104 protein-coding genes, 1 tRNA gene and 1 pseudogene (2 of these 106 cut by a window edge) are annotated in these 113456 nt (G+C 71.7%); 83 read left to right on the top strand and 23 right to left on the bottom strand.

Going from position 1 to position 113456, the window contains the following annotated elements:
- Together glgX and treY are read left to right on the top strand one after the other, a co-directional pair.
- Nucleotides 1–1274: the 3' portion of a glycogen debranching protein GlgX gene (gene glgX / locus ACZ5UI_RS12310; RefSeq protein ID WP_464197478.1), read on the top strand. The gene continues 856 nt to the left of window position 1, outside the view; 1274 of the gene's 2130 nt are visible here — the last part of the coding sequence; the start codon falls outside the window, past its left edge; its stop codon occupies nt 1272–1274.
- On the top strand, nt 1271–3241 hold the full coding sequence (gene treY, locus ACZ5UI_RS12305; RefSeq protein WP_464197477.1) for a malto-oligosyltrehalose synthase: 1971 nt from the start codon (nt 1271–1273) through the stop codon (nt 3239–3241). Before glgX ends, treY begins: the two co-directional genes overlap by 4 nt.
- A 118-nt stretch (nt 3242–3359) precedes the next feature.
- On the opposite strand, the gene ACZ5UI_RS12300 is transcribed toward treY, so the two are convergent.
- Complete coding sequence (locus ACZ5UI_RS12300; protein WP_464197476.1) at nt 3360–3608, bottom strand: hypothetical protein; 249 nt, start codon at nt 3606–3608, stop codon at nt 3360–3362.
- A 46-nt stretch (nt 3609–3654) separates the two neighbouring features.
- Between ACZ5UI_RS12300 and ACZ5UI_RS12295 the strand changes: the two genes are divergently transcribed.
- Nucleotides 3655–6327 carry an MGH1-like glycoside hydrolase domain-containing protein gene (locus tag ACZ5UI_RS12295; RefSeq protein WP_464197475.1) on the top strand — a complete coding sequence of 891 codons (2673 nt, stop codon included), beginning with the start codon at nt 3655–3657 and terminating at the stop codon, nt 6325–6327.
- Nucleotides 6309–7763: an alpha-amylase gene (locus ACZ5UI_RS12290; RefSeq protein WP_464197474.1), complete on the top strand. Its 1455-nt coding sequence runs from the start codon at nt 6309–6311 to the stop codon at nt 7761–7763. Before ACZ5UI_RS12295 ends, ACZ5UI_RS12290 begins: the two co-directional genes overlap by 19 nt.
- On the opposite strand, the gene ACZ5UI_RS12285 is transcribed toward ACZ5UI_RS12290, so the two are convergent.
- On the bottom strand, nt 7756–8550 hold the full coding sequence (locus ACZ5UI_RS12285) for a serine protease (RefSeq protein WP_464197473.1): 795 nt from the start codon (nt 8548–8550) through the stop codon (nt 7756–7758). The two genes, ACZ5UI_RS12290 and ACZ5UI_RS12285, sit on opposite strands and share 8 nt — an antisense overlap.
- Nucleotides 8551–8613: 63 nt before the next feature.
- Here ACZ5UI_RS12285 and ACZ5UI_RS12280 point away from each other — a divergent pair, with 63 nt between their 5' ends.
- Nucleotides 8614–9810 carry a glycosyltransferase family 4 protein gene (locus ACZ5UI_RS12280; protein ID WP_464197472.1) on the top strand — a complete coding sequence of 399 codons (1197 nt, stop codon included), beginning with the start codon at nt 8614–8616 and terminating at the stop codon, nt 9808–9810.
- On the opposite strand, the gene ACZ5UI_RS12275 is transcribed toward ACZ5UI_RS12280, so the two are convergent.
- Complete coding sequence (locus ACZ5UI_RS12275) at nt 9759–10610, bottom strand: alpha/beta fold hydrolase (RefSeq protein WP_464197471.1); 852 nt, start codon at nt 10608–10610, stop codon at nt 9759–9761. The genes ACZ5UI_RS12280 and ACZ5UI_RS12275 overlap by 52 nt on opposite strands.
- A gap of 27 nt (nt 10611–10637) precedes the next feature.
- On the opposite strand from ACZ5UI_RS12275, the gene tig reads away from it, so the two are divergent.
- The 8 genes from tig to ndk all read left to right on the top strand — a co-directional run bounded on the left by tig (nt 10638) and on the right by ndk (nt 19314).
- Nucleotides 10638–11999 (top strand): trigger factor, encoded by a 1362-nt coding sequence (gene tig, locus ACZ5UI_RS12270; protein WP_464197470.1) that lies wholly within the window; start codon nt 10638–10640, stop codon nt 11997–11999.
- Between the two features lie 105 nt (nt 12000–12104).
- Nucleotides 12105–12689, top strand: a complete 585-nt coding sequence (gene clpP, locus ACZ5UI_RS12265; protein ID WP_464197469.1) for an ATP-dependent Clp endopeptidase proteolytic subunit ClpP — start codon at nt 12105–12107, stop codon at nt 12687–12689.
- 39 nt (nt 12690–12728) lie between these two features.
- Nucleotides 12729–14003, top strand: a complete 1275-nt coding sequence (gene clpX, locus ACZ5UI_RS12260) for an ATP-dependent Clp protease ATP-binding subunit ClpX (protein ID WP_464197468.1) — start codon at nt 12729–12731, stop codon at nt 14001–14003.
- Nucleotides 14004–14012: 9 nt separating this feature from the next.
- On the top strand, nt 14013–14282 hold the full coding sequence (locus ACZ5UI_RS12255) for a hypothetical protein (protein WP_464197467.1): 270 nt from the start codon (nt 14013–14015) through the stop codon (nt 14280–14282).
- Between the two features lie 34 nt (nt 14283–14316).
- Complete coding sequence (locus ACZ5UI_RS12250; RefSeq protein WP_464197466.1) at nt 14317–16863, top strand: valine--tRNA ligase; 2547 nt, start codon at nt 14317–14319, stop codon at nt 16861–16863.
- Nucleotides 16860–18134: a bifunctional folylpolyglutamate synthase/dihydrofolate synthase gene (locus tag ACZ5UI_RS12245; RefSeq protein ID WP_464197465.1), complete on the top strand. Its 1275-nt coding sequence runs from the start codon at nt 16860–16862 to the stop codon at nt 18132–18134. The genes ACZ5UI_RS12250 and ACZ5UI_RS12245 overlap by 4 nt, the downstream gene beginning before the upstream one ends.
- A 163-nt stretch (nt 18135–18297) precedes the next feature.
- Entirely contained in the window at nt 18298–18846 is a 549-nt protein-coding gene (locus ACZ5UI_RS12240) for a zinc ribbon domain-containing protein (protein WP_464197464.1), read from the top strand.
- Nucleotides 18847–18906: 60 nt separating this feature from the next.
- Complete coding sequence (gene ndk, locus ACZ5UI_RS12235) at nt 18907–19314, top strand: nucleoside-diphosphate kinase (protein ID WP_464197463.1); 408 nt, start codon at nt 18907–18909, stop codon at nt 19312–19314.
- 51 nt (nt 19315–19365) lie between these two features.
- Here ndk and ACZ5UI_RS12230 read toward each other — a convergent pair whose 3' ends face one another.
- Entirely contained in the window at nt 19366–22047 is a 2682-nt protein-coding gene (locus ACZ5UI_RS12230; protein WP_464197462.1) for an HtaA domain-containing protein, read from the bottom strand.
- A gap of 81 nt (nt 22048–22128) precedes the next feature.
- Between ACZ5UI_RS12230 and ACZ5UI_RS12225 the strand changes: the two genes are divergently transcribed.
- The 11 genes from ACZ5UI_RS12225 to ACZ5UI_RS12175 all read left to right on the top strand — a co-directional run bounded on the left by ACZ5UI_RS12225 (nt 22129) and on the right by ACZ5UI_RS12175 (nt 31486).
- Nucleotides 22129–22695, top strand: coding sequence for a Maf family protein (locus ACZ5UI_RS12225; protein WP_464197818.1), 567 nt, complete (start codon nt 22129–22131; stop codon nt 22693–22695).
- A gap of 84 nt (nt 22696–22779) precedes the next feature.
- The gene (locus tag ACZ5UI_RS12220; RefSeq protein ID WP_464197461.1) at nt 22780–23829 is read left to right on the top strand and encodes a rod shape-determining protein; all 1050 of its coding nucleotides are present in this window, start codon (nt 22780–22782) and stop codon (nt 23827–23829) included.
- 166 nt (nt 23830–23995) lie between these two features.
- Nucleotides 23996–24754, top strand: coding sequence for a rod shape-determining protein MreC (gene mreC / locus ACZ5UI_RS12215; RefSeq protein WP_464197460.1), 759 nt, complete (start codon nt 23996–23998; stop codon nt 24752–24754).
- Nucleotides 24751–25323, top strand: a complete 573-nt coding sequence (gene mreD, locus ACZ5UI_RS12210) for a rod shape-determining protein MreD (RefSeq protein WP_464197459.1) — start codon at nt 24751–24753, stop codon at nt 25321–25323. Before mreC ends, mreD begins: the two co-directional genes overlap by 4 nt.
- Nucleotides 25320–27260, top strand: coding sequence for a penicillin-binding protein 2 (gene mrdA / locus ACZ5UI_RS12205; RefSeq protein ID WP_464197458.1), 1941 nt, complete (start codon nt 25320–25322; stop codon nt 27258–27260). The genes mreD and mrdA overlap by 4 nt, the downstream gene beginning before the upstream one ends.
- Before the next feature lie 52 nt (nt 27261–27312).
- Nucleotides 27313–28524, top strand: coding sequence for a rod shape-determining protein RodA (gene rodA / locus ACZ5UI_RS12200; RefSeq protein WP_464197457.1), 1212 nt, complete (start codon nt 27313–27315; stop codon nt 28522–28524).
- A complete protein-coding gene (locus tag ACZ5UI_RS12195) occupies nt 28521–30338 on the top strand; it encodes an Rne/Rng family ribonuclease (RefSeq protein WP_464197456.1) in 1818 nt (605 codons plus the stop codon). Before rodA ends, ACZ5UI_RS12195 begins: the two co-directional genes overlap by 4 nt.
- A 9-nt stretch (nt 30339–30347) precedes the next feature.
- A complete protein-coding gene (gene rplU / locus ACZ5UI_RS12190) occupies nt 30348–30659 on the top strand; it encodes a 50S ribosomal protein L21 (RefSeq protein ID WP_464197455.1) in 312 nt (103 codons plus the stop codon).
- Nucleotides 30649–30915 carry a 50S ribosomal protein L27 gene (rpmA, locus tag ACZ5UI_RS12185; protein WP_464197454.1) on the top strand — a complete coding sequence of 89 codons (267 nt, stop codon included), beginning with the start codon at nt 30649–30651 and terminating at the stop codon, nt 30913–30915. The genes rplU and rpmA overlap by 11 nt, the downstream gene beginning before the upstream one ends.
- An 8-nt stretch (nt 30916–30923) precedes the next feature.
- Nucleotides 30924–31115: a hypothetical protein gene (locus ACZ5UI_RS12180; protein ID WP_464197453.1), complete on the top strand. Its 192-nt coding sequence runs from the start codon at nt 30924–30926 to the stop codon at nt 31113–31115.
- Nucleotides 31112–31486: a hypothetical protein gene (locus ACZ5UI_RS12175; RefSeq protein WP_464197452.1), complete on the top strand. Its 375-nt coding sequence runs from the start codon at nt 31112–31114 to the stop codon at nt 31484–31486. The genes ACZ5UI_RS12180 and ACZ5UI_RS12175 overlap by 4 nt, the downstream gene beginning before the upstream one ends.
- Here ACZ5UI_RS12175 and ACZ5UI_RS12170 read toward each other — a convergent pair.
- Both ACZ5UI_RS12170 and ypfJ read right to left on the bottom strand, forming a co-directional pair.
- A complete protein-coding gene (locus tag ACZ5UI_RS12170; protein ID WP_464197451.1) occupies nt 31483–34473 on the bottom strand; it encodes a choice-of-anchor D domain-containing protein in 2991 nt (996 codons plus the stop codon). The two genes, ACZ5UI_RS12175 and ACZ5UI_RS12170, sit on opposite strands and share 4 nt — an antisense overlap.
- A gap of 86 nt (nt 34474–34559) precedes the next feature.
- The gene (gene ypfJ / locus ACZ5UI_RS12165; RefSeq protein ID WP_464197450.1) at nt 34560–35423 is read right to left on the bottom strand and encodes a KPN_02809 family neutral zinc metallopeptidase; all 864 of its coding nucleotides are present in this window, start codon (nt 35421–35423) and stop codon (nt 34560–34562) included.
- Nucleotides 35424–35479: 56 nt separating this feature from the next.
- On the opposite strand from ypfJ, the gene ACZ5UI_RS12160 reads away from it, so the two are divergent.
- The gene (locus ACZ5UI_RS12160) at nt 35480–35977 is read left to right on the top strand and encodes a hypothetical protein (RefSeq protein WP_464197449.1); all 498 of its coding nucleotides are present in this window, start codon (nt 35480–35482) and stop codon (nt 35975–35977) included.
- On the opposite strand, the gene ACZ5UI_RS12155 is transcribed toward ACZ5UI_RS12160, so the two are convergent.
- Nucleotides 35974–36663: an SDR family oxidoreductase gene (locus tag ACZ5UI_RS12155; protein WP_464197448.1), complete on the bottom strand. Its 690-nt coding sequence runs from the start codon at nt 36661–36663 to the stop codon at nt 35974–35976. The two genes, ACZ5UI_RS12160 and ACZ5UI_RS12155, sit on opposite strands and share 4 nt — an antisense overlap.
- A 62-nt stretch (nt 36664–36725) precedes the next feature.
- Here ACZ5UI_RS12155 and obgE point away from each other — a divergent pair, with 62 nt between their 5' ends.
- From obgE to rsfS, 6 genes are read left to right on the top strand one after another with little or no spacing between them, the layout of a single operon-like run.
- On the top strand, nt 36726–38027 hold the full coding sequence (obgE, locus tag ACZ5UI_RS12150; protein ID WP_464197447.1) for a GTPase ObgE: 1302 nt from the start codon (nt 36726–36728) through the stop codon (nt 38025–38027).
- 14 nt (nt 38028–38041) lie between these two features.
- Entirely contained in the window at nt 38042–39235 is a 1194-nt protein-coding gene (locus ACZ5UI_RS12145; RefSeq protein WP_464197446.1) for a cation:proton antiporter, read from the top strand.
- Nucleotides 39236–39250: 15 nt separating this feature from the next.
- Nucleotides 39251–40324 carry a glutamate 5-kinase gene (gene proB, locus ACZ5UI_RS12140; protein WP_464197445.1) on the top strand — a complete coding sequence of 358 codons (1074 nt, stop codon included), beginning with the start codon at nt 39251–39253 and terminating at the stop codon, nt 40322–40324.
- A 40-nt stretch (nt 40325–40364) separates the two neighbouring features.
- Nucleotides 40365–41606 (top strand): glutamate-5-semialdehyde dehydrogenase, encoded by a 1242-nt coding sequence (locus tag ACZ5UI_RS12135; protein WP_464197444.1) that lies wholly within the window; start codon nt 40365–40367, stop codon nt 41604–41606.
- A gap of 7 nt (nt 41607–41613) precedes the next feature.
- The gene (gene nadD / locus ACZ5UI_RS12130) at nt 41614–42213 is read left to right on the top strand and encodes a nicotinate-nucleotide adenylyltransferase (RefSeq protein WP_464197816.1); all 600 of its coding nucleotides are present in this window, start codon (nt 41614–41616) and stop codon (nt 42211–42213) included.
- Nucleotides 42210–42581: a ribosome silencing factor gene (gene rsfS / locus ACZ5UI_RS12125; protein ID WP_464197443.1), complete on the top strand. Its 372-nt coding sequence runs from the start codon at nt 42210–42212 to the stop codon at nt 42579–42581. Before nadD ends, rsfS begins: the two co-directional genes overlap by 4 nt.
- Before the next feature lie 18 nt (nt 42582–42599).
- Here the strand turns inward: rsfS and ACZ5UI_RS12120 are convergent, their stop codons facing one another.
- Together ACZ5UI_RS12120 and ACZ5UI_RS12115 are read right to left on the bottom strand one after the other, a co-directional pair.
- A complete protein-coding gene (locus tag ACZ5UI_RS12120; protein ID WP_464197442.1) occupies nt 42600–43196 on the bottom strand; it encodes a TetR/AcrR family transcriptional regulator in 597 nt (198 codons plus the stop codon).
- Nucleotides 43197–43232: 36 nt separating this feature from the next.
- On the bottom strand, nt 43233–44546 hold the full coding sequence (locus ACZ5UI_RS12115; protein ID WP_464197441.1) for an NAD(P)/FAD-dependent oxidoreductase: 1314 nt from the start codon (nt 44544–44546) through the stop codon (nt 43233–43235).
- 100 nt (nt 44547–44646) lie between these two features.
- Here ACZ5UI_RS12115 and ACZ5UI_RS12110 point away from each other — a divergent pair, with 100 nt between their 5' ends.
- A complete protein-coding gene (locus ACZ5UI_RS12110; protein WP_464197440.1) occupies nt 44647–44889 on the top strand; it encodes a hypothetical protein in 243 nt (80 codons plus the stop codon).
- Between the two features lie 92 nt (nt 44890–44981).
- Nucleotides 44982–46337 (top strand): transaminase, encoded by a 1356-nt coding sequence (locus ACZ5UI_RS12105; RefSeq protein ID WP_464197439.1) that lies wholly within the window; start codon nt 44982–44984, stop codon nt 46335–46337.
- Between the two features lie 81 nt (nt 46338–46418).
- Here the strand turns inward: ACZ5UI_RS12105 and ACZ5UI_RS12100 are convergent.
- From ACZ5UI_RS12100 to ACZ5UI_RS12090, 3 genes and pseudogenes are all read right to left on the bottom strand, one after another.
- A tRNA-Ala gene (locus ACZ5UI_RS12100) sits at nt 46419–46491 on the bottom strand.
- 81 nt (nt 46492–46572) lie between these two features.
- Nucleotides 46573–46914 (bottom strand): annotated as a pseudogene (locus ACZ5UI_RS12095) (group I intron-associated PD-(D/E)XK endonuclease); the annotation flags it as partial.
- A gap of 43 nt (nt 46915–46957) precedes the next feature.
- Nucleotides 46958–47818, bottom strand: coding sequence for a hypothetical protein (locus tag ACZ5UI_RS12090; protein ID WP_464197438.1), 861 nt, complete (start codon nt 47816–47818; stop codon nt 46958–46960).
- A gap of 124 nt (nt 47819–47942) precedes the next feature.
- On the opposite strand from ACZ5UI_RS12090, the gene leuS reads away from it, so the two are divergent.
- The 6 genes from leuS (at nt 47943) to holA (ending at nt 56149) form a co-directional block, all read left to right on the top strand.
- Nucleotides 47943–50417, top strand: coding sequence for a leucine--tRNA ligase (gene leuS / locus ACZ5UI_RS12085; protein ID WP_464197437.1), 2475 nt, complete (start codon nt 47943–47945; stop codon nt 50415–50417).
- A 66-nt stretch (nt 50418–50483) separates the two neighbouring features.
- On the top strand, nt 50484–51560 hold the full coding sequence (locus ACZ5UI_RS12080) for a YihY/virulence factor BrkB family protein (protein ID WP_464197436.1): 1077 nt from the start codon (nt 50484–50486) through the stop codon (nt 51558–51560).
- Between the two features lie 47 nt (nt 51561–51607).
- On the top strand, nt 51608–52129 hold the full coding sequence (locus tag ACZ5UI_RS12075; RefSeq protein WP_464197435.1) for a cupin domain-containing protein: 522 nt from the start codon (nt 51608–51610) through the stop codon (nt 52127–52129).
- A gap of 97 nt (nt 52130–52226) precedes the next feature.
- Nucleotides 52227–52832 (top strand): ComEA family DNA-binding protein, encoded by a 606-nt coding sequence (locus ACZ5UI_RS12070; RefSeq protein WP_464197434.1) that lies wholly within the window; start codon nt 52227–52229, stop codon nt 52830–52832.
- Nucleotides 52829–55147, top strand: a complete 2319-nt coding sequence (locus ACZ5UI_RS12065; RefSeq protein ID WP_464197433.1) for a ComEC/Rec2 family competence protein — start codon at nt 52829–52831, stop codon at nt 55145–55147. Before ACZ5UI_RS12070 ends, ACZ5UI_RS12065 begins: the two co-directional genes overlap by 4 nt.
- A gap of 30 nt (nt 55148–55177) precedes the next feature.
- The gene (gene holA, locus ACZ5UI_RS12060; protein WP_464197432.1) at nt 55178–56149 is read left to right on the top strand and encodes a DNA polymerase III subunit delta; all 972 of its coding nucleotides are present in this window, start codon (nt 55178–55180) and stop codon (nt 56147–56149) included.
- Between the two features lie 92 nt (nt 56150–56241).
- Here holA and rpsT read toward each other — a convergent pair whose 3' ends face one another.
- Nucleotides 56242–56508 (bottom strand): 30S ribosomal protein S20, encoded by a 267-nt coding sequence (rpsT, locus tag ACZ5UI_RS12055; protein ID WP_464197431.1) that lies wholly within the window; start codon nt 56506–56508, stop codon nt 56242–56244.
- Between the two features lie 178 nt (nt 56509–56686).
- Between rpsT and murJ the strand changes: the two genes are divergently transcribed.
- From murJ to ACZ5UI_RS11995, 12 genes are all read left to right on the top strand, one after another.
- Nucleotides 56687–58180 carry a murein biosynthesis integral membrane protein MurJ gene (gene murJ, locus ACZ5UI_RS12050; protein WP_464197430.1) on the top strand — a complete coding sequence of 498 codons (1494 nt, stop codon included), beginning with the start codon at nt 56687–56689 and terminating at the stop codon, nt 58178–58180.
- Nucleotides 58181–58213: 33 nt separating this feature from the next.
- A complete protein-coding gene (locus ACZ5UI_RS12045) occupies nt 58214–59614 on the top strand; it encodes a diguanylate cyclase (RefSeq protein ID WP_464197429.1) in 1401 nt (466 codons plus the stop codon).
- Nucleotides 59615–59635: 21 nt separating this feature from the next.
- Nucleotides 59636–61441, top strand: a complete 1806-nt coding sequence (gene lepA / locus ACZ5UI_RS12040) for a translation elongation factor 4 (RefSeq protein ID WP_464197428.1) — start codon at nt 59636–59638, stop codon at nt 61439–61441.
- A 46-nt stretch (nt 61442–61487) separates the two neighbouring features.
- Nucleotides 61488–62822: an HD-GYP domain-containing protein gene (locus ACZ5UI_RS12035; protein ID WP_464197427.1), complete on the top strand. Its 1335-nt coding sequence runs from the start codon at nt 61488–61490 to the stop codon at nt 62820–62822.
- A 38-nt stretch (nt 62823–62860) separates the two neighbouring features.
- A complete protein-coding gene (locus tag ACZ5UI_RS12030) occupies nt 62861–65896 on the top strand; it encodes an EAL domain-containing protein (RefSeq protein ID WP_464197426.1) in 3036 nt (1011 codons plus the stop codon).
- Nucleotides 65897–66063: 167 nt separating this feature from the next.
- A complete protein-coding gene (locus ACZ5UI_RS12025) occupies nt 66064–66486 on the top strand; it encodes an arsenate reductase/protein-tyrosine-phosphatase family protein (RefSeq protein ID WP_464197814.1) in 423 nt (140 codons plus the stop codon).
- Nucleotides 66483–67328, top strand: a complete 846-nt coding sequence (locus ACZ5UI_RS12020) for a fructosamine kinase family protein (RefSeq protein WP_464197425.1) — start codon at nt 66483–66485, stop codon at nt 67326–67328. The genes ACZ5UI_RS12025 and ACZ5UI_RS12020 overlap by 4 nt, the downstream gene beginning before the upstream one ends.
- A 14-nt stretch (nt 67329–67342) precedes the next feature.
- Nucleotides 67343–68128: an SDR family NAD(P)-dependent oxidoreductase gene (locus ACZ5UI_RS12015; RefSeq protein ID WP_464197424.1), complete on the top strand. Its 786-nt coding sequence runs from the start codon at nt 67343–67345 to the stop codon at nt 68126–68128.
- Entirely contained in the window at nt 68125–69012 is an 888-nt protein-coding gene (locus ACZ5UI_RS12010) for a DMT family transporter (protein WP_464197423.1), read from the top strand. The genes ACZ5UI_RS12015 and ACZ5UI_RS12010 overlap by 4 nt, the downstream gene beginning before the upstream one ends.
- Before the next feature lie 13 nt (nt 69013–69025).
- A complete protein-coding gene (locus ACZ5UI_RS12005) occupies nt 69026–69466 on the top strand; it encodes an FAS1-like dehydratase domain-containing protein (RefSeq protein ID WP_464197422.1) in 441 nt (146 codons plus the stop codon).
- Nucleotides 69467–69838, top strand: a complete 372-nt coding sequence (locus ACZ5UI_RS12000; protein ID WP_464197421.1) for a MaoC/PaaZ C-terminal domain-containing protein — start codon at nt 69467–69469, stop codon at nt 69836–69838.
- Nucleotides 69835–70590 (top strand): SDR family NAD(P)-dependent oxidoreductase, encoded by a 756-nt coding sequence (locus ACZ5UI_RS11995; RefSeq protein ID WP_464197420.1) that lies wholly within the window; start codon nt 69835–69837, stop codon nt 70588–70590. Before ACZ5UI_RS12000 ends, ACZ5UI_RS11995 begins: the two co-directional genes overlap by 4 nt.
- 6 nt (nt 70591–70596) lie before the next feature.
- Here ACZ5UI_RS11995 and ACZ5UI_RS11990 read toward each other — a convergent pair whose 3' ends face one another.
- Both ACZ5UI_RS11990 and ACZ5UI_RS11985 read right to left on the bottom strand, forming a co-directional pair.
- The gene (locus ACZ5UI_RS11990; protein WP_464197419.1) at nt 70597–72435 is read right to left on the bottom strand and encodes a lipoxygenase family protein; all 1839 of its coding nucleotides are present in this window, start codon (nt 72433–72435) and stop codon (nt 70597–70599) included.
- Between the two features lie 11 nt (nt 72436–72446).
- Nucleotides 72447–74339 (bottom strand): cellulase family glycosylhydrolase, encoded by a 1893-nt coding sequence (locus ACZ5UI_RS11985; RefSeq protein ID WP_464197418.1) that lies wholly within the window; start codon nt 74337–74339, stop codon nt 72447–72449.
- A gap of 167 nt (nt 74340–74506) precedes the next feature.
- Between ACZ5UI_RS11985 and ACZ5UI_RS11980 the strand changes: the two genes are divergently transcribed.
- A complete protein-coding gene (locus ACZ5UI_RS11980) occupies nt 74507–74854 on the top strand; it encodes a hypothetical protein (RefSeq protein WP_464197417.1) in 348 nt (115 codons plus the stop codon).
- A gap of 225 nt (nt 74855–75079) precedes the next feature.
- On the opposite strand, the gene acs is transcribed toward ACZ5UI_RS11980, so the two are convergent.
- Genes acs through ACZ5UI_RS11965 form a run of 3 tightly spaced genes read right to left on the bottom strand, consistent with a single transcriptional unit; the run spans nt 75080 to nt 79098 of the window.
- The gene (acs, locus tag ACZ5UI_RS11975; RefSeq protein WP_464197416.1) at nt 75080–77041 is read right to left on the bottom strand and encodes an acetate--CoA ligase; all 1962 of its coding nucleotides are present in this window, start codon (nt 77039–77041) and stop codon (nt 75080–75082) included.
- A 36-nt stretch (nt 77042–77077) separates the two neighbouring features.
- Entirely contained in the window at nt 77078–78718 is a 1641-nt protein-coding gene (locus ACZ5UI_RS11970) for a solute symporter family protein (RefSeq protein ID WP_464197415.1), read from the bottom strand.
- A complete protein-coding gene (locus ACZ5UI_RS11965; RefSeq protein ID WP_464197414.1) occupies nt 78715–79098 on the bottom strand; it encodes a DUF485 domain-containing protein in 384 nt (127 codons plus the stop codon). Before ACZ5UI_RS11965 ends, ACZ5UI_RS11970 begins: the two co-directional genes overlap by 4 nt.
- Nucleotides 79099–79172: 74 nt before the next feature.
- Here ACZ5UI_RS11965 and ACZ5UI_RS11960 point away from each other — a divergent pair, with 74 nt between their 5' ends.
- The 19 genes from ACZ5UI_RS11960 (at nt 79173) to ACZ5UI_RS11870 (ending at nt 97974) form a co-directional block, all read left to right on the top strand.
- Nucleotides 79173–79694: an inorganic diphosphatase gene (locus tag ACZ5UI_RS11960; RefSeq protein ID WP_464197413.1), complete on the top strand. Its 522-nt coding sequence runs from the start codon at nt 79173–79175 to the stop codon at nt 79692–79694.
- 149 nt (nt 79695–79843) lie between these two features.
- Complete coding sequence (gene hrcA, locus ACZ5UI_RS11955; RefSeq protein ID WP_464197412.1) at nt 79844–80854, top strand: heat-inducible transcriptional repressor HrcA; 1011 nt, start codon at nt 79844–79846, stop codon at nt 80852–80854.
- 12 nt (nt 80855–80866) lie between these two features.
- Nucleotides 80867–81979, top strand: a complete 1113-nt coding sequence (gene dnaJ / locus ACZ5UI_RS11950) for a molecular chaperone DnaJ (RefSeq protein WP_464197411.1) — start codon at nt 80867–80869, stop codon at nt 81977–81979.
- Nucleotides 81980–81989: 10 nt separating this feature from the next.
- Nucleotides 81990–82811: a 50S ribosomal protein L11 methyltransferase gene (locus ACZ5UI_RS11945; protein WP_464197410.1), complete on the top strand. Its 822-nt coding sequence runs from the start codon at nt 81990–81992 to the stop codon at nt 82809–82811.
- A 14-nt stretch (nt 82812–82825) separates the two neighbouring features.
- A complete protein-coding gene (locus ACZ5UI_RS11940; RefSeq protein WP_464197409.1) occupies nt 82826–83515 on the top strand; it encodes a hypothetical protein in 690 nt (229 codons plus the stop codon).
- A gap of 10 nt (nt 83516–83525) precedes the next feature.
- The gene (locus ACZ5UI_RS11935; RefSeq protein WP_464197408.1) at nt 83526–84935 is read left to right on the top strand and encodes an NAD(P)/FAD-dependent oxidoreductase; all 1410 of its coding nucleotides are present in this window, start codon (nt 83526–83528) and stop codon (nt 84933–84935) included.
- Nucleotides 84936–85068: 133 nt separating this feature from the next.
- Entirely contained in the window at nt 85069–86007 is a 939-nt protein-coding gene (locus ACZ5UI_RS11930) for a hypothetical protein (protein ID WP_464197407.1), read from the top strand.
- Entirely contained in the window at nt 86004–86942 is a 939-nt protein-coding gene (locus tag ACZ5UI_RS11925; RefSeq protein WP_464197406.1) for a hypothetical protein, read from the top strand. Before ACZ5UI_RS11930 ends, ACZ5UI_RS11925 begins: the two co-directional genes overlap by 4 nt.
- An 85-nt stretch (nt 86943–87027) precedes the next feature.
- Nucleotides 87028–87465, top strand: coding sequence for a GatB/YqeY domain-containing protein (locus ACZ5UI_RS11920; protein WP_464197405.1), 438 nt, complete (start codon nt 87028–87030; stop codon nt 87463–87465).
- Nucleotides 87462–88439 carry a PhoH family protein gene (locus ACZ5UI_RS11915; RefSeq protein ID WP_464197404.1) on the top strand — a complete coding sequence of 326 codons (978 nt, stop codon included), beginning with the start codon at nt 87462–87464 and terminating at the stop codon, nt 88437–88439. The genes ACZ5UI_RS11920 and ACZ5UI_RS11915 overlap by 4 nt, the downstream gene beginning before the upstream one ends.
- Nucleotides 88440–88449: 10 nt before the next feature.
- Nucleotides 88450–88809, top strand: a complete 360-nt coding sequence (gene ybeY, locus ACZ5UI_RS11910; RefSeq protein WP_464197403.1) for an rRNA maturation RNase YbeY — start codon at nt 88450–88452, stop codon at nt 88807–88809.
- Nucleotides 88803–89708 carry a GTPase Era gene (gene era, locus ACZ5UI_RS11905; RefSeq protein ID WP_464197402.1) on the top strand — a complete coding sequence of 302 codons (906 nt, stop codon included), beginning with the start codon at nt 88803–88805 and terminating at the stop codon, nt 89706–89708. The genes ybeY and era overlap by 7 nt, the downstream gene beginning before the upstream one ends.
- 165 nt (nt 89709–89873) lie before the next feature.
- Nucleotides 89874–92342 (top strand): sensor domain-containing protein, encoded by a 2469-nt coding sequence (locus ACZ5UI_RS11900; protein WP_464197401.1) that lies wholly within the window; start codon nt 89874–89876, stop codon nt 92340–92342.
- Between the two features lie 20 nt (nt 92343–92362).
- A complete protein-coding gene (gene hisIE / locus ACZ5UI_RS11895; RefSeq protein ID WP_464197400.1) occupies nt 92363–92968 on the top strand; it encodes a bifunctional phosphoribosyl-AMP cyclohydrolase/phosphoribosyl-ATP diphosphatase HisIE in 606 nt (201 codons plus the stop codon).
- Nucleotides 92952–94328: an anthranilate synthase component I family protein gene (locus ACZ5UI_RS11890; RefSeq protein ID WP_464197399.1), complete on the top strand. Its 1377-nt coding sequence runs from the start codon at nt 92952–92954 to the stop codon at nt 94326–94328. The genes hisIE and ACZ5UI_RS11890 overlap by 17 nt, the downstream gene beginning before the upstream one ends.
- The gene (locus tag ACZ5UI_RS11885) at nt 94325–94900 is read left to right on the top strand and encodes an anthranilate synthase component II (RefSeq protein WP_464197398.1); all 576 of its coding nucleotides are present in this window, start codon (nt 94325–94327) and stop codon (nt 94898–94900) included. The genes ACZ5UI_RS11890 and ACZ5UI_RS11885 overlap by 4 nt, the downstream gene beginning before the upstream one ends.
- Nucleotides 94882–95922: an anthranilate phosphoribosyltransferase gene (trpD, locus tag ACZ5UI_RS11880; protein WP_464197397.1), complete on the top strand. Its 1041-nt coding sequence runs from the start codon at nt 94882–94884 to the stop codon at nt 95920–95922. Before ACZ5UI_RS11885 ends, trpD begins: the two co-directional genes overlap by 19 nt.
- 5 nt (nt 95923–95927) lie before the next feature.
- Complete coding sequence (gene trpC, locus ACZ5UI_RS11875; protein ID WP_464197396.1) at nt 95928–96734, top strand: indole-3-glycerol phosphate synthase TrpC; 807 nt, start codon at nt 95928–95930, stop codon at nt 96732–96734.
- Nucleotides 96735–96777: 43 nt separating this feature from the next.
- A complete protein-coding gene (locus tag ACZ5UI_RS11870) occupies nt 96778–97974 on the top strand; it encodes a S1C family serine protease (protein WP_464197395.1) in 1197 nt (398 codons plus the stop codon).
- A gap of 30 nt (nt 97975–98004) precedes the next feature.
- On the opposite strand, the gene ACZ5UI_RS11865 is transcribed toward ACZ5UI_RS11870, so the two are convergent.
- Nucleotides 98005–98886, bottom strand: a complete 882-nt coding sequence (locus ACZ5UI_RS11865; protein ID WP_464197394.1) for a DUF559 domain-containing protein — start codon at nt 98884–98886, stop codon at nt 98005–98007.
- Nucleotides 98887–99035: 149 nt separating this feature from the next.
- On the opposite strand from ACZ5UI_RS11865, the gene ACZ5UI_RS11860 reads away from it, so the two are divergent.
- From ACZ5UI_RS11860 to ACZ5UI_RS11810, 11 genes are all read left to right on the top strand, one after another.
- Nucleotides 99036–99662, top strand: a complete 627-nt coding sequence (locus ACZ5UI_RS11860) for a phosphoribosylanthranilate isomerase (RefSeq protein ID WP_464197393.1) — start codon at nt 99036–99038, stop codon at nt 99660–99662.
- Entirely contained in the window at nt 99662–100828 is a 1167-nt protein-coding gene (gene trpB / locus ACZ5UI_RS11855) for a tryptophan synthase subunit beta (RefSeq protein ID WP_464197392.1), read from the top strand. The genes ACZ5UI_RS11860 and trpB overlap by 1 nt, the downstream gene beginning before the upstream one ends.
- Nucleotides 100825–101607, top strand: a complete 783-nt coding sequence (gene trpA, locus ACZ5UI_RS11850) for a tryptophan synthase subunit alpha (RefSeq protein ID WP_464197391.1) — start codon at nt 100825–100827, stop codon at nt 101605–101607. The genes trpB and trpA overlap by 4 nt, the downstream gene beginning before the upstream one ends.
- Before the next feature lie 12 nt (nt 101608–101619).
- A complete protein-coding gene (locus ACZ5UI_RS11845) occupies nt 101620–101793 on the top strand; it encodes a hypothetical protein (protein WP_464197390.1) in 174 nt (57 codons plus the stop codon).
- Between the two features lie 10 nt (nt 101794–101803).
- Nucleotides 101804–102976, top strand: a complete 1173-nt coding sequence (locus tag ACZ5UI_RS11840) for an ABC transporter substrate-binding protein (RefSeq protein ID WP_464197389.1) — start codon at nt 101804–101806, stop codon at nt 102974–102976.
- A gap of 311 nt (nt 102977–103287) precedes the next feature.
- Nucleotides 103288–104379, top strand: a complete 1092-nt coding sequence (locus ACZ5UI_RS11835) for a branched-chain amino acid ABC transporter substrate-binding protein (protein ID WP_464197388.1) — start codon at nt 103288–103290, stop codon at nt 104377–104379.
- 80 nt (nt 104380–104459) lie between these two features.
- Nucleotides 104460–105533 (top strand): branched-chain amino acid ABC transporter permease, encoded by a 1074-nt coding sequence (locus ACZ5UI_RS11830; RefSeq protein ID WP_464197387.1) that lies wholly within the window; start codon nt 104460–104462, stop codon nt 105531–105533.
- Nucleotides 105530–106681 carry a branched-chain amino acid ABC transporter permease gene (locus ACZ5UI_RS11825; RefSeq protein ID WP_464197386.1) on the top strand — a complete coding sequence of 384 codons (1152 nt, stop codon included), beginning with the start codon at nt 105530–105532 and terminating at the stop codon, nt 106679–106681. The genes ACZ5UI_RS11830 and ACZ5UI_RS11825 overlap by 4 nt, the downstream gene beginning before the upstream one ends.
- Nucleotides 106678–107463, top strand: a complete 786-nt coding sequence (locus ACZ5UI_RS11820; RefSeq protein ID WP_464197385.1) for an ABC transporter ATP-binding protein — start codon at nt 106678–106680, stop codon at nt 107461–107463. Before ACZ5UI_RS11825 ends, ACZ5UI_RS11820 begins: the two co-directional genes overlap by 4 nt.
- Nucleotides 107463–108170 carry an ABC transporter ATP-binding protein gene (locus tag ACZ5UI_RS11815; protein WP_464197384.1) on the top strand — a complete coding sequence of 236 codons (708 nt, stop codon included), beginning with the start codon at nt 107463–107465 and terminating at the stop codon, nt 108168–108170. Before ACZ5UI_RS11820 ends, ACZ5UI_RS11815 begins: the two co-directional genes overlap by 1 nt.
- The gene (locus ACZ5UI_RS11810; protein ID WP_464197383.1) at nt 108167–108448 is read left to right on the top strand and encodes a hypothetical protein; all 282 of its coding nucleotides are present in this window, start codon (nt 108167–108169) and stop codon (nt 108446–108448) included. Before ACZ5UI_RS11815 ends, ACZ5UI_RS11810 begins: the two co-directional genes overlap by 4 nt.
- Here ACZ5UI_RS11810 and ACZ5UI_RS11805 read toward each other — a convergent pair.
- The 4 genes from ACZ5UI_RS11805 to efeU are packed head-to-tail and all read right to left on the bottom strand — an operon-like array spanning nt 108445 to nt 112685.
- Entirely contained in the window at nt 108445–109347 is a 903-nt protein-coding gene (locus tag ACZ5UI_RS11805; protein ID WP_464197382.1) for a TIGR01777 family oxidoreductase, read from the bottom strand. The two genes, ACZ5UI_RS11810 and ACZ5UI_RS11805, sit on opposite strands and share 4 nt — an antisense overlap.
- Nucleotides 109348–109378: 31 nt before the next feature.
- Nucleotides 109379–110620 (bottom strand): iron uptake transporter deferrochelatase/peroxidase subunit, encoded by a 1242-nt coding sequence (gene efeB / locus ACZ5UI_RS11800; RefSeq protein ID WP_464197381.1) that lies wholly within the window; start codon nt 110618–110620, stop codon nt 109379–109381.
- Nucleotides 110617–111807 (bottom strand): iron uptake system protein EfeO, encoded by a 1191-nt coding sequence (gene efeO, locus ACZ5UI_RS11795; protein WP_464197380.1) that lies wholly within the window; start codon nt 111805–111807, stop codon nt 110617–110619. The genes efeB and efeO overlap by 4 nt, the downstream gene beginning before the upstream one ends.
- The gene (gene efeU / locus ACZ5UI_RS11790) at nt 111804–112685 is read right to left on the bottom strand and encodes an iron uptake transporter permease EfeU (RefSeq protein WP_464197379.1); all 882 of its coding nucleotides are present in this window, start codon (nt 112683–112685) and stop codon (nt 111804–111806) included. Before efeU ends, efeO begins: the two co-directional genes overlap by 4 nt.
- Nucleotides 112686–112771: 86 nt before the next feature.
- Here efeU and polA point away from each other — a divergent pair, with 86 nt between their 5' ends.
- A protein-coding gene (polA, locus tag ACZ5UI_RS11785) for a DNA polymerase I (RefSeq protein WP_464197378.1) crosses the window boundary here: on the top strand, nt 112772–113456 show its start. 1907 nt of this gene lie beyond the right edge of the window; only the first 685 of its 2592 coding nucleotides appear in the window; it begins with the start codon at nt 112772–112774; the stop codon falls past the right edge of the window.

Genomic DNA, 113456 nt, shown 5'->3' with positions numbered 1-113456 from the left:
TCGGGCCGATGCTGTCCTTCAAGGGCGTCGACAACAGCGCCTACTACCGGCTGATGCCCGACGAGCCGCGCCACTACATGGACTTCACGGGCACGGGCAACTCGCTCAACGTCGTCCATCCCAGCGTGCTGCGCCTGATCATGGACTCGCTGCGCTACTGGGTGACCGAGTGCCACGTCGACGGCTTCCGCTTCGACCTGGCCAGCGCCCTGGCCCGCGAGCTGTACGACGTCGATCGGCTGTCGGCCTTCTTCGACACGATCCACCAGGACCCGATCCTCTCCCAGGTCAAGCTGATCGCCGAGCCGTGGGACGTCGGTCCCGGCGGCTACCAGGTGGGCAACTTCCCGGTCCTGTGGTCGGAGTGGAACGGCATCTACCGCGACACCGTGCGCGACTTCTGGCGCGGGCAGGCCAACGTCGGCGAGTTCGCCGCGCGCCTGACCGGGTCCAGCGACCTGTACGAGGAGGATGGCCGCCTGCCGTTCGCCTCGATCAACTTCATCACCGCGCACGACGGCTTCACGCTGCGCGACATGGTCTCGTTCAACGAGAAGCACAACGAGGCCAACCTCGAGGACAACCGCGACGGCACCGACGACAACCGCTCGTGGAACTGCGGCGTCGAGGGCGACACCGACGATCCGGAGATCAACGCGCTGCGCCTGCGCCAGCAGCGCAACTTCCTGGCCACGCTGATGCTGTCGATCGGCACGCCGATGCTGCTGGGCGGCGACGAGTTCGGGCGCAGCCAGGGCGGCAACAACAACGCCTGGTGCCAGGACTCCGACATCTCCTGGTTCCACTGGGACCTGTCCGACGAGCAGCGCCACCTGCTGCACTTCACGCGCCGGCTGATCGGCCTGCGCCACGACCACGCGGCCTTCCGGCGGACGAACTTCCTGGCCGGCCAGGACCTCGAGGGCTCCGGCATCCCCGACGCCTGGTGGTTCCGCCCCGACGGGCGGCGCATGACCCAGCGCGACTGGAACCGCGAGGACGGCCACATCGTCGGCGTCTTCCTCAACGGCCAGGAGCTGCGCGAGGTCGACGAGCACGGCGAGGACATCGACGACGACTCGTTCCTGCTGCTGTTCAACGCGCACTACGAGGACGTCGACTTCGTCCTGCCCCACGAGCGCTTCGGCGCCGTCTGGTGCACGGAGATCTCCACGGCCGAGCCGGAGGAGGAGCCGGGCGCGCGGCGCTTCGACGCGCGCGCCTCGGTCACCGTGCCGTCCCGCTCGCTGCTGGTCCTGCGCCGCGACCAGTGACGCGGCTGCGCGCGACATACCGCCTGCAGCTGTCGCCGGCGCAGACGTTCGCCGACGTGGCCGAGCTGGTGCCCTACCTGCGCGATCTGGGCGTGTCGCACCTGTATCTGTCGCCCTCGCTGCAGGCCCGCGAGGGCTCGACGCACGGCTACGACGTCGTCGATCCCACGCGGGTGTCCGAGGCGCTGGGCGGGGAGGCCGGCCTGCGCGACCTCGCCGCCCTGGGGCTGGGGATCGTGCTGGACATCGTCCCCAACCACATGGGCGCCGGCGACGAGAACCGCTGGTGGAGCGACCCGGCGACCAAGCAGCAGTTCTTCGACGTCGATCCGCAGACCGGCTTCTACCGGCGCTTCTTCGACATCGACGACCTGGCGGCGATCCGCGTCGAGGACCCCGAGGTCTTCGACGTCGTCCACGGCAAGGTGCTCGAGCTGCTGGCCGACGGCGTGCTCGACGGGCTGCGGGTCGACCATCCCGACGGCCTGGCCGATCCGGCCGGCTACCTGGAGCGCCTCCGGGGCGCCGGGGCCGAGCACGTGTGGGTCGAGAAGATCCTGCATCCGGGCGAGCACCTGCGTTCGTGGCCGGTGGACGGCACCGTGGGCTACGAGTTCCTCAACGAGGTCCAGGGCGTGTTCGTCGACACCGGCGCCGAGGCGGCCTTCACGGCGCTGTACGCCGAGCTGACCGGCGAGACGCGCTCGTTCGAGGCGATCGCGCTGGAGTGCCAGCTGGGGCAGGCCACCGGCACGTTCGCCCACGAGCTGGACCGGCTCGTGCGCGAGGGCGACGGCGCGTTCGCCGCCGCGACGCTGGCCCAGGCGCTGGCCGCGCTGCCGATCTACCGCACCTACGTCGAGTCCTGGTCGGGCCGCGTCGACGCCGCGGACGTCGAGGCGATCGCCGCCGCCGGGATGGACCCCGAGCTGGCCGCCGCGCTGCGCCTGGAGCGCGACGGGACGCCCGCGGCCTTCGTCACGCGCTTCCAGCAGACCTCGCCGGCGGTCACCGCCAAGGGCATCGAGGACACCGCCTTCTACCGCTACAACCGGCTGGTCGCGCTCAACGAGGTGGGCGGCGACCCGTCGCGCTTCGGGGTCAGCGTGGCGGACTTCCACGCCGCCAACGCCGAGCGCGCGGCGCGCTGGCCCCGCAACCTGCTCGTCACCCAGACGCACGACACCAAGCGCGGCGGCGACGTGCGCGCGCGGATCGGCGCGCTGAGCTGGATCCCCGAGGAGTGGGCGGAGCGGGTGCGGGCCTGGCACGGCCTGACCGCTGGCCTGCGTCAGGACGGCCTGGGACCGGACGCCAACGAGGCCTACCTGATCTACCAGACGCTGGTGGGCGCCTGGCCGCTGGAGCCGATCGAGCGCCTCGACGGCTACCTCGAGAAGGCGATGCGCGAGGCCAAGGTCAACACCAACTGGGTCGACCAGAACCACGCCTGGGAGGACGCGGTCAAGGGCTTCGCCCGCGCGATCGTCGGCCACCAGCCGTTCCTGGCCGACTTCCTGCCCTTCCAGGCGCGCGTGGCCGAGCTGGGCGAGCGCAGCGCGCTGGGCCAGCTGCTGCTCAAGTACACCGCGCCGGGCCTGCCCGACACCTACCAGGGCGACGAGCTGCTCGCGCTGAACCTCGTCGATCCCGACAACCGCCGGCCGGTCGACTGGACCGCGCGGCGCGCGGCGCTGGACGCGCTGCGCGACGGGGCGCCGCCGGCCCCGCAGCACCGCAAGCTCTACCTGATCCACCGCGCGCTGTCGGTCCGCGACCGCTTCGAGGACGAGGGTTACACGCCACTGGACGCGCCCGACGGCGTGGTCGCGTTCGCGCGCGGCGACGCGGCGGTCGTCGTGGTTCCCGTGCGCCCGGGCGCGGCCTGCGAGGCGGCGCTGCCGGCGGGCGACTGGGTCGAGGTGCTCGAGCACCTCGACGGCCTGTCGCTGCTCGTGCGCCCGTAACGGCCGCTCAGAGAACCAGGACGTCCGATCCCGCCTGTGTGCCCGTCATGCGCCGAGTGGCATTTTCCCTCCGCTGAGCGGAGGGAAAATGCCACTCGGCGGACGTGGGGCGGTCGGTCTACCGCGTCAGCGACCAGTGCCCGTCGACCTTCTCGAAGGTCAGCGTCTTGCCGGCCTTGGTCTCGGCCGTGGCGGAGTCGTCGCTGATCTGCAGGTTCTTGACCTGGTAGGTGTGGCCGTCGGCGGTGATCGTGGTGTCGGCCGAGGCGATGTCGTCGCCGCCGACCTGGATGTCGGTGCCGCAGGCCGACAGGGCGAGCGCGGCGGCCGGGACGGCCAGGAGGGCGAGGGGCTTGAAGGAGCGCATGGGCCTCGTGATCGGCCAGGGCGCCGCGGTCCTTAGACTCGCCAGGATGAGCGACCCCGAGCGGCTGCGCCGCGACGGCGACCAACGCGCCGCCTGGCGGCGCTTCGGCCCGTATCTGAGCGAGCGCCAGTGGGGCACGGTGCGCGAGGACACCAGCGCCGAGGGCGACGCGTGGAACTCGTTCCCGCACGATCACGCGCGGTCGCGGGCCTACCGCTGGGGTGAGGACGGCATCGCCGGGCTGAGCGACGACCACAGCCGCATGTGCCTGTCGCTGGCGCTGTGGAACGGCGCCGACCCGATCCTCAAGGAGCGGATGTTCGGGCTGACCAACCCCGAGGGCAACCACGGGGAGGACGTCAAGGAGTACTGGTTCTACCTGGACGCGACGCCCACCGCGTCCTACCTGAAGCTGCTCTACAAGTACCCGCAGGCCGCGTTCCCCTACGCGGAGCTGATCGCCGAGAACGCCGCCCGCGGACGCGAGGACTACGAGTACGAGCTGCTCGACACCGGCGTGTTCGACGAGGACCGCTACTTCGACGTCGTCGTCGAGTACGCCAAGGAGAGCCCCGACGACATCCTGATGGCGATCACCGCGACCAACCACGGTCCGGACGACGCGCCGCTGACCCTGCTGCCGCAGCTCTGGTTTCGCAACACGTGGAGCTGGGGCACCGAGCCGGGCCAGCGCCCGACGGTGTCGGCGGACCCCGCGCAGCCCGGCGTCGTCCAGGCCAGCGAGGCGCACCTGGGCGAGTGGGTGCTGCGCGCCGACCCCGACCACGCCCAGGCGCTGTTCACCGAGAACGACACCAACCGCGAGCGCCTGTACGGCGAGCCGAACCCGTCGCCCTACGTCAAGGACGCCTTCGACGCCTACGTGGTCCACGGCGACCACGCGGCGGTCAACCCCGCGCGGACCGGCACCAAGGCGGGGCTGCTGCATCAGATCGTGGTCGGCGCCGGTGCGAGCACGACGATCCGCCTGCGCCTGAGCGCCGCCGAGCTGGGGCCGCGCTCGCTGGGGGAGGACTTCGACACGACGCTGGCCGCCCGCCGCGCCGAGGCCGACGTCTTCTACGACGACATCGTCGCGCCCGACTCCGACCCCGAGCACGAGCGCCTGCTGCGCCAGTCGCTGTCGGGGATGCTCTGGAGCCAGCAGTACTTCGGCTACGACGTGATCTCCTGGCTGCGCTCGCGCGGCGAGTCGCCCTGGACCGGCGACGCCGACCGCAACGGGCACTGGTTCCACATGCGCGCCGACGACGTGATCTCGATGCCCGACACGTGGGAGTACCCGTGGTTCGCCGCCTGGGACCTGGCCTTCCACGCGGTCGCGCTGGCCGTCGTGGACGTGGCGCTGGCCAAGGACCAGATCGAGCTGCTGCTGCGTGACGACTACCAGCACGGCAACGGCCAGATCCCCGCCTACGAGTGGAACTTCTCCGACGTCAACCCGCCGGTGCAGGCCTGGGCGGCGTACTTCGTCTACCAGACCGAGGAGATGCTCACCGGGCGGCGCGACGTCGACTTCCTCAAGCGCGTCTTCCACCGGCTGATGGGCAACTTCACCTGGTGGGTCAACCGCAAGGATCCCGAGGACCGCAACGTCTTCCAGGGCGGGTTCCTGGGCCTGGACAACATCGGCGTCTTCGACCGCTCGGCGCCGCTGCCCACCGGCGGCACGCTCGAGCAGGCCGACGGCACCGCCTGGATGGCCGTCTACGCCCAGCTGATGGCGCAGATCTCCGTGGAGCTCGCGCGCGACGACACCGCCTACGAGGGCATGGCCTGGAAGTACCTCGAGCACTTCCTGTGGATCGCCGCCGCGATGGACGGCACGGGCGCCGGCCACGGGCGCCTGTGGGACGAGCGGGACGGCTTCTTCTACGACGTGATCCGGCGGCCCGACGGCTCCGAGCAGCCGCTGCGCGTGCGCTCGCTCGTCGGCCTGCTCCCGCTGTGCGCGTCGGTGGTCTTCGAGGCCGAGACCTACGACGGCCTGGAGGGCGTCTCGCAGCGCGTGGCCGACTTCGTCGAGCGGTTCGGCGACGACGTGCCGTTCCTGCGCCAGCCGCACGAGCCGGGCGTCAACGGGCGCCGGCTGCTGTCGCTGCTGGACGAGGACAAGCTGCGCCGCGTGCTGTCGGTGATGCTCGACGAGGACGAGTTCTTCAGCGACTACGGCATCCGCTCGCTGTCGCGGATCCACCTCGAGCACCCCTACGAGTTCGGCCTGGACGGCCAGACCTACCGCGTCGGCTACCTGCCGGCCGAGTCGGACACCGGCATGTTCGGCGGCAACTCCAACTGGCGCGGCCCGATCTGGTTCCCGATGAACGTGATGCTGCTGCGCGGCCTGGTCGTGCTGCATCGCTACTACGGCGACAGCTTCCGGATCGAGTGCCCGACCGGCTCGGGCGTGGAGATGACGCTGGCCGAGGTGTCGGCCGAGATCTCGCGGCGCCTGATGTCGATCTGGATGCCCGACGCCGACGGGCGCCGCCCGGTCTACGGCGGCACGCAGCGCTTCCAGACCGATCCGGCCTGGAAGGACGCGCTGCTGTTCTTCGAGTACTTCCACGGCGACAACGGCGCCGGCCTGGGCGCCAGCCACCAGACCGGCTGGACCGGCCTGGTCTCGCTGATCACCTGGCTCTACGGGCGCCGCAACGAGCAGTCCGAGCTGCCGTCGTGGGGGTCGCGACGGTGATCGCGCTCCCGCCTCGCCCGTCGATCTACGAGATCGACACCTGGGTGTGGCTGGCCGAGCAGGGCGGGCGGACGCTGGGCGACGTCGACGACGCGCGCTGGGCGCAGATCGCGGCGCTGGGGTTCGACGCGGTGTGGCTGATGGGCGTGTGGGAGCGCAGCCCGGCGGGGCTGGCCATCGCGCGGGGCGACGACGGCCTGATGGCGGCCTGCGCCAACGCCCTGGGTGACGGGTTCGCCGCCGACCGCGACGTGGTCGGCTCGCCCTACTGCGTGCGCGATTACGTGGTGGAGGGGCGGCTGGGCGGGCCCGAGGGACTGGCCGCGGCGCGGGCCGCGCTGGCCGCGCACGGGCTCGGGCTGATCCTCGACTTCGTGCCCAACCACGTCGCCGCCGACCACCCGTGGACGCGCACGCACCCCGAGCGCTTCGTGCACGGCGACGCGGCCGACGCCGAACGCGACCCGGCCGCGTTCCTGGTCGTCGGCGAGCACGTGCTGGCCCGCGGGCGCGATCCCTACTTCGCGCCCTGGCCCGACGTCGTCCAGCTCAACGCCTTCTCGCCCGACCTGCGCGCGGCGGTGGTCGAGACCCTGATCGACGTGGGGGAGCGCTGCGACGGCGTGCGCTGCGACATGGCCATGCTGCTGCTCGACGACGTCTTCGCCCAGACCTGGGGCGCGCGGGCCGGCGACCCGCTCGAGCGCGCCTACTGGCCGCAGATGCTGGAGGCCGTCCGCGCCGTGCATCCGGACATGCGCTTCATCGCCGAGGCCTACTGGGACATGGAGGCGCGCCTGCTCGACGAGGGCTTCGACCACTGCTACGACAAGCGCCTGTACGACCGCCTGGTGGCCACCGACCCCGCGGCGGTGCGCGCCCATCTCGGGGCCGACCCCGGCTACCAGGACGGGCTGGTGCGCTTCATCGAGAACCACGACGAACCGCGCGCCGCGACCGCCTTCGCGCCCGGCCCGGCCCACGCGGCCGCCGTGGTCTCGTCGCTGCTGCCGGGCGCGTTGCTCGTGCACGACGGCCAGCTCGACGGCCGGCGCGTGCAGCTCCCGGTGTTCGTGGCCCGGCGCCCGCCGGAGCCGCTCGACGAGGGGCTGCCCGCGTTCTACGAGCGCGTGCTCGGCGTACGCGCCCAGCCCTGGCTGCGCGCGGCGACGTGGGCGCTGGCGGACACCGAAGGCTGGCCCGACAACGCCAGCCACGAGCAGCTCGTGGCGTGGACCTGGACCGGCGGCGACGCCGAGCGCCTGCTGGTCGTGGTCAACCTGGCCGACCGCGCGGCCCAGGGGCGGGTGCGTCTGCCCTGGGCCGGCGAGTGGACGGCCACCGACGCCCTCAGCGGCGACACGTTCGCGCGCGAGGGCACCGAGCTCTACGTCGAGCTCGGCCCCTGGGGCGCGCACGTCCTCCTGATTACCTAGCGACGCCGCCCGGCGCGACCGAGGCGATCCAGGTGCGCAGCGGCGTGTCGGCCACGCGCGCGTACACGCCCGGCTTGCCCGGCCGCGCGCAGCCCTCACCGAAGCTCGTCGCGCCGACGACGCGCAGCGCGCCCGCGGCGTTGCGCCCGAACATCGGGCCGCCCGAGTCGCCCTGGCAGGTGTCGACGCCGCCCTGCGGGTAGCCGGCGCAGAGCATCGTGCCGGCGTCGAAGTTGTCGTAGGCCGCCGCGCAGGCGGCGTCGGTGACGATCGGGACCTGCGCCTCCTGGAGCGTGTCGGGGGCGTCGCCGTCCTCCTCGGTCACGCCGAAGCCGACGATCGTCTCCAGCGTGCCCGGCGTCCAGGCACTGCCCTCACCGGCACCGGCCACGGGGGTCGGCGTCGCGGTGGCCGCGCGCGAGAGCTCGAGGATCGTGATGTCGTTGCCGTTGGTCAGCAGGTAGCTGGGGGAGACCGTGGCCTTCTTGACCGGGACCTGCTCGCCCGCGCCCGGCGTGACCGACCCGATCCGGACGGTGATCAGCGGCGTGGGCCAGGCCACGGGCGTGGCCACCGCGGCGCCGGTGAGCGAGCCGCAGTGCCCGGCGGTGAGCACGTAGGTCGGGGCGATCAACGTCCCGGTGCAGCTGAAGGCGCCGAAGCTGATCTCGGCGACAGCGGGGTACTCGCCCGGTGACGCATCCTGGCCGCCGACGATGGCCTGGGACGGAGCGGCGAGCACGGCGGTGGCGGTGACGGCCAACAGGCCGGCGAGGAGCGAGCGCATGTCCACCACAACGCGCCCAGGCGGCAAAGCTTGCGGCGCCGATCATCTAGGGTTCGACCCCGCTTGAACGGTCGTGTTCTGATCCTCTCCTGGGAATACCCCCCGGTCGTCGAGGGGGGCCTGGCCCGCCACGTGCGCAAGCTCAGCGAGGCGCTCGTGGCCCAGGGTGTCGAGGTCCACGTGCTGACCCGCGGCGACGCCGCCCGCGAGGTGCGCAACGGCGTCCACGTCCACCGCGTGCCCGAGCCGCCGTTCCCGCGTGACCTGACCCGCTTCCTGGCCTGGGTCAAGGCGATGAACGCCGACATGCGCCGGGCCGGCCTGACGCTGGCCCAGGACCTCGAGTTCGATCTCGTCCACGGCCACGACTGGCTGGTCGCGCGCGCCGCCGCCGCGCTGGCCGACCAGCTCGACGTGCCCTACCTGACCACGATCCACGCCACCGAGCACGGCCGCCACCAGGGCTGGGTCGACAAGCCGCCGCAGTCGACGATCCACGCCACCGAGCGCTGGATGGCCCGCCGCGCGGACGCGATCGTCACCTGCTCGCACTACATGCGCGGCCACGTGGCCGACGTGTTCGGCGTCGACGAGGCGGCGATCACCGTGATCCCCAACGGGATCGACCCCGTCGACCTGCAGCCCGTGGGCGACCTGGCCGCGCTGCGCGCGCAGTACGCCCAGCCCGACGAGCGCCTGTTGCTGCTGGTCGGCCGCCTGGTCTACGAGAAGGGCTTCCAGTTCGCGCTGGAGGCGTTGCCCGCGGTGATCAAGAAGGTGCCCAACCTGCGCTTCGTCGTGGCCGGCTCGGGCACGCACGAGGACGAGCTCAAGCAGCAGGCGACCAAGCTCGGCCTGGACCGCCACGGCACGTTCGCCGGCTGGATCGGCGACGACGTGCTGCACTCGCTCTACCGGATCGCCGACCTGACGGTGGTGCCCTCGCTGTACGAGCCGTTCGGGCTGGTCGCGCTGGAGGCGATGGCCAGCGGCTGCCCGTGCATCGTGGCCAACACCGGCGGCCTGGCCGAGGTGGCGCCGTCCGACGACGTCGCGCTGCGCTTCCGCTCGCGCGATCCCAAGTCGCTGGGCCGCATGATGATCAAGGTGCTGACCGACGACGACCTGCGCGACCGCCTGGTGGCCCAGGCCTCCGAGCACGTCCTGCGCTTCGACTGGAACGACGTCGCCCGCCAGACGCGCACGCTCTACGACGAGCTGCGCGCCACCGCCGACAGCGAGGCGAAGATCTCCTCGTAGCGCGCGGGGGCCAGCACGTGGCCCTCGCCCTCCAGCGCGCCGACCTGCGCGTGGGGCAGCGCCTCGGCCAGCCGCACCACCCAGGGCGCGGGCACCAGCGTGTCGGCGCTGCCCTGCCACAGCCGCACCGGCGCGCCGATGCCCTCCAGGTCGATGCCCCAGGGCGTGTCCATCACCCGGTAGTCGTCGAGCACCCCGCCCAGCTGCGCGAGCCCCTCGGCCTGCCCGGCCGACCAGGCCACGGGGTCGGCGAGCACGGCGGCGGCGGAGCGCTCGTCCAGCGAGCGGGCCGCGGCCTGGGCGTTGCGCGCGGGCAGCCGGCGGGCGCTCAGCGCCATCCCGCGCAGCACGGCCCGCGCGCCCAGCGTGCGGCGCATCAGGCGGCGGTCCAAGCGGTTGATCTGGTCGCGCATGCCGGGCCAGTCGGCGGGGATCGGGCATCCGAGCGTGGCCACGCCGCCCACGCGGTCGCCCAGCCGCGCGGCGCAGGCCAGCGTGTGCGGCCCGCCCAGCGACCAGCCGAAGACGGCGAAGCGGGCCAGGCCCAGCGCGTCGGCCAGCGCGGCCACGTCGGCCGGCCAGTCGGCCAGCGCGCGGTCGGCGGCGCGGTCCGAGCCACCGATGCCCGGACGGTCGGGCGCGATCAGCCGCACGCCGGTCGCGCGGGCCGCGCCGGCCAGGCCGAGCGCGTCCAGCCGGCAGCGCAGGCCGCCGTGGACGTAGACGATGGGGAGGCCACCAGGGTCTCCGACGTCCTCGTAGGCCAGACGCCGGCCGTCGGGAAGGACGATGCTCGCCACGACGCGCGACGCTATCGTCAAAGTGCCATGAAGACGACCGTCACCGAGCTGCCCGAGTCCCGCGTCCGCCTCGAAGCGGAGGTCCCGCCCGAGGCCGTGGAACGCGAGATCGCCAAGGCCGCCCGTCAGTTCGGCCGCGAGATGCGCATCCCCGGCTTCCGCAAGGGCAAGGTCCCGCCCCCGGTCGTCATCCGCCGCGTGGGCCGCGAGGCCGTGCTCGACGAGGCCGTGCGCGACTCGATCGGCCGCTGGTACGCCGACGCGATCGGCGAGGCGAAGATCACCACGGTCGGCGACCCCGAGCTCAAGCTCCCCGACGAGCTGCCGGGCGAGGGCGAGCCCTACACGTTCACCGTCGAGATCGGCGTGCGCCCCGAGGCGACGCTCGGCACCTACAAGGGCGTCGAGGTCGGCCGCCGCGAGCCGCAGGCCACCGACGAGCAGATCGACGCCGAGCTGACCCAGATCCAGGAGCGCGCCGCGCGCCTGGAGACGGCCGAGCGCGCCGCCGCCGAGGGCGACTTCGTGGTCATGGACTACGTCGGCTCGGTCGACGGCGAGGAGTTCGAGGGCGGGGCCGGTCGCGATCAGATGATCGAGCTCGGCTCGGGCCGCCTGATCCCCGGCTTCGAGGACCAGCTGGCCGGCGCCAAGGCCGGCGACGACGTGACGGTCAGCCTGACCTTCCCCGAGGAGTACGGCGCCGCCCACCTGGCCGGCAAGGACGCGCAGTTCGCGGTCACCGTCAAGGAGATCAAGGAGAAGCAGCTGCCAGAGCTCGACGACGACTTCGCCGTCGACCAGGCCGGCTTCGACTCCATGGACGAGCTGCGCGAGGACATCGCCAACCGGCTCAAGGAGGCCGACGAGCGCGCGGTCGAGCAGGCCTACCGCGAGGCGGTCGTCGACGCGGTCGTCGCCCAGGCGACCATCGACGTGCCCGACTCGCTCGTCGAGGCGCGCTCGCGCGAGCTGTGGGACCGCATGCTGCACTCGCTCTCCCACCAGGGCATCAACAAGGACGCCTACCTGCAGATCGCGGGCAAGGACGAGGACGAGCTGCTGGCCGAGGCCAAGCCCGAGGCGGAGATGGCGCTCAAGCGCGAGGCCGTGCTGGCCGCGGTGATCGCCGCCGAGGACATCGACCCGTCCGACGGCGACGTCCTCGACGCGCTGCAGGCGTCGGCGGCCCGCGAGAACGTCAAGCCCGAGAAGCTGCGCGACCAGCTGGCCTCCAGCGGCCGCCTGGACGAGCTGAAGGCCGACCTGGCCGCCCGGCGCGCCGCCGACCTCCTCGTCGAGGAGGCCAAGGCGATCACCGTGGCCGACGCGCAGAAGCGCGACCTGCCGTTCACGCCGGAGCCGACGGTCGAAACGCCCGCGTCCTGACGCTGCCACTCAAGGCAGTCGGGCCGCGGACGACCACTCGGTAGACTCATAAACCAGGCACCGGGGAGGAATCGCCCCGGTTCGGAGCGAATCGAAGCGAGGATCATGAGTCCACTTGTCCCCATGGTGGTCGAGCAGACGTCGCGAGGCGAGCGTGCCTTCGACATCTACTCGCGCCTCCTCAACGAGCGCATCATCTTCCTGGGGACCCCGGTGGACGATCAGATCGCCAACCTGATCGTGGCCCAGCTCCTGCATCTGGAGTCCGAGGACCCCGACAAGGACATCTCGATCTACATCAACTCGCCGGGTGGCTCGGTCTACGCGGGCCTGGCCATCTACGACACGATGAACTTCATCAAGCCGGACGTGTCGACGATCTGCGTCGGCATCGCGATGTCGATGGGCGCCCTGCTGCTGGCCGGCGGCGCGAAGGGCAAGCGCATGGCGCTGCCCAACGCGAAGATCCTCATCCACCAGGTCAGCTCCGGCTTCCAGGGCCAGGCCACGGACATCGAGATCCACGCCAAGGAGATCCTCGACATCCGCCAGCGTCTGGACCACATCATCTCGGACCACACCGGGCAGCCGTACGAGAAGGTCTCCAAGGACACGGAGCGCGATTACTTCATGTCTTCCGAAGAGGCCAAGGAATACGGCATCATCGATCGCGTCATCTCGGAGCATTAGCTTCGGGCTGAAGCGGGAACGCTGGCGGACGACGGACTGATGGCACGACCCACAGACTCCAACGAACAGCTTCTGTGCAGCTTCTGCGGCAAGTCGCAGCGGCAGGTGAAGAAGCTCATCGCCGGCCCCGGCGTCTACATCTGCGATGAGTGCATCGATCTCTGCAACGAGATCATCGACGAGGAGCTGACCGCTCCACCGTCGTTCGACATCGAGAACCTCCCCAAGCCGCGCGAGATCTGGGAGGTCCTCAACGAGTACGTGGTGGGACAGGAGCCGGCCAAGCGCACGCTCAGCGTGGCCGTCTACAACCACTACAAGCGCGTGCAGATGATGCAGGTCGAGGACTCCGACATCGAGCTGCAGAAGTCCAACATCCTGCTGCTCGGGCCGACGGGCTGCGGCAAGACGCTGCTGGCCCAGACGCTGGCCCGGATCCTCAACGTCCCGTTCGCGATCGCCGACGCGACCGCGCTGACCGAAGCCGGCTACGTCGGCGAGGACGTCGAGAACATCCTCCTGAAGCTGATCCAGGCCGCGGACTACGACGTCAAGAAGGCCGAGACCGGGATCATCTACATCGACGAGGTCGACAAGATCGCCCGCAAGGCCGACAACCCGTCGATCACGCGCGACGTGTCGGGCGAGGGCGTCCAGCAGGCGCTGCTGAAGATCCTCGAGGGCACCACCGCGTCGGTGCCGCCCCAGGGCGGGCGCAAGCACCCCCACCAGGAGTTCCTGTCGATCGACACGACGAACATCCTGTTCATCTGCGGCGGCGCGTTCGCCAACCTCGACAAGGTGATCGAGCGCCGGGTGGGCAACAAGGGCATCGGCTTCAGCGCGGCGATCGAGTCGGGCGAGCACAAGGACACCGGCGAGGTGTTCGAGCAGACGCTGCCCGAGGACCTGGTCAACTACGGCCTGATCCCCGAGTTCATCGGCCGCCTGCCCGTCGTCTCGGCCGTGCACCAGCTCTCGCGCGACGACCTGATCACGATCCTCACCGAGCCGCGCAACGCGCTGGCCAAGCAGTTCCAGCGCTTCTTCTCCTTCGACAACATCGAGCTCGTCTTCAGCGACGACGCGCTGACCGCGATCGCCGACAAGGCGCTCGAGCGCGAGACCGGCGCCCGCGGGCTGCGCTCGATCCTCGAGGAGATCCTGCTCGACGTGCAGTTCGAGCTGCCCTCCCGCCGCGACGTCAAGAAGTGCGTCGTGACCAAGGAGACCGTGTCGCGCGGCAACCCGCCGACGCTGGTCACCGAGGCCGCCGCCGACGATGACGGCGAGCGCGACGCCGCGTCCGCCTAGCCTGACCGCATGGCCGCTCCCAAGCTGTCCTCGCTCAAGCGGGTTCCCTGGCTGCTCGTCTTCGAGCTGGCCCGTCTGACCCACGGCCACCTGATGGATCGCACGTCGCCGGCCGACCGCCGCAAGGTGATGGAGATCGTCGCCCGCTCCAAGGGCGACCCGCGCAAGGTCTCCAAGCGCGATCGCGACGAGCTGCGCAAGGTCGCCGACAAGGTCGACGTCAAGCAGCTGGTCGCCGCGATGAGCCCGGCGATGATGCGCAACCGCCTGCACAAGTAGCAGGCGGTCTCGCGACCTACACTCCGTCGCGCACATGAGCGACCTGGAGTCCCGCACCCGCTTCGAACCCGACGAGGTCGAGCCGCGCATCACCACGCGCTGGCTGGAGAGCGGGCTGTTCCATCCCGAGCCCGAGGGCACGCCCGACGAGAACTACTCGATCGCGATCCCGCCGCCCAACGTCACCGGCGCGCTGCACATGGGGCACGCGCTCAACGGGACGATCCAGGACTGCCTGATCCGCCTGGCCCGCATGGAGGGCAAGCGCACGAAGTGGATCCTGGGCACCGACCACGCGGGCATCGCCACGCAGAAGCAGGTCGAGGCGCTGCTGGTCCGCGAGGGCACGTCGCGCCAGGAGCTCGGGCGTGAGGCGTTCATCGAGCGCGTGTGGGCATGGCGCGAGCAGTACGGCGACACGATCATCGAGCAGTTCAAGCGCCTGGGCGCGAGCTGCGACTACGAGGACGAGCGCTTCACGCTGGACGAGCGCTACGTGGAGGCCGTCCTGCGCGTGTTCGTCGCGCTCTTCGACAAGGGCCTGATCTACCGCGACAACCGCATGGTCAACTGGGACCCGGGCCTGCGCTCGGCGATCAGCGACCTCGAGGTCGAGGAGCAGGAGGTCACCGACACCCTGTACTCGATCGCCTATCCGCTGGAGGGCGGCGGCGAGATCGTCGTGGCCACCGTGCGCCCGGAGACGATGCTGGCCGACACCGCCGTCGCGGTGAACCCCGAGGACGAGCGCTACCGCGACCTGATCGGCCGCACCGCGATCCTGCCGGTCGTCGGGCGCCGCCTGCCCATCATCGGCGACTCCTACGTCAAGACCGACTTCGGCACCGGCGCGCTGAAGATCACGCCCGGCCACGACCCCAACGACTTCGAGATCGGGCGCAAGCACGGCCTGGAGGAGCTGACGGTGATCGGGGAGGACGGCTGCCTCAACGCGGACGCCGGCCCCGAGTTCGCCGGGCTGACCGTCGAGGACGCGCGCGCGAAGATCGTCGCGCAGCTGGACGCCGAAGGGCTCGTGCGCCAGCAGGAGGCCTACCTGCACAAGGTGCCGTTCAGCCACCGGTCCGGCGCGCGCGTGGAGCCGCTCATCTCGCTGCAGTGGTTCATGCGCATGGAGCCGCTGGCCGAGCCGGCGATCCAGGTGGTCAAGGACGGCCGCGTGCGCTTCGTCCCGGAGCGCTGGGGCCGGGTCTACCTGCAGTGGATGGAGGAGATCCGCCCCTGGTGCATCTCGCGCCAGCTGTGGTGGGGCCACCAGATCCCGGTCTGGTACCGGGGCGAGTACGGGCCCGACCAGGAGGTCCACTGCGGCCTCACCCCGCCCGAGGGCGAGGGCTGGGAGCGCGATCCCGACGTGCTCGATACGTGGTTCTCCTCGGCGCTGTGGCCGTTCGCCACGCTGGGCTGGCCCGAGGAGACCCCCGAGCTGGGCGCCTTCTACCCGACCAACGTCAACTCGACGGCGCGCGACATCATCTTCCTGTGGGTGGCCCGCATGATCATGATGGGGCTGGAGTTCCGCGACGAGGTGCCGTTCGAGCAGGTCTACATCCACTCGGTCATCCAGGCGCCCGACGGGCGGCGGATGTCCAAGTCGCTGGGGACCGGCATCGACCCGATCGAGGTGATCGACGCCCACGGCGCCGACGCCACCCGCTTCGGGCTGCTGGCCATGTCCTCCACGCAGGACGTGCGCTACAGCCCCGAGAAGGTCGAGCAGGGCCAGAAGCTGGCCAACAAGCTGTTCAACGCGTCGCGGTTCGTGCTGCTGTCGGTGGCTGATGATGCCGTGGCGCAGGCGCGCCCGCAGTCGGTGGAGGACCGCTGGATCCTGTCCAGCCTGCAACGGGCCAAGCGCGAGACGCGCGCGGCGATCGAGGCGTTCGAGTTCCATCGCGCGGCGCTGGGCCTGTACGACTTCGTCTTCGAGGACCTGTGCGACCGCTACATCGAGCTGGCCAAGCGCCGGATGGACGACCCCGACGTGCAGGCCACGCTGCTGCACGTCGTCCGCGAGACCCTGGCCATGGCCCATCCGATCATCCCGTTCGTCACCGAGGAGATCTGGTCGCACCTGCCCGGTGAGACGGAGCTGCTGGCCGGGGCGGCGTATCCGGCGGTCGACGAGGCGCTGATCAACCCGCAGGCCGAGGCGGCGATCAAGCGCCAGTTCGACGCCGTGCAGGCCGTGCGCGCCTGGCGTCAGGCCGTCGGCGCGCCTCCCGGTCCGAAGCTGCCGGCCACGATCCAGGGCGACTTCGACGGGATCCTCGACGGCATCCTGCTGCTCGCCCGCCTGGAGCTGGCCGACGGCGCGGCCGGCGAGGTCACGCCGATCGCCGTGCCCGGTGGCACGATCGCCATCCTGCCCAACGCCCACGTCGACCTCGACGCGCACGCCAAGCGCAGCGAACAGCAGCGCAAGACCCTGCAGGCGGAGATCAAGCGCGCGGAGGGCAAGCTGGCCAACGCCGGCTTCGTCGACAAGGCGCCCGCCGACGTGGTCCAGGCCGAGCGCGACAAGCTCGAGCGCCTGAAGCGGGAGCTGGAGGAGCTGTGAGCCGCTCGCCCCGCACCTCCGGCTCACCGGGCCGCTGGAGCGAGCGCGACGCCGAGAACTACCTGCTGGGCCTGGAGCTGTTCGGCATGCGCTTCGGGCTGGACCGCATGCGGCGCCTGCTCGTGGCCCTGGGCGAGCCGCAGCAGCGCTTCGGGACGATCCACGTCGTCGGCACGAACGGCAAGTCGTCGACGGTGCGTATGACCGCGGCGATCCTGCAGCGCCACGGCCTGTCGACCGGCACCTACCTGTCGCCGCACCTCGTCTCGTTCGCCGAGCGCGTGCGCGTCGACGAGCACGACCTCAGCGGCGAGGCGTTCGCCGCCGCCGTCCAGCGCGCCGCGCGCGCGGCGGCCAAGGTCGACCGCACGCTGGAGGCCGACGACCGCGTCACCCAGTTCGAGGCGCTGACCGCGGCGGCGTACACGGCGATGGCCGACGCCGGCGTCGACGCGGGCGTGATCGAGGCCGGCCTGGGCGGGCGCTGGGATGCGACCAACGTGATCGAGTCGCGCGTGGCCGTGCTCACGAACGTCGGCCTGGAGCACACGCGCTGGCTGGGGCCGACGGTGCGCGACATCGCCCGCGAGAAGCTCGCGGTGGTGCGGCCCGGCTCGATCCTCGTGGTCGGCCCGGATCTGCACCCCGACGCGCTGGACGAGGCCGAGAAGGTCGAGGCCACGCTCATCCAGGCCCCGTCCGTGGCCCCGGGCGTCGAGCTGCTGGCCGCCCGCGGCGCGTTCCAGCGGCGCAACTTCGCGGTGGCCCGGACGGCGGCCCTGGCCTACCTGGGCGCGCTGGACGAGGACGCGGTCGCCGCGGCGGCCGCGGGCACCAACGTCCCCGGCCGCTTCGAGCAGGTCTCCGACGATCCGCCGACCTACTTCGACGGCGCCCACAACCCCGGCGGCATGGTCGCGCTGGCCGAGGCGCTGCGCGACGAGCTGCAGGAGCGCCCGCTGACGCTCGTGCTGTCGATCCTCGACGACAAGGACGCGGGGGAGATGCTGCGCCACGTGGTGCCGCTGGCCGCACGCGTCGTCGTCACCTCCAACGCCAACCCGCGCGCGCTGTCGCCGGGGACGCTGGAGTCGCTGGCCCGTCAGGTGGGCGCGGCGGAGGTGCTGGCCGCGGGCGACCCGCGCCGCGCGCTGGCCCTGGCCCGCGAGTCCGCGGCGGCCGAGGGCGGCGTCGTGCTGGTCACCGGCTCGATCTACCTGATCGCCGACCTGCTGCGCACCGACCGCACCCGACCCGGCTCGCGGCTGTGAACGACGGGCGCGGCCCCTCGATGCTGGGCGCGATCGCCATCGTGGCGATCGGCGTGGCCCTGATCATCCTGATCTTCTTCGCGATCGGGTACGGCTTCGGCCGGATGTTCCTCTAGGACACCTGGGGCTGAAACCGCCGATGAATCCTCTAGCCTCTGGGCCCATGCTCGCCGTCTTCGGGATCAACAACGACGCCGTCAACCTGGCCGTCAATCTGCTGATCCTCTTTCTCGCGGTCATCTACCTGGCCCTGATCTACTGGACCTTCGCCGACGCCCGCCGCCGGATCGAGGACAAGATGCTCGTCGTCTGCGCGACGGCAGCCAGCCTGTTCCCGTTCGTGGGGACGATCGTCTACATGATCGTCCGCCCGCCGGAGTTCCTCGACGACGTGCGTGAGCGCGAGCTGGAGATCCAGGCCGCCCAGGCGCGCCTGCAGGACCTCGACCACCAGCTGTGCCCGCACTGCGACTATCCGGTCAAGGCCGACTTCATCCGCTGCCCGAGCTGCCTGCGCCGCCTGAAGGACCCGTGCGTCACCTGTCAGCGCCCGCTCGATCCCGCCTGGCCGATCTGCCCGTACTGCGAGACCGAGGTCCCCGGCGCCGCCGAGCCCGCGGCCCCGCGCCGTCGCCGTCGCCGCCGCCAGGAAGAGGAGTACTCCGACACGCTCGGAGAGACGGCGGCGTTCGACGTGCACTCCGAGCCGTAGGCCGCGCCTCGCGGCTATCGTCCGGCGCCGTCCGATTCCGCGACCCATCAGGAGAAACCCGTGGCCGACCGCACCCTCATCCTGGTCAAGCCCGACGCGTTCGCGCGCGGCCTGACCGGCGAGATCCTCTCGCGCTTCGAGCGCAAGGGCCTCACGCTCGTCGCCCTCGAGCTCAAGCAGCTCGACGAGGCGACCGCCAAGGAGCACTACGCCGAGCATTCCGAGCGCCCGTTCTTCGGTGAGCTCGTCGACTTCATCACCTCCGGCCCGCTCGTCGCGCTCGTGCTCGAGGGCCAGGACGCGGTCAAGGCCGCGCGCCAGGTGATCGGCTCGACCAACCCGCTCGAGGCCGCCACCGGCTCGATCCGCGGCGACTTCGCCATCGAGGTCGGCCAGAACATGGTCCACGGCTCGGACTCCAACGAGTCCGCCGCGCGCGAAGCAGCGCTGTTCTTCCCCAACCTGTAGGGCGCCGACCGGTGTCCGCCCGGCCGCTGGGGCCGGACGGACACCCGTCGCTCAGCCGGCCAGCGTCACCCGCACGGTGCGGGTGACCCGGCGGCCGTCGACGACGACCGCGACCGGCACCCGGACCGTGGCCCGAGCGCCGCGCAATGCGGCCCGCGCCGTCTTGGGCAGCCGCACGCGCAGCGGCGCCTGTCGCCCGGCGGAGACCCGCTCGGGCGCGAGCACGTCCAGCGTGTAGCGGCGCCCGCCGATGCGCACGGTGACCGTGCGCGGTGCGCTGATCCGGCAGGCAGTGGTCCCCGCCGGGCAGGCCAGCCGGGCCAGCGTGGCCGTCCCGCTGCGGCCCGGCCGCGCCGGCCCGCGGGCCGGCGTGATCGCCGCGACGGGCGTGGCCGCCGGACCGTTCGTGGGCGCGCTGGGCGCCGGGGCGACGGGCGGGCCCGGCTCGGAGGGCATCGGCGTGTCGGTCGGCGCCGCCGCGCTGGCCGCCGCGCCACCGCCACCGCCGCCCGTGCCGCCACCGCCGAGCGCCGGGAACGTCAGCGTCGCCTCCCGCGAGTACGCCTCGCCGATCGGGCTGGTCAGCTTCGCCCGCAGGCGCAGCGGACCGCTGGCCGACGGGACGACCAGGAACCCGCCCTCGACCGCGAAGGCGGCATCATCGGCCGCGATGTCGACCCAGTCGCCGCCCACCTGCTGCTGCCACTGGATCACCGGCGCGGGGTTGCCGCCCGGCATGACGCGGAACGTCGCTTCGCCGCCCGGGGCCACGACCACGTCGACCGGCTCGGCCAGGATGGCCGGAGGCGCGTGGACCGTCAGCTGCGCCGGCTCGGTGGCCACGGTGCCGACGGCGTTCGTGAGGATCGCGCGGAACTGGCGTCCGCTGTCGGCCACGCCGGCCTCGAGCGTCAGCGTCGCGCCCGTCTCGCCCCGCACGTTGGCGAACCGATCCGAGCCGGCCGGGGCCGACTGCCACTGCACCGTCGGGCCGGGTGCACCCGCGACGTCGAGCGAGAACGTCACCGGCGTCGTGCCGGTGGCCGTGGTGGTGACGGTCTGGTCCTCCAGCTCGGTCGCCACCGACGGCGTCACGCCGGTGCGGTGGATCCGGACGATCTGATCCTTCGTGTACGCGTCCGGGGTGCCCTCGTTGCGGCCGAAGGTGTAGGCGCCGTCCGGGCCCGCGTAGACGGTGTTGTTGCCCGACAGCGACGGCGTGGTGACCAGGAACTGCTCACGGCCGTCGGGGAACGTCAGCGCCACACCGCGGAACACGCGATGGACGATCGTCCCGTGCGCGTCGAGCACGACCCCGTTGCCCGGGGAGGCGCCGTACGCCGAGCCGGCGGGCTCGGACGCCGTCCAGCCGCCGTCGGCCCAGCGCAGGTACCACGGCCCGGGTGAGCCGCCGCCGGAGAGCAGGAACGTGTCTCCGTCGACCTTGCCCAGGGCGCTCCAGCTCGCGCCGGCCGTGGCCGGGATGGGCAGGAACGAGACCGTGGCCGGCTGCGTCGAGACGTCGACGTACATCGGCTTGTAGTTCGCGTCCGGTCCCCAGGTCGAGCCGATCAGGATGTTGCCGCGGGCGTCGAGCTCGGCGTTGTAGGTGTAGATCAGGTACGGAAGGGTGTCCGGCTCGATCAGGTTCGTGCGCGTGACCGAGCCGTCGTCGGCGATCTCGATGCGCACGAGCGGGCCGTAGGCGCCGTTCTTGTCCATCCGGTAGAGCACGTCGCGCTGCGTGTCCCACAGCGTGATCCCGCCGACCGTGAACTCCGTGGTGACCAGCTCCGGCGCCGTGTAGGCGCCGTCGGCGTAGCGGACCTCGTAGGTGCCCTGGTTCCCGCTGCGGCCGAGCAGGAAGGTGCCGGTCTGCGGGTCGAACACCTGGGCCCCGTCGCCCGAGCTCCAGCCCAGCGACGTCTCCGCCCGCACGGCGAGCGTCTCGGGGTCGAGCGCCAGCAGCCGCCCGGAGCGGGTGACGGCGTGGACCACGTCGTTGCGCTCGTCGACGAACAGCTCGTCGGTCTGGGCGAACCGCGCCTCGTAGGGCGTCGCGACCTGCGCGTAGACGGGCAGGCCGGCGGGCGCCCAGTCCTCCGACAGGTCAGGCGCCCCGCCCGGGCCCGTGTAGTCGACGGAGACGGGGTCCATGGGCGTCCCGGCGACGTACGAGCCGCCGAACGCGGGCTGGGCCTGCGCGGTGATCGCCGACGAGATCGCGTCCCAGGCGGTGGCGTCCGCGGTGACCGTGGGGGTCAGGCCCTCGACGTCGAGCACGGCCACGGGGATCTCGCCGTAGTCGACGAGGTGCCCGTCGGACAGCTGGCGGCTGCGCACGTGCGCGTAGATCGTCTGCTCGGCCGGGGTGATCTCCAGGCGCGGATCGGTCAGGTACAGGTCCAGCTGCCCGTCGTGACCGGTGAAGTAGACCTCGCCGTCGAGCTGCAGCGCGGTCTCGCCGCCTTCGGTGGCGTAGCTCCCCGAGGCGACGGGGAACCGGAACGTGCCGTCCGGGTTGCGCGTCGCGCCGTCACGGACGGTGATCGAGCCGTGGGCGATCCCGCCCTGGATGTAGGTGCGGAACGACTCCTTGACGCCCCAGTCGAGGTGGCCTTGGCTGATCGGCGTCGTCGCGGCGAGCGCGGAGCCGGGCGCGAGCAGCGCGACGGCCCCGATCGCGGTGGCGAGCGCGCCGAGAGCCCGGCGTCGTGGGCGGGTGGACGGCATGGTTCCTCCGTGTGTGCCTCGGGACATAATTAGGGTGCCCTAATTTGAGGCGAGAACGTATCACCTAGGCCCACGGATAGGCTGCGACGCATCGAGGCCCTGCCACAACCGCTGATCCTGGCCAGCCGCTCCCCGCAGCGGCGGGCGATCCTCGAGCAGCTGGGCGCGTCGTTCGAGGTGCGTCCCAGCGACGCGCCGGAGCTGTCGGAGGGCGACCCGCACGTCGTCGCCCTCGAGAACGCGCGGCGCAAGCGCCTGGCCGCCGATGTGCGACCCGGCGAGCACGTGCTCGCCGTCGACACGCTGGTGGCGCTGGACGGCGCGATCTACGGCAAGCCGGCCGACGCCGAGCAGGCCCGGGCGACGTTGACGGCGCTGGCCGGGCGCACCCACGAGGTGATCTCCGGGATCGTCCTCGACGACCGGGCGACGGTCGCCGTGACCAAGGTCACGTTCCGGGCGCTCCAGGAGGGCACGATCGACCGGTACGTGGCCACCGACGAGTGGCGTGATCGCGCTGGGGGCTACGCTATCCAGGGCCGGGGTGCTGCGCTTGTGCGCGGGATAGAGGGCGATTACCTCAACGTGGTCGGACTGCCCGTCGCCGCGCTGCTAGATCTCTTGCAATCCAGCGATTTTCCGGTCTGAGCGGACCGGACCCTCCGCTACACTTCGCCCCGACGCGGCCCTTCGTGGCGCCCCCTTGCGCCGCGTCCGCTTCACCCTCCATCCATGGGCTTCTTCAGCTACCTCACCGGGTTTGGTGGCCGCGATATGGCGGTCGACCTCGGCACGGCCAACACGCTCGTCTACGTGCGTGGTCGTGGCATCGTGCTGTCGGAGCCCAGCGTGGTCGCCATCGACCAGCGCACGGGTGAGGTGCACGCCGTCGGCATCGAGGCCAAGCGCATGCTCGGCCGCACCCCGGGCACGATCACCGCGATCCGGCCCCTCAAGGACGGCGTCATCGCCGACTTCGAGGTCACCGAGGAGATGCTGCGGCACTTCATCCAGAAGGTGCACCAGAACCGTTGGGCGCATCCCCGGGTCGTCGTCTGTGTTCCGTCAGGCGTGACCGGAGTCGAGAAGCGCGCGGTCGAGGAGGCCTGCCTGTCGGCGGGCGCCCGCACCGCCTACCTGATCGAGGAGCCGATGGCTGCCGCGATCGGGGCCGGCCTGCCCGTCGGCGAGCCGACGGGATCGATGGTCGTCGACATCGGCGGCGGCACCAGCGAGGTCGCGGTGATCTCGCTCGGCGGCATCGTCGTCAGCAAGTCGATCCGCGTGGGCGGCGACGAGCTCGACGAGGCGATCATCAACTACGCCAAGCGCGAGTACAAGCTGTTGATCGGCCAGCAGACCGCCGAGGAGCTGAAGCTGGAGATCGGCTCCGCCTTCCCGATGGCCGAGGAGGTTCAGGCGGAGATTCGCGGCCGCGACATGGTCTCGGGCCTGCCCAAGACCGTGGTGCTGACCAGCGAGGAGATTCGCCAGGCCCTCGAGGAGCCGATCTCGCAGATCCTCGAAGCCGTGAAGGAAACGCTGGACCGAACGCCTCCCGAGCTCGCATCCGACATCATGGATCGCGGCATCATGCTCGCCGGGGGCGGGTCCCTGCTGCAGGGGCTGGACGATCGCCTTCGCGAGGAGACCCAGATGCCATGCCATCTGGCCGAGTCGCCGCTGACGTGTGTCGCGGTGGGCTCCGGCCGGTCGCTGGAGGAGTTCGAAGTCATCCATCGCGCCAACAAGAATTCCCGCAACCGCCGCCGGCGCAACTGAGTGAGTTGCTGCCGATGGCGCGTGGTTGCGACGAAGTGGAGAAGCCTTCGCTGTGTACGACAAGTCGGTGCGCCGGCGACGAGCAGTCCTCGTACTGCTTGTCGTCTGCTCCCTGATACTCCTCACCGCGTACTTCGGTGAGTCGCCAGGCAGTCCGTTGCACAGCGTGCAGCGTGGGTTCCTCCAGGTCGTTTCACCGATCCAGGACGGGGCCAGCCGCGCGCTGAAGCCCGTTCGCGACCTGTTCGGCTGGTTCGGCGACACCTTCGACGCCAAGAAGGAGCGCGACGAGCTGCGCAAGGAGCTCGAGGCCACGCGCAAGGAGGCGATCTCCAACGAGGCCGCCGCGCGCGAAGCCGTGCAGCTGCGCAAGCTGGTCGGCCTGGACGAGGAGATCGGGACCGATCAGATGGCGCCGGTCACCGCGCGCGTGATCACCCGCTCGCCGACGCTGTGGTACTCGACGGTGTCGATCAACAAGGGCACCGGCGACGGCGTCCGCGTCGACCAGCCGGTCATCAACGGCGACGGCCTGGTCGGCACGATCACCTCGGCGACCGGCAACGCTGCCATCGTGACGCTGATCACCGATCACACCAGCGGCGTCTCCACCGTCGTCAACGAGAGCGGCGTCGCGGGCGTCGTGCAGCCGGCCGTGGGCAAGCCCGACGACCTGCTGATGCAGTACATCCGCCGCGGCGACCGCATCGAGAAGGGCCAGACCGTCGTCACCGCGGGCTCGAAGTCCGCGCGCTACGAGTCGCTGTTCCCGCCGGGCATCCCGGTGGGCACGGTGACGAAGGTCGACGACGAGGAGCTGGACGTCTACCAGCGCGTCCACGTCAAGCCGTACGCGCAGCTGCGCCGCCTGGACATCGTGCAGGTGCTGACCCAGCCCCAGGGCGACGGGACCGCGACCGGATGACGCTCGGCTCCCAGCCCAAGCTCGTCCTGCGCATCGTGCTGCTGGCGCTGATCGCCGTGCTGCTGGAGATCGTCGCGGTCTCCCAGATCTCGATCTTCGGCGTCAGCGCCGACCTGACGCCGCTCGTCGTGGCCTCGATCGGCCTGCTCGTGGGGTCCGTCCCCGGCGCCGCCGCCGGCTTCGGCATGGGCCTGTTCATCGACCTGGCGCTCGTGCAGACGCTCGGCGTGAACTCGCTCATCTACACGCTGATCGGCTACGGCGCGGGCCGCCTGCGCGAGCTGCGCGACCCGCAGGGCGCGCTGGTGCCGATCGCCACCGGCGCGGCGGCCACCGCGATCGCCACGATCGGCTACTCGATCGTCCAGTTCCTGCTGGGCGTCGACGCGCCCGTCAGCTGGCTGCTGCTGCGCGACATCCTCACGACGATCATCATCAACACGATCCTCGCCGCGCCCGTCTTCGCGGTCGTGCGACGCATCCTGGTCGGTGCGCTGCCCGACGACCCCGCCCGCCGCCGCCGTCGTGCCTACACGACCGGCGGCCTGTCCCCGCTGTCGCGCGCATGATGATGAACAGCGGACCCAACCTGCCCGAGGGGCGCACGCCGATCACGCCGCAGCTGGCGCTGCGCGTCGCGATGCTCGGCGGGATCGCCCTGGCGCTGTTCGCGATCGTCTTCTTCCGCCTGTGGTTCCTGCAGGTGCTCAGCGGCGACGAGTACGTCTCCCAGGCCAACGACAACCGCGTGCGCTCGGTCCGCATCCAGGCCCCGCGCGGCGACATCACCGACCGCAACGGCGCGGTCCTGGTCAGCAACCGCCAGGCCACCGTCGTCCAGGTCGAGCCGGGCAAGCTGCCCAAGCGGCACGACGAGCTGAAGCTGCTGTACACGCGGCTGGGCCAGGTGCTGCGCATGGACCCGGTGGAGATCTCCCGCGAGGTCAACCGCCAGCGCCGGCTGCTGCCCTACGCCAACGTCACGCTCGACGTCGACGCGCCGCGCTCGGTGCTCAACTACCTGCAGGAGCGCAAGCGCGACTTCCCGGCGGTGGCGGTCACCGACCAGTACCTGCGCCAGTACCCGCACACCGAGCTGGCCGCCCACCTGCTGGGCACGGTCGGGCAGATCAACCCCGACCAGCTCAAGCAGAAGCGCAACAAGGGCGTCAAGCAGGGCACGGTGGTGGGCCAGAGCGGCATCGAGTGGCAGTACGACCGCTACCTGCGCGGCCGCGACGGCGCCCAGCTGCTGCAGATCGACTCGATGGGCGGCTACAAGGGTGAGCTGCGCCGCCGCCAGCCGGTGGCCGGGCAGAACCTCAAGCTGTCGATCGACCTCGACCTGGAGAAGGTCGGCGAGCAGGCTGTGGCCACCGCCGGCGGCGGTCAGCCCGGTGCGTTCGTGGCCATGGACCCGAGCAACGGCGAGGTCCTGGCCATGGGCTCGTACCCGAGCTTCGACCCGTCGGTGTTCGCCAAGCCGATCAGCGAGGAGAAGTACAAGGCGCTGAACTCCGAGGCCAACGGCGCGCCGCTGTTCGATCGCGCCACCGCGGGCCTGTATCCGACCGGCTCGGTGTTCAAGCCGATCACCGCGCTGGCCGCGCTGGAGAAGGGCATCATCACCACCGACACGGTGATCAACGACACCGGCTGCCTGAAGATCGGCTTCACCGACTTCTGCTCGCCGGGCGACCGGGGCGCCGGCGCCGTCAACCTGCAGCAGGCGCTGAAGGTCTCCTCCGACGTCTTCTTCTACACCTTGGGCCGCGACCTCAACGCGCTCGCCGGCCAGCCGCTGCAGAAGATGGCCGAGCGCCTCGGCCTGGGCCGCACGCCCGACATCGACCTGCCCGGCGCGCAACCCGGCACCGTGCCCGACCGCGCCTGGCGCGAGGAGCGGGGCAAGCTCGAGAAGCAGTGCGAGAAGGAGCGCAAGGTCGACTTCTGCGGGATCTCCGACGGGCGCCCGTGGTCGACCGGTGACAACGTCAACCTGTCCGTCGGCCAGGGCGACCTGCAGGCCTCGCCGTTGCAGATGGCCATCGCCTACGCGGCGATCGAGAACGGCGGCAAGGTCGTGCGCCCGCACCTCGGCCTGGACGTCGAGGACTCCCAGGGCCGCCTGGTCCAGGAGATCGACCCGCCCAGCGCGCGCTCGATCGACATGTCCACCAGCGCCCGCGACGCGATCATGAGCGGCCTGCACGCCGCCGCCTCCGAGGCGGGCGGCACCTCGGCCGACGTGTTCGCCGGCTGGGACCAGGATCGCTACCCGATCTACGGCAAGACCGGCACCGCCGAGCGCGGCGCCGGGCGCCCGGACCAGTCCTGGTACGTGACGTTCGTGCCCGACGAGGAGAAGCCGATCGTCGTGGCCGTCACGATCGAGGGCGGCGGCTGGGGCGCCACGTCGGCCGCGCCGGCCGCGCGCCAGCTCCTGTCGCAGTGGTTCTACGGGCACCCCGGCCAGTTCATCCGCGGGGAGTCGCACACCCAATGATGCCCCGCGGGTACTCACACACCAACGCTTCGACCCTGCGGGACGCTTCGTCGTGAGCACCGCGACCGGCCCCATGCGCGAGCGCCCGCAGAGCGCCCCGGCCAGCACGCCGGGCAGCAGCCTGCTGTCCCTGCGCCTGCCGTTCGACCCGCTGCTGCTGCTGGCCACCGTCGGCCTGCTGATCTGCTCGGTGGTCACGATCAAGGGCGCCACCACCGAGGACATCCCCGGGTCGCCCGACTACTACTTCACCCGCCAGGCGATCTTCGCCGCGATCGGCGTCGTGGCGATGCTGGTCATCGCCCAGATCGACATCTCGCGCTTCCGCGAGCTGACCTGGGGCCTGTACGGGCTGGTGATCGTCCTGATCCTGGCCAACGTCGCGCTGGGCTCCGACGTGCGCGGCGCCCAGCTGGCCATCCGGTTGCCGGGTGGCTTCAACTTCCAGTCGTCCGAGTTCGGCAAGGTGCTGCTGACGCTCGCGCTGGCCGGCTTCATCGTGGGCCGGGCCAGACGCATCGGCGAACGCGACACCACGGCGCGCGTGATGCTGCTCGCGCTGATCCCGGCCTTCTTCGTGATGGCCCAGCCGGACCTCGGCTCGGCGCTCGTCTACATCGTCGTCGCGCTCGCCATGCTGTTCGTGGCGGGCACCCCGTGGCGCCACTTCGCCGGGCTCTTCGCCCTCATGGCGGTGGCGATCACGGTCGCCCTCGTGGCCGCACCCGCGGTCGGCGTGGAGGTGCTCAAGCCCTATCAGGTGGCGCGCCTCACGTCGTTCCTGTCGCCCAGCGATGTCGCGGGCGACGAGGGCTATCAGCAAGAGCAGTCCAAGATCGCCATCGGCGCGGGGCAGAAGACCGGCCGAGGCGACCAGGCGACCCAGACCAAGCTCAACTTCCTCCCCGAGCATCACACGGACTTCATCTTCGCCGTGGTCGGGGAGCGGTACGGCTTCGTCGGGTGCGCGCTGGTGCTGTCGCTCTACGCGCTCCTCATATGGAGATCGCTGCGCATCCTCACGATCGCGAAGAACCTGTACGGCGCGTTGGTCGCCGGCGGTGTCGTGGCGATGCTCATGTTCCAAGTTTTCGTCAACGTCGGCATGAACCTCGGGATCATGCCCATCACCGGCATCACGCTTCCGTTGCTGAGCTACGGCGGCTCCTCGGTGATCACCACACTCCTGGCGCTCGGCCTCCTGCAGTCGATCTACGTGCAGGGCCGCATGGCGAGCGCCTTCAAGTCAAGGACCATCCTGTGAAGAAGCAAGTGCTGGTCAGCGTGGACCGCGGAGAGACGCGTGTCGCACTGCTGGAGAAGGGCAAGGGCAAGCGGACCTACCGGGTCGCCGAGCTGTATCTCGAGCGCCGGGGCAACCGCTCCATCGTCGGCAACATCTACAAGGGCAAGGTCGACAACGTCCTGCCCGGCCTGGAAGCGGCCTTCGTGGACATCGGCCTGGAGAAGAACGGCTTCCTGCACGTCGACGAGATCGTGCTGCCGGGCGTCGAGACGCCGCGCCGCGGGCGCGGCAGCGGCGAGGGTGGCTCGAAGATCAGCGACCTGCTCAAGCCCGGGCAGGAGATCGTCGTCCAGGTCGTCAAGGACCCGCTGAAGACCAAGGGCGCGCGCCTGTCGATGGAGCTGACGATCGCCGGCCGCTACATGGTCTACGCGCCCACCGGCGAGGGCATCGGCGTCTCCCGCCGCCTCGACGACAAGGAGCGCGAGCGCCTGCGTCGCGAGACCAAGGGCCTGGACCTGCGCGACGGCGGGGCGATCATCCGCACCGCCGCGTCGGGCGCCAAGCGCGAGGACTTCGAGCGCGAGCTCGAGTACCTGTTCAAGCTCAACCAGGTGCTGCACAAGCGCGCCGAGGAGGGCACCGCCCCCTCGCTGGTCTTCCAGGAGGCCGACCTGTCTGTGCGCGTCGTGCGCGACATCTTCTCCGAGGACTTCGAGAAGGCGATCGTCGACGACCCCAAGCAGCATCACCGTCTGGTGTCGTTCTTCGAGCGCACCGGCCCCGAGCTGGTCGATCGCCTGGAGCTGTACGAGGGCGAGGAGCCGCTGTTCGACAAGCACGGCGTCAACGAGGTCCTGGCCGGCACGATGTCGCGCCGGGTGGACCTGCCCTCCGGCGGCTACCTGATGATCGACTACGCCGAGGCGCTGACCGTCATCGACGTCAACTCCGGCTCGTTCGTGGGCCGCGGCAAGCAGGCCCGCCTCGAGGACACGATCACCAAGACGAACATCGAGGCGGCCACCGAGGTCGTCAACCAGCTGCGGCTGCGCGACATCGGCGGCATCATCGTCATCGACTTCATCGACATGGCCCGCGCGCGCAACTCGCGCGAGGTCATGAAGACGCTGCGGGCCGCGCTGGACGAGGACCGCACGAAGACGTTCACCGCCGAGATCTCCAAGCTCGGCCTGGTCGAGATGACCCGCCAGAACGTCACCGAGGGCGTGCGCGAGATCATGACCCGCGCCTGCCCGACCTGCGACGGCGAGGGCGTCATCAAGTCGGAGGAGACGATCGCCATCGAGGTCGAGCGTCGCCTGCGTGACGAGGTCGGCGAGGAGCCGTGCTACCTCGTCCGCCTGAACCCGCGCGTGACCGCGCAGTTCACCGGCGGCGGTGGCGGCGCGCTGCGCGCCCTGGAGGCGGAGACCGGCAAGGTCTTCTACTTCGAGGGCTCCGAGGGCCTCCCGCTGGACCACGTGGCGATCACCGCGCGCGGCACCCAGGAGGAGATCTCCGAGCAGGCCGTGCCCTTCGCCGCCGGCGAGGAGGTCTACGTCCACATCGTCGAGCCGCACATGTACAACGTCGACGACGCGGTGGCCAAGATCGACAGCTACCTGATCTCGGTCACCGGCGGCTACCGCTACCTTGGGGACAAGCGCCTCGTGCGCATCGAAGAGGTCGGGCGCACTGCCGCGACGGCGGTCGTCATCGACGCCGATGCGGACGAAGAAGCGGAGGCGCTAGACTCGAAGAACCGGCGCCGTGGCCGCAGAGGCGGACGGCGCCGTTCCCGTGCCAAGGCCGAGAGCGCCAGCGAGTAGATCAAGCTTATGTACGCAGTCGTCAAAACCGGAGGCAAGCAGTATCGCGTCGAACAGGGTCAGACCCTGCTCGTCGAGAAGCTCGCTGCCGACGAAGGGGCCAGCATCGAGCTGGAGCCGATCCTGTTCGCCGATTCCGATGCCGTCTTCGGGGCCGATGGTCTGAAGAAGATCAAGGTCTCCGCGAAGATCCTGTCGCACGAGAAGGGCGACAAGATCCGGGTGTTCAAGTTCAAGCCCAAGCGGGGCTACAAGCGCACCAACGGTCACCGGCAGAAGCTGACCCGCATCGAGATCACGGAGATCAAGAATGGCGCATAAGAAGGGCCTCGGCTCCTCCCGCAACGGCCGTGACTCCAACGCCCAGCGCCTCGGCGTGAAGGTGTTCGCCGGCGAGACCGTCACCGGCGGCGAGATCATCGTGCGTCAGCGCGGCTCCCGCTTCAAGGCCGGCGAGGGCGTCGGCATGGGCAAGGACGACACCCTGTACGCGCGCAGCGCGGGCAAGGTCGAGTTCGGCGTGGGCCGCAAGGGCCGCGTCGTCTCCGTCGCGCCTGCCGCCGACGACGCCGCCTAGCAGTCTGCATGGCCGACGACCCGCGACCGGGCCGGCCTGATGAACGCTCGATCGAGTCGGCGGAGCACGAGCGCCGCCGGCTCGAACGCGCGTCCGAGACCGAGTACGACCGTGAGCGCTCCGAGCGCCACGAGCTCGATCTCGTCCGCCAGGAGATCCGCCGTCATGACCGCAACCTGAAGGAGAACGGGTCGTCGTGAACGCCGTGAAGGTCGCCCAGGGTCTGGCCCTGGGACGCGTGGCCATCGGTGCCGCGCTGCTGGTCGCGCCCAAGGTCGCCGGCCGCTCCTGGATCGGCGAGGACGCCGACCGCGACAGCGCTCAGGTGCTGACGCGCGCGCTCGGCGTGCGCGACCTGGTCATGGGCCTGATCGCCCTGCACACCGCCGCGCACCCGCAGGTCGGCCCGCGCTGGCAGCGCACCCTGGCCGCCTGCGACGCCGTCGACCTGGCCTCGACGCTGGCCGCCCGCGGCGCCCTGCCCCGCAACGGGGTGATCGGCACCGCCGTCATCGCCGGCGGCGCCGTGGTCGCCGAGGCCCTGGTCGCCCAGGCGCTCGCCTCCCGCTAGGTCCCCGAGAAGCCCGTCCCGCTCAGCTTGACGATGAGCGTGGCGCCGTTGCTCGGGACCTCGAGCCTCCCGCGGAGGAACCCGGTCCGGGTGGGCCTGAACCTCACGTCCACGGTGCAGGTGGCCCCGGGGTTGAGCGTCTGCCCCTCGCACATGTCGTTGGAGAGGAGGAACTCGGTGTAGTTGGCCCCGCCGAGGCCGACCGCGCCGAGCCTGATCGGCGTCACCCCGTCGTTCGTCAGGGTGAACGTCTTGGGCGTCGGGTACTCGCCGACCCGGACCGAGCCGAAGTCCCAGGCCGTCGGCTCGGCTGACACGTGGGGGGTGGCCCCGGTCCCGCTGAGCTTCACCCGCACCTGCGGCGCGTTGCTGTTGACGCGCAGCGTCGTGGAGCTGGCGCCGACGGCGCTGGGCGTGAAGGTCACCTCGACGTCGCATGCCTGGTAGGGCATGAGCGTCTGCCCGGAGCAGTTTTCGCCGCTGACGTGGTACTGCGTGACCCCGGACGGCAGCGAGACGTCGTTGATCGACAGCATGCCCGCGCTGGCGTTGGTGATCGTGATCGACTGCGGCCCGCCGGTGTCGCCGACCGCGACCGGCCCGAAGTCCACCGCGGTCGGCGAGGCGGTGGCGATCGGCGTAGCGCCGTTGCCGGTCAGGGTGGCACGCAGCTGGGCGGCGTTGCTGTTGACGCGCAGCTGACCGGTGGCCGTGCCGGCCGCGGTCGGCGTGAATTGCACCTGGATCTCGCACACCTCGCCCGGGGCCAGCGTCCGGGTCGCGCAGGTGTCGGAGATGATCGCGAACTGCGTCGCGCTGGCCGGGGTCACCTGGGTGGTGGAGATCGCCACGCCGACCAGGCCGGTGTTGGTGACCTGGAACGTCTGCCCGCTGCCGGGATAGCCGACGGGGGCGGTGCCGAAGTCCCACGAGGTGGGGGAGATCGTCGCCATCGGCGTGCGGCCCGTGCCGTTCAGTGGGACGCGCAGCTGCGGGCCGCTGTTGTTGACGCGCAGCTGGCCAGCGGACGCGGCGGCCGCGGTGGGCGAGAAGGTCACCTCGACCTCGCAGGAGGTGCTCGGCGTCAGCGTGCGGCCGGTGCAGTCGTCGGAGGTGACGCGGAACTGCGAGGCTCCCGATCGCTGGACGCTGGAGATCACGAATGATCCGCCGCCACCGTTGGCGATCGTGAACGTCTTCGCCGTCGCGGTCCCGACCGCGACGTTGCCGAAGTCCCACTGACTCGGCTCGGAGATGAGGCCGATGCCGATGCCGGTGCCCGTCAGCGGCGTGCGCGAGAGCGGCGCGTCGCTGATGAGGCGCAGCTCCGCGTTGGCGACGCCGACGGTCGTGGGGGCGAACGTCACGTCGACCTCACAGGTCTCGCCGGGCGCCACGCTGGCGCCCGTGCACGTGTCGCCGCTCACCGTGTAGCCCGTCGAGCCCGACGGCGAGAACGTGACCTGGGAGACGTGCAGGTCGGCGGTGCCGGTGTTGGTGACGGTGAAGGGAACGGACCCGGGGCTTGAGCCGACTTCGACCGAGCCGAAGTCGTAGCTGGCCGGATCGACGCTGGCGATCGGACCGCCCACGACGTAGATGGCGCGCGTCTGGTTGTCGACGGTCGCGGTCACGTACGCCCGGCCCGGCGTGTTCGCGGCGGTGAGCGTGGTCGTCGCGGCGCTCGTGACGGGGTCGGTGTCGGCCTGGGCGGGATCGATCGTGCCCCACGTCGTCGTGAACTGCACCGGGGTGGCATCGGCGGCATAGGACGCCTCGCCGTTGGAGTTGCGGTCCAGCGCGCCGGTGATGGTGGACGTCGAGGTCCCGTCGGGCGGCAGCGACGTCGGGTCAGCGGCCACGCGCAGCGTGATCCAGGGATCCGCCGTGACCGCGCCGCTCGTGGTGTCGCATCCGGCCGTGTCGGGCCCGGTGTTGCAGCCCCACCACGTGTTGGTGGCGTCGACGGTGCCGGAGGTGTCGCCGCTGGCGTCGATCCCGACGCCGTTGCCCGCGATGCGGTCGTGGTTGAAGGAGACGTCGACCTGGCCGTCCACATCCGCGCCGACGGCGTTGTCGACGATGTTCATCTGCTCGACGTGCGTGTCGGTCAGGCTGGTCGACCCGTCGGCCCGCAGCAGGAAGCCCGCGCCCGTCGATCCGCTGACCGTGCCCCCGGTGAACGTGATCGACTGGCGGTCGCCCGAGGCGACGTCGACGCGAACGCCCGCGGGGTCGGTGCCGCTCGTCCCGCTGCCGTCCACCGTGGTGTCGAAGAACTGCGCGTTGTCCAGCGCGTCGAAGGACATGCCGGCGTTGCTGTCGTCGTTGAACGTGGAGCCCGACACGAACAGGCCGTTCAGCACCGACGGATCGCCGGCGATGGTCTCCGAGGCCAGCCCGATCGTGTTGTTGTCCATGTGGCTGTTGCAGATGCACAGCGACTCGGCCTGGCCGGCGACCCGCACGCCGTGGTCGTTGCCCGTGACGTTGGCCGTGTCGATCGCCCAGTTGTCGACGACCGCGGGCGAGTCGATGAAGACGCCGTCGAGCGCGTTGTCGACGATGTCGATGTCGTAGAGGTCGACGTTGTCGGCGATCTGATCGGTGTAGACGCCGTTGCCGCCGCCGGTGACGGTCAGCTGCTGGAGCCTCAGCCCGTCACCGTTGCCGCCGACGTTGACGACGCCCGGCAGGCCGCTGGAGCCCAGGCCGGAGATCGTCGTGTCGCTCTGACCCGCGCCGGTGACCGTCAGGTTGGGGACGTTGAAGGCGATGCCGCCGGTGAACGTGCCCGCGCCGATGCTGATGTCGTCACCGTCGGCCGCCTGGCCCACCGCGTACTGGATCGTCGCGCACGGCGACCCGATGCAGGTGCCGCTGTCCGTGCCGGTCGTCGCCACCGAGCGCGTCGCCGCCGAGGCGACCGCGGGAACAGCGAGAACGACGATCATCGCGGCCAGCATCCAGCGCAGGCGGCTTGCCATGGGAATCACGACCTCCGTGTCGGGACAGCGTCGCGCGCCAACGTACCGAACATCGGTGCGTTGCGGGGGATTTCTTGTGCGCTTGGTCAGCCGAGAGACCGGGCGGCGAACGTGTCGCAGCGCCCCGGATCGCCGCTGCGGTAGCCGATGTTGAACCAGCGCTGGCGCTGCGTGGCCGAGCCATGCGTCCACGACTCGCGGTCGACCCGGCCGGTGGCCGCCTGCTGGATGCGGTCGTCGCCCACGGCGGCGGCGGCGTCCAGGCCGTCGGTGATGTCGGCCTTGGTCAGGTCCTCGATGAAGCCCGTGTCGACGGCGTGGGCCGCCCACACGCCGGCGTAGCAGTCGGCCTGCAGCTCCAGGCGCACGGAGCCCGACGTCGGCCCCTCGCGGTCGCCGCCGACCCGTTCGTCGGTGCCCAGCAGATGCTGCACGTGGTGCCCGTACTCGTGGGCGATCACGTAGGCCTCGGCGAACGGCCCGCCCCGCGCGCCGAAGCGGCTGCGCAGCTCGTCGTAGAAGGACAGGTCGATGTACACCGTCTGGTCGGGCGGGCAGTAGAACGGGCCGACGGCGCTGGTCGCGTTGCCGCAGCCGGTCTGCGTGCCGCCCGTGAAGAACTGCGTCGGCGCCTCTTGGTACCCCTCCACCTGATCGCCCCAGTAGGCCTGCACCGAGTTGACGACGCCGACGATCCGGCAGTCGGCGTTCTGGTTGGCGTCGGCGCCGGTGCGGCACTTGGCGGCCAGGTCCTGGCCGCTGCCGATGTCCTGCTGCGGCGTGCTCGTGCTGCCGCCGCCGGTCACGTCGAAGCCCAGCAGCGCGAGCACGAGGATCGCCACCAGGCCCGCCGCCCCACCGCCCACGGCCAGGCCGCGCCCGCCGCCGCGAGCACCACGACGATCTTGAACCTGACCGGCGTCGAGCCGGGCCCCGGGGCGAAAGCGCATGGGCGACCTATGCCCCGCCCGCAGTGCGCACAAGCGCCGGACTATCGTGACGGCCGATGCAGCGCCTGGCCGGATCCCTGCTCGTGCTCCTGTCGCTGGCCGCGACGGCGGCGACGGCCTCGGCTGCGCCGGCGACGGGCGGCACGCTGTTCGTGCAGCAGGCCCAGGACGGCTCGCTGGTGCGCACCGCCGACGGCTGGCGCCTGGTGCTCAAGCGCCCGGACGCCCACGTGATCGCCTTCGCGGGCGGATCGTCGCGCACCGGCAACGCGCAGACGGTGCGCACGTTCGTCGACGACTGGCGGGCCTCGTTCGGCGGCGACCCGCCCAACGCCGCCCTGCAGATCGAGGGCGCACCGGCCAGCCGCGACGTCGCGCTGCTGGAGCTGTCGGCGCCGCGCCTGACCAAGGACGGGCGCAAGCTCGTCTACCGCGCGGTGCGGCTGACGGCCACCAGCGCCGACCTGGGCGGGCTGGCCCAGCGCGCGGACCGCGGCATCAGCGGCCACCTGGGCCGCGTGACGCTGTTCATCGACGACGGGAGCGAGAGCTAGCCCGCCTGAGCCGTCGGGCGGATCAGGATCTCGTTGACGTCGACGTGCGCGGGCTGGGCCACGACCCACAGCACGGCGCGCGCGATGTCGTCGGGGTCCAGCGCGCGGATCGTCGGCTTGCTGTCGAAGAACGGCGTGTCGACCATGCCCGGCTCGATCGCGGTCACGCGCAGCTCCCCGTCGACCTCCAGGCGCAGCGACTCGGCCATCGCCGTGACCGCGTGCTTCGTCGCGCTGTACAGGCTGCCCGGAAGCGAGCGTCGGCCGGCCACCGAGCTGGTGATGATCATGTGCCCGTGGCTCTCGCGCAGGGCCGGCAGCGTCGCGCGGATCGTGTAGGCGGCGCCGAGGACGTTGGTCAGGACCATGTCGCGCCAGTGCTCCGGAGACTCCTCCAGGAAGCCCCGCGTGGCCCCGAACCCGGCGTTGGCGAAGACGACGTCCAGGCGCCCGAAGCGCTCCAGCGCGGCGGCGACCAGCGCCTCCTGCGCGGCGAAGTCCGTCACGTCGGTGGGCACGGCGAGCGCCACGTCGTCGCCGCCCAGCTCGGCGGCGAGCGCGTCGAGCTTGTCCGCGCTGCGGGCGGCCAGCACGACGCGGTGACCGGCCTCGATCGCGTGTCGCGCGGTGGCGGCGCCGATTCCGGTCGAGGCGCCGGTGATGAGGAAGACGGGCTGCTCGGGCATGGGCCGCAGGCTACGCCGACGGTGGCCGCACACCGCGACCCTAGGATCCGTCAGCGGATCCCATGCTCTACGACAAGGCGCGCATCTTCGTGCAGGGCGGCCGTGGCGGCGACGGCTCGCGGTCGTTCCGCCGCGAGGCCCACGTGCCCCACGGCGGACCCGACGGCGGCGACGGCGGCCGCGGCGGCGACGTCGTGCTGCGCGTCGACGACTCGCTGCGCGACCTGCAGACGTTCAAGCGCCGGGCGCACTACAAGGCGCCGCCGGGCACGCACGGCAAGGGCGCCAATCGCATCGGGGCCGAAGGCGCCACGTTGGAGATCGCGGTACCGCCCGGGACGGTCGTGACGTCCGAGGACGCGGTCGTGCACGACCTCGTGCGCCCGGGGCAGCGCGTGATCGTGGCCCGCGGCGGCGCCTACGGGCGCGGCAACAAGCGCTTCGCCACCGCGGTGCGCCAGGCGCCGCAGTTCGCCGAGCGCGGGCTGGCCGGGGAGGAGGGCTGGCTGGAGCTGCAGCTCAAGCTGCTGGCCGACGTCGGGCTCGTCGGGCTCCCCAACGCCGGCAAGTCGTCGCTGCTGAAGCGGCTCACGCGCGCCGACCCGAAGGTCGCCGACTACCCGTTCACCACGCTGGAGCCGCACCTGGGGACGATCGAGCTCGACGGGCGCCAGCTGATCCTGGCCGACATCCCGGGCCTGATCGAAGGGGCCAGCGAGGGCGCGGGCCTGGGCCACGAGTTCCTGGCCCACGTCGAGCGCACCCGCCTGCTCATCCACGTGCTGGACCTCGCGCCGCTGGACGGCAGCGACCCGTTCGAGAACCACGCGCTGATCGAGGCCGAGCTGGCCGCCTACGACGCGCGCCTGGCCGCCCTGCCGCGCATCCTCGCGCTGTCCAAGGCCGATCTCGTCACCGAGGGCGACGCGCAGGCCGCGGTCGAGCTGTGGCGCGAGCAGCTGCCCGAGGACGTGCCGATCATCGTCACCTCCAGTGCCACCGGCCGCGGGCTGGACGAGCTGGTCGGGACGCTGTTCGAGCGCATCCCGGTCGACGAGGCCGCGCCCGAGGCGCTGTCGGCGATCGCCGACGAGGAGGCGCTGGCCGAGCACCGCACCTTCCGCCCGGCGTCCAAGCGCGGCTTCCGGGTCGAGCGGACCGGCCCGGGGGCCTTCCGGGTCGTCGGCGAGGGGATCGAGCGGATGCTGGCCCGCTACGACCCCGAGAACGAGGAGGCGATGGCCTACCTCGAGCACCGCCTGACGCGGATCGGCGTGATCCGCGCGCTGCACGACGCCGGGTTCGAGCCCGGCGACGAGGTCGAGATCGGCGACGTGATCTTCGAGCTCGACCCCGAAGACTGAGAGACTGCCCGGCCGTGAGCAAGGTCGACACCACCGCGTTCCTGGTCATCGTGCTGGTCGCCGCCAGCGCGGCGGTGGTCTCGGTCGTCGCCGGGCGCTGGTTCGTGTTGCCGGTGGTCGTGGTCGAGCTCGTGCTCGGCATCCTGATCGGCCCGCAGGTGCTCGGGTGGGCGCAGGTCGACGGCTTCACGCTGTTCTTCTCCAACCTCGGCCTGGGGATGTTGTTCTTCTTCGCCGGCTACGAGATCGACTTCGAGCGCATCAAGGGCGTGCCGCTGAAGCTCGCCGGCCTGGGCTGGCTCGCCTCGCTGCTGATCGCGCATGCGTTCGCGCTGATCCTGTGGGTCGGCGACCTGATCGACGCGCCTGTCTACGTCGCCTGCGCGATGTCGACGACGGCCATCGGGACGCTGATCCCGATCCTGCGCGACAGCGGCGACCTGCGCACGCCGTTCGGCACCCAACTGCTGGCCGCCGGCGCGCTGGGCGAGTTCGGCCCGATCGTGCTGATGACCGTGTTCCTGTCGACCGACGAGCCGGGCAAGCAGCTGGCGATCCTGCTGGCCTTCGCCGCACTGGCCCTGATCGCGGGCGTCTTCGCCGTGCGCTCGGCGGGCCGCCGCTGGGAGGTGCTGGAGCGCACGCTGAACTCCTCCAGCCAGCTGGCCGTACGGCTCGTGGTGCTGATGGTCATCGCGCTCGTCGCGCTGGCCGCCTCGCTGGGGCTGGACCTGCTCCTGGGCGGCTTCATGGCCGGGCTGATCTTCCGACAGGCCGTCGGCCGGCGCGAGGTCGAGGCGCTCGAGTCCAAGCTGACCGCGGTCGCGTTCGGCTTCCTGATCCCGTTCTTCTTCGTCGTGTCGGGGATGAAGTTCGACCTCGACGCGCTCCTGGGCAGCGCGAAGGCGCTGATCGAGCTGCCGCTGTTCCTGGTGCTGTTCTTCATCGTCCGCGGCGGACCGGCGCTGGTGCTGTACCGCGGCGTCCTGGACGGGCCCGCGCGCAAGGCGCTGGCGCTGTTCTGCTCGGCCCAGCTGCCGCTCGTCGTGGCCATCACCGGCATCGCGGTCGAGGTGGGCAAGATGGACGGCGCCACCGCCGCCTCGCTCGTGGGCGCGGGCATCCTCTCGACGCTCGTGTATCCGCTGGCCGGGCTGTCGCTGCGCCGCGGCGCGTCCGCCGCCCCGGCCGCACCTGCCGCGGCCTAGTCTCGGATCTCGCCCATGGCCCGGTTCGTGATCAAGCTCGGCTCCGCCATGGCCTCGCGCGACGAGGTCCTGACCGCCGTGTGCGACGAGGTCGCCGTCCGGCGCGCCGCCGGCGACGAGGTGGTGATCGTCTCCTCGGGCGCGATCGCCCGGGGGCTGATCGTGCTGGACCGCCCGACGCGGCCCACGACGATCGAGGAGCTACAGGCGGCCAGCGCCGTCGGGCAGGGCGCGCTGTTCCGGCTGTGGCACGACGTGCTCGAGGCGCGCGGCGTGGCCGCCGCGCAGGTGCTCCTGACCTCCTACGACCTGTCGGCCCGCGGGCGGTACCTGAACGCGCGCCAGACGCTGCAGACGCTGCTGGCCTGGGGCGTCGTGCCGGTGGTCAACGAGAACGACACGACGGCCACCGAGGAGATCTCGTTCTCCGACAACGACTTCCTGGCCGCGCAGGTGGCGATCCTGGTCGGCGCCGACCTGATGGTCGTGCTGACCGACACCGAGGGGGTCTACACCGCCGATCCCCGCTTCAACGCGCAGGCCGAGATCGTGCGCGAGGTGCGCGACCTGGCCCAGCTGGACGCGCTGGACATCGGCCACAACACCGGGCCGATGGGCACCGGCGGGATGCGCTCGAAGGTCGTGGCCGCCGAGATCGCCTCGGCGGGCGGCATCGAGACGGTGATCACCACGGGGCTGCGACCCGAGGCGCTGTCGGGCGCGCTGGCCGGGGCCGCCGAGGGCACGCGCTTTCGCGCGGGGGCGGCGCGCTACTCCTCGTTCAAGCTGTGGCTGCGCTACGCCCGGCCGGCGGCCGGCGTGGTCCGCGTGGACCGAGGCGCGGCGCGGGCGCTGCGCGACGGGGGCACGTCGCTGCTGCCGGTCGGCGTCGTCGGCGTGGACGGCGAGTTCGACGTGGGCGACGCGGTCGACGTGACGGTCGACGGCGAGCTCGTCGGCAAGGGGATCGTCAACTACAGCGCGGGGGAGCTGCGCCAGGTGGCGGGGCTGAAGTCCGACGCGGTCCGCGCGGCGCTGGGCCGGGCCGGCGAAGAGGCCGTGCACCGCGACTACTTCGTCCTGTCCTGAGCCGCTCCACCCGAGGTCGGCGCTGGCGTACCCTTTGCGCATGGCCGCCGTCGAGACCCCGACCGTTCACGACCTCTGCGTCGAAGCCAAGCGCGCGTCGCGCGCGCTGGCCCAGCTGGACACCGCTGCCAAGGACGCCGCGCTGCGGGACATGGCCGACGCGCTGGAGGCCCGCATCGAGGAGATCCTGGCCGCCAACGCCCTCGATCTCGAGGCGGGTCGCGAGGCCGGGCTGTCGGCCGCGCTGATGGATCGCCTGCGCCTGGACGCCGGGCGCGTCAGCGCGATGGCCGCCGGCGTGCGCGCGATCGCCGCGCTGCCCGATCCGGTCGGCGAGGTGATCGACGGCCAGCGCCTGCCCAACGGCCTGGACGTGCGCAAGGTGCGCGTGCCGCTCGGCGTGATCGGGGTGGTCTACGAGGCGCGCCCGAACGTGACGATCGACGCGGCCGCGCTGTGCCTGAAGTCGGGCAACGCGATCATCCTGCGCGGGTCGTCGTCGGCGGCGCACTCCAACGCGGTGCTGGCCGCGATCGCCGGCGAGAGCGCGCCCGCGGGCGCGATCCAGCTGCTCGGCGGCGGCCGCGACGCCCTGGCCGAGCTGGCCACGCAGGAGGGGCTCGTCGACCTGGTCATCCCCCGCGGCGGCGAGGGCCTGAAGGCCGCGCTGCGCGACGTGGCCACCGTGCCGGTCATCTACGCCGCGTCCGGCAACTGCCACGTGTTCGTGGATGCGACGGCCGACCTCGACGCCGCCGTGGACATCGTCATCAACGCCAAGACCCAGCGGCCGGGGGTGTGCAACGCGGCCGAGACGCTGCTCGTGCACACCGACGCGGCGGAGGCGTTCCTGCCCCGGGTCGCGCAGGCGCTGCGCGGCGCGGGCGTCGAGCTGCGCGGCGACGAGCGCGCCCGGGCGATCTTCGAGATGGCGCCGGCGACCGACGAGGACTGGGACACGGAGTTCCTGTCGCTGACGCTGGCCGTGGGCGTCGTGGACTCGGTGCAGGAGGGCATCGAGCACGTCAACCGCCACGGCTCGGGGCACTCCGAGGCGATCCTGACCCGCGACACCGCAGCCGCGCGGGCCTTCCAGCGCGGCGTCGACGCGGCCTGCGTGTACGTCAACGCCTCGACCCGCTTCACCGACGGCGGCGAGTTCGGGATGGGCGCCGAGATCGGCAACTCGACCCAGAAGCTGCACGCGCGCGGCCCCATCGGCCTGCGCGAGCTGTGCACGTTCAAGTACCTCGTGGAGGGCGACGGGCACGTCCGCGCGTAGGGTCGGCATTCTCGGCGGGACGTTCAACCCCCCGCATCTCGGTCATCTGGTCTGTGCGCAGGAGGCGCTGGAGCAGCTCGAGCTCGATCTCGTGCTGCTGATGCCCGTTGCCGTGCCGCCGCACAAGGAGGCCGAGGAGGATCCGGGCGCCGAGGAGCGCCTCGCGCTGTGCGAGGCGGCCGTCGGCGGGGACGAGCGGCTGGAGGTCTCGCGGCTGGAGCTCGACCGCGGCGGGCCGTCCTACACCGTCGATACGCTCCGCGCGATCCATGCGACGTCGCCAGGTGACGAGCTGACCTTCATCGTCGGAGGGGACATGGCCGCGAGCCTGCCCTCTTGGCGCGAGCCCGAGGCGCTGCTCGAGCTGGCCACGCTCGGGGTGGCCGAGCGGGTCGGCAATCCGCGCGGCCGGATCGTCTCGGCCCTGGACGGTCTGTGCGACCCTGACCGGATCCGCTTCTTCTCGATGCCGCGCATCGATCTCTCGTCGACCGACATCCGCGCTCGGGTACGCGCGGGCCGGTCGATCCGCTATCTCGTACCCGATGACGTGGCGCGTCGTATCGGCGCGCAGGGGCTCTACCGGACGGAGGTGCCAGTCACTTGAGCACGCCCCAGCTCACACCCGACCAGCTCGCCGACGCGATCGCCGAGCAGGCCGCTGAGAAGAAGGCCGCGGACATCGTCGTGCTCGATCTGCGCGACGTCGCCGGCTACACGGATCTGTTCGTGATCGCCACCGGCAACACCGACCGTCAGGTCAAGGCGATCCACGACGGCATCCAACTCGGTCTCAAGCAGGAGCACGGGATCTCACCCCGGCGCGTGGAGGGTCTCGGCGAGTCCCACTGGGTCCTGATGGACTACCTGGACGTCGTCGTGCACGTGTTCACCCCGGACACGCGCGAGTTCTACCGGCTCGAGCAGCTGTGGGGGGAGGTGCCGGCGCGGGCCTACGAGGCCACCGCGTCGTAGCGGTCGACGGCCAGGGCACTAGAGCGACCAGTCGAGCTGGTCGGCCGCGTAGCTGCGGCAGATCGCGAGCATGCGCTCGCGGTTGATCACGCGCGAGCCGGTCACGACCTGGATCGTCAGGCCGTCGAAGAACGCCGAGAAGCAGGTCACGAACTCCTCGAGGTCCTTGTCGGCGGCGATCTCGCCGTCGGTGCGCGCCTGGCGCAGCACCTCGAGCTGCAGCGCCTGCCAGCGATCTTCGAGCTCGGCGGTGAGCTCGGCGACCTGCTGGTCGCGATGCGCCATCTCCCAGGCCTCCAGCCACAGCGCCAGCTTGAAGTCGCCCGGGCCGGTGGGGGACATCACGTCGAGCAGGACGTGCCAGCGCCCGGCCGCGGTCGGCGTGTCCTGGAAGCGGGCCAGCGCCTCCTCGCGCAGGCGATCCTCGACCGTGCGCAGCGACTGCAGGAACAAGTCCGCCTTGGACTCGAAGTAGTACAGGACGTGGCCGGGGGAGATGCCCACGCGCTTGGCCACGTCGGAGATGCGTGTCGCGGCGAGCCCCTGCTCGGCCAGGACCGTGCAGGCGGCGTCGAGGATCGCGTCGCGGCGTTGCGCCTTGGCGGGTTGCGGCATCGTCGAAACCTATTGGAGGCGAAGCGCGAAAAGCCTTCAGCGGTTGGCCAGCAGGTGGTGCGCGATCTGCACCGCGATGGAGCCCTCGCCGACGGCCGAGGCCACGCGCTTGATCGAGCCGCTGCGGACATCGCCGGCCGCGAGCAGCCCGGGCACGCTGGTCTCCAGCGACCACGGCCGCCGGTCCAGCGGCCACCCGTCGTCGCGGGGGACGGCGTCACCGGTGGGGATGAACCCGTCGGGGTCACGCGCGATCTGCGGGGGGAGCCACTGCGTGCGGGGGGACGCGCCGATCAGGACGAACAGGGCGTCCGCTGCGACGGTCTCCTCGACACCGGCCGGCACGTCGCGGAGCACGAGCCGCTCCAGCCGGCCGTCGCCGCCTCCGCCCACGACCGCGGTCTGCGTGCGCACCTCGATGCCCGGCGTCGCCTCGATCTCGTGCGTGAGGTACCGCGACATGCTCGACTCCAGCGAGGCCGCGCGCACGACGATCGTCACGCGCCGCGCGTAGGTCGCGAGGTGCAGCGCGGCCTGTCCGGCCGAGTTGCCGCCGCCGGCCACGAACACGTCGCGGCCGCTGAAGGCGTGCGCGACCGATGCGGGCCCGCCGTGGAAGACGCCCGCCCCGTTGAGGGCGTCGAGCGCGGGCACATCGAGGCGCCGGTAGCTGGCCCCGGTGGCCAGGATCACCACCGTGGCGTGCACGTGGCGGCCGTCGAGCAGCGACAGGGTGAATCGATCCCCGTCGTGCTCGAGCGACTGCGCCCGGTTCATGAAGACGAACGTCGCGCCGAACACCGACGCCTGCTCGTAGGCCTGCTCGGCCAGCCGGCTGCCGCTCACGCCGCGCGGGAAGCCGAGGTAGTTGCGAATCAAGGAGCTGGACCGGGCCTGGCCGCCGATGCCCCCGTCGTCCACCACGAGCGTGCGCAGGCCCTCCGACGCGCCGTAGACCGCAGCCGACAGGCCGGCCGGACCTGCGCCCACGATGACCACGTCGAACTCGCGCTCGTCGAAGTCCGCCGGCGTCCCGGCCGCCCGCGCGATCTCGTCGTTGGACGGGTCGCTCAGCACCTGGCCGTCGGGCAGCAGCATGGCCGGCAGCCGCACATCGGGGCCGGCGTCGGCCAACAGCGCGCGGCCCTGGTCGGAGTCGGCCAGGCAGAAGGTGTGCGGCGCCGCGCAGCGCTCGAAGGTCTCGCGCAGCTCAAGGGCGCGGCCGGTCCACTCCTGGCCGATGATGTGCACGGTCTGGGGGACCTTGCGCTGCTCGGCCGCCCACTCGAGCAGGAACGTCGAGATCGTGTGCTGGAAGACCTCGTCCGGTGCTCCGGCCGGCCGCGGCACGTAGTAGTCGATCCGTCCCAGCGCGATCGCGTCGAGGATCGCCTGTGCGGTCGGGGGGGTCGGCGAAGGCGGCCGGACCGACGAGCAGGCCGCGCTTGGCGTGCGGATGCAGCTGACGGGTCAGCTCGAGCAGGCCATCGTCGGTGCCGGCCAGCGACTGCGCCGTCAGGACGAGCGCGAGCTCGGCGCCGTCGCGCGCGAGCGCCGCCAGCGCGGTGGCCGCCTGACCGGCGTCGGTGGCCGTCTCCACGCGGTAGTCCCGGCCGTAGCGGCCGGAGATCGGCTCTTCGACGTCCCTCAGGGCGTCGGCATCGTCGTCCACCACGAGCAAGACGGGCCGTGACATGGGTCGGCCGACACTACCGTCTCGATGAGCGCCGCGCAGGGGGAGCGAGGCCGTCCGCGCAGGGGCCGTCGCGCGCATAGAGTGCGCCGATGCGCGTCGTCGATCGCGACCGTCTTGCCACGCTGCTGGCCTGCGAGGTCGAGGCGTTCGCGGTCGCCCACCCACGCTCGCGCGCGCTGCACGAGCGCGCCCGCGGGTCGTTGGTCGGCGGTGTGCCGATGCCCTGGATGATGCTGTGGGCGGGGGGCTTCCCGATCGTCGCGGCCGGTGCGCGCGGCAGCCGCATCGTCGACGTCGACGGCCACGAGTACGTCGACCTGTGCCTGGGCGACACGGGCGCGATGGGCGGCCATGCGCCGCCGGCCCTGGTCGAGGCGGTTCGCGCCCAGGTGGCCGACGGCATCACGACGATGCTGCCCACCGAGGCGGCCGCGGAGGTCGGCGAGGAGCTCACGCGCCGCTTCGGGCTGGCCCGGTGGCTGTTCACGCTGACGGCGACCGACGCCAACCGCACCGCGCTGCGCATCGCCCGCGCGCTGACCGGGCGGCCGCGCGTGCTCGTCTACTCCTACTGCTACCACGGCTCCGTCGACGAGGCGTTCGCCGTGGGCGCGCCCGACGGCTCGACCGTCGCGCGGGAGGGCAACGTCGGCCCGCCCGTCGAGCTCGCGCGCACGACCAAGGCGATCGAGTTCAACGACATCGAGGCCCTGCGTCGGGCGCTGGCGCCGGGGGACGTCGCCGCGGTGCTGGCCGAGCCGGCGATGACGAACATGGGCATCGTCCTGCCCGACGAGGGCTACCACGCGGCGCTGCGGGAGATCACGCGCGAGACGGGCACGCTGCTGATCATCGACGAGACGCACACGTTCTCGGCCGGCCCCGGCGGCGCCACCGCGGCCTGGGGCCTGGAGCCGGACCTGCTGACGATCGGCAAGGCCATCGGCGGCGGCATCCCGTCGGGCGCGCTCGGCCTGACCGCGCCGCTGGTCGAGGCGATGTTCGCCCAGGCCGAGGCCGACTACGAGGACACCGGCGGCGTGGGCGGCACGCTGGCCGGCAACCCGCTGTCGCTGGCCGCGATGCGCGCCACGCTGTCGTCGGTGCTGACCGACGCGGCGTTCGCGCACATGATCCCGCTGGCCGGCCGGTTCGCCACCGACCTGCGCGAGGTGTTCGCCGAGTACGACCTGGGCTGGAACGTGACCCAGCTCGGCGCCCGCGCGGAGTACCGCTTCGAACCCGAGCCGGCGCGCAACGGCACGCAGGCCCACGCGGCCGGCGATCCCGAGCTCGAGCGCTACCTGCACCTGTCCGCGCTCAACCGCGGCGTGTTGCTGACGCCGTTCCACAACATGGCGCTGATGGCGCCGACCACCACCGAGGCCGACGTCGCCCGCCACACCGAGGTGTTCCGCGCGGCCGTCTCCGCCCTCGTGGGCTAGTGCCCGTGTCTGCCGGCACGCGCCATCACCAATCGCCGAGCCAAACAGAAAGACCCCCGCCGTGGGCGAGGGTCTTCTAGATGGAGCTAGTCGGGCTCGAACCGACGACCTTCTGGCTGCCAGCCAGACGCTCTCCCAGCTGAGCTATAGCCCCGGGGTCGCGGACCATGTTAGCGAGGTCATAGTCCGCAGCAAGTCTGATCAGGCGTTGCTGGTTGTTGCGGGTCGGGTTGAGCCGCAGGTACACGTAGCTCAGGCCCGCCACCTCCTTGATCGGCAGCAGGTAGCAGCGGTGTAGCTCGTGGCAGTAGACGGCGACGGCGTCGATCTCGTTCGCGGAATAGGTCGTACGCACGTAGCCCGCCGGCGTGTGACGCGAGGTGCTGGTGCGGACGGCGATGACGTCGTCCTGGAAGCGGCCCCACTTGCATTGGATGCGCAGGAGGCGGCCGTCGACGTCGAACAGCAGGTCGTACCGCAGGCCTTCCAGGACGGGGCGCAGGACGAAGATCCCGAGCTCGATGGCCCGCGCGGTGATGTGCGCCTCGGCAATCGCTCCCTTGTGCCCGGTCGTCATCTCCATAAGGCGAACACTAGTTCGCCCGGCGGACGGAAACGCGCTACCGGCGGGGCAGGAACTCGGGCACTTCGAGCGTGTCGCCGCCGGGGGTGGCGAGGCCCTCGCGGCGCGTCGGGGCGGACGGCGCGGGGCGGGCCGCAGCGGCCGCCGCCTCTTCGGGCGACACCTCGTCGAGGCCGGCGGTGAGGCGCTGGTGGGCGGCCTGGACGTCGCGCAGCAGGCGCTCGGCGTTCGTGCGCAGCGACACCGCGAGCTGCTGCAGGTGCTCGGACAGCTCGCTGCCGTCCTCGAGCACGTCGCCGGAGACGTCGCGCGCCTCGGCGACCAGGTCGCGCGCCTGCTGGCGGGCGGCCTCGCGGGTCTCCTCCGCGTATTTCTCGGCGTCCGTGCGAATGCTCGTCGCATCCTCCTCGGCCGCCTTCTTGAGCAGCTTGGCCGCCTGCTGGGCCTCCTCGCGCGTGCGCTCGGCGTCGACCTCGGCGCGCGTGCGGGACTCGGCGGCGCCCACGGCGGCCGCCTCGCGGATCGACGCGGCGGCGGAGTCGGCGTCGCCCCGGACGCGCTCGGACTCCGAACGCAGGCGCTGGGCCTCGGTGGCCGCCTCGGTGCGCAGGCGCTCGGCCTCGGTGCGCGCCTCGGCGACGATCCGCTCGCCCTGGCCGCGGGCCTCCTCGCGCAGCTCCTCCGCGCGCTCGCGGGCGCGGTTGAGCGTCTCCTGCGCCTCTTCCTCGGCCGCACCGACGCGGTAGTCCGCTGCGCGATCGGCCTCGGCGATGCGCTCCGCCGCCCGCGCCTCGGCCTCGTTGCGCATCTCGTCGGCGGTCCGCTCGGCGGCGGCGATGATGTCGCCAACCCGATCCGCGGCGTCCTGGATGCTTCCGTGCTCGTCCTGGGGACCCATGATCGCCCGCGAGAATACCCTGCATTTCGCGCGCTCTGCGCAAGGATTCCGTCAGGCGGGCGCGCAGGCGCCCGCGGGGCCCCATGAGGACCTGGAGTCGGATCCTATGCTCTGACCTTCGACCATGGCAGAGCATCGCTACGACCCGAAGGACATCGAGCCCCGCTGGCAGCAGGTGTGGGCTGACGAGCACACGTGGGAGACGTCCAACGACCCGGACCTCCCCGGTGAGCGCTCCTACGTGCTGGAGATGCTGCCCTACCCCTCCGGCGAGCCGCACATCGGCCACCTGAAGGTGTACTCCGTCGGCGACGCCGTCGCGCACTTCCACCGCCGCACCGGCCGGCGCGTGCTGCATCCGATGGGCTACGACGCCTTCGGGCTGCCCGCCGAGAACCACGCGATCCGCACAGGTCAGCACCCGCGCGACTCGACCAACGCGTCGATCGCCCAGTTCCAGAAGCAGTTCCGCGAGTGGGGCATCTCGATCGACTGGTCGCGCGAGTTCGGCACCCACGAGGAGCGCTACTACCGCTGGACGCAGTGGATCTTCCTGCAGCTCTTCGAGGCCGGCCTGGCCTACCGCAAGGAGGCGGCGGTCAAGTGGTGCCCGTTCGACCAGACCGTCCTGGCCAACGAGCAGGTCATCGACGGCCACTGCGAGCGCTGCGGCAACGAGGTCGAGGTGCGCCAGCTGGAGCAGTGGTTCTTCCGCATCACCGACTACGCCGACCGCCTGCTCGACGACCTGCAGACGATCGAGTGGCCCAGCAACGTCAAGACGATGCAGCGCAACTGGATCGGCCGCTCCGAAGGCGCCGAGGTGGTCTTCCGCTGCGAGGAGATGGAGATCGACTACCCGGTCTTCACGACGCGTCCGGACACGCTGTTCGGCGCGACCTTCTTCGTGATGGCGCCCGAGCACCCCGACGTGCTGCGCCTGGTCGACGGCACCGACCGTGAAGCCGAGGTGCACGCCTACGTCAACCGCGCGCTGAACGAGTCCAACGCCGAGCGCGGCTCGACCGACAAGCCGAAGACCGGCGTCTTCCTGGGGCGCACCGTGACCAACCCGGTCAACGGCGAGCAGATCCCGATGTACGTCGCCGACTACGTGCTGATGGAGTACGGCACCGGCGCGATCATGGCCGTGCCCGGACACGACGAGCGCGACTTCGCGTTCGCCACCGTCTACGACCTGCCGATCCGCCAGGTGGTGCAGGACCCGGAGGGCATCGTCGAGCTGCCCTACACCGGCGACGGCCCACTGATGAACTCGGCGCCGGAGTTCGACGGGCTGCCCAACCGGGAGGCGCTCGGTGCGATCGTCGACTGGCTCGACCGCGAGGGCAAGGGCCACTCCTCGGTCAACTACCGCCTGCGCGACTGGCTGCTGTCGCGCCAGCGCTACTGGGGTTGCCCGATCCCGATCGTCAAGTGCCCCGACTGCGGCCTGGTGCCGGTACCGGTCGAGGATCTGCCCGTCCGTCTGCCCGACATCTCCGACTACGCGCCCAAGGGCCGCTCGCCGCTGGCCGCGGCGACCGACTGGGTCAACGTCGCGTGCCCGACCTGCGCCGGTCCCGCCCAGCGCGAGACCGACACGATGGACACGTTCGTCGACTCGTCCTGGTACTTCATGCGCTACTGCGACGCGAGCAACGACGAGGCCGCCTGGGATCCGGCGATCCTGGCCGAGTGGATGCCCGTCGACCAGTACATCGGCGGCGTCGAGCACGCGATCCTCCACCTGCTGTACGCGCGGTTCTTCGTCAAGGCGCTGAAGGACCTCGGCCACCTCGAGTTCGACGAGCCGTTCGCTCGCCTGTTCACCCAGGGGATGATCACCAAGGACGGCGCGAAGATGTCCAAGTCGCGCGGCAACGTCGTCTCGCCCCAGGCGATCGTCGAGCGCTACGGCGCCGACACCGCGCGCGCCTACATCCTGTTCATCGGGCCGCCCGACCATGACGCCGACTGGTCCGACGAGGGCGTCGAGGGCGTCAACCGCTTCCTGGGCCGGCTGTGGCGCCTGGCGGCGGACTGCGCCGAGGGCTTCGACCGCCCGCTGGAAGGTGACCTGGTCGCCCCCGGCGAGGGCACGCTCGAGGGCGCCGACCTGCAGCTGGCCCGCAAGGCCACGTGGGCGATCGACAAGGTCACCCACGACCTCAGCGGCCGCTTCGCGTTCAACACCGCGATCGCCGCGGTGATGGAGCTGACGAACGAGATCTCGCGCCTGCGCGACGCCGCGGCGCCCGACGTGCGCCGCTTCGCGCTGGCCACCGCTGCCTCGCTGCTGTTCCCCTTCGCTCCGCACATCAGCGCGGACGCCTACGAGCTGCTGACCGGCCGGCGCGTCTGGGAGGAGCCGTGGCCGGACGCCGATCCGTCGCTGCTGGAGTCCGACATCGTGGAGATCGTCTGCCAGGTCAACGGCAAGGTCCGCGACCGGGTCGCGGCGGGTGCGGGCGCGACCGAAGCCGAGCTCCTGGCGCTGTGCCGCGCGGCGCCCAACGTGCAGGCGCACCTCGACGGCAAGCAGGTCGTCAAGGAGATCGTCGTGCCCGGCAAGCTCGTCAACGTCGTCGCTCGCTAGCCCCGCCAGGGCGCTCCACGCGCCAGTGCGCGCGTGAAAGCCGGGTCCGGAGGGAAACCGGACGTCATGGCACGGACGACAGACCCGGACCCCGCACGCGAGGACGTCGACCTCGGGGACATCCCCGGCACGGGTCGCATCGCGATCCTCAAGCGCACGGTGAAGGAGTTCCAGGAGGACAACATCACCGACTGGGCCGCGGCGCTGACGTACTACTCGGTGCTCGCGCTGTTCCCGGCGCTGCTGGCGCTGGTGGCCATCGTCGGCCTGTTCGGCCAGTACCCGCAGACCACGGACACCATCTTGCAGATCCTGCGCGACGCGGGCGCCGGGGATTCGCTCGTCGACAGCGTCGGCACCACGATCGACGGCATCGTCCAGAACAAGGGCGGGGCGGGCGCGCTGCTCGGTGTCGGCCTGCTGGGCGCCCTGTGGTCCGCGTCCGGCTACATCGGCGCCTTCATGCGCGCGTCCAACCAGATCTGGGAGATGCCCGAGGGTCGGCCCTTCTGGAAGCTGCGCCCGCTGCAGGTCGTGGTGACGCTCGGGATGGTCCTGCTGCTCGCGCTGCTGCTGATCTCGCTCGTTATCTCCGGTCCGCTGGCCCAGTCGATCGGCGACCAGGTCGGGCTCGGCTCGGCCGCCGTGACCGCCTACTCGATCATCAAGTGGCCGTTGATGGCGTTCGTCGCGGTCTTCATGCTCGCCGTCCTGTACTTCGTCGCGCCGAACGCGCGCCTGCCGAAGTTCCAGTGGATCTCGCCCGGCGCCGTCGTCGCGCTGGCCATCTGGGCCGTGGCGACCGTCGGGTTCTTCTTCTACGTCAGCAACTTCGCCAGCTACAACGCCACCTACGGCGCGCTGGGCGGCGCGATCTCGATGCTCGTGTGGCTGTGGATCTCGAACATCGCGATCCTCTTCGGCCAGCAGCTCAACAGCGAGATCGAGCGCGCCCGCGAGCTGACCGCCGGAATTCCCGCCGAGGCCGACATCCAGCTGCCGCCGCGCCAGGCGCCCAAGGGGGACGACGAGGCCGAAGCCGAAGCGATCTCGCGTGAGGCGCGGCTGGAGATGGAGGCCAAGGGCGAGGCGCAGCATGCGCCGGACGATGCTCCTGCGGAGCCCGAGCGCGTTCCGCGCTGACCGCGCGATCGGTTGAACCAACCGCCGCCCCGTGCTGGGGTACGGACATGTCATCGCCGGACCCCGCTCCGCTCGTCGTCCAGCAGGCCGCGACCCAGCCCACGTACGTCGTCGCGGGCGGCAACCACGTCACGATCCTGCTCGACCGCTCCGACACCGACGGCGCCCAGGACGCGATCGACGTGCGCGCGCTGCCCGGGGGTGGGCCGCCGCCGCACAAGCACGCGTTCGCCGAGTGGTTCCGCGTGCTCGAAGGCGAGCTGACGATCTGCGAGGAGCGCCACGGCACGGTCGTGTGCACGCAGGTCCTGCGCGCCGGTGACGCGGTGTACGTCCCGCCCTGGGTCGTCCACGGGACGCTGAACCTGTCGACCGACGTCGCGCGCTTCCAGGTCGTCGGGGTGCCCGGCCTGATGTCGGGCTACTTCGCGGAGGCCGGCGTGCGCGTGGCGGACCCCGCGACGCCCGCGGATCGCGAGCCGGCGGGGCCGGGCGAGTTGGGCGAGATCTCCGCGCGCTGGGGGGTCGAGTTCTGGCATGGGCCGGTCGACCGTACGCCGCTGAGCTGAGCCTTCCCGGCGGCTGCGCAGTTTTGTTGCAGCGCCGTGTCTGTTTTGACGCAGGCTGGTGGTGCGCTGTGACATTTCGGCTGCCAGCGTGGTCGGCGTGGCCTCACCATCGCGATCGCAACTGCTGGGAACGGTCGCGCTCGGGCTGGTCGTCGTGGTCCTCGGCGCGCTGTGGGCCCGGGGCGGGGCCGGGCCCGCCGCGGGCACGACGACGGCAGCGGCGGCGTCCGGACCGGCGACCTTGGCGGTGGACGATGCGCCGCCCGGGCGCGGCACGATCGTCGTCCACATCGCGGGCGCGGTGCGTCATCCCGGCGTCTACCGCGTGCGCGACGGCACGCGCGTGGCCGAGGCGATCCGCCGGGCCGGTGGCGCCGCGCGCCGCGCGAACCTCGATGCGCTGAACCTCGCGGCGAAGCTGGCCGACGGCCGGCAGGTGCTGGTGCCGGCCAAAGCGGCGCCGGCCCCGGCCGGGGCGCCAGCAGCAGCGTCGGCGCCGGCGGGTGCCGCTCTGCCGGTGAACCTCAACAGCGCATCCGCTGAGGAGCTCGACGCGCTGGACGGCGTCGGGCCCGCCACCGCCCAGAAGATCGTGGACTACCGCGAGGAGCACGGCGGCTTCGGCTCCGTCGACGAGCTCGACCAGGTCGACGGGATCGGGCCGGCGCGGCTGGCCGCGTTGCGCGACCAGGTGACCGCATGACCGCCCCGGTGCCGCCCCTGGTCCTGCATCCGCGCGTGGTGGCGCTGGCCGCCCTGGCCGCGGGACTGCTCGCGGCGGGCACCGTCGGCGCACGGGTCGCGCCGGTGCTCGGCGTCGTCGCCGTGGCGGCGCTGGCCGTCGGCGCGCTGCTGGGGCGCACGTCGCTCGGCGTGCTGGCGGCGGTCCTGCTGGTCGCTGGCGGCCTGGCCGGGCACGCGCGGCTGGCCGCGCTGGATCGGACGGCGTTGCGGCCGCTGATCGGGCACGACGTGTCGCTGCGCGCGTTCGTGCTCGACCCCGCCGACCAGCGTGCGTGGGGCGGCTGGTCGGTGCCGGTCCGCATCGACGCGGGGCCCGGCGTGGGCGAGCGCATCGTCGTGCGCTGGAAGGGCCCGCCGCCGCCCGGCGTGGGCCAGGAGGTGGCGCTGCACGGACGGCTGGAGGAGACCGCGCCGTGGGAGAGCTACGAGCGGCTGCGCGGCGCGCACGCCGCGTTGGAGGCCAGCGAGCTGGCCGCGACCGGACGTCGCCGCGGCGGGGTCGCGGGCGTCGTCGACGGCGTGCGCCGCCGGGCCGAGGCCGCGCTGACCGCCGGCCTGGATCCGGCACAGGCGGCGCTGGCCCGAGGCATGGTGCTCGGCCAGGACGACGCGCTGGACCACGAGACCCGCGACGCCTTCCGGGCCAGCGGGCTCGGCCATCTGCTGGCGGCCAGCGGGGCGAACGTCGCGCTGCTCGTCGTGCTGGCGTCCGGGGCGGTCGCGCTGGCCGGCGGGGGCCTGCGGCTGCGCCTGGCGATCGCGCTGGTGCTTGTGGCCCTCTACGTCCCGCTGGCCGGTGGCGGTCCGTCGATCCTGCGCGCCGGGATCATGGGCGGCGCGGCGCTCGTGGCGGCGCTGGCCGGCCGGCCCGCGGCGCGGCTGTACGCGCTGCTCCTGGCCGCGGCGGGCACGCTCGCGCTCAACCCACGAGCCAGCGCGGACGTCGGCTGGCAGCTGTCGTTCGCGGCCGTGGTGGCGATCGCGCTGCTCGCGCCGCCGACCCGCGACGCGCTCGTGCGCCGGCGGGTGCCGCGGGCGCTGGCCGATGCGCTGGCCATCACCCTGGCCGCGACGCTCGGGACCGCGCCGTTGGGCGCGCTCCAGTTCGGCCAGCTGTCGTTGGTGTCCCTTCCCGCCAACCTCGTGGTCGCGCCGGCGGTCGCGCCGGTCGTCTGGCTGGGGACGTTGGCCGGTGCGGTCGGGCAGTTGGGCGCGGTCACGGGGCCGCTGGTCACGGTCCTCGACGCGCTGGCGGCGCTGCCGCTGGGCTTCGTGGCGATGGTCGCCGACGTGGCGGCACGCGCCCCACACGCGATGGTGCCGGTGCACGTCGGCGTGCCGGCGGTCGTCGGCGCCTACGCGGTGCTGGGCGCCGCCGCCTCCGCCTCGGTCCGCGCACGGGCGGTGCGGCGCGGCCGCCGAGCGGCAGGCGATCGCCGCGTCCGCGTGGGCGCGCTCGGCGCGGCCGTGGCGGTCGTCGCCGCGGGCTTCGTCCTGCGCCCGGTGGCACCAACGCCGCCCAGCGCGCCGACCGTCTCGTTCCTCGACGTCGGGCAGGGCGACGCGATCCTGCTCCAGGAGGGGCGCCTGGCCGTGCTCGTCGACACCGGGCCGCCCGACGGCCCGGTGCTGTCGCGCCTGCGCGCGTCCGGCGTCACGCGTCTGGACCTGCTCGTGCTGACCCACGGTGAGGCCGACCACGCGGGCGCGGCACCGGCGATCCTCGGCGCGGTGGATGTCGGTGCGGTGCTCGACGGCGCGGCCACCGCTCCCGCCGATCCGCGCGGGTCGGCGCGCGTCGAGGCGGCGATCGCCGACAGCGGCGCCCGGCGGATCCTGCCGCACGCCGGCCAGCGCCTGCGCATCGGACGGTTCGCGCTCGACGTGCTGTGGCCGCCGCCGGGCGCGCCGCCCGCGGACATCGACCCCAACCTGCGAGCGGTCGTGCTCCACGTGCGGCGCGGACCGTTGGACGTGCTGCTGACCGCCGATGCCGAGTCGCCGGTCACCGCCGCGCTCGACCTCCCGCCGGTGGAGATCCTCAAGGTCGCCCACCACGGGTCCGACGATCCGGGCCTGCCGGCGCTGCTGGAGCGCACCCGCCCCGGACTGGCCGCCATCGAGGTGGGCGCCGACAACGACTACGGCCATCCGACGGCGAGCACGCTGGCGGCCCTGACGGCCGCCGGGACCCGGATCGTGCGGACCGATCGCGACGGGACCGTGCGCGTGACGTTCGACGGCGCGGCCCTGCGGGTGGCCGAGGCGCGATGACCGGCGCGCGGCCTACGATGAGACCTCTCGATGGCGACGTTCAAGCCCGCGTATCTGATTCACGGCGACGACCACGCGCGCATCGCCGAGCGGCGGGCGAACCTGCGTGGGCTGGCCGAGCAGGCGGGCGGGGTCTCGGGCGCCGAGGTGTTCGAGGGCGAGGAGTCGACCCCCGAGAACGTCGGGCTGGCGCTGAACGCGATGACCTTCGCGGTGGGCTGGCGGTTCCTGATCATCGACGGCGTCGAACGGTGGAAGGACAAGGACTTCGAGGCGCACCTGGCGCCGGTGCTCAAGGAGCTGCCGCCCGAGACGACCGTGGCGTTCTTCGCGCGCGAGGAGGGTCGGGCCAAGGCACCGGCCAAGCTGGCCGAGGCGGTCAAGAAGGCCGGCGGCGTGATCGCGACGGAGTCGGCGGTCAAGCCGTGGGAGCTGCCCAAGTGGGTCGTCGGCGAGGCTCAGCGCAACGGGCTGGAGCTCGATCAGGGCGCGGCGCGGGCGTTGGTGGCGCAGGTGGGCGAGCGACAGGCGCGCCTGGCCCGCGAGCTGGAGGTGATCGCGCTCGAGCTGGGTCCCGGCACGCAGGTGGACGCGGAGCTCATCGAGGAGCGGTCGGCGGACTCAGCCGAGCACAAGATCTGGGAGCTGGCCGACATGCTCGTCGCCGGCGATGCGCCGGCGGCGACCCGCAGCTACCTGGAGCTGCGCGCCCAGGGCGAGCGGCTGCCCGGCCTCATGTACTGGATGACCACGCGGATGCGCCTGGCGCTGGACGTGGCCTGCCGCCTGGAGGCGGGGGAGGCGCCCGGGGACGTCAAGCGGACGCTGCGCATGCCGCCCAAGAGCCAGGACCGGTTCATGAACGACGTGCGCCGCCTCGACATCGCGACGCTGCGCCGCGCGATGCGCCGGCTGGCCGACCTGGAGCTGGCCTCCCGCGGCGGGACCGGCGCCGACGAGGACACCGACGCGCTGCGCGCCATCCTGGCCATCACGGCCTGACCGCCCCGGGCGGCCGGAATCGGACGGGCGTCCGGGAACGCGAAAACGGCCGGCGAGGCCGGCCGTGACACGAGGGCTGCGGCGTGAAGGCTTTAAGCGGAAGCGGACTTCCGCAGGCGCGCCGCGCGGGACTTCTTGCGAGCCCCGTTGTTGCGATGCAGTGCGCCGACCTTCACGGCCTTGTCGATCGTCTTGACCAGCGTCTTGTGCTCGGCGTCAGCGGTGTCGGCGTCGCCGCCGGCAACCGCGGCCTCGAGGCGACGGAAGTAGGTCTTGATGGTCGACGTGTAGCGGCGGTTCTCCAGGCGCTCACGCTCTGCGCGCAGGATCCGCTTCTTCTGTGAATGAATGTTGGCCATGAAATCTGTGGTGCCGCGACACCGGTGGAGCCGGGGCGCGCCCTAGAGTAGCGCACCCGTGGCCGCTGATTCCCGCGAGCCGCGGCCTGCCGAGCAGCCGTCAGCGGCGGGTCGCCGCATCGCTCGCAACACCGCGATCTTCTCGATCGCCACCGGATTGTCGCGTATCGCAGGCCTGGTGCGCGAGATCGTCGCGTCCTCGTACTTCGCCACGAGCGGCGCCTTCAGCGCGTTCACGATCGCCTTCCAGTTCCCCAACCTGGTGCGCTCGCTGTTCGCCGACGCGGCCATCTCGGCGGCGTTCGTGCCGGTCTTCACCGACCTGCTGGAGCAGAACCGCAAGCGCGAGGCGGTGCAGCTGGCCTCGACGCTGTTCCTGCTGATCCTCATGGTCCTGGGCGCGCTCACCGCCCTGCTGATCCTCGGCGCCGGCGTGATCATGCCGCTGTTCACCGGCAACGAGTTCAGCGCGCAGCTGGACCACCTGACCGTCGGGCTCAGCCGCGTGCTCTTCCCGATCGTCCTGATCCTCGGGCTCAACGGGCTGATCGTCGGCATCCTCAACGCCTACGACCACTTCGCCATCCCGGCGATCGCGCCGCTCGTGTGGAACGTCGTGATCATCGTCCTGCTGGTCGTGCTCAAGCCGTTCTTCGACGGCGGCAACCAGCTCTACGCCTACGCGATCGGCGTGCTGATCGCCACCGGCGTGCAGTTCGCGATGTGCGTGCCGGTGCTGCGCCGCTTCGGCTTCCACTTCGAGCTGGCCTTCAACCTGCGCGACCCGCGCGTCAAGCGCGTGCTGGTCCTGATGATCCCGGTGACGATCGGCCTGGGCATCATCAACTTCGACGTCTTCATCAACTCGACGCTGGGCTCGCTGGTGTCCGAGCAGGCGCCCCGGGCGATCGATGCCGCCTTCCGCATCTACATGCTGCCCCAGGGGATGTTCAGCGTCGCCGTCGCGACCGTCCTGTTCCCGACGCTCAGCCGCTTCGCCGCCCGCCGCGACCTCGACGGCCTGCGCAGCACGATGGCCACCGGCGTCCGCCAGATCGGCCTGCTGCTGATCCCCAGCGCCGCCTTCCTGCTCGTGCTCTCCACGCCGATCGTGCGCCTGGTCTACCAGCACGGCAGCTTCGGCCCCGAGTCCACCGCCCTGGTGGCCAGCGCGCTGTTCTGGTTCTCCTTCAGCCTGCCCTTCGCGGGCATGAACCTGCTGCTCATCCGCACCTTCTTCAGCCTCCAGAAGACGTGGCTGCCGACCGCGGTCTCCGTGGGCGGCCTGCTGGTCAACCTGCTCGTCAGCCTCGCGCTCTACAAGCCCTACGGCATCCCCGGCCTGGTGATCGGCACCGCCGCCTCCAACGCCGCCACCACGCTGCTGCTGGCCTGGCTGCTGCGCCCGCTGCTCGGCGGCTCGGTCGAGGGGCGCGCGACGGCGATCCATCTGGCCGCGATGAGCATCGCCGCGGCCCTGCTGGCGCTGGTCAGCTGGATCGTGTGGGCCGTCGTCGACGACGTCCTGGGCCGCTCGCTGCCCGCCCAGATCCTGTCCGTCGGTCTGGCCGCGGCGGCCGGCGGCGCCACCTACGGCTATGCGGTGCTGTGGATGGAGATGACCGAGGCCCGGCAGGTCCGCGATCTGCTGGTCGGGCGCTTTCGGCGCTGAAGTCCGAACGCGGTTCTGCCGATACGACCCCTGATGGTCGATCGCCTTGCGCTCTCGCGCGCCCTCGACGGGGCGCCTGACGTTCAGGCCGCCGGCGAGGCGGTCGTCGACGCGCTGTCGGAAATCGAGACGGTCCTGCCATCGCTGTGGCTGGAGCGCTCGGGCCGGCTGCGCTGCCAGGTCGTGCGCGGCTACTGGCAGATGCGCGACGGCATCCCGCCCGGCCGCGGCACCATCGGCCGCACCTACCGCCTGGGCGTTCCGCTCGTCGTCCACGACGTGCGCAGCAGCAAGGACTACATGCAGGCCGCGCCCGAGATCGTCGGCGAGGTGTGCGTGCCCATCCGGGCCGGCGACCGCGTGATCGGCTGCCTGGACGCCGAGACCCTGACCACGCCGATCGACGGCCTCAAGGACGAGCTGCTGTGGTGCGCCGGCGCGTTCGCCGACCGGCTCGAGCAGCTGGGCGGGGCGCCCACCGCGACCCCGGCCGAGCGCCTGGCCGCCTACGCCGCCCGTCTGGCCGGCATGACCGACGTGCGCCGCATCGAGGGGCTGGTCATCGAGGCGGCCCGTGACATCACCGGGATGGAGTCCGCGCTGCTGGTCGATCGCGACGGCGTCGGCGGCTGGCGCGTCCTGGCCCACGGCGGCGAGCTGGCCCAGCGCGTGGCCGAAGAGGCGGACACCACGATCTTCGACCTGATCGAGACGTTCATCAGCGACGGCACCTCGTGCACGACGCTGCCCGCGGACGCCGGCCCGCGCCACGGCGACCCCGCGCTGGACGCCGCGGGCGTGGCCGGGCTGATGGCGATGGGCGTCGGCCGCCCCGCCGAGCGCGGCTGCGTGCTGATGGTCGCCGACGCCGAGCCCCTGTCGCACGCCTCCAGCGGCCGGATCGAGCTGCTCGAGCTGCTGGCCGCGCACGCCGCCAGCTGCCTGCGCACCGCCGACGCGATCGCCGAGCTGCGCGAGCGCGCCGCCAGCGACCCGCTCACCGGTCTGGGCCACCACGCCACGTTCCACGAGGCGCTGGCCGCCGCGCGCGCCTCCAACACGAAGGTGGCGATCCTGCTCGTCGACGTCGATGGCTTCAAGGCGATCAACGACAGCAAGGGCCACCAGGCCGGCGACCGCGTGCTGCGCGAGGTCTCCGCCGTGCTGACCGGCACCCTGCGCCGCGGCGACGAGCTGTTTCGCATCGGCGGCGACGAGTTCGCCGCGCTCATCTCCGTCGTCGGCCCCGACGAGGCGATGGAGGCCGGCCGCCGCCTGTGCGACGCGGCCGCCAAGGCCGGCTCGGTGACCGTGTCGATCGGCATCGCGATCCCCCGCGACGGCGAGGCCGACGCCTCGGCGCTGGCCCGCGCCGATCGCGCGCTCTACGCCGTCAAGCAGGCCGGGCGCGACGGCGTCGAGATCGACGCTTAGGACGACCTAGTCTCTGGGGTCGTGTCCGTCCCGCGCGACCACATCCGCAACTTCTCCATCGTCGCCCACATCGACCACGGCAAGTCGACGCTGGCCGATCGCATCCTGCAGATGACGCACACGGTGGCCGACCGCGACATGCGCGAGCAGCTGCTGGACTCGATGGACCTCGAGCGCGAGCGAGGCATCACGATCAAGGCCCAGGCGGTGCGGGTCTACTACACCGCCCGCGACGGCCAGGACTACCAGCTGCACCTGATCGACACGCCCGGGCACGTCGACTTCACCTACGAGGTGTCGCGCGCCCTGAACGCCTGCGAGGGCGCGGTGCTCGTCGTCGATGCCTCCCAGGGCGTCGAGGCCCAGACCGTGGCCAACGCCTACCTGGCCATCGAGGCCGGGCTGGAGATCGTGCCCTGCCTGAACAAGATCGACCTGCCGGGCGCCGAGCCCGCGCGCGTCGCCGAGGAGGTCGCCGACCTGATCGGCGTGCCGGCCGAGGGGATGCTGACCATCTCCGGCAAGACCGGCGAGGGTGTGGAGGAGGTGCTGGAGACGATCGTGCGGGAGGTACCGCCGCCCGAGGGCGACCCCGACGCCCCGGCCCGCGCCCTGATCTTCGACTCCGAGTTCGACCAGTACCGCGGCGTCGTCGCCTACATCCGCGTGGTCGACGGCACGTTCACCAAGGGCGAGGCGATCCGCGCGATGGCCGCCGGCACCACGGCCGAGATCGACGACATCGGCTTCTTCACGCCGACGATGGTCCCGGTCAAGCAGCTCACGGTGGGCGAGGTGGGCTACGTGATCACCGGCATCAAGGACGTCACGCTCCTGCGCGTCGGCGACACGTTGACGACCAAGGCCAATCCGGCCACCGAGGCGCTGCCGGGCTACAAGGACGTCAAGCCGATGGTGTTCTGCGGCCTGTTCCCGATCAACTCCGACGAGTACCCGGACCTGCGCGACGCGCTGGAGAAGCTCACGCTCAACGACGCCGCGCTGGCCTGGGAGCCCGAGACCTCCGACGCGCTGGGCTTCGGCTTCCGCTGCGGCTTCCTCGGACTGCTGCACATGGACATCGTGCGCGAGCGCCTGGAGCGGGAGTACGACCTCGAGCTGATGGCCACGATGCCGTCGGTGGGCTTCGAGGTGACGATGACCAACGGCGACATCGTCGAGATCCACGCCCCCTCCGACATGCCCGACCCGGCCCGCATCGAGGAGATCCGCGAGCCGATGATCCGGGCCAGCATCCTGTGCCCGAAGGAGTTCATCGGCGCGGTGATGGAGCTCTGCCAGGACCGCCGCGGCGAGCACGCCGGCATGCACTACCTGAGCGCCGACCGCGTGCAGATCTCCTATGACCTGCCGCTGGCCGAGATCGTCCTGGACTTCTTCGACCAGCTGAAGTCGCGCACCCGCGGCTATGCCTCGCTGGACTACGAGCTGACCGGCCTGAAGCCGTCCAACCTGGTCAAGCTCGACGTGCTGCTGGCCGGCGACGCGGTCGACGCGCTGTCGATGGTCGTGCACCGCGACAAGGCCTACGACTTCGGCCGCACGCTGACCGAGAAGCTGCGCAAGCTGATCCCTCGCCAGCAGTACGACGTGCCCATCCAGGCCGCGATCGGCAGCCACGTGGTGGCCCGCGAGACCGTCAAGGCGTTCCGCAAGGACGTGACCGCCAAGTGCTACGGCGGCGACATCTCGCGCAAGCGCAAGCTGCTGGAGAACCAGAAGAAGGGCAAGCAGCGCATGAAGCAGGTCGGCCGCGTCGAAGTGCCCCAGGAGGCGTTCCTCGCCGTCCTGGAAGTCGGCGAATAGCCGAGACGGCTTCAGCGCGGGCGCGTCGCGGCCGATAGCGTGAACCGTGGCCGTGCGCACGGAGATCCGTCTGTCGGAGGTCGTCGCCGCCCTCTCGCACGCCCTCGACATCACCGAGGGTCAGCCGATCGGGCACGCCGAGCGCTGCTGCCGCATCGGGATGCGCATCGGTCAGGCGCTGGATCTCCCGGCCGCGTCGCGCTCCGCGCTGTTCTACGCGCTGCTGCTGAAGGACGCGGGCTGCTCGTCGACCGCGTCGCGCGTCGCGGCGCTGTTCGACAACGACGACCAGCGGGTGAAGGTCGACCTCAAGACGACCGACCTGCAGCGCCCGCTGGAGGCGATCCGCTACGCGGCCCGCAACGCGGCGCCCGAGCGCAACGTGTTCGTGCGCGCCCGCCGCTTCTGCGCCGTCGCGCTGAAGGGCTCGCGCCGCGAGATGACCGAGCTGCGCTGCGAGCGCGGCGCCGAGATCGCCCGCATGATCGGCCTCAGCGAGGAGACCGCGCAGGCCATCCGCCACCTCGACGAGCACTGGGACGGCGCCGGGGACCCCGGCCGCGTCCAGGGCGACGCGATCCCGCTGCTGGGGCGCATCCTGTGCGTCGCGCAGAGCGCGGAGATCGCCTGGCAGCGGGGCGGCCCGGACGCGGCGATCGAGGTGGCCGGCCAGCGCCGCGGCACGTGGTTCGACCCGCAGCTGGTCGACGTGCTCGCCGCGCTGCGCGACGACCACGCGTTCTGGGCCCAGGTGCGCCGGGCGGACATCACCGATCTGGAGCCCGAGGATCGGGTGCTCGTGGCCGACGACGAGCGCCTGGACCGGGTCGCGGAGGCGTTCGCGTCGGTGATCGACGCCAAGTCGCCGTTCACCTCACGCCACTCCCAGGGCGTGGCCGACATCGCCGACCAGGTCGCCGCCCAGCTGCGCCTGGACCCGGCCGCGCGCCGCGACCTGCAGCGCGCCGCGCTCCTGCACGACATCGGCAAGCTCGGCCTGTCCAGCCGCATCCTCGACAAGCCGGGTCCGCTGACCGACGCCGAATGGGCGGCGATGCGCCGCCATCCGGAGATGACGCAGCGGATCCTCGAGCACGTCGCCGCGTTCGGGCCGCTGGCCGAGACCGCCGCCGCCCATCACGAGCGCCTCGACGGCCGCGGCTACCACCGCGGGGTGCCCGCCGCGTCGCTCTCGGTGCCCGCGCGGATCCTCGCCGTCGCCGACGTGGCCGAGGCGCTGTCGGCCGATCGGCCGTACCGGCCGGCCCTCGGACCCGACGAGGTCCTGGACCTGATGCGCCAGGAGGTCGGGACGCACTTCTGCCCGACCGCGTTCGCCGGACTCGAAGGCGCCATGTCCGTGGTCGGCCGCATCCACTAGCCACTCAAGGTTTGCCGTTTGAGCGTCGATGCACCCGTGTGGCGACGGACGAGGACCGGCACCGGGACACGATCTTCAGCGAGGTCGAGGACATCACCGTCGGCATGCAGGCCGAGGAGCTGCTGGCGGCCAGCAACGAGCGCTTCGAGCGGGTCTTCGAGGACGCGCCGGTGGGCATGACGTTGAACAGCCCGGTGATCGAGGAGCGCGGCCGGATCCTGCGCGTCAACACCGCGTTCTGTGAGCTGATGCAGACCACCCCCGAGCAGCTGGTGGGGCGCCTGCCCCACGAGCTGCTGCATCCGGACGACGTCGACGTCGGGCGCGACGAGTGGTACGCGATGCTCGACGGCCAGATGCCCACCAACACGTTCGACCGCCGGCTGGTGCGTGCCGACGGCTCGATCGTCGTGGTGCGCAGCAGCGCCTCGGTGGTCCACGACCGCGCCGGCCAGCCGCTCTACGTCGTCTCCCAGCAGTACGACATCACCGAGACCGTGCAGGCCGAACGCCGCTTCCGGGCCGCGTTCGACGACGCGCCGATCGCCATGGTCCTGTCCAGCGCCCGGCCCGGCGACAGCGGACGCGCGCTGCGCATCAACCAGGCGATGTGCGAGATGCTTGGCTGGAACCAGGACGAGATCCTCGACCAGCCCGGGTCCAGCTTCTTCACGGAGTCCGAGCGCGTCGGGGTCGTGGCCGACTACGGCCGGCTCCTGCGCGGGGAGACGCCGCGGCTGGCCGCCGAGCGGCTGATGCGCCGCAAGGACGGGTCGACGGTCTGGGTGGCGCTCAGCGCGTCGCTGGTGCGCGACGACGAGCAGCGGCCGCTGTACGTGATCGCGCAGTTCCTGGACATCGACGCCCGCCGGCGCGCCGAGGAGCACGCCCACGACGTCGAGGCGCGCCTGCGCGGCGCGTTCGAGGACTCCGCCGTGCCCATGCTGGTGCACCAGATCAGCGCGGAGATCCTGGTCGTCAACGGCGCCTGCTGCGAGCTGCTGGGCTGCTCGGAGGCCGAGCTGATCGGGCGCGACTGCACCGATTTCGTCGGCCCCGAGGAGATCGAGCCGCTGCGCCACGAGCTGCGCGCGCTCCTGCGCGGGATGGGCCGGCGCCTGCACCGCGAGGTCCGCTGCCTGCGGGGCGACGGACAGGCGGTGTGGACGCGCATGACCTCCTCGTTGGTGCGCGACGCCGACGAGCGCCCCGCCTACGTGGTCACGCAGATGGAGGACGTGACCGCCGAGCGCGAGGCCAACCGGATCGCGCAGCTGCGCCTGTCGCAGCAGACGGCGGTGGCCTGGCTGGGCCAGCGGGCGCTGGCCGAGGACGATCTCGACGCGCTCTACGAGGCCGCCGTCGGCGTGGTCGCGTCGACCTGCGAGGCGCCCTACACCGGCCTGGCCGTGCGCGACGGCGAGACGCTGCACCTGACCGCGTCGGTCGGCTGGCCCGCGCTGTCGACCCCGATCAGCACCGATCCGCGCGCATCGCACGTGGGGTACACCGTCCACACGGGCACGCCGGTGATCGTCGACGACTTCGCCGTCGAGCACCGCTTCGACGGGGCGGCGCTGGTCGAGTTCGGCGTGTGCAGCGGCATGAGCGTCGCGGTCGCGGGCGAGTCCGGCGAGACCTACGGCGCCATCACGGTGCACGCGACCGAGCGGCGCGCCTTCACCACCGACGACATCGCCTTCCTGGCGTCGGTGGCCAACGTCCTGACCGGCGCCATCCGCCGCACGGCCGCCGCGCGCGACCTGCGCCACCAGTCGCTGCACGACCCGCTCACGCAGCTGCCCAACCGCGCGCTGATGCTCGACCGCCTGCGCCAGGGGATCGCTCGCTCGCGCCGCGACGGCTCCACGCTGGCCGTCCTGTTCTGCGACATGGACGACTTCAAGTACGTCAACGACACGCTGGGCCACGAGGCCGGTGACCGGCTGCTGTCGGAGCTCGCACCGCGGCTGCGCGGCGCGTTGCGCAGCACCGACACGCTGGCCCGCTTCGGCGGCGACGAGTTCGTGATGCTCTGTGAGGGCCTGTCGGATCCGGCCGAGGTGGTCGCGGTCGCCGACCGGCTGCTGACCGCCTGCGCCAAGCCGTTCGACCTGGGCGGCACCGAGTTCGTCCCCACGGCGTCGATCGGCATCGCGCTGGCCGACGCGACCACGGTCACCGATCCGGAGGCGCTGCTGCGCGACGCCGACGTGGCGATGTACCGGGCCAAGACGCGCGGGAAGGGCCGCTACGAGCTGTTCGACGCCACCATGCGCCAGCAGACCGTCGACCGGGTCGCGCTGCTCGGCGACCTGCGCCACGCGCGCGCCCGCGGCGAGCTGCGGCTGCACTTCCAGCCGGTCGTCTCGCTGCGCCGCCGCGAGGTGTCCGGCCTGGAGGCGCTGGTGCGCTGGGAGCATCCCGAGCGGGGCCTGCTGACCCCGGACACGTTCATCGACCTGGCCCAGGACGCCGGCCTGATCGACGAGGTCGGGGGCTGGGTGATCGACGAGGCGGTGCGCCAGACCGCCGCCTGGCAGCGCGCCGGCACGCCCGGGCTGACCGAGGTGATGTGCGGGGTCAACGTGTCCTGGCGCCAGATGTCCTCCGGTGCGCTGGTGCAGACGGTGGCCGACGCGCTCGAGCGCCATGGCCTGGACCCGGCCTACTTCTGCGTCGAGGTGACCGAGTCGGCGGTCCTGGAGGATCCGCCGCGGGCCACCGAGGCGCTGGTCGCCCTGCGCGACCTTGGCGTGCACCTGGCGCTGGACGACTTCGGGACCGGTCAGTCGTCGCTGGCGGTGCTGCGCAACTTCCCCTTCGACGCGCTCAAGCTCGACCGCTCGTTCGCCGCGACCGACGAGTGGGACGTGGTGCGCGCGGTCACGCAGATGGCGCGCTCGCTCAACCTGCTCGTGGTGGCCGAGGGCATCGAGCACTGCGAGCAGGATCAGACGGCCACGTCGCTGGACTGCGACTTCGGCCAGGGCTGGCTGTACGGCCGCGCCGTGCCGGCCGAGGCGTTCGCCGAGCTGGTGCCGCCGCTGTGCGCGCGGCTGCGGGCGAGCTAGTGCCCTGAGTCACTCATTCGCCCGCATCTGGCGGCGCCGGAATCGTGTCTGCCGGCATCCACCAGCTGCACACGAATGACCGCCTCAGGACACTAGCCTTCCCTGGCGTGCGGATCCTGTTCGTCTGCCTGGGCAACATCTGCCGCTCGCCGACCGCCGAGGGCGTGATGCGCCGGCTGGTGGCCGAGGCCGGCCTGGAGGACGAGATCACGATCGACAGCGCCGGGACCGGCGCGTGGCACGTGGGCAACCCGCCCGACGCGCGGTCGGCCGAGGCGGCACGGCGGCGGGGCACGATCCTCGAGGGCCAGGCCCGACAGGTCACCGCGGACGACTTCGACGACTTCGACCTGCTGCTGGCCATGGACGCCTCCAACCTGCACGAGCTGCGCGAGCGCGCCGGCCGGGTGGGGACGGGTGACGCGGGCGCCAAGGTGCGGCTGTTTCGCGAGTACGACCCGGCCAGTGCCGGCGCCACCGACCTCGACGTCCCGGATCCGTACTACGGCGGGCCGGGCGGGTTCGACGACGTCCTGGACCTGATCGAGGCGGCGGCCGCCGGCCTGCTCGAGGAGATCCGCCCGCGGTGAGCACGTTGCCGGCGCTGCCGGCCGCGCTCGGCGCCGTGCGCGCGTCGGCCCGGGTGGCCGGCGGCGACATCAACGACGCGTGGTCGGTGGAGCTGGCCGATGGATCGCGCCTGTTCGTCAAGACGCGCGCCGGGGTGCCCGCCGGCGAGTACGCCACCGAGGCCGAGGGCCTGGCCTGGCTGGCCCAGGCCGACGGCGCGCCGCGGGTCCCGCGTGTGCTCGGCCACGGCGACGGCTTCCTGGCGCTGGAGTGGATCGACGCCGGACGGCTGGACCGGGCGGGGGAGGAGGAGCTCGGCCGAGGCCTGGCGGCGCTGCACCGCGCCGGTGCCGACGCGTTCGGCGCGCCCTGGCCGATGCGCCTGAGCGTGGTGGTGCTGCCCAACGACCCGGCACCCGACTGGGCGACGTTCTACGCCGAGCGGCGGCTGCGCCCGCTGGTGGCGATGGCCCGCGACCGCGGCACGCTGAGCGCGGCCGGCGCGGCCGCGGTGGAGTCGGTGTGCGAGCGGATGGCGCAGCTGGCCGGCCCGCCGGAGCCGCCCGCGCGCCTGCACGGCGACCTGTGGTCGGGCAACGTGCTGGCGGGGGCCGACGGTCGGCCCTGGCTGATCGACCCGGCGGCCTACGGCGGGCACCGCGAGATCGACCTGGCGCTGCTGTCGCTGTTCGGCGCGCCGTCGCCGCGCACCCGCGCCGCGTACGCCGAGGCGTTTGCGCTGTCCGACGGCCACCAGGAGCGCGTCGGGCTCTGGCAGCTGACGCCGTTGCTGGTGCACGCCGTCCTGTTCGGCGGCGGATATGGCGACAGCGTGACGCGCACCGCCGCCCGTTACGTCTGAGTAGCGTGCGGCGCATGGACCTCGGACTGCGCGACCGCGCCTGCATCGTCACCGGCGCCTCCAAGGGACTCGGCCTGGCCATCGCCCGCCGGCTGGCCGACGAGGGCGCGAAGGTGCTGATCGTCTCGCGCACCGAGTCCGCGCTCGAGCGCGCCGCCGCGCAGATCGGCGCGGCCTGGCTGGCCGTCGATCTGCGCGACGCCGACGCCGCCGAGCGCGTCGTGGCCGCGGCCCAGGAGCGCATCGGCGGCGTGGACGTGCTGGTCAACAACGCCGGGCTGGCCGAGTTCCGCGATCTCGACGAGCAGACCGACGAGGAGTGGCAGCGCGACTGGGAGCTGCACGTGATGGCCGCCATGCGCCTGATGCGCCTCGCCTGCCCGTTGATGGCCGCCCAGGGCTGGGGCCGCGTGGTCAACGTGTCCTCGTCCTCGGGCAAACGACCGTCGAGCACGCTGGCCATGTCCTACAGCGTCACCAAGGCCGCGCAGCTGGCGCTGTCGCGCGCCTTCGCCGACCGCTTCGCCGCCCAGGGCGTGCGCGTCAACGCGATCGCGCCCGGCATGGCGCTGAGCGAGGGGTGGACCGAGGACGGCGGCCTGGCCGACCAGCTCGCCGCCCAGCGCGGCGTCTCGCGCGCCGAGGTGCTCCGGGCCCAGGGGGAGCGCCTGCCGATCGGCCGCGCGCTGGAGCCCGACGAGGTCGCCGCGATCGCCGTCGTGCTCTGCTCGGAGCTGGCTTCCGGCGTGGCCGGCGCCGCCTGGTCGGTCGACGGCGGCATCCACGCCTCGATCGTGTGAGCGACCGCCGCGCCGGGCTGCTGCTCGGCTTCCTGGGTGTCCTGAGCTTCTCGTTCTCGCTGCCCGCGACGAAGGTCGCCGTCGGCGACCTCGATCCCTGGTTCGTCTCCTTCGGTCGCGCCGCGGTCGCCGCGGCGCTGGCGCTGATCGTGCTCGTGGCCACGCGCGCGCCGCGCCCCACGGCCGGCCAGTGGCGGCGGCTGGCGGTCGTGTCCGGCGGCGTGATCGTCGGGTTCCCGCTGTTCACCGCGCTGGGTCTGCAGCACGCCGAGGCGGCGCACGGGGCGGTGGTCATCGCGGTGCTGCCCGCCGCCACCGCGGTGGCCGCCGTGCTGCGCGCCGGCGAGCGGCCCAGCCCGGCCTTCTGGGCCGCGGCGCTGGCCGGGCTCGCCGTGGTCGCCGCCTTCGCGCTGTCGGGGGCGTCGGGCGGGCTGTCGGCGGCCGACGGCTGGTTCGCCGCCGCGGTCGTGGTGTGCGCGTTCGGCTACGCCGAAGGCGGTGTGCTGGCCCGGGACCTGGGCGGCGCGCAGACGATCTCCTGGGCGCTGCTGGCCACCGCGCCGATCTCGGTGGCGATCGCGGTGCTGACCTTCGGCGACGCCGCCCAGGCCTCGGCCGACGCCTGGCTGTGCTTCGCCTACGTGTCGGTGATCTCGATGTTCCTGGGGTTCTTCGCCTGGTACGGCGGGCTGGCCCGCGGCGGCGTCGCGCACGTCAGCCAGGTCCAGCTGGCCCAGCCGCTGCTCACGCTCCTGTGGTCGGCGCTCGTGCTCGGCGAGCACATCGGGCCGGGCACGCTGGTGGCGGCGCTGGCCGTGCTGGCCTGCGTGGCCATCACGCAGCGCACGCGCGTGGCCAGGGAGCCGGTCGCGCCCGAGCCGTGAGAGGATCCGGCCCATGGCCGTGAAGACCGACGCCGTGGGCATGTCCTGGCCCCCGACGACCTACGCGGTGGGTCGCGAGAAGATCCGCGAGTTCGCTCATGCGACGGGCGAGACCGACCCGCTGTGCCTCGACCTCGACGCCGCGCGCGCCGCGGGCTACGACGACCTCGTGGCCCCGCCGATGTTCGCCGTCGTCTACGGCATGCCGGCGCTGGCCCCGGCGATGTTCGACCCCGCCGTCGGCATCGACTTCGCCCGGCTGGTGCACGGCGGGCAGGAGTTCACCTGGGGCGCGCTCGTCGTCGCCGGTGACGAGATCACCACGACGTGCACCCTGACGGAGATCACCGAGCGCGCCGGCAACGGCTTCTACACGTTCGCGACGCGCTCGACCAACCAGCGCGGCGACGAGGTGTGCGCCGGCACCTGGAACAACATCGTGCGGGGAGCCTGAGTGCAGATCGAGCCGTTGCAGGTGACGCCGGACAAGTACCTGACCGTCCGCTACGCGGGCGCCTCGGGCGACTTCAACCCGATCCACATCGACGAGGAGTTCGCGCAGGCCGTCGGCCTGCCCGGCAAGATCCTCCACGGGCTGTGGATGATGGCCCAGTGCGCGCGGGCGCAGACGCAGGCGGCGGGCGGACCGGCGTCGCTGAAGCGCCTGTCGGTCCAGTTCCGCGGGATGGGCGTGCCCGAGGCCGAGGTGACGGTCACCTCGACGGTGCGCGAGGAGGCCGACGGCATCGCGCACGTCGATCTCGTGCTCGAGCAGAACGGCCGCGCGCTGATCCGCAACGCCGACGCCGACGTGGTCGTCGGATGAGCGCGGAGCTGCGCGACAAGGTCGCCGTCGTCACCGGCGGCGCGGGCGGGTTGGGCCGGGCCACGGCGCTGGCGCTGGCCGCCGAGGGCGTCGAGGTGGTGATCGCCGACGTCGACGAGGAGGGCGGCCGGGCCACCGCGGCCGACGTGGGCGGGCACTTCGTCGCCACCGACGTCTCCGATCTCGCCGCCAACGAGGCGATGGCGCGCTTCGCGGTGGAGACCTGTGGCGGGGTGGACCTGGCCTACCTCAACGCGGGCATCGCCACCGGGACCAGCCTGGGGGAGGAGTTCGACCTGGCGCTCTACCGCCGGGCGATGGCCATCAACCTCGACGGCGTCGTGTTCGGCGCGCAGGCGCTGCTGGCCCCGATGCAGGCCCGCGGCGGCGGCGCGATGGTCGCGACCGCCTCGCTGGCCGGCCTGGCCGCGGTGCCGATGGACCCGATCTACGCCGCCAACAAGCACGCGGTCGTGGGGCTCACGCGCTCGATCGGGCCGGTGCTGGCACTCCAGAACATCCGCTTCAACGCGATCTGTCCCGGCTTCGCGGTGTCGAACATCGTGGCGCCGATCCAGGACGCGCTGGCCGAGCAGGGCATCGACCTGATCCCCGCCGAGACGGTGGCCGAGACCGTCGTGCGGATCTTCCGGGGCGACGCGTCGGGCGAGTGCTGGTTCGTCCAGCTGCGCCGCGAGCCCGAGCCGTTCCGCTTCCGCAACGTGCCGGGCCCCGGGGCCAAGCCCGAGTAGCCCGGCTCAGGTCTCGATGTTCCGCGGCCACTGGAAGTGCTGCGGCATGTCCGGCTGGTAGGCGTCGATGAACGCCGCCAGCCCGCGGCGCAGGTCGATCAGCGCCTGGTTGCGCCGGCTCGTCGGGCCGCCGGGGAAGAACAGCTCGCCCGCCGGGCCGGTCAACGGGATGAACGGCTCGTACGGGGTCGAGAAGGCGAACACGAAGTAGAAGAACAGCGACCCGCCGATGGTGCGCGTGTTGGGCAGGTAGCTCAGCAGCGTGGGCGTGTCGAGCTTGGCGCGCGCGCTGGGGATGTCGCTGCGCTGCAGCGTGTGCGGGAAGTTCGGCACGTAGGTCAGCGCGGGGTTCGACGTGGAGTTCAGGCGCGAGATGCCGTGCACGGTGATGCGGTACATCAGGCTGGTCAGCACGGCGGTCAGCGCGGACCGGCTGGTCATCGCCGGCAGGCCGCGGATGTTGCCCCCGTCGGGCGCGCCCGACGCCGCGATCCAGGCCTGCAGCGCGGCGTCGCCGGCCACGGCGGCGTCCGACCCGTAGGTCGCCGCGACGCAGGCGGTCACGTACGCCTCCACCAGGTTCCAGATCCGCAGCTGCCGCTCGACGACCGGGTAGCGATCCCACGGCGTGCTCACGGTGAAGTCCTTCTGCCGCAGCCCCAGCACCTGGATCGTCGTCTTCGGGTCGTCGTCGAAGAACGCGCGCCCGTCGGCGTACTCGTTGGCCAGGGCCAGCAGCTGGTCGCCGGTGGTCAGCGAGGTGGGCGGCGAGATGTCGGCCCACAGCTGCAGGAGCGTCTGATCGAAGGCGATCAGGTCCTTGGACTGCGGGGCCAGCAGCTGGTGGACGGGGTGATCGCCGCTCAGCGTGTTGAACATCGTCATCTGCATCGCGGCGGTGACCAGATGCCAGTGGTAGACGTGACCCAGCCACACGCCGAACACCGTGACCGACGTCTTGGCCGCCTGCAGCGCGTAGAGCCAGGCGCTGTCGGTGGCGCCCGGGCGCGTGAACAGCGTGCGGCCGGCGCCCTGGTAGCCGGAGACGACGATCGCCACGGGCCGCAGCGCGCCGGTGCGCGGCTGGCGGATCAGCAGCGTGACGGTCGCGGGGGTGAAGCGGGTGGCGCCTTCGGCCGTCTGCGGCTGGAGCGTCTCGAAGCGGCTCAGGTCGATCACGTACAGCTGGCCGGCGGCGGCGGCGCCCTGGACGGCGCGCGTCCAGCCCGTGCCGAACAGCCGCCGCAGCTCGCGGGCGCGCGCGCCGGCCACCCGCTCGGGCAGGATCAGGTTGTAGCCCACGCCGTACTCGGCGATCGTGGGCCAGAAGGCCCGCGTGGCGGCATCGGCGTCGGTCAGCGTGGCGGCCCAGCCGGGGAGGTGTCGCTGGCCGGAGGCGTAGACGTTGGGGAGGGTCGTCCAGCCCATCGAGAACTGGGCGGGCTGCTCGACGGACGGCGGCGCGGCCTTCGTGCCGTCGAACTCGGCGCCGTACAGGAACGCGTAGCCCGTGCGGGTCTGGCCGCCGAGGCGGTAGCTGTGGGTCAGGCCGTGCTGGGCCTGCTGCTGCTGTTGCGAGCGGACGCCCAGCCGGTCGATCGTCGCGCCGGTGCCCGCCGGGTCCAGCGGGATGGCCGGCAGATGCGGGTACTGCGCGCGCACCGGCATCTGCCCGATCGGGCCGGTCGGGGTTGGGTCGGCGGCCTGCGCCCGCGCCGCCGCCGGCCGGGCACCGGCGCCGATCAGCGCCGCACCGGCCCCCGCCAGCCCGGCGCCGAGGAACCCTCGGCGCCGGATCAGCAGGCGTTGCTCTTCGTCTCTGCGGGGCACGGATCCGTCGGTCATTGGACGGAAACCTAGGCGATCGCGCCGACCCCACTGGGCAGCGGGCGGGCGCCCGTGTAGGAGACGCAGAACCCGAACGTCGTCGCCGACCCTCCGGGGGCCAGCGGACCGGCCCAGTCGGGCAGCGTCACGCTCACCGCCGAGCCGCTGCGCGACAGCGTCCCGCTCCAGCTCTGGGTGATCGTCGCGCGCGGATCGAGCGTGAACGTCACGCGCGCCGCCCGCAGGGCGCTGCCGCCGGTGTTCTTGACCGTCACCCCGGCGCAGTACCCGTTGTCCCACGCCGACTGCAGGTCCGCCGTGGCCGTGAAGGCGCCCGGGGTGGGCGCCGGCGGCGTCGGTGGGGTGGGCGGCGTGGGATCGGGCGGCGTCGGCGTGGGCGTGGTCGGCGGAGGCGTGATGCCGTTGGCCAGGGCTACGACCACCGTCGGCGTCGTGGCGCTGGACACGCAGAACCCGGTCGCGTCATACGTCGCGCCCGCGCCCAGCGCGCTGCCCCAGGACGGCAGCGTGATGTCCAGCTGCGTGCCCGACTGCGCGAACGTCCCGTTCCAGCTCGACGTCACGGTCACGCCGGCGGGCATCGTCACCCGCAGCTTCATGCCGGTGACCGCGCCACCGCCGTTGGTCACCTTGACGTGCACGCACGCGCCGGCGTTCCAGCGCGAGTCGACCAGCAGCGCGGCGCTCAGCGCACCAGGCGTCGGCGTCGGCGTCGGGGTCGGGGTCGGATCGGGATCCGGCGTGGGTGGCGTCGGATCGGGCGGCGGCGTCGTGCCGCCGGGGGTGTAGGAGATCCGCTCGCCCCGCATGACGGCCTGCAGCAGGCCGACCTTGGCCGCGTTCGTCGTCGTCCAGTCGTCGTTGAGCACCCCGCCCGTGTCACCCGAGTTCGGGTTCCACGACCAGTACGTCCAGGACGTCCCGGTGCGCGACAGGTAATCGAGGAACTGGCGCTGCCAGCGGCCCTCGGTGGTGTCGGTCCCGGTCTGACGGCCACCGAACTCGCCCACCAGCACCGGCGCGATGTTCTGCTGGGTGATGAACCCGAAGCCCTTGCTCCAGCGGTTCTCCAGCTGCGCGGCCATGTCGGGCGCCGAGAACCAGGGCTGGTTGTAGACGCCGGGACCGTATTCGTGGGGCGAGTAGACCAGCTTGTGGGCGGTGTTGAGCGTGACCGGGTTGCGGCGCACGCCCTCGAGGTTGCCGCCCCACCAGTGGGTCGACAGCTGCTGGCCGTCGGTGCGGCCCTCGATGCCCTCGACCAGGATCAGCCACTGCGGCGCGATCGTCTGGATCGCGTTGCCCGCGCGGGTGGCCGCGCGGCGCCAGTCGGTCGCTCCGCCCGTGCCCCAGGTGGCGGCGCCGTGCGGCTCGTTCTTCAGGTCGGCGCCCACGACGTTGGCGTCGTCGCCGTAGCGGCGGGCCATCGTCTTCCAGGCCTCGACCCAGTCGTCCTCGGAGAACCCGCCGTGGCCGTACCAGAGGTCGTACTGGAAGCCGTCGTCGCTGAGCGAGTGGTTGTCGAGGATGACCAGCAGGTCCTGCCGGCGCGCCTCGGCGACGATCTCGTCCAGCACCTGCAGCGGCGTCTTGCCCTGCAGCGCGGCGTTGCGTCCGCCGCCGTAGTCGATCCCGCTCGTGGAGGTCGACTTCATCATCTGCAGCGAGAACGGCACGCGGATCGCGTTGAAGCCGAGCCCGTGGATCTGCGCCAGCATCTGCTTGTAGTCACGGGCCCACAGCCCGTGCACGGCGTGGTTGGACGTCTCGAACCCGAACCAGTTGACGCCCTGGATGATCAGCGTGCGCCCGGTCTTGTCGACGATCCGTGATCCGTCGGTCGACAGCGGCGCTCGCTCGACGACGGCGGCCTGGGCGGTGGCGACGCTCCCGCACGCCACGGCCAGCAAACAGGCAAGTACGGCCCTCCTCAGCACTGAACGGCCCTCCCTTTATCCGGTCCTTAGAAACCTGCCGAGACCGAACGTAGGGATGCGAACGCGACCAACTGCCGGTTCCCCTACACAGGCTGGTTCAGGCAGGCCCGGAGCGGGAACAAAGAGCGGTGATGGGTCGGATCACCATGACGCTGCTGGCCTGGCTGGCGGGGGTCGCCCTCGTGGTCGGCTGTTACGTCCTGCTCGGGGTCGTGTTCCCCGAGGGGCTGCCCGGCGTCGCGCGCATGCTCACCGCGGTCCTGCTCGTCAACGTCTCGATCGGCGGCCTGCTGCTGCTCCTGCGCACCCGGCCCGGCGAGGACCCGGGCGAGGAGGACGGCGGCAGCGGTGGAGGCGGCGGCGGTGGCGGCAGCGAGCCGTGGCCGTGGCGCTGGCCCACGGGCGACGGCGGATCCGCGCTGCGGATCCCCGACTACGTGCCCGAAGAGTGGGTGCCGCAGCAACCGCTCGAGCGGTAGCGCGCTCGCGGCGGCGGTCGCGTCGGCGCGGGCGAACGACGGGCATCGATGGCGCGTGAGCGGTTCGCGCGCCGCGGGCCGCGCGGCGAAAGGGGGCGACGTGTTCGACCTTAAGCTCGTATGGCGAGGTTCAAGTCGATCACGTGCCGGTCCGAAAAGCGAACCGACTCGCCGCGCGCTCGGCGCGGCGGCCCGGGCCCGTGCGACGGCCGCGAGCCAGGCGGGTCAGCCCTCCTCGGACTGCAGTTCTTTGACGCGCCCCTCGAGCTGGGCCATCACGTCGGGGTCGCGCAGCGTGGTCACGTCGCCCAGCTCGCGGCCTTCGGCGATGTCGCGCAGCAGGCGGCGCATGATCTTGCCCGAGCGGGTCTTGGGGAGGTCGTCGGACCAGATGATGCGCTTGGGGCGGGCGAGCTTGCCGATGCGCTGGGCGACGTGGTCGCGGATCTCGCCGACGAGCTCGTCGGAGCCCTCGAGGTCGCCCTCCAACGTGACGAACGCGGCGACCGACTGGCCGGTGTCCTCGTCGGTCTGGCCGATGACGGCGGCCTCGGCCACCTTCGGATGGGAGACGATCGCGGACTCGATCTCGGCGGTCGACATCCGGTGCCCGGAGACGTTGAGCACGTCGTCGACGCGGCCGATGACCCAGAAGTAGCCGTCGTCGTCCTCGCGGGAGGCGTCGCCGACGAAGTAGGTACGGGGCCCGAACTTCTCCCAGTAGGTGGAGATGAAGCGGTCGTCGTCCTTGTACAGCGTGCGCAGCATCCCGGGCCACGGCTGGGTCAGCGTGAGCAGGCCCTGCGTGTCGCGCTCCACCTCCTCGCCGGTGGCCTCGTCGACCACCCGGGCGGCGATGCCCGGCAGCGGGGTCCCGGCCGAGCCGGGCTTGGTGAACTGCGCGCCCGGGAGCGTGGTGATCATGATCCCGCCGGTCTCGGTCTGCCACCACGTGTCGACGATCGGGCAGGTCCCGCCGCCGATCACCTCGTGGTACCACAGCCACGCCTTCGGGTTGATCGGCTCGCCGACCGTGCCCAGCAGCCGCAGCTTGCTCAGGTCGTGCGCCGCCGGGTACTGCTCGCCCCACTTCATGCAGGCGCGGATCGCCGTGGGCGCGGTGTAGAAGAGCGTGACGCCGAACTCCTCGCACAGCGCCCACCAGATGTCCTTGTCGGGGTAGTCGGGCGCGCCCTCGTACATCACCGACGTGGCGCCGTTGGCCAGCGGCCCGTAGACGATGTAGGTGTGCCCGGTGATCCAGCCGACGTCGGCCGAGCACCAGTACACGTCCTGCGCCGCCTGCAGATCGAAGACGTGCTGGTGGGTCCACGACGCCTGCGTCAGATAGCCGCCGGTCGTGTGCAGGATGCCCTTCGGCTTGGCCGTCGAGCCCGACGAGTACAGGATGAACAGCGGGTGCTCGGCGTCCAGCTGCGCGGGCTCGCAGACCGCGTCGGCCGCCTCCAGCGCCTCGTCGTAGAACACGTCACCGTCGCCCATCGGGCAGTCGATGCCCGTGTGGCGCACGACGAACGTCGTCTCCACGTCGATCCCGGCCGCGTCGACGGCCTGCTTGATCGGCGCCGTCTTGCCCTTGCGCCGCGCGCCGTCGACGGTGACCAGCGCCTTGGCGTCGGAGAACTCCATCCGCTCCTTGACCGACTCCGGCGAGAACCCGCCGAAGACGACGTTGTGCGGCGCCCCGATCCGCGCGCAGGCCAGCATCGCCACCACGCACTCGGGGATCATCGGCAGGAAGATCCCGACCACGTCGCCGGCGCCGATGCCCCGCTCCAGCATCGCGTTGGCGAAGCGCTGCACGTCGGCCAGCAGGTCGGCGTAGGTCACGTCGCGCGACTCGCCCTCCTCGCCGCGCCAGTGGAAGGCCACGCGATCGCCGTTCCCGGCGTCCACATGGCGGTCCAGGCAGTTCACCGACGCGTTCAGCGTCCCGTCGGTGAACCACTGGTAGAACGGCGGATCGCTGTCGTCCAGCGCCACCGTCGGCTCGCTGAACCAGGACAGGGACTTGGCCTGCTCCAGCCACCACGCCGGCGGATCGGCCGCCGCCGCCTCGTGCACCGACGAATCAGAGATCAGGGCATGGCCGGCGAAGTCCTCCGGTGGATCGAACCGCTCGACCTCCAGCAGCTCGCCCAGCCGACCCTCCAGATCCGATGCCATGCCCCGCTCTCCTTTCGTCTCAGTGCCCTGACGGCATCATGCCTGGGACGGGGTTGCGACGCGGTTGCGGTCGCCCGCCGGCGCCGGGGTCAGCGGCGTCGAGCCCTCCGCTCCCAGACCTGTCTCCGAGCGCACGTACAGCTCGTCGAAGCTGCGCTCGTTGGCCTCGGGCTTGGACAGCATCGTGCCCAGCCAGCAGGCCAGGAAGCCCAGCGGGATCGAGATGATCCCCGGGTTGGCCAGGTCGTAGAAGGACAGCGCGCCGCCCTCGGAGTCCGGTCCCGGCCACACCTTCGGGCTGATCAGCACGAGCCCGATCGAGGCGATCACGCCGGTGAACACGCCCGTGACCGCGCCGGTGGTGTTGAACCGCCGCCAGCTCAGCGCCAGCAGCAGGGCCGGGAACGTCGCGCTGGCCGCCACGGCGAAGGCCAGGCCGACCATGAACGAGACGTTCAGCTCCTTGCCGCCCCCGATGGCGATCAGGATCGCGATCACGCCGATGCCCGCGGCCGCGATGCGCGCCACCAGCACCTCCTCGTGCTCGGAGTCCTGGCCCTTGCGCACGACGTTGGACCACAGGTCGTGGGCCACCGCGCCCGAGGCGCTGATGACCAGGCCCGCGACCACCGCCAGGATCGTCGCGAACGCGACCGCGGCGACCAGCGCCAGCAGCGCGTCGCCACCGACCGAGCCCTCGCCGCCGCCCAGGAACTGGGCCAGGTTCGGCGCGGCCAGGTTGGCGCCCGCGCCCGCGGCCTCGACGCCGCCCTCACCGAGGAAGGCGCGCGCGCCGAACCCCAGGGCCGTGGTCATGATGTAGAAGGCGCCGATCAGGCAGACCGCCCACAGCACCGAGATGCGCGCCGCCTTGGCGTCGGGCACCGTGAAGAAGCGCATCAGGATGTGCGGCAGCCCCGCGGTGCCCAGCACCAGCGCCAGCCCCAGCGAGACCGTGTCGATCGGGCTCGTGTAGAGCGCGCCCGGTGACAGCGAGAAGGTGCCGTCGCCCGCCGCGCCCTCGGCCCGGTTGAACAGCTCGACCGGATTCCAGCCGACGCGGTTGAGCACGAGGATCGTCAGCCCCAGGGCGGCCGCCATCAGCATGACCGCCTTGATGATCTGCACCCACGTGGTGGCGATCATGCCGCCGAAGATCACGTAGGTGAGCATGAACACCCCGGTGATCAGGATGGCCAGGTTGTAGTCCAACCCGACCAGCGCCGAGATCAGCGCGCCCGCGCCGACCATCTGCGCGATCAGGTAGAACGCCGCCACGGCCAGCGTGCCGGTCGCCGCGGCGACGCGCGCGGGCCGTTCGCGCAGCCGGAAGGCCAGCACGTCGGCGATCGTGTACTTGCCGGCGTTGCGCATGCGCTCGGCCAGCAGGAACAGCACGGTCAGGAAGGCGACGAGGAAGCCGACGGAGTACAGGAACCCGTCGAACCCGTACAGGTAGATGAGCCCGGCGATGCCCAGGAACGAGGCCGCCGACATGTAGTCGCCGGCGATCGCGAACCCGTTCTGCGCGCCGCTGATGCCGCGTCCGGCGGCCCAGAAGTCGGTCGCGCTCTTCGTGCGCTTGGAGGCCCAGTAGGTGATGCCCAGCGTGATCGCCACGACGGCGGCGAAGATCGAGATCGCCTCGACGTTGACGGCGGCCAGCGGCGCGCTCATGGGACGTCCTCCTCGCGCACGAAGCGCTCAGCACGCGAGGCGGCCTGCGCATCGACGTCGCGCTGGGCCTGCTCGGCCGCGGCGATGCGCAGCGGATCGAACTCGCGGGCGGACTTGCGGATGTACCAGGCGGCCAGCACCCAGACCATCGCGAACTGCGTCAGCGCCAGCAGATAGCCGACGGTGAAGCCCTGGTAGATCGACTCGCCCATGAAGTCCGGCGCATAGCCGGCCAGCACGATGAAGCCGAGGTACCAGGCCAGGAAGAAGATGGTCGCGGGCACGACGAACCGCCGTCGCCTCCCGACCAGCTCGCGGAACTCGGGAGCGCGTTCGACGGCCTTCCAATCGACGCGCTGCCCCCCGGCAGACACGGACATTCCTGCTCCTCCCCTCAGAGGACAGTGGACGTCAGATGTCGTACCCGAGCCGCGCTGCGATGATGTGGCGCTCTATGGACGTCCCTGAAGACGCATTCGTCGCGATCATCGAAATCCCCAAGGGGAGCCGCAACAAGTACGAGTACGACCACGAGCTGCACGCGATCAAGCTCGATCGCTTCCTGTTCAGCTCGATGGTGTATCCGACCGACTACGGCTTCATTCCCGACACCCTCAGCCGTGACGGCGACCCACTTGACGTGATGGTCCCCGTCAGCGAGCCGACGTTCCCCGGCTGCCGCATCCTGGTCAAGCCGATCGCCCTCTTCCGCATGGAGGACGACATGGGCGTCGACGACAAGGTGCTGGCGGTCCCGCTGGAGGACCCGGGCTGGAACCACCTGGAGGTCCTCGAGGACCTGGCCCAGCAGCTGCAGGACGAGATCGCCCACTTCTTCTCGGTCTACAAGGACCTCGAGCTCAAGCAGGTCAAGGTCGACGGCTGGTACTCCCGGGAGGACGCGCTCGAGGAGATCGCCGCCTCGCGCAAGCGCTTCCGCGAGGGCGCGCCCGACGGGGAGGGCGTCAGCCGGTAGCGGCGCGCGCGACGTCGGCCACGCTGGCCAGCGCGACGACGGCGCAGCACGCGGCGAACACGACGACCGGCCGGGAGCGGATCCGCTGCAGCGGGGACATGGCGCCACAATTCGGCGCTGCGACGGGAACCCCTCGTAGGATGTGCAGGGTGCTGAGTCCCCGTCAGGAGCTGCTCCTGAGCAAGGTCGTCGAGGCCTACCTCGAGGGCGGCCAGCCGATCGGCTCCAAGGCCCTGGCCGCCGATCCGGGCGTCGCCTTCGGACCCTCGACCGTCCGCAACGAGCTGGCCATGCTCGAGGAGCGGGGCCTGCTCGCCCACCCGCACACCTCCGCGGGCCGGGTGCCCACCGACGCCGGCTACCGCTACTTCGTCGATCGCTTGGTCAAGCGGCCCGAGGTGTCGCTCGAGCTGAGCCTGATCCGCCGTGAGGTCGACGAGGCGATGCGGGCGACCAGCGAGACGCTCTCGCAGGTCACCAACCTGCTGGCGATCGTCTCCGCGCCCCCGATCGAGACGGCGACGATCCGCCACGTCGAGGTGCTCCTGCTGCAGCCGCAGGTGCTGATGGTCGTGGTGATCACCTCGACCGGCGGGGTGACCAAGCGCGTCTTCACCTACGAGCGGCCGGTCGACTCGGGCCTGGTCGCCTGGGCGGGGGAGTACCTCAACGAGCAGCTCGTCGGCCTCGGGCTGGGGGCGCGCTCGCTCTCGCGGCGGCTGACCGATCCCGACCTGGGCCTGGTCGAGCGCGCGTTCCTGGCCGGCCTGGCCCCCGCGTTCACCGAGCTCGTCGACACCGCCGGGCAGACGCTGTACATGGACGGCGCCACGCGACTGCTGTCGGAGAACCGGGTCCAGGACGTGGTGCAGATCAACTCGCTGATGAGCATGCTCGAGCAGCGCGTGACCCTGCTGGGCGTGTTGGCTACCGCGCTCTCGACCCCCGACGTGCTCGTGCGCATCGGCGCGGAGAACGAGCTCCCCGAGCTGCGTTCGCTGGCCATGGTCGCCGCCGGCTACGGCCTGCCGTCGCGCCCGCTGGGCGCCGTGTCGCTGCTCGGCCCGGTGCGCATGGACTACGGCGTGGCCATCGCCACCGTGCGCGAGGCCTCGCGGCAGCTGTCGCGGTTCGTCAGCGACGTGTACGACGACCACTAACGTCAGACGAACATGCCGCGGGATCCCTACGAGGTGCTCGGCGTCCCGCGCGACGCCGACGAGACGCAGATCAAGAAGTCCTTCCGCCGCCTGGCGCGCGAGCTGCATCCCGACGTCAACTCGTCCGAGACCGCCGAGGAGGACTTCAAGGAGGCCGCCGAGGCCTACGAGGTGCTGTCCGACGCCGAGCGCCGCGCGACCTTCGACCGCTACGGCTGGGACGGGCTGCGCAGCGGCGGCTACGCGCCGCAGGACTTCTCCGGCTTCGGCTCGCTGAGCGACATCTTCGACGCGTTCTTCGGTGGCGGGGGCGGCGGCGGTCGTTCCGGGCCGATGCAGGGCGGCGACGTCGGCGTGTCCGTCGACATCGAGCTGCTCGCCGCGGCGCAGGGCACCAGCGTCGACGTCAGCTTCGACGCGATCACCCGGTGTGAGCACTGCCACGGCAACGGCGCCGAGCCGGGCACGCCGATCCAGACCTGTGAGCGCTGCGGCGGCCAGGGTCGCCTGCAGGCGGTCACGCGCACGCCGTTCGGCCAGGTCATGCGCACCGTCGAATGCGACGTGTGCGGTGGCGACGGGCGCGTCGCCGAGGTGCCCTGCGCGGTCTGCAAGGGCCGCGGGCGCGAGGTGCAGCGCCGCACGCTGAGCGTCGACATCCCCGCGGGCATCTCCGATGGGCAGCGCATCCGCCTGGCCGGCCGCGGCCACGAGGGCGAGCGCGGCGGGCCGGCCGGCGACCTGTACGTCCAGGTGCGCGTGCGCGAGCACGAGCGCTTCGTGCGCGACGGCGACGACCTGGTGACCGTGCTCGACCTGCCGGCGCCGCTGGCCGCGCTGGGCACGCACGTCCAGGTGCCGCTGCTGGAGGGCGAGCACGCGCTGGAGATCCCCGCCGGCACGCAGCCGGGCGAGACGCTGCTGGTGCGCGGCCAGGGCATGCCGCCGCTGCGCCGCGGCCGCAACGGCGACCTGCGCGTGATCGTCAACGTGGTCATCCCGCGGCGGCTGAACAAGCGCCAGAAGGAGCTGCTGCGCGAGCTGTCGGACTCGCTGGAGCCGGAGAACCTCGCCTCCGAGGAGTCGATGTTCACCAAGCTGCGCCGCTCGATCTTCGCCACGTGACCCCGACCGGATGATCCGCCTGGCTGTCCGCGTCGCGCGCGAGCACGCGGAGATCGCGCTGGCCGAGCTGCTCGTCCTGGCGCCGGGTGGGGTGGAGGAGGTCGAGCATCCCGACGGCGTGGTCGAGTACGCGATCTACGGCGCCGAGGGCGAGCTCCCGGATCTGGGCGAGGTGCAGGCGGCCGCCGGCGACGCGCTGGTCGACGTCTCCTCCAGCGTGGTCGGCGACGACTGGTCGGAGCGCTGGCGCGAGTTCCACCGGCCCTTGCGCATCGGGACCCACGCAGCGCTGCGCCTGCGCGCGCCCTGGCACGAGCCCACGCCCGCGGGCGAGCTGGAGGTCGTGATCGACCCGGGCCAGGCGTTCGGCACCGGCATGCACCCGACCACGCGGCTGTGCCTGGAGCTCCTGCTCGAGCTGCCGCGGCCGACCGCCGACCCGGTCGCGGTCGTGGATCTGGGCTGCGGCTCGGGCGTGCTGGCCATCGCCGCCGCCAAGCTCGGCTTCGCGCCGGTCGACGGCTACGACCACGAGGTCGAGTCGGTCGCCGCGACGATCGAGAACGCGCAGGTCAACGGGGTCGCCGTGGGCGCGACCCGCTGGGACCTGCGCACGGACCCGGTCCCGCACGCGCCGCTCGTGCTGGCCAACCTGCTGCGCCCGCTCCTGCTCGAGCTCGCCGTCCGCCAGGACGCGCGGCCCGACGTGCTGATCGCCTCCGGCCTGCTCGCGCACGAGGCCGACGAGGTCGCCGCGGCGTTCTCCGGCATGCTCGAAGCCGATCGTCGCGAGCTGGACGGCTGGGCCGCATTGTTGCTGCGCGCCATCTAGATTTCGGCGCCGCGATGACGCACAAGCTGCACCCGCTGGCGATCGTCAAGGCGTCGCTGGTCATCTACCGCGTCCATTGGTGGCGGCTGATCGCCTCGGCGGTCGTCGTGTTCGCGCCCGTGGCCGTGCTCGACGCGCTGCTGGAGGACGTCCACTCCGACCACGTGATCCTCGGCGCCTTCCTGCAGCTGACCGACGGGCTGCTCGAGCTGCTCGGCGCCGTGCTCTACGCCGGCCTGGTCACCGCGGCGGTCATCGCCTGGCGCTCGGGCGGCGAGCACGAGGGCCCGCTGAAGGTCGCGCGCCATCTGCCCTGGAAGACGCTGGCGTTGCTGGATCTGCTGATCCCGCTGATCATCGTCGTCGGGATCATCCTGCTCGTGGTGCCCGGCATCCTGGCCGCGGTCTACCTGTCGCTGGCGCCCGCGTTCGCCGAGATCGACCGCACGAAGATGCGCGAGTCGATGCGCCGCAGCATCCGCGCCGTACGCGGCTCGTTCTGGCGGGTGCTCCTGGTCTACCTGGTCCTCGTGGTGGCCGCCGGCGCCGTCCAGCAGCTGCTGCAGGACGCGGTCGACCACACGGTCGGCAGCATCCTCGCGGTCATCCTGGTGCAGGCGATCTTCGCCCCGTTCTACGGCCTGGCCATCGCCACGATCACCTTCGACCGCCGGGACGCCGACCCCACGCTGTCGGAGGGTTAGCCTTCAGGCCATGGCCTGGAACGTCGTCATCGCCGGTGGAGGGTTCGGGGGGCTGTACGCGGCCCGCACGCTCGAGCGCGCCCTGCCCAAGCAGAGCGCCCGCATCACGCTGGTCAACGACGTGAACTTCATGCTCTACACGCCGCTGCTGCCCGGCGCGGCCGCGGGCACGCTGGAGCCGCGCCACGTCGTGGTGCCGCTGCGCGAGGAGCTGCGCACCGCCGATCTGCGCCTGGGCTCGGTCGTCGGCGCCTCGCCCGACCGGCGGCTGCTGCACGTGCAGCAGCCCGAGGGCGGCGTCGAGGACCTGCACTACGACCACCTGATCGTGGCGCTCGGCTCGATCACCCGCGTCTTCCCGATCCCCGGCCTGGCCGAGCACGGCATGGGCTTCAAGACGCTGCCCGAGGCGATCGCGCTGCGCAACCGGCTGCTGCGCTGCTTCGAGATCGCCGAGAACATGGAGGACGGGCGCGAGCGCGAGGCCTACCTGACCTTCGTGTTCGTCGGCGCGGGCTACGCGGGCGTCGAGGGGCTGGCCGAGCTGCAGGACTTCGCCGCCGACGCGATCTCGCTGTACCCGCGCTGCCGCACCAGCGGGACGCGGTTCATCCTCGTCGAGGCGCAGGGCCGGATCATGCAGGAGATTCCGCAGTCGCTCGCGCAGTTCGCCACGCGAGAGCTGCTCGGCCGGGGCATCGAGGTGCGCACCGACACCACGCTGGACGAGGTGCAGGCCGACTCGGTGCTGCTGTCCACGGGCGAGCGCGTCCCCACGCGCACCGTGGCCTGGACGGCGGGCGTGAAGGCCCACCCGGTGGTGGCCAACCTGGGCCTGCCGCTGGGCGCGGCGGGGCGCATCGAGGTCGACTCCTACTGCCAGGTCAAGGGCTACGACAACGTGTGGGCGATCGGCGACGCCGCCGCGGTGCCCGACCACGCGCAGAAGTACCAGAAGCCCACCCCGCCGACGGCCCAGCACGCGATGCGCCAGGGCCGCACCGCCGCGCACAACGTGGCCGCCGCGCTCGGCGCCGGCCATCGCAAGCGCAAGTTCACCTACAAGACGCTGGGCGTGTTCGTCGACATGGGCCGCAATCAGGCCGTCGCGCAGACCTTCTTCATCCGCTGGCGCGGCCTGCCCGCGTGGTTCTTGGCCCGCACCTACCACGTGCTGCTGATGCCGGGCAACAAGCGGCGCGCGCGGTTGATCACCGACTGGACGATCGGCCTGTTCTTCGGGCGTGACGCGTCCGAGCTGGGCATGCTCGGCCACCCGCCCGGGCTGCAGGCGCAGAGCTCGGGCGGCACCGGCGAGTCCGGCGAGCCGATCGAGAGCGACGGGTTCGGGGCCCGCTCGACCGACCTGGCCGACGAGACCGGTCTCACCGGCGCGTCGGACTCCGCGCCGGTTCTGTAGGCGCGTCCGTTGTCCTCCTCGACCCGGATGCCGGGTCGGAGCGGACAACGGCCCTCCGCGGGGAGCTAGGTCTACCGCGTCTGGGGAGCCTCGCCCCGCCCGCGGCCGATCGCCGTCGGGAAGGCTGGCGGCCATGACGAGAGGGACCTCACTCGCGCTGGCGCTGGCGATCGGCACGGTCGCCCTGCCCGCCACCGCCGTGGCCGCAGCACCGACGGACCTCGCGGTCGGCCCGGTCGCCGACCCGATTCCCACCGGCCAGGCCGGCCGCTACGGCCTGCGGCTGAAGGCGACGGTGGTCAACGCGGGCGCGGCAGCGGCCGATCCGGCGCTGCTGCGCTTCGCGCTGTCCAAGGACCGCCGGCTGGACGCCGACGATCCGCGCGTGCCGCTGGTGCGCGTCGAGGCCCTGGCCGCGGACGGCCAGGACACCGTGCAGACGCGCTGGGCGGTGCCGCGCAGCGTCGAGGCCGGGATCTACCACGTGCTGGCCTGCGTGGCGGACCGCTGTGGCGTGGCCGGCGAGACGGTCGCGGTGACCGAGCCCGGCGGCGACACGACCGCCGAGGCGGGGGAGACGGCGCCAGGCGCCACCGCGACGCCCTACCCGCCCCGCAACCAGTGGTTCCCGGAGGTGGCCAAGCTCGACGTGTCCGCGCCCACCGACTGCCCGGCCTCGCTGCACGGGCAGGGCGACGGCCGCTGCGTGTGGGTCACCACGTCCAAGGACCTGCGGGCCGGCTGGGAGGACCGCCGCAACCGGTCGGACTTCTGGTACTGCCCCACGGACCACCCGTATCCGTTCGAGGTCGCGCTGGGCTTCGACCCGCTGTGGCGCAACGTCGGCGCGGAGTCCACCGCGGTGGTCGAGACGGTCGCGGCGAAACGGTGGACGGGCTACCGGAGCATCACCGGCCGCGACTACTACCCGTCCTACGGCGGCTCGTCCAACCGCGGCGAGCGCGGCTACGTGAGCATCGAGTTCACGACGCACGTCCTGGCCTCGAACGCCTGGGCCCACCGGGTGGAGTACCTGTGCTCCAGCAAGCACGCGACCTCGATGCTGCCATGAGGACGCGGCTGACCCTGGTGGCGCTCGCGGTCGCGTGCGCGGCGCCGGCCGCCGCGTCCGGCGCGTCGGGGGGCGATCTGGAGATCCGCGCGGTGGCCGATCCGGTGCCCACCGGCCAGGCCGGGCACTACGGCCTGCGCCTGAAGGCGACCGTCGCCAACGCCGGCGAGGGCGCCGCCGCGGCCGATCGGGTGCGCTTCGTGCTCTCGGAGGATCGCCGCCTGGACCGCTCCGACGAGCGGCTGGCGTCCGGGCGCACCGACGCGCTGGCCCCGGGTGAGCGCGACGTGGTGACCGACCAGGCCGCGATCGGCCCGCGGGTCGAGGCCGGGATCTACCACGTGATCGCCTGCGTCGAGGACGACTGCCGCACGGCGGACGAGACCGTGGCGGTCACCGAGCCGGGCGGCGAGACGACCGCGCAGGCCGGCCAGAGCGCACCGGGCGCCACCGCCGCGCCGAGCGCGCCGCGGGAGGAGTACTTCCCGGAGCTGGGCGGCATGAAGACCTCGGCGGCCGAGGGGTGCCCCGCCTCGCTGCACGGGCAGGGCGACGGGCGCTGCGTGTGGGTGACGACCGCGCCGTTTCGCGCCGACACGTCCGACCCGAGCTTCGGGCGGGAGCGCAACGACTTCTGGCACTGCCCGAAGGACTACCCGTATCCGTTCGAGGTGGCGCTGGGCTTCGATCCGCTGTGGCGCAACACCAGCGTGCGGGCCGACGCGACGGTCGAGACCGTGGCGGCCAAGCGCTGGACGCTCTACCGCAGCCTCACCGGGCGCGACTACTACCCGTCCTACGGCGGCTCGTACAACCGGGGCGAGCGCGGCTACCTGAGCATCCAGTTCCGCGCCGACGCGCTGGCCAGGACCAACTGGACCCAGCGCGCCGAGTACCTCTGCTCCAGCGCACGCGCCTCCTCGATGTTGCCCTAGACGGCCCGGTCGGCGTCGCCGGCGACGCCAATTGCGTCCAACCGGTGAATGCCGACCGACAGGGTCCTACCATGTGGGTACGCGAATGGCAGAGCTCACAGACCGCGTGAAGGACGATCTCGCCGCCGCGCGGAAGGCGGGAGAACGCGAGCGCGTCTCCACGCTGATCCTGATCCTCAGCGAGCTGCAGAAGGCCGCCAAGGAGGGCAGCGACGACGAGGTCGCCGTCCTGCGGCGCGAGCGCAAGCGGCGCCAGGAGGCGGCGCGGGCGTTCACGGACGGCGGTCGTCCGGAGCTGGCCGAGGCCGAAGCGGCCGAGGCCGCCCTGATCGAGGGCTACCTGCCGGTCGAGCTGTCCGACGAGCAGCTGCGCGAGATCGTCGCGGCGGCGGTGGAGCGCAGCGGCGCCACCTCGCCGAAGGAGATGGGCAAGGTCATGCCGCTGGTCATGGCAGAGGTTGCCGGTCGGGCCGACGGCCGGCGCGTATCGCAGCACGTCAAGGAGGCACTTTCCCCCGCATGAAAACCACGATCGAGCTCCCCAACGCCGTCGCCGCCGAGCTGGCCGGCACCGAGGACGCGGTCCTCAAGGCGCTCAAGGGTCACCTCGAGTGCGAGCTCTTCCTGCGCGGGAACGTGGTGACGCTCGAAGGTGAGCCCAAAGCCGTGGAGGCCGCGGCGCAGGTCGTGCGGGAGATGGCCGAGCTGGTCCGCCAGGGCCACGAGATCGGCCCGGGGACCATCGACGCGGTGACGGGCGCGCTGGACGCGCACGAGTCGCCCGCGCGGATCCTCGAGGACGTCGTGTGGCGCCACCGCTCGACGAAGGTCGCCCCCAAGTCGGTCAACCAGAAGCGCTACGTCGACTCGATCCGGCGCAACACGATCACCTTCGGCATCGGCCCCGCCGGCACCGGCAAGACGTGGCTGGCCGTGGCGATGGCCGCGGCCGCGCTGCAGCGCCGCGAGGTCAACCGCGTGATCCTCACGCGCCCGGCCGTCGAGGCGGGCGAGCGGCTCGGCTTCCTGCCCGGCGACCTGATGGCCAAGATCGACCCGTACCTGCGCCCGCTGTTCGACGCGCTGCAGGACATGCTCGACGCCGAGAAGGTCTCCCAGGCGCTGGAGCGCGGGCAGATCGAGGTGGCTCCGCTGGCCTTCATGCGCGGCCGCACGCTGAACGACAGCTTCATCATCCTCGACGAGGCGCAGAACACCACGCCCGAGCAGATGAAGATGTTCCTCACGCGCTTGGGCTTCGGCTCCAAGATGGTCATCACCGGCGACATCACGCAGGTCGACCTGCCGCGCGAGCATCAGTCCGGCCTGATCGTCGTCTCCGACATCCTGCAGGAGGTCGAAGGCGTCGAGTTCGTCCGCTTCGGCGGGGCCGACGTCGTCCGCCACAAGCTCGTCCAGCGGATCGTCGAGGCCTACGACGAGCACGCCGTCGGGAAGACGTCCGCACCCACCCAGTTGCGCCGTGCTGGAAGTTGAGGTCCTGGGCATGGCGGCCATCGCGCCGGCCGAGGTCGAACGCCTCGTGGCCATCTCGCTCGCCTCGGCGGGCATCGAGGATGGGCACGTCGCGGTGGACTTCGTCGACGAGGACCGCATCCGCGACCTCAACCGCGAGCACCGCGACAAGGACTCGCCCACCGACGTGCTCTCGTTCCCGATCGACGAGGAGGAGGACTTCTCCGGTCCCGTCGACTCGCGCGAGCTGGGCGATGTGGTGATCTGCCCCGAGCACACGGAGGACCTGCGCGAGGCGGTCATCCACGGCACGCTGCACCTCGTGGGGATGGACCACGAGACCGACGACGGCGAGATGCTCGCGCTCCAGCGCGAGCTCCTGTCGTGGTAGCCCCGCCTGAGCCGCCCGCGACCCGTTCGGGCTTCATCGCGCTGGCCGGACGGCCCAACGTCGGCAAGTCGACGCTGGTCAACGGCATCGTCGGCCGCAAGGTGTCGATCGTCTCCGACAAGCCGCAGACCACGCGGCGGGCCATCCGCGGCGTGGCCACCGGCGAGGACTGGCAGCTCGTGCTGGTCGATCTGCCCGGCGTCCAGCGCCCGCGCGACGCGCTGACCGAGCGCATGCAGCGCCGCGTCGAGCGCGAGCTGGACGACTCCGACGGCGCGCTGATGGTGCTCAACGGCGAGCAGGGCGTCGGCCCGGGCGACCGCTTCATCGCGTCCGCCCTGCGCAACACGAAGGTCCCGGTGATCATCGCCGTCAACAAGGTCGACCGACTGGACAAGCAGCACACGGTGGTCGCGCTGTCCGAGGCCGCCGATCTGGAGGTCGGCGACGAGATCTATCCGGTCAGCGCCCGCACCGGGCTGGGCATGGCGCCGCTGATCGAGCGCCTGACCGCGATGCTGCCCGCCGGCCCGTTCTTCTACGACGCCGCGGAGGGCTCCGACCAGTCGCGCGACGTCCTGCTGGCCGAGCTGATCCGCGAGCAGGTGCTCAAGCGGACCTTCCAGGAGGTCCCGCACGCCGTCGAGGCGGTCATCGAGGAGATCGAGTGGCCGCGCAACGACCTGGCCATCGTCAACGCGCTGCTGTGGGTCGAGACCGACTCCCAGAAGGGCATCGTCATCGGGTCCGGCGGCAAGATGATCAAGTCGATCGGCAGCGCCGCCCGCCGCGAGCTGGAACGCGAGCTCGGCGCCAAGGTGCACCTCGACCTCTCCGTCCGCGTGCGCCGCTCCTGGCGCGCCGACGAGGGGCTGCTGGACCGCCTGGGCATCGAGTAAACGGTCGCGATCAGCGGATTTTCCGCTCATTGCGGGGAATCGGCATCGGCGATTCGCTGATCAGGAGTCGTTGTCCGGACGTTCGTGGGTACCTTCGGCTCAAGCGTGTCCATCTCGCGGAATCCCGAACCGCGACTGGCTCTCGCTGCGCTGGAGGCGGCCGGCGTGGCCATCGCCATCGCCGACGCCCGCTCGCCGGGTGCACCGATCGTTCACGTCAACGAGGCCGCGTCGCGCCTGACCGGCTACGGCCCCGACGAGCTCGTGGGGCGGTCGGCCGAGCTGCTGGCCGCGCCGGGGATCGACCCGCGCGCGGTGTCGGACCTGCGCGCCGCGGTGCGGATCGGGGCGCCGTGGCGGGGCCAGTTGCGCAGCGCGCGCAAGGACGGCTCGACCTTCGACAACGAGCTGCTGGTCACGCCGGTCTACGGCGACGACGGCCGCCACGGGCACGTCGTCGCGGTGCTGCGCGACGTGACGGCGCAGACGCGCACCGCTGACGAGCTGCTGGCCACCCGCCACCGCTACGAGCGCGTGATCGACGACCTCGCCGCCGCCGAGCTGCGCTACCGGGAGCTGGTCGAGCGCGTGCCCGCCGTGATCTACCTGTCGGAGTTCGACGAGGCGTTCACGCTGCGCTACCTCAGCCCGCAGGTCGAGGAGATGCTCGGCTTCCCGGCCGAGGACTTCATCGCCGACCAGGACCTGTGGTACCGACAGATCCATCCGGCCGACGTCGAGCGCGTCCGCGCCGACGAGCGCGACGCCTTCGGCACCCAGACCAGCAGCGAGATCGAGTACCGGATGATCGCCGCCGACGGGCGGCAGGTGTGGGTCTCCGACCGCGACGAGATCGTGCGCGACGAGGACGGCAAGCCGCTGTTCGCCCAGGGGGTGATCGTCGACATCACCGCCCAGCGCGAGGCCGAGGAGGGGTTGCGCGAGGAGCGCGACCGGGCCGAGCGCTACCTGGACCTGGCCGGGATGGTCGTCGTCGTCCTCGACCCCAGCGGCCGCATCCTGCTGCTCAACCGGGCCGGGCACCAGCTGCTCGGCCACCCCGACGGGTCGCTGATCGGACAGGACTGGTTCGACGCGTGTGTGACGGACGCCGAGCGCGAGGGCCGGCGCGCCGCCTGGCGGGAGCGCCTCGCCGGCCGCCCGGACCCAGACGACGGGATCGAGGTCAACGTGCGGACCGGCGACGGCGACGCGCGGACCGTCCGCTTCCACCACACGATCCTGCACGACGACGTCGGCAACGTCACCGCCACGATGAGCTCGGGGATCGACGTGACCGATCGCCGGCGGGCCGAGGAGCAGATCGCCCATCTGGCCTACCACGATCCGCTGACCGGGTTGCCCAACCGCGCGCTGCTGCACGAGCACCTCGAGCTGGCGCTGGCCCGCGCGCGGCGCAACGAGCAGGCGGTCGCGTTGCTGTACCTCGATCTCGACGACTTCAAGCTCGTCAACGACTCGCTGGGCCACGGCGCCGGCGACGAGCTGCTGCGCCGCGTTGCCCGCGAGCTGCGGGCGCGCACGCGGGCCAGCGACCTGCTCGTGCGCCAGGGCGGCGACGAGTTCCTCGTCCTGCTCTCCGACCTGGACCGGGTGGGGGCCGAGGCGGCTGCGCAGTCGGCCGCCGCCTCGCTGCGCGGCGCGCTGACCGAGCCGTTTCGGATCGCCGGCGCGGAGTTCCACGTGGGCACGTCGGTGGGCATCTCGCTCTACCCGCGCGACGCCGGCGACGCCACCACGCTGCTCAAGCACGCCGACGCCGCCATGTACCAGGCCAAGGCGGCCGGCCGGGGCGAGGTCGTCGTCTACGCCGACGATCCGCGCCAGCCGATCGAGCGCCTGTCGCTGTCGACCCGGCTGCGACGGGCGATCAAGCAGGACGAGCTCGTCCTGCACTGGCAGCCGATCGTGTCGCTCGAGGACGGGACGATCGAGGCCGTCGAGGCGCTCGTGCGCTGGCAGGACCCCGAGCGCGGCCTCCAGCTGCCCGACGAGTTCGTGCCCTTCGCCGAGGAGACCGGCCTGATCGGGCGGCTCGGGTCCTGGGTGGCCGACGCGGTCAGCGCGCAGCGGATGGCCTGGCGCGAGGCCGGCGCGGACCCGCGCGTGCACCTCAACGTCTCGCCCCGCCAGCTGGCCCGCCGCGGGTTCGTCGCCGACCTGGTCGGGCGCCTGGCCGACGGCGGCCTGGACCTGGCCGGCGTGACGATAGAGATCACCGAGTCGCTGGCCCTGCGCGACGACGGCCGCGCGGTGCCGCTGCTGCGCGAGCTGCACGAGACCGGGGTCCAGCTGGCCATCGACGACTTCGGCGCCGGCTGGTCGTCGCTGGGGCGCCTGCGCGACCTGCCGGTGCAGGTGGTCAAGATCGACCGCTCGTTCCTGGCGGGCGTGCCCGCGTCGCACCAGGGCGCGGCGATCGTCGGGGCGATGCTGTCGCTGGTCGAGGCCCTGGGGATGGAGGCGGTGGCCGAGGGCGTGGAGGTGGAGGCGCAACGGGCGTTCCTGCGTGCGGGCCGCTGCCGCCTGGGCCAGGGCTACCTGCTCGGGCGCCCGATGCCCGCCGGCGAGCTCGATCGCCGCCTGGCCGCTGAGCTCGCCGGGCGCACCTGAACGCTTCGTAGACTCACCCGATGCTTGACGCCTCGCTGCTCTCGTTCGACGACCGCGGACTGGTGGCCTGCGTGATCCAGGACTGGCGGACCGGTGAGGTCCTGACCCTCGCCTACATGAACGCCGACGCCCTGGAGCGCACCCAGCAGACGGGCGAGCTGCACCTGTGGTCGCGCTCGCGCAACGAGCTGTGGCACAAGGGCGCGACGTCGGGCCACACGCAGGCGGTGCGCGCGCTGCGCGTCGACTGCGACGGCGACGCGGTGCTCGCGCTGGTCGAGCCCGCGGGGCCGGCCTGCCACACCGGCGAGCGCACCTGCTTCCACCGGGGCGACATGGACCTGGCGCCGCACGAGGCGCTGCCCGAGCTGGAGCGCACGATCGCCGCGCGCCGGCTCGAGCGCCCGGAGGGCTCGTACGTGGTCACGCTGCTCGACGACGGCACGCTGGCCGGCGAGAAGGTGCAGGAGGAGGCCGAGGAGGTCGTCCGCGCCGTGCGCGAGGAGACCGACGACCGCGTCGACAACGAGGCCGCCGACGTGCTCTTCCACCTGACCGCGCTGCTGGCCGGGCGCGACCGCACGCTGGCCGACGCCGCGGAGGTGCTCAATGGCCGCCGCCGCTGACCCGACCGAGGCGCTCACCCACACGTTCATCGCCGACTGCGAGACGCCGGTCTCGGCCTTCCTGAAGCTGCGCGGCGACGGCCCGGCGTTCCTGCTGGAGTCGGCCGAGCAGGGCCAGCGGGTGGGCCGCTGGTCGTTCATCGGCTTCCGGCCCCGGCAGGTGCTGCGCTGGTCGCTGGGCGATCCGGGCGATCCGTACGCGCTGGCCGCCGAGGCGGTGGCCGCGACGAAGCTGACGCCGCACCCGGACCTGCCGCCGTTCGCGGGCGGGGCGGTCGGCTACTTCGGCTACGACCTCGTGCGCACCGTCGAGCCGCTGGGCGATCCCAACCCCGATCCCGTCGGGCTGCCGGACATGGCGCTGATGCTCACCGACGCGCTCGTCGCCTTCGACCACCTCAAGCACACGATCACCGTCGTGGCCATGGGCGGCGACCCGGGCGTGATCGACGAGGTGCGCGAGCGCCTGGCCGGACCGGTCCCGCCGCCGCGGGGCGAGCCGGGCGCGCGGCCCGAGCCGCAGTGGGAGTCCAACATGCCCCGCGAGCAGTTCGAGGCCAACGTCGCGCGGATCGTGGAGTACTGCCACGCGGGCGACATCTTCCAGGCGGTGCCCTCGCAGCGCTGGACGGCGCCGAGCACGAAGGAGCCGTTCTCGATCTACCGCGGGCTGCGGGCCGTGAACCCGTCGCCGTACATGTACTTCCTGGACTTCGGCGACTTCCAGGTGGCCGGCGCGTCGCCCGAGCCGCTGCTCACCGTGAGCGGGTCGCACGTGTCCACGCGGCCGATCGCCGGCACGCGCCCGCGCGGCGCCGACCTGGCCGAGGACGAGCGCATCGCCGCCGAGCTGCTGGCCGACGAGAAGGAGCAGTCCGAGCACGTGATGCTCGTGGACCTGGGACGCAACGACCTGGGCCGCGTGTGCCGCTACGGGACGGTGAACGTCGACTCGTACATGACGGTCGAGACCTACTCGCACGTGATGCACATCGTCTCCAACGTCTCGGGCGAGCTGCGCGACGACGTCGGGGCGATGGACGCGCTGCGCTCGGTGCTGCCCGCGGGCACCCTGAGCGGGGCGCCGAAGGTCCGCGCGATGCAGATCATCGACGAGCTGGAGCCGATCAAGCGCGGCGGATACGGTGGCGCGATCGGCTACCTCAGCTACACCGGCGACCTGGACACCTGCATCCACATCCGCACCGCGGTGATCAAGGACGGGCTGGTGCACGTGCAGGCCGGCGGCGGCACCGTGGCCGACGCCCGGCCCGACTACGAGTTCCGCGAGTCCGAGGCCAAGTCGCGCGCGATCAAGCAGGCGATCGCGCTGGCCTACGCGCAGGAGGACTGGGCATGACCTCCGTGCTGGTGGTCGACAACTACGACTCCTTCACCTACAACCTCGTCCAGTACCTGGGCGAGCTGGGGGCCGAGATCGAGGTGGTGCGCAACGACGTCGAGTCGGTGGACGCGCTGCTCGAGCGGGCGCCCGACCGCGTGGTCGTCTCGCCCGGGCCCTGCACCCCGGACCAGGCCGGCGTCTCGCTGGAGGTCGTGCGGCGGTTCCCGCAGGCGGGCATCCCCACGCTCGGCGTGTGCCTGGGCCACCAGTCGCTGGGCCAGGCCTTCGGCGCGTCGGTCATCCGCCACGAGCCGATCCACGGCAAGACGACGGTCATCGAGCACGACGGGCGCACGATCTTCACGGGCGTGTCGACGCCGCTGAAGGTCGGGCGCTACCACTCGCTGGTCGTCGACCCCGACACGCTGCCCGCCGAGCTCGAGGTGAGCGCGACCGGCGGCGGCGTGGTCATGGGCCTGCGCCACCGCGAGCTGCCCGCCGAGGGCGTCCAGTTCCATCCCGAGTCGGTCCTGACCGATGACGGCAAGCGGATCCTCGACAACTTCCTGTGCCGCACGACGTCCTGACCCGCGCGATCGACGCGGTCGCCTCCGGGCGCGACCTGTCGACCGACGAGACCGCCGAGGTGCTCACGACGATCATGTCCGGCGACGCCGGGCAGGTGCAGATCTCGGCCTTCCTGATCGCGCTGCGCACGAAGGGGGAGACCGAGGAGGAGCTGGCCGGCCTGGCCCGGGCGATGCGCTCGTTCGCCACGCCCGTGCGCAGCCGACGCGACGACCTGATCGACACGTGCGGCACCGGCGGCGGTCCGCGCACGTTCAACGTGTCGACCACCGCGGCGCTGATCGCCGCGGGCGCCGGGTGCGCGGTGGCCAAGCACGGCAACCGCTCGGCCACGTCGCTGTCGGGCTCGGCCGACGTGCTCGAGGCCCTGGGTGCGCGCATCGACCTGTCGCCCGACGCGGTCGGGCGCTGCATCGACGAGGTCGGCTTCGGCTTCCTGTTCGCGCCCGCGCACCACTCGGCCACGCGCTTCGTGGTGCCGGTGCGCAGTGAGCTGGCCGTGCGCACGGTGTTCAACTTCCTGGGTCCCTTGACCAATCCGGCCGGTGCGCGCCGGCAGCTGATCGGCGTCTCCGACGCGGGGTATCTGGACCGCATGGCCGGTGCGCTGGCCCGGCTGGGGACCGACCGAGCCTTGCTAGTGTCCAGCGAGGATGGCCTCGACGAGATGAGCACGTCCGGGACGACACGCGTGGTCGAGGTCGAGGGGACCGTTCGGCGCACCTACACCTTCGGGCCCGGCGACGCCGGGCTGCCCGACGCGACCTTCGCCCAGGTGGCCGGCTCGACGCCGGTCGACAACGCCGCGGTGACGCGCGCGATCCTCGAGGGCGAGACCGGTCCGCGGCGCGACATCGCCGTCCTGAACGCCGGCGCGGCCGTCTACGTGGCCGGGCGCGCCGACTCCATCGCCGACGGCGTCGCCGTGGCCGCGGCGGCCATCGACTCCGGCGCGGCGCTGCGTTCGCTGGAGCGCTACGTCGAACTGACCCATCAGCTGGCACCGGCGGAGGCCGCGTAACCCCCTTGAGCGTTCTTTCGCGCATCGTCGACTCGACCCGCGCCGATGTCCACCGCCGTCAGCGCGAGGTCCCGCTGGCCACCCTCGAGGCGCGGCTGTCCGAGCGCGGCGCCCTCGACGACCGCCCGTTCTCCGAGGCGCTGTCGGGCCCCGGCGTCTCGATCATCGCCGAGCACAAGCGGCGCTCGCCGTCGGCCGGCGCGATCCGCGAGGGCGCGACGGTCGAGGAGATCGTCTCGGCCTACCAGCGCGGGGGCGCGGCGGCGCTGTCGGTGCTGACCGAGCCGCACAACTTCGGCGGCTCGCTGGAGGACCTGCGCGTGGCGCGCTCGGTCACCGAGCTGCCGATCCTGCGCAAGGACTTCATCGTCGACCCCTACCAGGTGTACGAGACCGCGGCCTCCGGTGCCGATGCGCTCCTGCTGATCGTCGCGGCGCTCGACTTCGACGACCTCACGCGCCTGTACGGCGAGGCGATGGCCATCGACCTCGACGTGCTCGTGGAGGTCCACGACGAGGATGAGCTCGAGGCGGCGCTGGAGCTCGATGCCGACGTGATCGGGATCAACAACCGCGACCTGAGCGACTTCACCGTGGACCTGAACCGCACGTTCGAGCTGCTGTCCGACGTGCCGGCGGGCAAGCTGGTGGTGTCGGAGTCGGGCCTGTACACGCGGGAGCAGCTCGAGGAGCTGGAGCGCGTGGGCGTCGACGCGGTGCTCGTGGGGGAGCGGCTGATGCGCGCGCCCGACCCCGAGGAGGCGCTGCGCGAGCTGTGCGGGGGCACCGAGCCCTCCGACGAGATCGTCTGATCTTCAGCGGAGCTTGAGGCGGGGCGCGCAGGATGGGCGCTCGATGCAGAAGGCCGTTCCTCTCCTGTCCGGCGTCGCTGGCGGCGCGATCGTGCTCGCGGTGGTGCTGGTGTTCGGCGTCGGTGGGTCGGAGAAGACCACGACGATCTACCAGCAGGCGCCGTTGTCGGCCCAGGCCGAGCGCACGAGCGGCACCGACGCCGACGGCGAGGGCGATGGCAGCTCGACCACGGCGACCGCGCTGACGGCCAGCGACATCTACACGCGCGACGCGCCGGGCGTGGTGTTCGTGCGCGCCCAGGTGGTGGGGCAGAGCTCGTCGCCGTTCGGGGACCAGGGGCAGGACCGGGGCGAGGCGACCGGCTCGGGCTTCGTCATCGACCACAACGGCGACATCCTCACCAACGCGCACGTGATCGACGGCGCGGTGAAGGTCACGGTCCAGTTCGACAACGACAAGACCGTCGACGCGACCGTGGTCGGCAAGGACGTCTCCACCGACATCGCGCTGCTGAAGGTCGATCCGGACGGCCTGGACCTGCATCCGCTCGCGCTCGGCTCCTCGACGGTGCTGAAGGTCGGCGACCCGGTGCTGGCGATCGGCAACCCGTACGGCCTGGATCGCACGCTGACCACGGGCGTCGTGTCGGCCAAGCAGCGCGAGATCCAGGCGCCCAACGGCTTCACGATCCGCGACGTCGTCCAGACCGACGCGGCCATCAACCCGGGCAACTCGGGCGGGCCGCTGCTGGACGCCTCGGGCAAGGTCGTCGGCATCAACTCGCAGATCGCCACGGGCGGCAGTGGCGGCGGCAACGTGGGCATCGGGTTCGCGGTGCCGATCGAGACCGCCCAGGAGGTGCTGCCGGCGCTCAAGCGGGGCGAGACGGTCGAGCGCGCCTATCTGGGCGTGAGCGCCCGCACGATCGACGGGACCCTGTCGGGCGCGAACCTGCCGGTCAAGCAGGGCGCGCTGATCCAGACCGTCGAGCAGGGCAGCGCCGCCGACAAGGCCGGCCTGCGCGCGGGCGGCATCTCCGCCCAGCTGCCCACCGGCGAGTCCGTCCAGTTGGGCGGCGACATCATCACGCGGATCGACGCGACCGAGGTGACCAGCTCCGACGACGTCGCCCAGGCGATCTCGGGCAAGAAGCCCGGCGACGCGGTCACGATCACCTTCCTGCGCGACGGCAAGTCCCGGACCGTCAGCGCGACCCTCGGAAACCGTCCCGACGGCTGACGTGTGGCACTTTGACCGCTGTAGTGGCGGTCAAAGTGCCACACGTCGTTCGTAGAAGGTCGCGATCGCCTTCATGACCCAAGAAGGTCGGCGCGTGACCTGCGACCACGTGAAGCGCTTGACCTCGTAGCCGGCCAGTTCGAGCGCGACCGTCTTGTCGTGGTCGTTCTCGAATGCGAATGGCGTCAGATGCCACATGCGGCTATCGAGCTCGACGATGAACCTCCTCTCCGGCCAGAACAGGTCGACCTCGTAGTCCAGCAGCCGGATGTTGACCTTCGGGAGGGGTAGGCCGAACTGCCGAACCGCCAGGAACGCGAGGCGTTCGAGCTCGGACTTCGTCTTCCCGGCGTCGGGGCCGACCATCACGAGCGATTGGCGCAGACGCTTCAGTCCGTGCCGGCCAAACGAGCGCTCGATCACGGACCCCATCCTCTGGTCATCGAAGAGACGCAGGCCGATCGCCCGATCCAGCGCTCGATCCACCTCGATCTGTGGTTCGACTTCGGCGAAGTCCAACAGGGCGCGTTCCGGTGTGGTGATCGGGATGCCACGCAGAACGGTGACGTCCTCGTCATCGAGCTTGCACCGATGGGCGACCACGCCTGGCGGACGCCGGCCCCGTCCGCGGCGAATCGTGATGTCGATCCAGTGGGACTTCTCTGGCCGCATCTCGTATGCGTACACGGCGTTGCGGTGCGAAAGCGCGGTGCGAGGACCGCCTGCGAGGACGGCTGCCATTCGATGCCCATCAGCCGAGAGGCACTCGTGGCCCACGGCGTACACACCCGGGTACTGCACCTGGAGGCGACGATCTTTCGTGCGACGGTCGATCTCGTCGCGGGTCAGGCCCGCGGCGAGCAATGTGGGTCGGTCGACCACGCCGTGACGCGCGTTGGCGAGCGCCGCCACGACCGTGTCAGGACGTGTGGCACTTCGACCGCCGTTACGGCGGCGAGAGTGCCACACATCGTCGGGTGAAGGGGGCATTGGCCCAGCGTGGCGGGGCAGATGTGCCGGCGCCACACCAGTCAGCGACGAGGTTGCGACAATGGTGTGACGTGACTGTGACGAAGACGAAGATCTGTGGTGTGACGAACGTCGAGGACGCTGAGCTGGCGGTCGAGCTGGGCGCCTGGGCGGTCGGGTTGATCTTTGCCGACAGCCCGCGGCGGTGCCCGCCGTCGCAGGCCTCGCGGATCTCCGCGGCGTTGCGGCGCAAGGCGATGGTCACCGGCGTCTTCCTCAACCACCCGCTCGACGCGGTCGTCGGGCTCAACGATCGGGTCGGCTTCGACGCGATCCAGCTGCACGGGGACGAGGGGCCCGCGTTCGCGGCCGAGGTGGCGCGCCGGACCGGCGCCAAGGTGATCAAGGCCCATCGGGTCAGCGACGCCGGCGACGTGCGCGCGCTGGACGCCTTCCGCAACGTCGACTTCCATCTCGCCGACGGCCCCGGCGGCGGCCAGACCGTCGCGCCGTCGCTGCTGCGCAACCGCCACTCGAGCATCCCGCTGATCCTGGCCGGCGGCCTCACGCCCGACAACGTCGCCGCCGCGATCGCGCAGGTCGAGCCCTACGCGGTCGACGTCGCCTCCGGCGTGGAGTCGGCGCCCGGCGTCAAGGACCCCGAGCTGCTCGAGGCGTTCTTCGCCGCCGTGAACGGCACGACGGTCCCCACCATCTGATGGCCATCGAGCACCGCTTCGGTCGCTACGGCGGCCAGTACGTCCCTGAGACGCTCATGCCCGCCCTCCAGGAGCTCGAAGCCGCCTGGACGCAGGCCAAGGCCGATCCCGCCTACCACCAGCAGCTCGACCAGCTGCTGAAGGACTACTGCGGCCGCCCGACCCCGCTCTACCACGCCCAGCGCCTGTCCGAGCAGCTGGGCCGGACCGTGCTGCTCAAGCGCGAGGACCTCAACCACACCGGCAGCCACAAGATGAACAACGCGCTCGGCCAGGCGCTCCTGGCGCAGCGCATGGGCAAGCAGCGCATCATCGCCGAGACCGGCGCCGGCTCCCACGGCGTGGCCTCCGCCACCGCCTGCGCGCTGCTGGGGCTCGAGTGCATCGTCTTCATGGGCACCGAGGACATGCGCCGCCAGCGGCCCAACGTGCTGCGCATGGAGCTGCTCGGCGCCCGCGTCCAGCCCGTCGACGCCGGCGTCGGGACGCTCAAGGAGGCCACCAGCGAGGCGATCCGCGACTGGGTCACCAACGTGGCCGACACCTACTACGTGATCGGCTCGGTCGTCGGCCCCGCGCCGTACCCCTCGATGGTCCGCGATCTGCAACGGCGCATCGGCGACGAGGCCCGCGCCGCCATCCTCCAGATCCACGGCCGCCTGCCCGCCCGGGTGATCGCCTGCGTCGGCGGCGGCTCCAACGCGATGGGCGCCTTCACCGCCTTCCTCGACGACCCCGAGGTCGAGCTGATCGGCGTCGAGGCCGGGGGGGACGGCCTGGCCACGATGCGCCACGGCGCGCCGCTCACGGTCGGCGGCCGCCCGGGTGTCCTGCACGGCGCGATGAGCGCGCTGATGCAGACCGAGGACGGCCAGATCCGCGAGGCGCACTCGATCTCCGCGGGCCTGGACTACCCGGGCACCGGCCCGCAGCTGGCCCATCTGCGCGACACCGGCCGCGCGCGCTACGACGCGGTCACCGACGAGCAGGCGCTGCAGGCCTTCCAGACGCTGGCCCGCCTGGAGGGCATCATCCCGGCGCTGGAGTCCAGCCACGCGGTCGCCTGGGTGCTCGACCAGCCCGAGGGCGAGCTCGACCTGATCTGCCTGTCGGGCCGCGGCGACAAGGACCTGGCCGAGGCGCTCGAACGGCTGGGCATCGCTTGACCGGCCTGGAGCACATCGCCGCCTCGTTCGCCGGTCAGGACAAGAAGGCGGCCCTGATGCCCTACCTGATGGGCGGCTTCCCGGACGTCGAGACGAGCGCGGCGATCGGCGACGCCTGCATCGACGCGGGCGCCGACCTGCTCGAGCTGGGCATCCCGTTCAGCGATCCGCTGGCCGACGGCCCGGTGATCCAGGCGGCCGGGACCGAGGCGCTGAAGAACGGGGCCACGCCCGACCTGGTGCTCGGCGTCTGCGAGCGCCTCGCCGCCCGCGCGCCGGTGGTCCTGATGACCTACGTGAACATCGTGCTGGCCCGCGGCTTCGAGCGCTTCGCCGACCAGGCGGCGTCCGCCGGCGCGGCCGGCCTGATCGTGCCCGACGTCCCGCTGGAGGAGAGCGGCGAGCTGCGCGAGGCCTGCGAGGCGCACGGGCTGGCGCTGATCCCGCTCGTGGCCCCGACCACGCCCGACGAGCGCCTGGCCCGCATCGGCGCCCAGGCCCGCGGCTTCGTCTACACCGTCTCCGTGGTCGGCACCACGGGCGAGCGCGCGGCGGGCGACGCCAGCGACCTGCTGCGCCGCGTGAAGGCCTCCACCGACGTGCCCGTGGCCCTCGGGTTCGGCATCTCCGACGCCCAGCAGGCGGCCAAGGCGGCCGCCGACGGCGCCGACGGGGTGATCGTCGGGTCGCGCCTGGTGCGCGCCGCCGCCGAGTCCGACACCCCCGCTCGGGCGGTTGGTGACGTGGTGGCGGAGCTGGCAGCCGGGCTGGCGCTGTAGGATTTCGCCTGCATGTTTCTCACTGTTGCGGCCACCATCGGCTTCCTCGTCTGGATCGTCCTCTGGTCGATCGGCGTGAAAGCCCTCGATGCCTTCCTGCTCACCGCGTTGATCATCACCGCCGCTGCGACGGTGAAGATGGCGCTCCCTTCGCTTCCGGGCAACCGAGCTAGCGTCGACGACTAGTCGCCGGGCCGTGCGTCTCCGGGTCCGGGCCGTCGTCTGTGCGCTGGGCCTGACGGCGACCGTGTCCGGGGCGGGCTGCGGCGCGTCCGAGCCCAAGACGACGGTGGCGACCGCCGACGACCTGGTCGTCTACTCCGCGCTGCCCGAACACGGCCCGCAGGCGCCGCGCGCCCGTGACGTCCTGGACGGCGAGCGCCTGGCGCTGCTGCTGGCCGACGGCAAGGCCGGGAACTTCGACGTCACGCTCCAGCCGCTGGACGACTCCGATCCCGACGCCGACCCCGACGATCTCGGCTGGAAGCCCGAGCAGACCCTGGACGCGGCCAAGACGGCGGTCGAGGACCCCGGCACGATCGCCTACATCGGCGACTTCGACGCCGGCGCGACCGCGCTGGCCCTGCCCGCCACCAACGCCCAGGACGTCCTGCAGGTCAGCCCGGCCGTCACCTACGCGGGCTTCACCGGCGGCCCGGGCCGGGCGCCCGGCGAGCCCGAGAAGTACGAGCCGTCCGGCGCGCCGACGTTCGGCAACATCGCGGCCACCGACCCCGTCCAGGCCCGGGCGATCGCCGAGGAGCTGGCCGAGGCGGGCTGTCAGCGCGCGGCCATCCTGCGCGCGCCCGACGGCTTCGACGACAGCCTGGCCCGCCTGATCGAGAAGGCCACGATCGCCCACGGGATCCGCGTCGTGTTCGACGAGCAGGTGCGCGACGAGGACGACGCCGCCCATGCGCGGATCGCCGAGCAGGTGGTCCAGTCCGACGCCGAATGCGCCACGTTCGTCGCCGGGCCGGGCGACGCGCCCGCCTCGCTGATCACCGCGCTGCACAACGCCGACGCGAGCCTGCAGATCGTCCTGCCCATGGGTCTGGCCGACGACGCCGTCGCCGCCGACATCGGCCCCGCGTCGGCGGTCACGACGATCGTCGGCCCGCCGCCGCCCGGCCCGCGCTTCGCCGATGCCTTCAAGGAGCGCTTCGGACGGTCTCCAGGCCCCTGGGCGGCCTACGGGTACGACGCGATGCGCCGCGTGCTGCGCGCGATCTCGACCGCCGGCTCGCGCGGCAACGACCGTCGGGCCGTGGTCGACGCCTACCTGCGCCTGGGGCCGACCGAGCAGCGCCTGGGGCTGTGGGACGCCGGTCCGACCGGCCTGATCCTGCGCCGCGAACTGCCCGTCTGAAGACACCTCACGCATTCTCCGACCGGTTGTCGATTGCCGTTCGACCTCGCGGCAGCGTAGGATCTCGCCGCACATCAGCCTTACCCGACTGGAGGGAATACGTGAGGCTTCGTACCTTGGCGCTCGTCAGTTGCTGTGGCGCGCTCGCATTCGGCATTGCCGCGTGTGGCGACGACAGCAGTGACAGCGGCGGCAGCACCGGAAGCACCGGATCAGGAACCAGCACGAGCAGCGGCGGCGGTGGCGGAGCCACGGTCGACCTGTACTCGTCGCTGCCGCTGCAGGGCGCATCGAAGGACCAGACCAACGCAATGGTCCAGGGCATTCAGCTCGCGCTGGATGAAGCCGGCAACAAGGCCGGCGACGTGACCATCAAGTACGAGTCGCTGGACGACTCGACGGCGCAGGCTGGCAACTGGGATCCGGGTCAAACCGCCCAGAACGCCCGCAAGGTCGCTCAGGACGACGCGGCCGTCGGCTACATCGGCGAGTTCAACTCGGGCGCTTCGGCGATCTCGATCCCGATCCTCAACGAGGCGGGCGTCCCGCAGGTCTCGCCGGCCAACACCTACGTCGGTCTGACGACCGACGAGCCCGGCTCGGAGAAGGGTGAGCCGGCCAAGTACTACCCGACCGGGAACCGCACCTACCTGCGCATCGTGCCCCGCGACACGGTGCAGTCGGCCGCGTTGCTGACGCTCATGAAGCAGGACGGCTGCACGAAGGTCGCAGTGGCCAACGACAAGGACACCTATGGCGCGGGCCTCGCTCGCCTCATGGAGATCCAGGCCCCGGACGTCGGCGTGACGATCTCCTCCAACGAGGGCATCGACAAGTCGGCGGCGAACTTCCGCTCCTACGCCAGCAAGATCAAGGGCGAGGGCGCGGACTGCTTCGTGTTCTCCGGTGTCACGGCCAACGGCGCGGTCCAGATCTACAAGGACGTCGCCGCGGCCCTGCCGGACGCCAAGCTGTACGGCCCGGACGGCGTCTGCGAGTCCGGCTTCACCAACCCGAGCAAGGGCGGCATCCCGAAGTCCGTGGGTGCCAACTTCAAGTGCTCGGTGGCGACCCTGGATCTCGAGAGCTACCCCGGTGGCCAGGAGTTCCTGGACGCGTTCCAGAAGAAGTACAGCGGCGAGACGCCTGACCCGTACGCCATCTACGGCTACGAGGCAGCCAAGCTGTTCATCGACACGCTGGCCGGCCTGGGCGACAAGGCGACCGACAAGGAAGCCGTCCTGCAGGCGCTGTTCGACACCAAGGACCGTGACTCGGCCCTGGGCACGTACTCGTTCGATGAGAACGGTGACACGACCCTGACCGACTACGGCATCTACGAGGTCGGCGACGACGGCAACCCGGCGTTCGCATCGGCAGTCAAGGCCGAGGCGGGCAGCTGATCACCGGAATGACATGAGCATCAGGGTGGGCCTGCCAGGAGCAGGCCCACCCGCTCATGCCGCTCTTCCGACTCGCCTCTATGGAAGCAAGCACCAGCGCCCCGCCACCGCCGCCCGCGCTCTCGCGCGGCTTCGGCGCCATGATCCAGGAGTTCCTCAGCAAGTACGGGCTGATCGCCCTGCTGCTGGTCCTCCCGGTCGTGTACGCGATCCAGGACCTCAAGGACGACGGCAACCTCGCCGGGATCGCCAACAACCTCTTCGCCGGACTGTCGAACGGCGCGATCATCGCGCTGATCGCCGTCGGCTACACGCTCGTCTACGGCATCATCGAGCTGATCAACTTCGCCCACGGCGAGGTGTTCATGATCGGCTCGTTCACCGCAGCCGCCTTCTGGGGCACGATCGGGCTGACGCTGACCAGCAGCCCCCTCGTGATCATCCTCGGGCTGCTGTTGACGCTGGTCGTCGCGATGATCGTGTGCGGCGGCCTGAACGTGATGATCGAACGCGTGGCCTACCGGCCATTGCGCAGCGCGCCCAAGCTGGCGCCGCTGATCACCGCGGTCGGCATGTCCTTCATCCTGCAGAACGTCGGCCTGCTGTGGCTGGGCGGCTCGCCCAAGTCGGTCGATGACCTCATCCACGCGCAGCAGGTCGTGTTCACCTTCGTGGGCATCAACGTCAGCCGCGCCGACCTGCTGGCCTTCGTCGTCACGATCCCGCTGGTGATCGCGCTGACGATGTTCGTCACGCGGGCCCGGCTGGGCAAGGCGATGCGCGCCACCGCGCAGGACCCCGAGGCGGCCAAGCTCATGGGGATCAACGTCGACACGACGATCTCCCTGACCTTCCTGATCGGCGGCATGATGGCCGGCGCCGCCGGCCTGACCTACGCCCTCTACCAGACGACGATCTGGTTCTTCCAGGGCTTCCAGGCCGGCCTGCTGGCCTTCACCGCCGCGGTCATGGGCGGCATCGGCAACCTCAAGGGCGCCGTCCTCGGCGGCCTGATCATCGGCTGCATCCAGCAGATCTCCGACAACCGGATCAACCCGGCGTGGACCCCGGCGATCGTGTTCGCCTACCTGATCCTGATCATGGTCTTCCGGCCGCAGGGTCTGATCGGCGAAGAGACGAGGGAGGCAGGATGACCTCACGCATCGGTCGTCCCGTCATCCCGACCTGGGCCAACCGGGCCCTGGCGGCCGTCGTCATCCTGCTCGCCGTCGTGTTCCCGTTCTTCTTCGAGAGCGGGGCCGGCTGGGTCGACGACATGACGATCGCGCTGGCCTACGTCGTGATGGGCCTCGGCCTGAACGTCGTGGTCGGCTACGCCGGTCTGCTGGACCTCGGCTACGTCGCGTTCTTCGCGATCGGCGCGTACGCCACGGGCTGGTTCATGTCGGGCTTCTATGCCGACGCGAACGTGCACGTGTTCGTCAGCGAGTTCACGAAGAACCTGCCGGGCATCCACTTCAACTTCATCATCGTGCTGGTCTTCGCGGCCGCGCTCTGTGCGCTCGCGGGCATCATCATCGGCCTGCCAACGCTGCGTCTGCGCGGCGACTACATCGCGATCGTCACGCTGGCCTTCGGCGAGATCATCCGCGTGTTCGCCACGCAGGGCGACGAGATCAACCTGCCCTTCGTGGGCGGCGACGCGAAGCTCACCGCCGGCCGCCAGGGCATCACGCCGATCGACAAGATCGACCTGCCGTTCGTCGACCAGTTCACCTCGCTGAACCTCAGACCGTGGTACTGGACGGCGCTCGCGCTGGTGCTGATCGTCCTGTTCGTGAACATCCGCCTGCGCGACTCGCGCATGGGCCGCGCGTGGATCGCCCTGCGCGAGGACGAGGTCGCGGCGGCCTCGATGGGCGTGCCGCTGGTCAAGACCAAGCTGATGGCCTACGCCGTCGGCGCGGCCTTCGGCGGCATGTCGGGCGCCTTCCTGGGCTCCTACCTGAACACGGTCAACGCGGACCAGTTCCTGTTCGGCTTCTCGATCTTCATCCTGGCGATGATCATCCTGGGCGGCCTGGGCTCGGTCTGGGGCGTGGTGGTCGGCTCGCTGGCGCTGTCGCTGATCAACACGCGACTGATCCCCGACGTGCTCAACGACGTGCCGAGCAAGATCGGCCTGGACTTCAACCTGGTCGACGTGAACTTCGGCATCTTCGGGTTCCTGCTCGTCCTCATGATGGTCCTCAGACCGGAAGGCCTGATACCGGAGCGACGACGGCAGATCGAGCTCCACGAGGACGTCGACGACTCGCTGGTGGAGGTGACGCACGCATGAGCGACACCGACGCGATCCTGCGCACCGAGCGCCTGTCGAAGATCTTCGGCGGCCTGGTGGCGGTCAACGACGTGACGTTCGAGATCCCGCGCAAGTCGATCGTCTCGATCATCGGGCCCAACGGCGCGGGGAAGACGACGTTCTTCAACATGCTCACGGGGCTGTACAAGCCGTCGACGGGGCGCCTGACCTTCGAGGACACGGAGATCACGCGCCGCCGCCCCGACCAGATCACCAAGGCCGGCGTGGCCCGGACGTTCCAGAACATCCGCCTGTTCTCGACGATGACCGCGCTGGAGAACGTGATGGTCGGCGAGCACTCGCGCATGAAGGCGGGCCTGGTCGGCTCGGTCTTCCGCATGCCGTGGGTGCGCAAGGAGGAGAAGGCGGTCGAGGCCAAGGCGCGCGAGATGCTCGACTTCGTCGGCGTGCGCAAGGACCAGCAGGACCAGCTGGCCACGAACCTCTCCTACGGCGATCAGCGCCGCGTGGAGATCGCCCGGGCGCTGGCCTCCGACCCGCAGCTGCTCCTGCTGGACGAGCCGACGGCCGGGATGAACCCCAACGAGTCGGCGCGCCTGACGGACTTCATGATCCGCCTGCGCGACGAGCTCGGGCTGACGATCCTGCTCATCGAGCACGACATGAAGGTTGTGATGGGCGTGTCCGAGCGCGTGACCGTGTTCGATCACGGCGAGATGATCGCCGAGGGCCTGCCGGCCGACGTGCGGGCCAACCCGCGCGTCATCGAGGCCTACCTGGGCAAGCAGGAGTCCGACTGATGGCGCTGCTCGAAGTCAACGACATCCAGACGTACTACGGGAACATCCAGGCGCTCAAGGGCATCACGATCGAGGTCAACGAGGGCGAGATCGTCACGCTGATCGGCTCCAACGGGGCCGGGAAGTCGACGACGCTGCGCTCGATCTCGGGGCTGAACCCGCCACGTGAGGGCTCGATCCGGTTCGACGGCCAGGACATCAACTTCATGGCCCCGCAGGAGATCGTGCGCCTGGGGATCCTGCAGTCGCCCGAGGGACGGCACTGCTTCCAGCGCATGACCGTGCGCGAGAACCTCGAGCTCGGCGCCTACCTGCGGCGCGACAAGGAGATCGGCCAGGACCTGGAACGCGTGTACGAGCTGTTCCCGCGCCTGCTCGAGCGCGAGAAGCAGAAGGCGGGCACGATGTCCGGCGGCGAGCAGCAGATGCTGGCCATCGGACGCGCGCTGATGGGGCGGCCCAAGCTGCTCCTGCTGGACGAGCCGTCGATGGGCATCGCCCCGATCCTCGTGGAGCGCATCTACGAGACGATCGCGGAGATCAACAAGCAGGGCACCACGATCCTGCTGGTCGAGCAGAACGCCAACTACGCGCTGGGCGTCAGCCACCGCGGCTACGTGCTGGAGACCGGCACCGTCGCGCTGTCGGACGTGTCGGCCAGCCTGCGTGAGAACCCCGAAGTCCAGAAGGCCTATCTCGGAGCATGACTGCCACCGCCATCTTCGCCCTGCTCGGCGCCAAGGCGCTGTACCTCGTGCTCATCTGGCTGGCGGCGTCGATCGCCGCCGCGTGGCTGTCGGAGCGCGCCGGCTACGGCGAGAAGTGGGGGCTGGCCAGCGGCCTGCTCCTGTCCGCCGTGGGCGCGCTCATCTGGCTGGGCATCTACCTGGCCGTGCCGCGGCCGGGCTCGCGCCGCGCGGCCGAGGGCGTCATGCCCAAGCGCCACAAGGCGGCGCCGCTGGACATCGACGAGCGCCCGGTCTAGGCCAGCGCGCTCTTCAGGGCCTCGTCGAGGTCCGCATGGTCGTAGTCGAACCCGAGCGCCAGCGGGCGCTCGGGAACGGCGCGCTGACCCTCGGTGACGATCTCGGCCATGTCGCCGTAGAGCAGCTTCACCGCGAAGCCGGGCACCGGCGCGAAGGCGGGTCGGTGCAGCGCGCGGCCCAGCGCCTTGGAGAACTGGCCGTTGGTCACCGGCTCGGGCGCGGAGCCGTTCAGCGGCCCGCTCCAGTCGTCGCCGTCCAGCGCGGCCAGGTACAGGCCGGCCAGGTCGTCGGCGTGGATCCAGGGCATGTACTGGTCGCCACCGGCCACCGGGCCGCCGACGCCGAGCTTGAAGGGCAGCAGCATCTTGGCCAGCGCACCGCCGTCGGCGTCCAGCACCACGCCGGTGCGGATCAGCGCGACGCGCAGGCCGAGCGCCTCGGCCTTCAGCGCCTCGCGCTCCCAGGCGATGCACACCGCGGCCAGGAAGTCGTCACCCGGCGGGGTCGACTCGGGCACGCGCTCGTCGCCGTGCTTGCCGTAGTAGCCGACCGCCGAGGCCGACACCAGCACCCGCGGCCGCGGTTCGGCCGCCTCGATGCCCGCGACGAGGTTGCGCGTCCCCACCTCGCGGCTGTCGTGGATGCGCCGCTTGACCTCGTCGTTCCAGCGCTGGGCCACGGGCTCCCCGGCCAGGTGGACGACGGCGTCGCGCCCTTCCAGCGCCACCACGGGCGCCGGGCCGGTCATCGGGTCCCAGCCCACCGCCTCGACACCAAGTCGCGCGGAGGCGCCGCTGGGGTTGCGCGACAGGACGGTGACCTCGTCGCCGCGGTCGCGCAGCGCCTTGACGATGCGCACGCCGATCAAGCCGGTCGCGCCGGTCAGGGTGATCCTCATGTCAGGGGTACGTGCCCCGAAGCGCGCAAGCTCACGCGAACAGGCCCTCGCCGAGGTTGTGCCCCGGCTTCGCGCCGGGGAGGATCGCCCAGATCCCGCCGCCGGTGTGCTGCAGATACTCCATCAGGCCGTCCTGGAGGCCGAGCTTGCGCTGGATGGCCACGAACTGCTGCTCGGGATCCTTCTGGAAGGCGATGAAGAACAGGCCGGCGTCGAGCAGGCCGGTGCGGGGGTCGATGCCGTCGGTGTAGGCGTAGCCCCGGCGCAGGATGCGGGTGCCGTCGTTGTTCTCCGGCGCGGCCAGGCGGATGTGGGCGTCGGCGGGGATCACGGGATCGCCGTCCTGGAGCCGAGCGGTGAAGTCCGGCGGGTCGAACTCGGTCTGGCCGGTCAGCGGGGCGCCGGAGTCCTTGTAGCGGCCGATCACATTCTGCTGGTCGCCGAGCGAGTCGCGGTCCCAGCTCTCGATCAGCATGCGGATCCGGCGGGCGACGACGTAGGTGCCGCCGCGGAACCAGGCCTGCGGCTCCTCGGCGCCCGCCCACACGAACCGGTCGAGCTCGTGGTCGTCCTCCACGCGCAGGTTGCGGGTGCCGTCCTTGAAGCCCATCAGGTTGCGTGGGGTGGGCCCGGCCGCCGTCGTGCGCGTGTTGCCGGCGAAGCCGAGCTGCAGCCAGCGCAGCTCGACGATGCCCCGGCCGACGCGCAGCAGGTTGCGCACCGCGTGGAACGCCACCTGCGGGTCGTCGGCGCAGGCCTGCACGCACAGGTCGCCGCCCGTGCGGGCCGGGTCCAGCACGTCCCCGGGGAGCGCGGGCAGCGGCGCCAGCTTGGACGGCTTCCGGGCGGCCAGGCCGAAGCGGTCGTCGAACAGCTTGGGCCCGACGCCGACGGTCAGGGTCAGGCGCGAGGCGGGCAGCCCGGTGGCCTCGCCGGTGTCGACCGGCGGCGTCTCGGACGGGCCCTCGATCGGGCCGACGGGTTGGCCGGCGGTCAGCTTGCGCGCCGCGTCGGTCCACACGGCCAGCAGCTCCGACAGGTCGGACGCCTTGTCGCTGACCACGTCGAAGGACGCGAACACCAGGCGCGCCTGCGCCGGGGTGGCGATCCCGGCCTGGCGCGCGCCGTCGAACGCCACGACATCAGACGAGCCGCCGTCCTCGGACGGGGCCGCCGCGTGGCCGACCGCATAGCCGCCGGCCGCGGTGGCGGCCAGACCCAGGGCCGCGCCGCCGCTGCCCAACAGCATCGTGCGGCGCGTGACCCCGGTCATCCCTGCGCCGGCAGCAGCTTCCCGGCGACCAGCGACAGCGGCTCGGCCAGCGCGGCGACCTGCTGGGCGAACTGGCGGCGGTCGGCGTCGGTCAGCTCCTTGTACGGCGCGAACCCGGACGCGGCGTCGGCCCGCTTGTACTTGTCCAGCCCGGTCTGGAGCGTCTTGATGCGCTCGTCGATCTGCCCGACGAGCTGCGTGTCGCCGTTGGCCTGGAGCACCGGGTCGACCGCCGCGAACGCCGCCTTGGCGCCGTCGAAGTTGGCCTGGAAGTCGGTCAGGTCGGTGTGCGAGTAGCGGTCCTCCTCGCCGGTGATCTTCGAGGCCGACACCTCGTCGAGCAGGCCGACCGCGCCGTTGGCGATCTGCGCGGCCTGCAGGTCCAGGCTGGGGATCTTCGACTGCAGGTCCTTGACGTCGGTGAGCAGCTTGTCGGCGTACGTCTCGGTGCCCTTCGTCGTGTCCTGGTCCCACAGGATCTGCTCGATGCGGTGGAAGCCGGTCCACTGCGACCTGTCGGCCACGTCGTTGACGCGCGCGTCGATCTCGGGGTCCAGGTCGCCGAAGGACTCGGCGATCGGCTCGATCGCCTCGTAGTGCGCGCGCGTGGTGGCGAACAGGTCCTTGGCCTTCTGCGTGTCGCCCGCCTTCAGCGCGGCCACGAACGCGGTGGTGGCGGTGACGAGCTCGTCGGCCTGCTGCTGGACGCCGTCCTTGTACGTCTTGACGGCCTGCGTGAGCTTCTCGTCGTCGACCGAGGGCGTCGCGGCGGCCGAGCCGGTGACGGTCAGCTTGCCGTTGTCGCGCGTGTCGTTCTGGAAGGTGCAGTTGAGGACGTAGGTGCCGGGCTGCAGCGTCAGCGTGAAGTCGCCCGACAGGCCGGGGGCCAGGTTCTCGCGCTCGCCGAGGATGATCCCGTCGGCGTTCTTGACCTCGAACTCGTCGGTCTTGGAGGAGCCGGGGTTGGCCACGGAGATCTTCACCGGGCCGGCCGGGACGCTGGCGTTGATCGGGTCGCAGCCGCTGTCGGTCAGCTTGAAGGCCAGCTCCTTGGCCGACGCCCCGGCGTTGGCCGCGGTCGACGTGGAGGACGAGTCGTCGCTGCCGCACGCTGCCAGCGCGGACGCGGCCAGGACGGCACAGCCCGTGGCGACGACGCCACGGGCGGGGGAGAACGGCAGGTTCATGTCGCTTGCACCTGAGTCGAGGGTTGGTCGCGCGCCTGGCGGGTCTTGCGCTGCGGCCAGAGGACGTACGCCAGCATCGGGATCGCGTAGGCGAGCCAGATGACCACTTCGGCCACGGAGGGATAGGGGTAGATGCCCAGCAGCCCGGTGATCAGGCCGGTGGTCACGGAATCGGAGCTGGGGACGATCACCGCGGACAGGTCGAGCGCCTGCTCGTGTCCGATGGTGATCAGCGCCGCCTCGTTGGCGTGGTGGACCGCGCTGGCCAGCAGGCCGGCGGCGATGATCACCAGCAGCACCGAGGTGATGCGGAAGAAGCGGCTGAGGTTGATCTTCATGCCCGCGCGGTAGATCACGACGCCGATCAGCGCGGCCACGAGCAGGCCGGCCAGCGCGCCCAGCCCCGCGCTCAACGGGCTGACGCCCATCGAGGCCTGGAAGGCGGCGAGCAGGAAGAGCGCGGTCTCCAGCCCTTCGCGCATGACGGCCAGGAAGGCCATCAGCACCAGGCCGGCGGCGCTGCCCGCGGCCAGCGCCGCGGTCGCGTTGGAGCGCAGCTCGCTGCCCAGATGCCGCGCGTGGCGGCGCATGAACACGATCATCCAGGTGACCATCCCCACGGCCAGCACGCCGACGACCGCCTCGAACGTCTCCTGCTGGCGCTGGGGGAGCTGCTCGTCGACGATCTCCAGGACCACGGCCACGAGCGCGCAGATGACGACCGCGATGGCCACGCCCGCCCACACCCAGCGCACGGCATCCGCGCGGCCCTGCTGATGCAGGAACGTCGCGACGATGCCGACGATCAGCGCGGCCTCGACGCCTTCGCGGAGCCCGATGACGAAATGCACGACGGGCAGGGCAGCGAACGCGGGCATCCTTCGGTCAGCCTAACGGATGTCTTCAGCTTCCTAAGCAACCGGGCGCAACGGCCCTCCGGGGCGGGGCGCAGTACGGTGCAGACGTGTCCAGTGACGGCGCTCCGAGCGAGCTCTACCTGATCGACGGCAACTCGCTCGTCTACCGAGCGTTCTTCGCGCTGCCCGAGTCGATCGCCACCTCCACGGGCTTCCCGACCAACGCGATCTTCGGGTTCGCGTCGATGCTGGTCAAGCTGATCACCGACCACGGCGTCAAGCCGACGGTGGTCGTGTGGGACAAGGGCGCCAGCGGCCGCCGGGAGGTCTACTCGGAGTACAAGGGCGACCGCCCGTCGCGGCCCGATCTGCTGCGCGAGCAGTACCCGCACATGGAGCCGCTGGTCGACGCGTTCGGCTACACGAACTACGGCGTCGAGGGCTACGAGGCCGACGACGTGATCGCCACGCTGGCCGAGCAGGCCAAGACCCGATCCGACCCACCCATCCAGGTGACGATCGTCACCGGCGATCGCGACGCCTTCCAGCTGGTCGACGAGAACGTCAAGGTGATGGCCACCGCGCGCGGGATCACCGAGACCAAGCTCTACGGGCCCGACGAGGTGCTGGAGCGCTACGGCATCGGCCCCGAGCTGATCCCCGACTTCTACGGGCTCAAGGGCGACACGTCCGACAACATCCCCGGCGTTCCCGGGATCGGCGACAAGACCGCCGCGCAGCTGCTGCAGGCCTGGGGGACGCTGGAGGGCGTGCTCGAGCACATCGACGACG

It is taken from the genome of Conexibacter sp. JCM 18997, from assembly GCF_055391915.1.
The sequence above is the reverse complement of the archived record's forward strand: the minus strand, read 5'-3'. Positions and strand labels throughout refer to the sequence as shown.

Excerpts from the sequence above, each read along its gene's own strand:
- ACZ5UI_RS12300 (WP_464197476.1), bottom strand. The coding sequence starts at position 3,608 with ATGCGCTCCTTCAAGCCCCTCGCCCTCCTGGCCGTCCCGGCCGCCGCG.
- ACZ5UI_RS12295 (WP_464197475.1), top strand. The coding sequence starts at position 3,655 with ATGAGCGACCCCGAGCGGCTGCGCCGCGACGGCGACCAACGCGCCGCC.
- ACZ5UI_RS12285 (WP_464197473.1), bottom strand. The coding sequence starts at position 8,550 with ATGCGCTCGCTCCTCGCCGGCCTGTTGGCCGTCACCGCCACCGCCGTG.
- tig (WP_464197470.1), top strand. The coding sequence starts at position 10,638 with ATGAAGACGACCGTCACCGAGCTGCCCGAGTCCCGCGTCCGCCTCGAA.
- clpP (WP_464197469.1), top strand. The coding sequence starts at position 12,105 with ATGAGTCCACTTGTCCCCATGGTGGTCGAGCAGACGTCGCGAGGCGAG.
- clpX (WP_464197468.1), top strand. The coding sequence starts at position 12,729 with ATGGCACGACCCACAGACTCCAACGAACAGCTTCTGTGCAGCTTCTGC.
- ACZ5UI_RS12255 (WP_464197467.1), top strand. The coding sequence starts at position 14,013 with ATGGCCGCTCCCAAGCTGTCCTCGCTCAAGCGGGTTCCCTGGCTGCTC.
- ACZ5UI_RS12250 (WP_464197466.1), top strand. The coding sequence starts at position 14,317 with ATGAGCGACCTGGAGTCCCGCACCCGCTTCGAACCCGACGAGGTCGAG.
- ACZ5UI_RS12240 (WP_464197464.1), top strand. The coding sequence starts at position 18,298 with ATGCTCGCCGTCTTCGGGATCAACAACGACGCCGTCAACCTGGCCGTC.
- ACZ5UI_RS12230 (WP_464197462.1), bottom strand. The coding sequence starts at position 22,047 with ATGCCGTCCACCCGCCCACGACGCCGGGCTCTCGGCGCGCTCGCCACC.
- ACZ5UI_RS12220 (WP_464197461.1), top strand. The coding sequence starts at position 22,780 with ATGGGCTTCTTCAGCTACCTCACCGGGTTTGGTGGCCGCGATATGGCG.
- mreD (WP_464197459.1), top strand. The coding sequence starts at position 24,751 with ATGACGCTCGGCTCCCAGCCCAAGCTCGTCCTGCGCATCGTGCTGCTG.
- mrdA (WP_464197458.1), top strand. The coding sequence starts at position 25,320 with ATGATGATGAACAGCGGACCCAACCTGCCCGAGGGGCGCACGCCGATC.
- rplU (WP_464197455.1), top strand. The coding sequence starts at position 30,348 with ATGTACGCAGTCGTCAAAACCGGAGGCAAGCAGTATCGCGTCGAACAG.
- rpmA (WP_464197454.1), top strand. The coding sequence starts at position 30,649 with ATGGCGCATAAGAAGGGCCTCGGCTCCTCCCGCAACGGCCGTGACTCC.
- ACZ5UI_RS12180 (WP_464197453.1), top strand. The coding sequence starts at position 30,924 with ATGGCCGACGACCCGCGACCGGGCCGGCCTGATGAACGCTCGATCGAG.
- ACZ5UI_RS12170 (WP_464197451.1), bottom strand. The coding sequence starts at position 34,473 with ATGGCAAGCCGCCTGCGCTGGATGCTGGCCGCGATGATCGTCGTTCTC.
- ypfJ (WP_464197450.1), bottom strand. The coding sequence starts at position 35,423 with ATGCGCTTTCGCCCCGGGGCCCGGCTCGACGCCGGTCAGGTTCAAGAT.
- ACZ5UI_RS12160 (WP_464197449.1), top strand. The coding sequence starts at position 35,480 with ATGCAGCGCCTGGCCGGATCCCTGCTCGTGCTCCTGTCGCTGGCCGCG.
- ACZ5UI_RS12155 (WP_464197448.1), bottom strand. The coding sequence starts at position 36,663 with ATGCCCGAGCAGCCCGTCTTCCTCATCACCGGCGCCTCGACCGGAATC.
- obgE (WP_464197447.1), top strand. The coding sequence starts at position 36,726 with ATGCTCTACGACAAGGCGCGCATCTTCGTGCAGGGCGGCCGTGGCGGC.
- proB (WP_464197445.1), top strand. The coding sequence starts at position 39,251 with ATGGCCCGGTTCGTGATCAAGCTCGGCTCCGCCATGGCCTCGCGCGAC.
- ACZ5UI_RS12135 (WP_464197444.1), top strand. The coding sequence starts at position 40,365 with ATGGCCGCCGTCGAGACCCCGACCGTTCACGACCTCTGCGTCGAAGCC.
- ACZ5UI_RS12120 (WP_464197442.1), bottom strand. The coding sequence starts at position 43,196 with ATGCCGCAACCCGCCAAGGCGCAACGCCGCGACGCGATCCTCGACGCC.
- ACZ5UI_RS12105 (WP_464197439.1), top strand. The coding sequence starts at position 44,982 with ATGCGCGTCGTCGATCGCGACCGTCTTGCCACGCTGCTGGCCTGCGAG.
- ACZ5UI_RS12090 (WP_464197438.1), bottom strand. The coding sequence starts at position 47,818 with ATGGGTCCCCAGGACGAGCACGGAAGCATCCAGGACGCCGCGGATCGG.
- leuS (WP_464197437.1), top strand. The coding sequence starts at position 47,943 with ATGGCAGAGCATCGCTACGACCCGAAGGACATCGAGCCCCGCTGGCAG.
- ACZ5UI_RS12080 (WP_464197436.1), top strand. The coding sequence starts at position 50,484 with ATGGCACGGACGACAGACCCGGACCCCGCACGCGAGGACGTCGACCTC.
- ACZ5UI_RS12075 (WP_464197435.1), top strand. The coding sequence starts at position 51,608 with ATGTCATCGCCGGACCCCGCTCCGCTCGTCGTCCAGCAGGCCGCGACC.
- ACZ5UI_RS12065 (WP_464197433.1), top strand. The coding sequence starts at position 52,829 with ATGACCGCCCCGGTGCCGCCCCTGGTCCTGCATCCGCGCGTGGTGGCG.
- holA (WP_464197432.1), top strand. The coding sequence starts at position 55,178 with ATGGCGACGTTCAAGCCCGCGTATCTGATTCACGGCGACGACCACGCG.
- rpsT (WP_464197431.1), bottom strand. The coding sequence starts at position 56,508 with ATGGCCAACATTCATTCACAGAAGAAGCGGATCCTGCGCGCAGAGCGT.
- ACZ5UI_RS12045 (WP_464197429.1), top strand. The coding sequence starts at position 58,214 with ATGGTCGATCGCCTTGCGCTCTCGCGCGCCCTCGACGGGGCGCCTGAC.
- ACZ5UI_RS12025 (WP_464197814.1), top strand. The coding sequence starts at position 66,064 with ATGCGCCGGCTGGTGGCCGAGGCCGGCCTGGAGGACGAGATCACGATC.
- ACZ5UI_RS12015 (WP_464197424.1), top strand. The coding sequence starts at position 67,343 with ATGGACCTCGGACTGCGCGACCGCGCCTGCATCGTCACCGGCGCCTCC.
- ACZ5UI_RS12005 (WP_464197422.1), top strand. The coding sequence starts at position 69,026 with ATGGCCGTGAAGACCGACGCCGTGGGCATGTCCTGGCCCCCGACGACC.
- ACZ5UI_RS11995 (WP_464197420.1), top strand. The coding sequence starts at position 69,835 with ATGAGCGCGGAGCTGCGCGACAAGGTCGCCGTCGTCACCGGCGGCGCG.
- ACZ5UI_RS11990 (WP_464197419.1), bottom strand. The coding sequence starts at position 72,435 with ATGACCGACGGATCCGTGCCCCGCAGAGACGAAGAGCAACGCCTGCTG.
- ACZ5UI_RS11980 (WP_464197417.1), top strand. The coding sequence starts at position 74,507 with ATGGGTCGGATCACCATGACGCTGCTGGCCTGGCTGGCGGGGGTCGCC.
- acs (WP_464197416.1), bottom strand. The coding sequence starts at position 77,041 with ATGGCATCGGATCTGGAGGGTCGGCTGGGCGAGCTGCTGGAGGTCGAG.
- ACZ5UI_RS11970 (WP_464197415.1), bottom strand. The coding sequence starts at position 78,718 with ATGAGCGCGCCGCTGGCCGCCGTCAACGTCGAGGCGATCTCGATCTTC.
- ACZ5UI_RS11965 (WP_464197414.1), bottom strand. The coding sequence starts at position 79,098 with ATGTCCGTGTCTGCCGGGGGGCAGCGCGTCGATTGGAAGGCCGTCGAA.
- ACZ5UI_RS11960 (WP_464197413.1), top strand. The coding sequence starts at position 79,173 with ATGGACGTCCCTGAAGACGCATTCGTCGCGATCATCGAAATCCCCAAG.
- dnaJ (WP_464197411.1), top strand. The coding sequence starts at position 80,867 with ATGCCGCGGGATCCCTACGAGGTGCTCGGCGTCCCGCGCGACGCCGAC.
- ACZ5UI_RS11945 (WP_464197410.1), top strand. The coding sequence starts at position 81,990 with ATGATCCGCCTGGCTGTCCGCGTCGCGCGCGAGCACGCGGAGATCGCG.
- ACZ5UI_RS11940 (WP_464197409.1), top strand. The coding sequence starts at position 82,826 with ATGACGCACAAGCTGCACCCGCTGGCGATCGTCAAGGCGTCGCTGGTC.
- ACZ5UI_RS11935 (WP_464197408.1), top strand. The coding sequence starts at position 83,526 with ATGGCCTGGAACGTCGTCATCGCCGGTGGAGGGTTCGGGGGGCTGTAC.
- ACZ5UI_RS11930 (WP_464197407.1), top strand. The coding sequence starts at position 85,069 with ATGACGAGAGGGACCTCACTCGCGCTGGCGCTGGCGATCGGCACGGTC.
- ACZ5UI_RS11925 (WP_464197406.1), top strand. The coding sequence starts at position 86,004 with ATGAGGACGCGGCTGACCCTGGTGGCGCTCGCGGTCGCGTGCGCGGCG.
- ACZ5UI_RS11920 (WP_464197405.1), top strand. The coding sequence starts at position 87,028 with ATGGCAGAGCTCACAGACCGCGTGAAGGACGATCTCGCCGCCGCGCGG.
- ACZ5UI_RS11915 (WP_464197404.1), top strand. The coding sequence starts at position 87,462 with ATGAAAACCACGATCGAGCTCCCCAACGCCGTCGCCGCCGAGCTGGCC.
- ybeY (WP_464197403.1), top strand. The coding sequence starts at position 88,450 with ATGGCGGCCATCGCGCCGGCCGAGGTCGAACGCCTCGTGGCCATCTCG.
- hisIE (WP_464197400.1), top strand. The coding sequence starts at position 92,363 with ATGCTTGACGCCTCGCTGCTCTCGTTCGACGACCGCGGACTGGTGGCC.
- ACZ5UI_RS11890 (WP_464197399.1), top strand. The coding sequence starts at position 92,952 with ATGGCCGCCGCCGCTGACCCGACCGAGGCGCTCACCCACACGTTCATC.
- ACZ5UI_RS11885 (WP_464197398.1), top strand. The coding sequence starts at position 94,325 with ATGACCTCCGTGCTGGTGGTCGACAACTACGACTCCTTCACCTACAAC.
- ACZ5UI_RS11870 (WP_464197395.1), top strand. The coding sequence starts at position 96,778 with ATGCAGAAGGCCGTTCCTCTCCTGTCCGGCGTCGCTGGCGGCGCGATC.
- trpB (WP_464197392.1), top strand. The coding sequence starts at position 99,662 with ATGGCCATCGAGCACCGCTTCGGTCGCTACGGCGGCCAGTACGTCCCT.
- ACZ5UI_RS11845 (WP_464197390.1), top strand. The coding sequence starts at position 101,620 with ATGTTTCTCACTGTTGCGGCCACCATCGGCTTCCTCGTCTGGATCGTC.
- ACZ5UI_RS11835 (WP_464197388.1), top strand. The coding sequence starts at position 103,288 with ATGGTCCAGGGCATTCAGCTCGCGCTGGATGAAGCCGGCAACAAGGCC.
- ACZ5UI_RS11830 (WP_464197387.1), top strand. The coding sequence starts at position 104,460 with ATGGAAGCAAGCACCAGCGCCCCGCCACCGCCGCCCGCGCTCTCGCGC.
- ACZ5UI_RS11825 (WP_464197386.1), top strand. The coding sequence starts at position 105,530 with ATGACCTCACGCATCGGTCGTCCCGTCATCCCGACCTGGGCCAACCGG.
- ACZ5UI_RS11820 (WP_464197385.1), top strand. The coding sequence starts at position 106,678 with ATGAGCGACACCGACGCGATCCTGCGCACCGAGCGCCTGTCGAAGATC.
- ACZ5UI_RS11815 (WP_464197384.1), top strand. The coding sequence starts at position 107,463 with ATGGCGCTGCTCGAAGTCAACGACATCCAGACGTACTACGGGAACATC.
- ACZ5UI_RS11810 (WP_464197383.1), top strand. The coding sequence starts at position 108,167 with ATGACTGCCACCGCCATCTTCGCCCTGCTCGGCGCCAAGGCGCTGTAC.
- ACZ5UI_RS11805 (WP_464197382.1), bottom strand. The coding sequence starts at position 109,347 with ATGAGGATCACCCTGACCGGCGCGACCGGCTTGATCGGCGTGCGCATC.
- efeB (WP_464197381.1), bottom strand. The coding sequence starts at position 110,620 with ATGACCGGGGTCACGCGCCGCACGATGCTGTTGGGCAGCGGCGGCGCG.
- efeO (WP_464197380.1), bottom strand. The coding sequence starts at position 111,807 with ATGAACCTGCCGTTCTCCCCCGCCCGTGGCGTCGTCGCCACGGGCTGT.
- efeU (WP_464197379.1), bottom strand. The coding sequence starts at position 112,685 with ATGCCCGCGTTCGCTGCCCTGCCCGTCGTGCATTTCGTCATCGGGCTC.